This is a genomic window from Bradyrhizobium sp. 1(2017), from assembly GCF_011602485.2.
In the GTDB taxonomy this organism is placed as follows: Bacteria; Pseudomonadota; Alphaproteobacteria; order Rhizobiales; family Xanthobacteraceae; genus Bradyrhizobium.
Genome location: NZ_CP050022.2, coordinates 6,634,221 through 6,748,077 on the forward strand (window position 1 = coordinate 6,634,221; position 113,857 = coordinate 6,748,077).

At 64.5% G+C, this 113,857-nt stretch carries 109 protein-coding genes (2 of these 109 only partly in view); 27 read left to right on the plus strand and 82 right to left on the minus strand.

Annotated elements, in window-relative coordinates:
• Window positions 1-6 carry the beginning of a dienelactone hydrolase family protein gene (locus tag HAP40_RS31480; RefSeq protein ID WP_166819264.1) on the minus strand. It extends 882 nt beyond the left edge of the window, so the window shows 6 of its 888 coding nt (coding positions 1-6); its start codon is at window positions 4-6; its stop codon lies off the left edge, out of view.
• Window positions 7-107: 101 nt separating this feature from the next.
• Window positions 108-1,331 carry an MFS transporter gene (locus tag HAP40_RS31485; protein WP_246741349.1) on the minus strand — a complete coding sequence of 408 codons (1,224 nt, stop codon included), beginning with the start codon at window positions 1,329-1,331 and terminating at the stop codon, window positions 108-110.
• Between the two features lie 544 nt (window positions 1,332-1,875).
• On the opposite strand from HAP40_RS31485, the gene HAP40_RS31490 reads away from it, so the two are divergent.
• Complete coding sequence (locus tag HAP40_RS31490; protein ID WP_166813938.1) at window positions 1,876-2,454, plus strand: MarR family winged helix-turn-helix transcriptional regulator; 579 nt, start codon at window positions 1,876-1,878, stop codon at window positions 2,452-2,454.
• 13 nt (window positions 2,455-2,467) lie between these two features.
• Here the strand turns inward: HAP40_RS31490 and HAP40_RS31495 are convergent, their stop codons facing one another.
• Window positions 2,468-3,406, minus strand: coding sequence for a hypothetical protein (locus tag HAP40_RS31495; protein ID WP_166813936.1), 939 nt, complete (start codon window positions 3,404-3,406; stop codon window positions 2,468-2,470).
• A gap of 819 nt (window positions 3,407-4,225) precedes the next feature.
• On the opposite strand from HAP40_RS31495, the gene HAP40_RS31500 reads away from it, so the two are divergent.
• Complete coding sequence (locus HAP40_RS31500; RefSeq protein ID WP_166813934.1) at window positions 4,226-4,996, plus strand: response regulator transcription factor; 771 nt, start codon at window positions 4,226-4,228, stop codon at window positions 4,994-4,996.
• Between the two features lie 171 nt (window positions 4,997-5,167).
• On the opposite strand, the gene HAP40_RS31505 is transcribed toward HAP40_RS31500, so the two are convergent.
• The 37 genes from HAP40_RS31505 to motA form a co-directional block, all read right to left on the minus strand.
• Window positions 5,168-5,626: a hypothetical protein gene (locus HAP40_RS31505; RefSeq protein WP_166813932.1), complete on the minus strand. Its 459-nt coding sequence runs from the start codon at window positions 5,624-5,626 to the stop codon at window positions 5,168-5,170.
• The gene (locus HAP40_RS31510) at window positions 5,623-6,129 is read right to left on the minus strand and encodes a flagellar biosynthesis protein FlgN (protein WP_166813930.1); all 507 of its coding nucleotides are present in this window, start codon (window positions 6,127-6,129) and stop codon (window positions 5,623-5,625) included. Before HAP40_RS31510 ends, HAP40_RS31505 begins: the two co-directional genes overlap by 4 nt.
• A 41-nt stretch (window positions 6,130-6,170) precedes the next feature.
• Window positions 6,171-6,647, minus strand: a complete 477-nt coding sequence (locus HAP40_RS31515; RefSeq protein WP_166813928.1) for a rod-binding protein — start codon at window positions 6,645-6,647, stop codon at window positions 6,171-6,173.
• Entirely contained in the window at window positions 6,644-7,063 is a 420-nt protein-coding gene (locus tag HAP40_RS31520) for a hypothetical protein (protein ID WP_166813926.1), read from the minus strand. The genes HAP40_RS31515 and HAP40_RS31520 overlap by 4 nt, the downstream gene beginning before the upstream one ends.
• Window positions 7,064-7,069: 6 nt before the next feature.
• Complete coding sequence (gene fliR, locus HAP40_RS31525; RefSeq protein WP_166813924.1) at window positions 7,070-7,822, minus strand: flagellar biosynthesis protein FliR; 753 nt, start codon at window positions 7,820-7,822, stop codon at window positions 7,070-7,072.
• Entirely contained in the window at window positions 7,819-9,900 is a 2,082-nt protein-coding gene (gene flhA, locus HAP40_RS31530; RefSeq protein WP_166813922.1) for a flagellar biosynthesis protein FlhA, read from the minus strand. The genes fliR and flhA overlap by 4 nt, the downstream gene beginning before the upstream one ends.
• A gap of 75 nt (window positions 9,901-9,975) precedes the next feature.
• The gene (fliQ, locus tag HAP40_RS31535) at window positions 9,976-10,242 is read right to left on the minus strand and encodes a flagellar biosynthesis protein FliQ (RefSeq protein WP_027572776.1); all 267 of its coding nucleotides are present in this window, start codon (window positions 10,240-10,242) and stop codon (window positions 9,976-9,978) included.
• Window positions 10,239-10,652: a flagellar hook assembly protein FlgD gene (gene flgD / locus HAP40_RS31540; RefSeq protein WP_166813920.1), complete on the minus strand. Its 414-nt coding sequence runs from the start codon at window positions 10,650-10,652 to the stop codon at window positions 10,239-10,241. Before flgD ends, fliQ begins: the two co-directional genes overlap by 4 nt.
• Before the next feature lie 15 nt (window positions 10,653-10,667).
• A complete protein-coding gene (gene flbT, locus HAP40_RS31545; RefSeq protein ID WP_166813918.1) occupies window positions 10,668-11,078 on the minus strand; it encodes a flagellar biosynthesis repressor FlbT in 411 nt (136 codons plus the stop codon).
• Complete coding sequence (gene flaF, locus HAP40_RS31550) at window positions 11,078-11,422, minus strand: flagellar biosynthesis regulator FlaF (RefSeq protein ID WP_166813916.1); 345 nt, start codon at window positions 11,420-11,422, stop codon at window positions 11,078-11,080. Before flaF ends, flbT begins: the two co-directional genes overlap by 1 nt.
• 68 nt (window positions 11,423-11,490) lie before the next feature.
• A complete protein-coding gene (locus HAP40_RS31555; protein WP_166813914.1) occupies window positions 11,491-12,537 on the minus strand; it encodes a flagellar hook-associated family protein in 1,047 nt (348 codons plus the stop codon).
• Between the two features lie 3 nt (window positions 12,538-12,540).
• On the minus strand, window positions 12,541-14,019 hold the full coding sequence (gene flgK / locus HAP40_RS31560) for a flagellar hook-associated protein FlgK (protein WP_166813912.1): 1,479 nt from the start codon (window positions 14,017-14,019) through the stop codon (window positions 12,541-12,543).
• A 34-nt stretch (window positions 14,020-14,053) separates the two neighbouring features.
• The gene (locus HAP40_RS31565; protein WP_166813910.1) at window positions 14,054-15,286 is read right to left on the minus strand and encodes a flagellar hook protein FlgE; all 1,233 of its coding nucleotides are present in this window, start codon (window positions 15,284-15,286) and stop codon (window positions 14,054-14,056) included.
• A 90-nt stretch (window positions 15,287-15,376) separates the two neighbouring features.
• A complete protein-coding gene (locus HAP40_RS31570; RefSeq protein ID WP_166813908.1) occupies window positions 15,377-15,958 on the minus strand; it encodes a transglycosylase SLT domain-containing protein in 582 nt (193 codons plus the stop codon).
• Entirely contained in the window at window positions 15,909-17,240 is a 1,332-nt protein-coding gene (locus HAP40_RS31575; RefSeq protein WP_166813906.1) for a flagellar hook-length control protein FliK, read from the minus strand. Before HAP40_RS31575 ends, HAP40_RS31570 begins: the two co-directional genes overlap by 50 nt.
• A complete protein-coding gene (locus HAP40_RS31580) occupies window positions 17,237-18,421 on the minus strand; it encodes a chemotaxis protein (protein ID WP_166813904.1) in 1,185 nt (394 codons plus the stop codon). Before HAP40_RS31580 ends, HAP40_RS31575 begins: the two co-directional genes overlap by 4 nt.
• Window positions 18,418-19,722 carry a MotB family protein gene (locus HAP40_RS31585; RefSeq protein ID WP_166813902.1) on the minus strand — a complete coding sequence of 435 codons (1,305 nt, stop codon included), beginning with the start codon at window positions 19,720-19,722 and terminating at the stop codon, window positions 18,418-18,420. Before HAP40_RS31585 ends, HAP40_RS31580 begins: the two co-directional genes overlap by 4 nt.
• Window positions 19,723-19,728: 6 nt before the next feature.
• Window positions 19,729-20,415: a hypothetical protein gene (locus HAP40_RS31590; RefSeq protein WP_166813900.1), complete on the minus strand. Its 687-nt coding sequence runs from the start codon at window positions 20,413-20,415 to the stop codon at window positions 19,729-19,731.
• Complete coding sequence (fliF, locus tag HAP40_RS31595; RefSeq protein WP_166813898.1) at window positions 20,412-22,037, minus strand: flagellar basal-body MS-ring/collar protein FliF; 1,626 nt, start codon at window positions 22,035-22,037, stop codon at window positions 20,412-20,414. Before fliF ends, HAP40_RS31590 begins: the two co-directional genes overlap by 4 nt.
• Before the next feature lie 293 nt (window positions 22,038-22,330).
• Window positions 22,331-23,242, minus strand: coding sequence for a flagellin (locus HAP40_RS31600; RefSeq protein WP_166813896.1), 912 nt, complete (start codon window positions 23,240-23,242; stop codon window positions 22,331-22,333).
• Window positions 23,243-23,512: 270 nt separating this feature from the next.
• Complete coding sequence (locus HAP40_RS31605; protein ID WP_166813894.1) at window positions 23,513-24,418, minus strand: flagellin; 906 nt, start codon at window positions 24,416-24,418, stop codon at window positions 23,513-23,515.
• A 240-nt stretch (window positions 24,419-24,658) separates the two neighbouring features.
• A complete protein-coding gene (fliP, locus tag HAP40_RS31610) occupies window positions 24,659-25,399 on the minus strand; it encodes a flagellar type III secretion system pore protein FliP (RefSeq protein WP_166813892.1) in 741 nt (246 codons plus the stop codon).
• A complete protein-coding gene (locus HAP40_RS31615; protein ID WP_166813890.1) occupies window positions 25,396-25,839 on the minus strand; it encodes a flagellar basal body-associated FliL family protein in 444 nt (147 codons plus the stop codon). Before HAP40_RS31615 ends, fliP begins: the two co-directional genes overlap by 4 nt.
• 42 nt (window positions 25,840-25,881) lie before the next feature.
• Window positions 25,882-26,589, minus strand: a complete 708-nt coding sequence (gene flgH, locus HAP40_RS31620; protein WP_166813888.1) for a flagellar basal body L-ring protein FlgH — start codon at window positions 26,587-26,589, stop codon at window positions 25,882-25,884.
• Window positions 26,590-27,327 carry a MotE family protein gene (locus tag HAP40_RS31625; RefSeq protein ID WP_166813886.1) on the minus strand — a complete coding sequence of 246 codons (738 nt, stop codon included), beginning with the start codon at window positions 27,325-27,327 and terminating at the stop codon, window positions 26,590-26,592.
• 65 nt (window positions 27,328-27,392) lie between these two features.
• A complete protein-coding gene (gene flgI, locus HAP40_RS31630; protein ID WP_166813884.1) occupies window positions 27,393-28,523 on the minus strand; it encodes a flagellar basal body P-ring protein FlgI in 1,131 nt (376 codons plus the stop codon).
• Window positions 28,520-28,996 (minus strand): flagellar basal body P-ring formation chaperone FlgA, encoded by a 477-nt coding sequence (gene flgA, locus HAP40_RS31635; RefSeq protein ID WP_166813883.1) that lies wholly within the window; start codon window positions 28,994-28,996, stop codon window positions 28,520-28,522. Before flgA ends, flgI begins: the two co-directional genes overlap by 4 nt.
• A gap of 13 nt (window positions 28,997-29,009) precedes the next feature.
• Window positions 29,010-29,798, minus strand: a complete 789-nt coding sequence (gene flgG / locus HAP40_RS31640; RefSeq protein WP_166813882.1) for a flagellar basal-body rod protein FlgG — start codon at window positions 29,796-29,798, stop codon at window positions 29,010-29,012.
• 18 nt (window positions 29,799-29,816) lie between these two features.
• Window positions 29,817-30,146, minus strand: a complete 330-nt coding sequence (locus tag HAP40_RS31645) for a flagellar hook-basal body complex protein FliE (protein ID WP_166813881.1) — start codon at window positions 30,144-30,146, stop codon at window positions 29,817-29,819.
• Between the two features lie 2 nt (window positions 30,147-30,148).
• Window positions 30,149-30,565, minus strand: a complete 417-nt coding sequence (flgC, locus tag HAP40_RS31650; RefSeq protein WP_060735083.1) for a flagellar basal body rod protein FlgC — start codon at window positions 30,563-30,565, stop codon at window positions 30,149-30,151.
• Between the two features lie 11 nt (window positions 30,566-30,576).
• Entirely contained in the window at window positions 30,577-30,957 is a 381-nt protein-coding gene (flgB, locus tag HAP40_RS31655; RefSeq protein WP_166813879.1) for a flagellar basal body rod protein FlgB, read from the minus strand.
• Window positions 30,958-31,044: 87 nt separating this feature from the next.
• A complete protein-coding gene (flhB, locus tag HAP40_RS31660; RefSeq protein ID WP_166813877.1) occupies window positions 31,045-32,130 on the minus strand; it encodes a flagellar biosynthesis protein FlhB in 1,086 nt (361 codons plus the stop codon).
• 13 nt (window positions 32,131-32,143) lie between these two features.
• Window positions 32,144-33,184 carry a flagellar motor switch protein FliG gene (locus HAP40_RS31665; RefSeq protein WP_128956040.1) on the minus strand — a complete coding sequence of 347 codons (1,041 nt, stop codon included), beginning with the start codon at window positions 33,182-33,184 and terminating at the stop codon, window positions 32,144-32,146.
• A gap of 2 nt (window positions 33,185-33,186) precedes the next feature.
• Complete coding sequence (gene fliN, locus HAP40_RS31670) at window positions 33,187-33,576, minus strand: flagellar motor switch protein FliN (RefSeq protein ID WP_166813875.1); 390 nt, start codon at window positions 33,574-33,576, stop codon at window positions 33,187-33,189.
• Between the two features lie 76 nt (window positions 33,577-33,652).
• The gene (locus tag HAP40_RS31675) at window positions 33,653-33,964 is read right to left on the minus strand and encodes a hypothetical protein (RefSeq protein ID WP_166813873.1); all 312 of its coding nucleotides are present in this window, start codon (window positions 33,962-33,964) and stop codon (window positions 33,653-33,655) included.
• Window positions 33,945-34,886, minus strand: coding sequence for a flagellar motor switch protein FliM (locus tag HAP40_RS31680; RefSeq protein ID WP_166813871.1), 942 nt, complete (start codon window positions 34,884-34,886; stop codon window positions 33,945-33,947). Before HAP40_RS31680 ends, HAP40_RS31675 begins: the two co-directional genes overlap by 20 nt.
• Window positions 34,883-35,779, minus strand: a complete 897-nt coding sequence (gene motA, locus HAP40_RS31685; protein WP_166813869.1) for a flagellar motor stator protein MotA — start codon at window positions 35,777-35,779, stop codon at window positions 34,883-34,885. The genes HAP40_RS31680 and motA overlap by 4 nt, the downstream gene beginning before the upstream one ends.
• A 142-nt stretch (window positions 35,780-35,921) precedes the next feature.
• Here motA and HAP40_RS31690 point away from each other — a divergent pair, with 142 nt between their 5' ends.
• From HAP40_RS31690 to HAP40_RS31705, 4 genes are all read left to right on the plus strand, one after another.
• The gene (locus HAP40_RS31690; protein ID WP_166813867.1) at window positions 35,922-36,710 is read left to right on the plus strand and encodes a DUF1217 domain-containing protein; all 789 of its coding nucleotides are present in this window, start codon (window positions 35,922-35,924) and stop codon (window positions 36,708-36,710) included.
• Window positions 36,711-36,713: 3 nt separating this feature from the next.
• On the plus strand, window positions 36,714-37,442 hold the full coding sequence (flgF, locus tag HAP40_RS31695; RefSeq protein ID WP_166813865.1) for a flagellar basal-body rod protein FlgF: 729 nt from the start codon (window positions 36,714-36,716) through the stop codon (window positions 37,440-37,442).
• A gap of 36 nt (window positions 37,443-37,478) precedes the next feature.
• Window positions 37,479-38,804, plus strand: a complete 1,326-nt coding sequence (gene fliI / locus HAP40_RS31700) for a flagellar protein export ATPase FliI (protein ID WP_166813863.1) — start codon at window positions 37,479-37,481, stop codon at window positions 38,802-38,804.
• Window positions 38,805-39,572: 768 nt separating this feature from the next.
• A complete protein-coding gene (locus HAP40_RS31705) occupies window positions 39,573-40,208 on the plus strand; it encodes a MarR family winged helix-turn-helix transcriptional regulator (protein WP_166813861.1) in 636 nt (211 codons plus the stop codon).
• Window positions 40,209-41,383: 1,175 nt separating this feature from the next.
• On the opposite strand, the gene HAP40_RS31710 is transcribed toward HAP40_RS31705, so the two are convergent.
• Together HAP40_RS31710 and HAP40_RS31715 are read right to left on the minus strand one after the other, a co-directional pair.
• Window positions 41,384-42,958 (minus strand): porin, encoded by a 1,575-nt coding sequence (locus tag HAP40_RS31710; protein WP_166813859.1) that lies wholly within the window; start codon window positions 42,956-42,958, stop codon window positions 41,384-41,386.
• A gap of 1,220 nt (window positions 42,959-44,178) precedes the next feature.
• Window positions 44,179-45,753: a porin gene (locus HAP40_RS31715; protein ID WP_166813857.1), complete on the minus strand. Its 1,575-nt coding sequence runs from the start codon at window positions 45,751-45,753 to the stop codon at window positions 44,179-44,181.
• A gap of 499 nt (window positions 45,754-46,252) precedes the next feature.
• On the opposite strand from HAP40_RS31715, the gene HAP40_RS31720 reads away from it, so the two are divergent.
• On the plus strand, window positions 46,253-46,732 hold the full coding sequence (locus HAP40_RS31720; RefSeq protein WP_166813855.1) for a MarR family winged helix-turn-helix transcriptional regulator: 480 nt from the start codon (window positions 46,253-46,255) through the stop codon (window positions 46,730-46,732).
• A 91-nt stretch (window positions 46,733-46,823) separates the two neighbouring features.
• On the opposite strand, the gene HAP40_RS31725 is transcribed toward HAP40_RS31720, so the two are convergent.
• Both HAP40_RS31725 and HAP40_RS31730 read right to left on the minus strand, forming a co-directional pair.
• Window positions 46,824-47,906: an alpha/beta hydrolase family protein gene (locus HAP40_RS31725; RefSeq protein WP_166813853.1), complete on the minus strand. Its 1,083-nt coding sequence runs from the start codon at window positions 47,904-47,906 to the stop codon at window positions 46,824-46,826.
• 52 nt (window positions 47,907-47,958) lie between these two features.
• Window positions 47,959-48,168, minus strand: a complete 210-nt coding sequence (locus tag HAP40_RS31730) for a hypothetical protein (protein ID WP_166813851.1) — start codon at window positions 48,166-48,168, stop codon at window positions 47,959-47,961.
• A gap of 432 nt (window positions 48,169-48,600) precedes the next feature.
• On the opposite strand from HAP40_RS31730, the gene HAP40_RS31735 reads away from it, so the two are divergent.
• The 3 genes from HAP40_RS31735 (at window position 48,601) to HAP40_RS31745 (ending at window position 52,712) form a co-directional block, all read left to right on the plus strand.
• Window positions 48,601-49,665, plus strand: a complete 1,065-nt coding sequence (locus HAP40_RS31735; protein ID WP_166813849.1) for a ketopantoate reductase family protein — start codon at window positions 48,601-48,603, stop codon at window positions 49,663-49,665.
• A 608-nt stretch (window positions 49,666-50,273) separates the two neighbouring features.
• Window positions 50,274-51,092 (plus strand): YkgJ family cysteine cluster protein, encoded by an 819-nt coding sequence (locus HAP40_RS31740; protein ID WP_166813847.1) that lies wholly within the window; start codon window positions 50,274-50,276, stop codon window positions 51,090-51,092.
• Window positions 51,093-51,197: 105 nt separating this feature from the next.
• A complete protein-coding gene (locus tag HAP40_RS31745) occupies window positions 51,198-52,712 on the plus strand; it encodes an ATP-binding protein (protein ID WP_166813845.1) in 1,515 nt (504 codons plus the stop codon).
• Between the two features lie 27 nt (window positions 52,713-52,739).
• Here HAP40_RS31745 and HAP40_RS31750 read toward each other — a convergent pair whose 3' ends face one another.
• From HAP40_RS31750 to HAP40_RS31795, 10 genes are all read right to left on the minus strand, one after another.
• The gene (locus tag HAP40_RS31750) at window positions 52,740-53,798 is read right to left on the minus strand and encodes a HoxN/HupN/NixA family nickel/cobalt transporter (protein ID WP_414645352.1); all 1,059 of its coding nucleotides are present in this window, start codon (window positions 53,796-53,798) and stop codon (window positions 52,740-52,742) included.
• 171 nt (window positions 53,799-53,969) lie between these two features.
• The gene (locus tag HAP40_RS31755; protein ID WP_166813843.1) at window positions 53,970-54,710 is read right to left on the minus strand and encodes an ABC transporter ATP-binding protein; all 741 of its coding nucleotides are present in this window, start codon (window positions 54,708-54,710) and stop codon (window positions 53,970-53,972) included.
• On the minus strand, window positions 54,707-55,549 hold the full coding sequence (locus HAP40_RS31760; protein ID WP_166813841.1) for an ABC transporter ATP-binding protein: 843 nt from the start codon (window positions 55,547-55,549) through the stop codon (window positions 54,707-54,709). The genes HAP40_RS31755 and HAP40_RS31760 overlap by 4 nt, the downstream gene beginning before the upstream one ends.
• The gene (locus HAP40_RS31765) at window positions 55,549-57,372 is read right to left on the minus strand and encodes an ABC transporter permease (protein ID WP_166813839.1); all 1,824 of its coding nucleotides are present in this window, start codon (window positions 57,370-57,372) and stop codon (window positions 55,549-55,551) included. Before HAP40_RS31765 ends, HAP40_RS31760 begins: the two co-directional genes overlap by 1 nt.
• 57 nt (window positions 57,373-57,429) lie before the next feature.
• Window positions 57,430-58,587 (minus strand): ABC transporter substrate-binding protein, encoded by a 1,158-nt coding sequence (locus HAP40_RS31770; protein WP_166813837.1) that lies wholly within the window; start codon window positions 58,585-58,587, stop codon window positions 57,430-57,432.
• Window positions 58,588-58,658: 71 nt separating this feature from the next.
• Complete coding sequence (locus HAP40_RS31775; RefSeq protein ID WP_166813835.1) at window positions 58,659-59,237, minus strand: alkylhydroperoxidase domain protein; 579 nt, start codon at window positions 59,235-59,237, stop codon at window positions 58,659-58,661.
• A gap of 13 nt (window positions 59,238-59,250) precedes the next feature.
• The gene (locus HAP40_RS31780; RefSeq protein ID WP_166813833.1) at window positions 59,251-59,850 is read right to left on the minus strand and encodes a CMD domain protein; all 600 of its coding nucleotides are present in this window, start codon (window positions 59,848-59,850) and stop codon (window positions 59,251-59,253) included.
• Window positions 59,851-59,887: 37 nt separating this feature from the next.
• Window positions 59,888-60,922 carry a putative FMN-dependent luciferase-like monooxygenase gene (locus HAP40_RS31785; RefSeq protein ID WP_166813831.1) on the minus strand — a complete coding sequence of 345 codons (1,035 nt, stop codon included), beginning with the start codon at window positions 60,920-60,922 and terminating at the stop codon, window positions 59,888-59,890.
• A gap of 123 nt (window positions 60,923-61,045) precedes the next feature.
• Entirely contained in the window at window positions 61,046-61,840 is a 795-nt protein-coding gene (locus tag HAP40_RS31790) for a MetQ/NlpA family ABC transporter substrate-binding protein (RefSeq protein ID WP_166813829.1), read from the minus strand.
• A gap of 262 nt (window positions 61,841-62,102) precedes the next feature.
• On the minus strand, window positions 62,103-62,660 hold the full coding sequence (locus HAP40_RS31795; protein ID WP_166813827.1) for a hypothetical protein: 558 nt from the start codon (window positions 62,658-62,660) through the stop codon (window positions 62,103-62,105).
• A 307-nt stretch (window positions 62,661-62,967) separates the two neighbouring features.
• On the opposite strand from HAP40_RS31795, the gene HAP40_RS31800 reads away from it, so the two are divergent.
• Window positions 62,968-64,755, plus strand: coding sequence for a peptide ABC transporter substrate-binding protein (locus HAP40_RS31800; protein WP_166813825.1), 1,788 nt, complete (start codon window positions 62,968-62,970; stop codon window positions 64,753-64,755).
• Between the two features lie 78 nt (window positions 64,756-64,833).
• Here the strand turns inward: HAP40_RS31800 and HAP40_RS31805 are convergent, their stop codons facing one another.
• From HAP40_RS31805 to HAP40_RS31815, 3 genes are all read right to left on the minus strand, one after another.
• Window positions 64,834-65,073: a DUF3551 domain-containing protein gene (locus tag HAP40_RS31805; RefSeq protein ID WP_166813823.1), complete on the minus strand. Its 240-nt coding sequence runs from the start codon at window positions 65,071-65,073 to the stop codon at window positions 64,834-64,836.
• A gap of 115 nt (window positions 65,074-65,188) precedes the next feature.
• Entirely contained in the window at window positions 65,189-65,398 is a 210-nt protein-coding gene (locus HAP40_RS31810; RefSeq protein ID WP_166813821.1) for a hypothetical protein, read from the minus strand.
• Complete coding sequence (locus tag HAP40_RS31815; RefSeq protein ID WP_166813819.1) at window positions 65,395-66,219, minus strand: AraC family transcriptional regulator; 825 nt, start codon at window positions 66,217-66,219, stop codon at window positions 65,395-65,397. The genes HAP40_RS31810 and HAP40_RS31815 overlap by 4 nt, the downstream gene beginning before the upstream one ends.
• 440 nt (window positions 66,220-66,659) lie before the next feature.
• On the opposite strand from HAP40_RS31815, the gene HAP40_RS31820 reads away from it, so the two are divergent.
• The 7 genes from HAP40_RS31820 (at window position 66,660) to HAP40_RS31850 (ending at window position 74,587) form a co-directional block, all read left to right on the plus strand.
• Window positions 66,660-68,570: an ATP-binding protein gene (locus HAP40_RS31820; RefSeq protein ID WP_166813817.1), complete on the plus strand. Its 1,911-nt coding sequence runs from the start codon at window positions 66,660-66,662 to the stop codon at window positions 68,568-68,570.
• The gene (locus HAP40_RS31825; RefSeq protein WP_166813815.1) at window positions 68,567-69,238 is read left to right on the plus strand and encodes a response regulator transcription factor; all 672 of its coding nucleotides are present in this window, start codon (window positions 68,567-68,569) and stop codon (window positions 69,236-69,238) included. The genes HAP40_RS31820 and HAP40_RS31825 overlap by 4 nt, the downstream gene beginning before the upstream one ends.
• A gap of 98 nt (window positions 69,239-69,336) precedes the next feature.
• Window positions 69,337-69,717: a response regulator transcription factor gene (locus HAP40_RS31830; RefSeq protein ID WP_166813813.1), complete on the plus strand. Its 381-nt coding sequence runs from the start codon at window positions 69,337-69,339 to the stop codon at window positions 69,715-69,717.
• A 160-nt stretch (window positions 69,718-69,877) separates the two neighbouring features.
• Complete coding sequence (locus tag HAP40_RS31835) at window positions 69,878-71,779, plus strand: FUSC family protein (protein ID WP_166813811.1); 1,902 nt, start codon at window positions 69,878-69,880, stop codon at window positions 71,777-71,779.
• Window positions 71,776-71,979 carry a DUF1656 domain-containing protein gene (locus tag HAP40_RS31840; RefSeq protein ID WP_166813809.1) on the plus strand — a complete coding sequence of 68 codons (204 nt, stop codon included), beginning with the start codon at window positions 71,776-71,778 and terminating at the stop codon, window positions 71,977-71,979. Before HAP40_RS31835 ends, HAP40_RS31840 begins: the two co-directional genes overlap by 4 nt.
• An 11-nt stretch (window positions 71,980-71,990) precedes the next feature.
• Complete coding sequence (locus tag HAP40_RS31845; RefSeq protein WP_166813807.1) at window positions 71,991-73,283, plus strand: HlyD family secretion protein; 1,293 nt, start codon at window positions 71,991-71,993, stop codon at window positions 73,281-73,283.
• Between the two features lie 257 nt (window positions 73,284-73,540).
• Complete coding sequence (locus HAP40_RS31850; protein ID WP_166813805.1) at window positions 73,541-74,587, plus strand: helix-turn-helix domain-containing protein; 1,047 nt, start codon at window positions 73,541-73,543, stop codon at window positions 74,585-74,587.
• A gap of 183 nt (window positions 74,588-74,770) precedes the next feature.
• Here the strand turns inward: HAP40_RS31850 and HAP40_RS31855 are convergent, their stop codons facing one another.
• The 9 genes from HAP40_RS31855 to HAP40_RS31895 form a co-directional block, all read right to left on the minus strand.
• Window positions 74,771-75,709, minus strand: a complete 939-nt coding sequence (locus HAP40_RS31855; protein ID WP_166813803.1) for an acyltransferase domain-containing protein — start codon at window positions 75,707-75,709, stop codon at window positions 74,771-74,773.
• 9 nt (window positions 75,710-75,718) lie between these two features.
• Entirely contained in the window at window positions 75,719-76,669 is a 951-nt protein-coding gene (locus HAP40_RS31860) for an AEC family transporter (protein ID WP_166813801.1), read from the minus strand.
• Window positions 76,666-77,547 (minus strand): triphosphoribosyl-dephospho-CoA synthase MdcB, encoded by an 882-nt coding sequence (mdcB, locus tag HAP40_RS31865; RefSeq protein WP_166813799.1) that lies wholly within the window; start codon window positions 77,545-77,547, stop codon window positions 76,666-76,668. Before mdcB ends, HAP40_RS31860 begins: the two co-directional genes overlap by 4 nt.
• Window positions 77,544-78,224, minus strand: coding sequence for a malonate decarboxylase holo-[acyl-carrier-protein] synthase (mdcG, locus tag HAP40_RS31870; RefSeq protein WP_166819261.1), 681 nt, complete (start codon window positions 78,222-78,224; stop codon window positions 77,544-77,546). The genes mdcB and mdcG overlap by 4 nt, the downstream gene beginning before the upstream one ends.
• A complete protein-coding gene (gene mdcE, locus HAP40_RS31875; RefSeq protein ID WP_166813797.1) occupies window positions 78,199-78,921 on the minus strand; it encodes a biotin-independent malonate decarboxylase subunit gamma in 723 nt (240 codons plus the stop codon). The genes mdcG and mdcE overlap by 26 nt, the downstream gene beginning before the upstream one ends.
• A complete protein-coding gene (locus tag HAP40_RS31880; protein ID WP_166813795.1) occupies window positions 78,908-79,846 on the minus strand; it encodes a biotin-independent malonate decarboxylase subunit beta in 939 nt (312 codons plus the stop codon). The genes mdcE and HAP40_RS31880 overlap by 14 nt, the downstream gene beginning before the upstream one ends.
• A complete protein-coding gene (gene mdcC, locus HAP40_RS31885) occupies window positions 79,843-80,160 on the minus strand; it encodes a malonate decarboxylase acyl carrier protein (RefSeq protein ID WP_166813793.1) in 318 nt (105 codons plus the stop codon). Before mdcC ends, HAP40_RS31880 begins: the two co-directional genes overlap by 4 nt.
• A 9-nt stretch (window positions 80,161-80,169) precedes the next feature.
• The gene (gene mdcA / locus HAP40_RS31890) at window positions 80,170-81,816 is read right to left on the minus strand and encodes a malonate decarboxylase subunit alpha (protein WP_166813791.1); all 1,647 of its coding nucleotides are present in this window, start codon (window positions 81,814-81,816) and stop codon (window positions 80,170-80,172) included.
• Between the two features lie 175 nt (window positions 81,817-81,991).
• Window positions 81,992-82,777, minus strand: coding sequence for an alpha/beta hydrolase (locus HAP40_RS31895; RefSeq protein WP_166813789.1), 786 nt, complete (start codon window positions 82,775-82,777; stop codon window positions 81,992-81,994).
• Between the two features lie 184 nt (window positions 82,778-82,961).
• Here HAP40_RS31895 and HAP40_RS31900 point away from each other — a divergent pair, with 184 nt between their 5' ends.
• A complete protein-coding gene (locus HAP40_RS31900) occupies window positions 82,962-83,303 on the plus strand; it encodes a hypothetical protein (RefSeq protein WP_166813787.1) in 342 nt (113 codons plus the stop codon).
• Between the two features lie 170 nt (window positions 83,304-83,473).
• On the opposite strand, the gene HAP40_RS31905 is transcribed toward HAP40_RS31900, so the two are convergent.
• Window positions 83,474-84,055, minus strand: a complete 582-nt coding sequence (locus HAP40_RS31905; RefSeq protein WP_208024865.1) for a hypothetical protein — start codon at window positions 84,053-84,055, stop codon at window positions 83,474-83,476.
• 27 nt (window positions 84,056-84,082) lie between these two features.
• Between HAP40_RS31905 and HAP40_RS31910 the strand changes: the two genes are divergently transcribed.
• The 4 genes from HAP40_RS31910 (at window position 84,083) to HAP40_RS31925 (ending at window position 90,630) form a co-directional block, all read left to right on the plus strand.
• Window positions 84,083-85,258 (plus strand): efflux RND transporter periplasmic adaptor subunit, encoded by a 1,176-nt coding sequence (locus HAP40_RS31910; protein WP_166813785.1) that lies wholly within the window; start codon window positions 84,083-84,085, stop codon window positions 85,256-85,258.
• Window positions 85,255-88,398, plus strand: coding sequence for an efflux RND transporter permease subunit (locus HAP40_RS31915; protein ID WP_166813783.1), 3,144 nt, complete (start codon window positions 85,255-85,257; stop codon window positions 88,396-88,398). The genes HAP40_RS31910 and HAP40_RS31915 overlap by 4 nt, the downstream gene beginning before the upstream one ends.
• Before the next feature lie 106 nt (window positions 88,399-88,504).
• Complete coding sequence (locus HAP40_RS31920) at window positions 88,505-88,660, plus strand: hypothetical protein (RefSeq protein ID WP_166813781.1); 156 nt, start codon at window positions 88,505-88,507, stop codon at window positions 88,658-88,660.
• The gene (locus tag HAP40_RS31925) at window positions 88,660-90,630 is read left to right on the plus strand and encodes an ATP-binding protein (RefSeq protein ID WP_166819260.1); all 1,971 of its coding nucleotides are present in this window, start codon (window positions 88,660-88,662) and stop codon (window positions 90,628-90,630) included. The genes HAP40_RS31920 and HAP40_RS31925 overlap by 1 nt, the downstream gene beginning before the upstream one ends.
• A 39-nt stretch (window positions 90,631-90,669) precedes the next feature.
• Here the strand turns inward: HAP40_RS31925 and HAP40_RS31930 are convergent, their stop codons facing one another.
• The gene (locus HAP40_RS31930) at window positions 90,670-92,964 is read right to left on the minus strand and encodes an FdhF/YdeP family oxidoreductase (RefSeq protein ID WP_166813780.1); all 2,295 of its coding nucleotides are present in this window, start codon (window positions 92,962-92,964) and stop codon (window positions 90,670-90,672) included.
• A 277-nt stretch (window positions 92,965-93,241) separates the two neighbouring features.
• Between HAP40_RS31930 and HAP40_RS31935 the strand changes: the two genes are divergently transcribed.
• On the plus strand, window positions 93,242-94,489 hold the full coding sequence (locus HAP40_RS31935; RefSeq protein ID WP_166813778.1) for an oxalate decarboxylase family bicupin: 1,248 nt from the start codon (window positions 93,242-93,244) through the stop codon (window positions 94,487-94,489).
• A 109-nt stretch (window positions 94,490-94,598) separates the two neighbouring features.
• Here HAP40_RS31935 and cydB read toward each other — a convergent pair whose 3' ends face one another.
• The 12 genes from cydB to HAP40_RS31995 form a co-directional block, all read right to left on the minus strand.
• Window positions 94,599-95,585 carry a cytochrome d ubiquinol oxidase subunit II gene (gene cydB / locus HAP40_RS31940; RefSeq protein ID WP_166813776.1) on the minus strand — a complete coding sequence of 329 codons (987 nt, stop codon included), beginning with the start codon at window positions 95,583-95,585 and terminating at the stop codon, window positions 94,599-94,601.
• A 2-nt stretch (window positions 95,586-95,587) separates the two neighbouring features.
• Window positions 95,588-97,003, minus strand: a complete 1,416-nt coding sequence (locus HAP40_RS31945) for a cytochrome ubiquinol oxidase subunit I (protein ID WP_166813774.1) — start codon at window positions 97,001-97,003, stop codon at window positions 95,588-95,590.
• A gap of 17 nt (window positions 97,004-97,020) precedes the next feature.
• Window positions 97,021-98,559, minus strand: coding sequence for a malate dehydrogenase (quinone) (gene mqo, locus HAP40_RS31950; RefSeq protein WP_414645353.1), 1,539 nt, complete (start codon window positions 98,557-98,559; stop codon window positions 97,021-97,023).
• Window positions 98,560-98,600: 41 nt separating this feature from the next.
• Window positions 98,601-99,005: a hypothetical protein gene (locus HAP40_RS31955; protein WP_166813772.1), complete on the minus strand. Its 405-nt coding sequence runs from the start codon at window positions 99,003-99,005 to the stop codon at window positions 98,601-98,603.
• A gap of 13 nt (window positions 99,006-99,018) precedes the next feature.
• The gene (fumC, locus tag HAP40_RS31960) at window positions 99,019-100,455 is read right to left on the minus strand and encodes a class II fumarate hydratase (RefSeq protein ID WP_166813770.1); all 1,437 of its coding nucleotides are present in this window, start codon (window positions 100,453-100,455) and stop codon (window positions 99,019-99,021) included.
• Window positions 100,456-100,629: 174 nt separating this feature from the next.
• Window positions 100,630-101,214 carry a YoaK family protein gene (locus HAP40_RS31965; protein ID WP_246741235.1) on the minus strand — a complete coding sequence of 195 codons (585 nt, stop codon included), beginning with the start codon at window positions 101,212-101,214 and terminating at the stop codon, window positions 100,630-100,632.
• A 110-nt stretch (window positions 101,215-101,324) separates the two neighbouring features.
• Window positions 101,325-102,161, minus strand: coding sequence for a formate dehydrogenase accessory sulfurtransferase FdhD (gene fdhD, locus HAP40_RS31970; protein WP_166813766.1), 837 nt, complete (start codon window positions 102,159-102,161; stop codon window positions 101,325-101,327).
• Between the two features lie 3 nt (window positions 102,162-102,164).
• On the minus strand, window positions 102,165-102,764 hold the full coding sequence (locus HAP40_RS31975; protein WP_166813764.1) for an HdeD family acid-resistance protein: 600 nt from the start codon (window positions 102,762-102,764) through the stop codon (window positions 102,165-102,167).
• A 154-nt stretch (window positions 102,765-102,918) separates the two neighbouring features.
• Window positions 102,919-103,542 carry a sensor histidine kinase gene (locus tag HAP40_RS31980; RefSeq protein ID WP_166813762.1) on the minus strand — a complete coding sequence of 208 codons (624 nt, stop codon included), beginning with the start codon at window positions 103,540-103,542 and terminating at the stop codon, window positions 102,919-102,921.
• Window positions 103,543-103,580: 38 nt separating this feature from the next.
• Window positions 103,581-104,081, minus strand: a complete 501-nt coding sequence (locus HAP40_RS31985) for a Dps family protein (RefSeq protein ID WP_166813760.1) — start codon at window positions 104,079-104,081, stop codon at window positions 103,581-103,583.
• Window positions 104,082-104,179: 98 nt separating this feature from the next.
• Window positions 104,180-104,743: a cytochrome b gene (locus tag HAP40_RS31990; protein WP_166813758.1), complete on the minus strand. Its 564-nt coding sequence runs from the start codon at window positions 104,741-104,743 to the stop codon at window positions 104,180-104,182.
• Window positions 104,740-105,795, minus strand: a complete 1,056-nt coding sequence (locus tag HAP40_RS31995) for a catalase family peroxidase (protein ID WP_166813756.1) — start codon at window positions 105,793-105,795, stop codon at window positions 104,740-104,742. Before HAP40_RS31995 ends, HAP40_RS31990 begins: the two co-directional genes overlap by 4 nt.
• A gap of 340 nt (window positions 105,796-106,135) precedes the next feature.
• Here HAP40_RS31995 and HAP40_RS32000 point away from each other — a divergent pair, with 340 nt between their 5' ends.
• A complete protein-coding gene (locus HAP40_RS32000) occupies window positions 106,136-107,029 on the plus strand; it encodes an SDR family NAD(P)-dependent oxidoreductase (RefSeq protein ID WP_166819258.1) in 894 nt (297 codons plus the stop codon).
• Window positions 107,030-107,322: 293 nt separating this feature from the next.
• A complete protein-coding gene (locus HAP40_RS32005) occupies window positions 107,323-110,229 on the plus strand; it encodes an ATP-binding protein (protein WP_166813754.1) in 2,907 nt (968 codons plus the stop codon).
• A gap of 28 nt (window positions 110,230-110,257) precedes the next feature.
• Here HAP40_RS32005 and HAP40_RS32010 read toward each other — a convergent pair whose 3' ends face one another.
• The gene (locus tag HAP40_RS32010; RefSeq protein ID WP_166813752.1) at window positions 110,258-113,113 is read right to left on the minus strand and encodes an ATP-binding protein; all 2,856 of its coding nucleotides are present in this window, start codon (window positions 113,111-113,113) and stop codon (window positions 110,258-110,260) included.
• A gap of 118 nt (window positions 113,114-113,231) precedes the next feature.
• Window positions 113,232-113,516, minus strand: coding sequence for a hypothetical protein (locus tag HAP40_RS32015; protein WP_166813750.1), 285 nt, complete (start codon window positions 113,514-113,516; stop codon window positions 113,232-113,234).
• Between the two features lie 316 nt (window positions 113,517-113,832).
• Here HAP40_RS32015 and HAP40_RS32020 point away from each other — a divergent pair, with 316 nt between their 5' ends.
• Window positions 113,833-113,857, plus strand: partial view of a hypothetical protein gene (locus HAP40_RS32020; protein WP_166813748.1) — the 5' portion only. It continues 218 nt past the right edge of the window; the window shows 25 of its 243 coding nt (coding positions 1-25); the start codon lies at window positions 113,833-113,835; its stop codon lies off the right edge, out of view.

A 113,857-nucleotide genomic window follows, 5' to 3' on the forward strand; every position in this document is an offset into this window, starting at 1 on the left:
ACTCATCATCTATCCCTTCCTGCTGCCTATGTAGTGCCCCCGGGGGCGACGCATTCGCCAATAACTGCCGGCGAAACGCAAATCACCAGCCTGCGAGCACGCTGCGTTCAGGCCTGGCCCCGGCGCTTCACCGGTGCGGTCTCCGGCATCAGGCTCATCGCGACAAGCCCGACGCCTGCCGCAAGCAGGAGGTACCAGGCCGGCGCCAGCGGATTGCCGGTGACGTGGAGGAGCCAGGTGACCACAAGCTGCGCCGTGCCGCCGAAGCTCGCGATCGCCACCGCATAGACGGTCGCGAACACGCCGCCGCGGATGTTCTGGGGCAGCGCCTCGGTGAAGGTCGCATAGAACGCCGTGAACGGCAGCGCGGCGACGATCGACAGCATGCCGAAGCCGGCCAGAAGCGACAGCGCGCCCGGTGCGTGGACGATCCACAGGAAGGTCGGATAGGTGAGCAGGAGGGTCGCGAGCTGCGGCCAGATCATGACCGGCTTGCGGCCGAGACGATCGGCGAGCCATCCGCCGAGAAGTGCGCCGACGAACTGAATGCCGTTGCTGACCAGGGACACGGCAAAGGCCAGTGTCGACGACACGTGCAAAGTGTTCTGCGCATAGGTCGTCATATATTGCGTGACATAGGTCGAGATCGTGCCGCTCGCCAAAATCATCAGCGCCAGCGCGATGACACCGAGATGACGCCGGGCCTGCGAGAGGTGGCCGGTGCTTTCCTTGACCGCGATGCCAGCGTCGGGGTGCGAAATCGTCTCCGGCAGCGTCCGCCGCATCCAGAGCCCGAATGGCAGGCAGACGGCACCGATCAGGAATGCCAGCCGCCAGCCATGGGACTGCAGCATCTCCGGCGCCATGGTCCTGGTCAGGATGACGCCGACCAGCGCGCCAGCGGTCGCGGCGATCTCCTGGCTCGCCGGCTGCCAGGCCACGGCCAGCGCCCGATGCGCGGGCGGGGCGATCTCGACGAGATAGGCAGTGGTCGGTCCGACCTCGCCGCCCAGCGCGAAGCCCTGCACCATGCGCGCCGCGATCACGATGATGGGCGCGGCGAGCCCGATCGATTGATAGGACGGCGTGAGCGCGATGGTCAGGATCGACAGCCCCATCAGGGCAAAGCTGAGCAGCATGGCGGGACGCCGGCCGATGCGGTCCGAATAGATGCCGAGCACGATTCCGCCGATCGGCCGCGTCACGAAGCCGGCGCCGAAGGTCGCCAGCGACAGCATCAGGGTGCCGTACTCGCTTCCGGTCGGGAAGAAAGTGTGGCCGATCTGGATGGCGAAGAAGCTGTAGGTGATGAAGTCGTAGAACTCGAGCATGTTGCCGATGGTGGCCGCCAATGCTGCACGCTTGACGTTGAACGGCGCGCCTTGCTCGATTTGCGACGACACTCTGACATTCCCGGCATTGGCTCGTGCGCTGGACTTAACCGCATAGCTGCGTTGCATCGCAACATCCATTAACCGAGAAAGTTGGTTCTCTCCGGCCCGTCACGCCGCTCGGCGTTGCAGGTGATGCGGCCCCTCGCGCCGTCGAGACGCTCGAGCCGCAACAAATGGGCATCGCGGTGGCGACAATGACACATCATGTTGCTCAGTCACCGCACATCATCGTCAATCCGTGCGTGAGCTGTCGTGATTTGACTGAAATTTTCAGAGGAGTTGAGCCGAGTGATTTACTCGAACTTTCTTTGTGACGCTCTAGTTCCACGGCACCGGAAGTTCCATCGCCGACACGGAGAAGCAGCTTCTGACGCGATGCGCCCTCCAAAACGAAGGATCGCTCGGTGCTTCATTCTCGTCCACGCAGATTGCGCTTACTCATGGCTCAATTGAATAAAGCTTTATCCGACCTGGAATTGAAATGAATTTGGCTCGCGAATCGATTGAACTGTTGGAGCAGGTCGCGCGAATCCTGTGGTTCGAAGGCACCAAGCACGGATTGCGCGATCGCGAATGGATGGCGCTGCGGTTCCTCTCCCGCGCCAACCCGTTCTCCCGGACGCCTTCGGCGCTGGCGAGTTACGTCGGGACCACGCGCGGCACCGCTTCATTCATCATCGGCGAGCTCGAGCGGCTGGGTTATCTCGAGCGGAAGCGCTCGGCCAAGGACAAGCGCTCGGTGATGCTGAGCGTGACGCAGCAGGGCAAGAAGTTCCTGGTGCGCGACCCCGTCAACGTGCTCATCGAGGCGATTGCCGCCCTCGACGCCGACGTCAAGATCCGCTTTCGCGACACGTTCCGGCATGTGCTGGATCATTCGGATGCGGCCGAGCAGCGGCACCACACCGACGTTTGCAGGCGATGCATCTTCTTACGGGAAGATCGCACCGCCGCGGACGGCAAGACGAGTGTGGAGTTCAGCTGCCGCCTGTTTCGTGCGCCGATCGCGGAGACGGAGGTCGATCTGCTCTGCACCAGCTTCGAACATCACCGTCAATAGACGGCCGCTTCGATCACGGCGCCGCCTTGCGCGACGAATAGATGACGCCTCCGCTTGACTCCACGACCAGACGGCCGTTCTCGTTTCGGATGTCCTCGATACGGCCGAGCCCGGGCACCTGCTGTCCCAGCACGGCTTCGATGACGCCGTTCGGGCTTTGCAGGATCGCAATTCCTTCATAGGCCTGGCGGACCGACCAACCCTTGATCACCTTGCGCGGCGCCGACGGAGGAACCGAGCCCGTGATCTCGGGCGCAGCGACCGAGGCCATCATCGGCATGGCCTGGGTCGCCGTCGGCTGCGATGCAACGGTGGCGGGCACCGGAGCCTGGGCCTGCACCTGGGCAAGCTTGTCGAGCTTCGCCGTAGAGGACGAGCTCACCCGCTCGATGCGGTCCAGGTTCTCGGCAAACCTGCCGAAGCGGTCATTGGTCGCCTTGCTCGATTGATCGACCGCGGTGCGCAGGCCGTCGAGATTTTCGGACACGCCCGACACCTGCTTGCGCAGCTGCGCGACCGTCTCGCGCAGATTCCTGATCTCCGTATTGGCGGCAATGTTGTTCTGGGCGGGCTGCGTGGTGGTGAGATAGGCGATCACGCCGGTGCAGGCGCAGACCACCAGGACAGCGGCGACCGCCAGCGTCGCGAGCGGTACGACCCATGTCGGACGCGGCGCCGGCGGCTTGGCAACGATCACGGCCGGCTTGATCACGGCCGGCGCAGGCTTGGGTATTGCCATCTTGTCGAGACGCGCCTTGGCGCGAATGCGCTTCAACCCCTCGAGCGCCTCTTTCGCCAGCGCTTCGTCGCTGGCCGCAACACGCTTTGCGCTCGCGGCAGGCTTGGTCGCTCGTGCTGCATTGTCCTTGATATCGCCCATCTCCGGAGCCGGCTTCGCCGCCGCGGAAACACCAGCGGTCGCGTCGGGACGAGCTTGTCCATCGGACAACATGTGGAAATGCTCCGTTCGGTTCGATCTGTCGAACGGCAACGTATGTGTCGAAGCTTGCCTGAAACGTACGCGTCGAAAACTTTTCATCGCGCGCCATGCGGCGTCAGATGAGTTGAACGCGCCACGCACGTGGCGAGAGTGCGACTCGAAAGACACACCCTTGCCAAGTTTTGGCCAAGCTGGAGTCTCGCCGCCACATGTGAGTCGAATTGTCGCACACCGAACCAGGGCGGTGAGAGTCAATCCCGGGTTGAAAACCCATCGAATTGCAGGGCGGGCGGCACCACCCAAAACGGCTGTGTTTGTACGGGGATGCGGAACTTTAGAACCACCACGGTGCAGAACTGGTTTAGATTCTAAATCAACTGATGCGATTGGAAATACAAAGAAACAACTCGAAACAAACCAATAGCATCAAGCACACGTAGCAATCGCTTTGTGGCACACGCTTGATCGGAATTGGGCAATCGTTACGGTCCTAGCAAGTGATTCTCGCCAGTTGGCGAGGAGATCGACACAGTTTCAGTCGTGTTCGGACGCATGAGCAACTTGGCGCAACTGATCTAGGTCGTTTCTCAATCCGCTCCGCGAGGTGATCGATAAGACACCCGCCGGGCCTCACGCAGTAAGCGTTCAGTATCGAGTTCGAAGTAGCAGGCCTGCGAGACGCAGGCACTGAATGCGTAGGGCTGCCCGCGAATATCGAAACCATAACAACGGTTCGCGGGATGGAATGTCGTCAAACAGCATCGTTGCCGAGCCGGGGCATCACAAACAACCAACCGGCCGCAACAAGTGCGAAACAGGGGCGAAAGACTGATGTATATTATCGTTGATGATCGCGAGAGCGTCGCGAACAGCTACGTCGGAGGGCTCGTTCGCGAAGGTGTATCGTCGATCGGCTTCTCCTCCGGAGAATTCTGGGACTGGCTGCAATCTGCGAGCGAATCGGACCTCGCGGCCGTGGACGCTTTCCTGCTCGGGGACTGCGATGGCCGCGGAAGCCTGCCGCGGGCGATGCGCAAGCGTTCCTCGGCTCCCATCATCGCCATGAGCGGCCAGAAGATGCTCAAGAACACGCTGGAGCTGTTCGAGTCGGGCGTCGACGACGTCGTGCACGTCCCGATTCACCTGCGCGAGATCCTCGCCCGGACGGCCGCGATCGCGCGCCGCCGGGTGGGCGAGTTGCCGAGGCCCTGCGAGACCAGGATCCAGGTCTTCTTCAACGGGCGCGACCCCGAGATTGCGGGCCACGCCCTCACCCTGCCCCGCCGCGAATTGCGCATTCTCGAATATATGGTGAGCAATCACGGCAAGTGGATCACCAAGACGCAGATCTTCAACGCGGTCTACGGCATCTTCGAGGCGACCTTCGACGAGAGCGTCATCGAGAGCCACGTCAGCAAGCTGCGCAAGAAACTCCGCGACCGACTCGGCTTCGACGCGATCGTGGCCCGGCGCTACGTCGGCTATCGTCTCAACATCCCCGCCGGCGAAACCCTCGACGTACCGATGCAGGAGCTCGGCGAGGTCGGAATCCTCCTGAACAGGGCGCACGCCGCCCCGGCAGCGTATCCGGCAGGCAATTAGCGTCACGGCACAGCGCTGCAAGACTGACAACGGCCTCTGCGAAGTCCCCTTCGCGGAGGCCGTTGAACATCCAGCGGCGGAAATCGCGGATTTCAGGCGCGCCCGAGCGGCGATCGACCTGGCGCCAGCTCAAGCCGCTATCCGAGCGGAAGCAACGTTCCAGGTCTGCCCCTACGGCTTCTGCTGGAATTCTTCCTTCGACACGTAGTTGAAGTCTTCGACCAGGACGTCCTGAATCACGTCGGCCTGCATCCGTTCGTTGACGCGCTGCTTGATGGCTGTCGTCAGGACGGACAGGTCGTAGCGGGCGAGCTTCCTGAAATCGAGCCGATCGTCGGCGTAGATCCTGCGGAAGGCTTCGTCGACGACGAACGGCTCAGGCGGAACGCTGAGCTGGTGCATCGTCCGCGCCTCGACGGTATAGACGAAGCGCGCGACAATGTAGCCCTGCACGTTGCCGTTCTCGACCATCGGCACGCTCAGCGCCCGCGTCTTCTGGTATTGCAGCCCGTCGAGATACTCGTCCTTCGCCGGCGGCAGGCTGCCGTTCTCCTTCCAATAGGCCACGGCATAGCTCGTGCCCGCGGTCAGGATGCATACCCAGAGCCCGGCCAGCACCAGCCTGATCATTTTCCATCCTGTGCGGCGCGGCCGGTATAGGTGCCGTCCGACTCGGCGTCCTTGACGGCCTTGACGATGATGGCCGCGACCTCGCGCACCGCGTCGTAATGCATCTCGAGGACGGAGCGATTGCGTTCCAGCTTCTCGCGCAGCCGCTGGATCTCCTCGGTGATCTCGATCTCGCCGCCCAGATGCATCCGTGCCCGCATCAGGCGGGCGAATTCGAGCATGCTCCGGCTCTTCCGCGCGCTGAAATCGTCGAAATCGATCTTCTTTCCGGTCGCGAGCGCAACCGTCTCCTCCTCGACGATGCTTTCGAGCCGGCGGATCGCCGCCAGCAGGCCGCGCATCTCGTCCGATCGCGCCGCGACAGTGTCCGCGGTCACCACCTCGCTGCCGGGATCCGGCAGCAGAGCGGGCAGCAGCGCATCGGCCGCTGCTTCCGTCGCCGCCTCGATGTCCGCAACCGGCTGCTCCATCACCAGGGCCGCCGCGCCTTCTTGTACCTGCATCGCAAATTCACCCTTCAACTTCTGTCACCATTCCCGGATCGTCATCCGGCCTTTCCCGCAACGTCCGGTGCCGGCGGGTGTGCGGCAGCGAGCTGCCTGGCTATGCCAATGCCCTTGCCCTTGGCCAGCTGGCTACCGAGCTGCTCCGCCAGCATCGACTTCCAGACGCTGCCGGCCGTGCCCTTGCCGAAGACCTCCTCCGAATCCTTCGGCAGCATCGTCTCGACGAAGGTCTGGAGGATGAAGGCCTCGAACTTCCGGTACACCTCCCCGGAGGCAGGCGCCTTGATCACCTGCACCGGTGCGCCGTTCGCCGCGTCCAGCTGCGCGTCGGACATCGTCGTCACGGATCGGTCGGCCGCCGCCTTGGCCTTGCCGACCTCCGCCTCCATCGTGGCGGCGAAATCGGCGTCTGAAGGCTTGAGCGCGTCGAGCTTCGCGGTTGCCGCGCGCTGGGCCACGGGGTCGGCGGCTTCGAGGACGTCGAGGACGAGGTCGGGGGTCGCGGTCACGATCATGTCTGGTTCCGGCTGGCTGGCCGCAACGTCCACTCGCGCGCGGCTGGGCTTGTTCCCGTCAATTCCTCGAGCGAGCGCTTTTCCGCATCACGGAGCTTGTCGGCGAGAGCCGCCTTGGCCACTTCCTCGAGCTGCTTCACACGCCGGCTCTCCGCGCGAACCTGGTCGAGCTGCCGCAAGGCCTGCTCCTTCACGGCGCGCGCGCCGAGACTCGTCCTGTTGAGACGCCGCGCGATCGACTCGCTCGACGAGCCCGCCGGCGGCTTGCCGTCGTTGAGGGCCCCGACCAGCCATTCCTGCTCGTCCTGCAAGCTGCGCTCCTGCTGCCGCAGTTGCGCAAGCTGCCATTCGGACAGCCGGAGCTGGAGCTTCACCAGCGAGACCATCCGACCGAGCTTGTCAGCGCGCGACGCCATGACCGTTCACTCCGCAAGCCACGACGAGACACCGAGCATGAACTGCGTCAGAAGCTCGTCGCTGGTGAGATAGAGCAGCAGGAAGCCGCCGAACAGCACGAAGGGCACCGATATGAAATAGACCGGAATGGCCGGGGTCAGCTTGTTGATCAGGCCGACCGCGAGGTTGACGATGACCGAATAGACGATGAAGGGGCTCGTGATCCGCAGCGTCAACACGAACGCTTCCGACAGGCGCCCGACGAGAAGGTCGAGCGCCACGCTGCCGCCGAGCCTGCTCCCGGGATGCCAGACGTCGTAGGAGTTCATCAGCCCGCGCAGCACCTGCCAATGCTGATCGGTCATGAAGAACAGCGTGGTGACCGCCGCCATGATCAGCGGCACCAGGGCCGGCGCCGGATCGGTGTCGCCGATTGGCGTGCCCGGGATGTTGCTGAGCCCGATCGCGCTCGCCATCACCGTCGCCATGGTCTGTAGCGCCAGGAAGAACACGCGCCCACCGAGCCCGATGACGCTGCCGACCACGAGCTCGGAGCAGATCAGGAGCGCCAGCGTCAGCGGCGCCGCGTTGTCCGTGAGCGGTTTCAACACCGCGATCAGGATCGGCGTCAACGCGAACGTCGTGACGAGCGCGACGAACAGGCGGACCTGGGGCGGAACGTTCACGCTGGAATAGCCGGGCACCAGCATCAGGCAGGCACCGATGCGGCAGAACACGATGAAGGTCACCAGCACGCTGTCGGCGAGGCCCGCGATCACGATACGGCTCCGAGCGCCCTGATCTCGGCGCTGCGCGCCACTTCGACATGAGACAGGATCGGCAGGGTCGGGAACACCCGCTCCAGGATCATCCGGACATAGGGCCGCGCTTCCGGCGTCACCGCCAGTACCACGCTGGTGCCGCTCTCGGTGAATTTGCGGATCGCGGCGCTGGCTTCGGTCGCGAACTGCTCGATCAGACGCGGATCGGCGTCGAACTCGACGACGTCGCCCTTGCCGTCGCGCTTCAGGCTCTGATGGAAAGCGAGGTCCCAGCGATTGCCGAGACGAACCACGTTCAGCACGCCGTTGTCGGAGAGGTCGCCGCAAATCTGTTGGGCAAGACGGGTCCGTACGTGCTCTGCGACCTGTTCGGAGCGCCGCACATGCGGCGCGATTTCGGCGATCGCCTCGAGGATGAGGTGAAGGTTGCGAATGGAGACCCGCTCGGCCAGCAGGATCTTCAGGATCGCCAGAAGACCCGAGTAAGAGATCTGCGACGGACAGAGATCCTCGACCAGCCGCTTGTATTCGGGATCGAGCCGGTCGAGCAGGGCGCGCATATCCTTGTAGGACAGGAGCTGGGCGAGATTGGCCCGGATCACCTCGCTGAGATGCGTGAGCAGCACCGACAGATTGTCGACCGGCTTGCAGCCCTGGCGCTTGACCTCGTCGGTGAAGGCTTCCGTCACCCACAGCGCCTTCATGCCGAAGGCGGGCTCGACCACCTCCTCGCCGGGCACGTCGGGCTTGCCGTCCTTGTCGACCAGAACCAGCACCTCGCCCAGCCTGAGCTCGCCATGGGCGACGCGGGTGTCGTGAATCCGGATCTGGTAGCCCTTGGGGTCGATCGACAGATTGTCGCTGAGCTTGATCTCGGGAATCACGAAGCCGTACTGCTTGGCGAACTTCTTGCGGATCTTGGCAACGCGATGCGCGAGCTCGTTGCGCGAGCCCAGCAGATGGACCGAAAGATGGCCACCGAGCGCCAGCTCGATCTCCGCGGTCCTGAGCTGCTCCTTGACGGATTCCTTGGCCTCGGCCTGGGCCCGCTCGTCGGCCTTGCGCGCATCGTCCTTCTGCTTCAGCGCCGCCTGGCGCTTCGGCAGGGAGTAGCCGACGAAGGCCATGACACCGCCGAGCAGCACGAACGGCGCCATCGGCAGCCCCGGCATCAAGGCGAGCACGAACATCATCAAGGCGGCGGCCGACACCGCGCGCGGATAGCCTCCGAGCTGCCGCAGCACCGCCTGTTCGGCCGAGCCCCTGGTGCCGCCCTTGGAGACCAGGAGGCCCGCCGACAGCGACACGATCAGCGCCGGCATCTGCGACACCAGGCCATCGCCGACGGAGAGCTTGGTGTAGACGTCGGCCGCGCGCGACAGCGTCAGCCCATGATGGGTGACGCCGATGATGATGCCGCCGAAGATGTTGATTGCGGTGATGAGCAGGCCGGCGATGGCGTCGCCGCGGACGAATTTCGAAGCGCCGTCCATGGCGCCGAAGAACGCGCTCTCCTCTTCGAGCTCGCGGCGCCGGCGCTGGGCTTCCTTGTCGTCGATCAGGCCCGCCGACAGATCCGCGTCGATCGCCATCTGCTTGCCCGGAATGGCATCCAGCGTGAAACGGGCGCCGACCTCGGCGATGCGCGTCGCGCCCTTGGTGATCACGACGAAATTGACCGTCACCAGGATCGCGAAGATGATCAGGCCGATGACGAAGTCACCGCCCATGACGAACTTGGAGAAGCCTGCGACGACGTGACCGGCGGCGTGCTCGCCCTCCCCGCCCCGCGACAGGATCAGGCGCGTCGTCGCGACGTTCAGCGCCAGGCGCAGGATCGTCGCGATCAGCAGCACGGTCGGGAACGCCGAGAAGTCAAGCGGCCGCTGGATCCACAGTGCGACCATCAGGATCAGCGCCGAGAGCGCGATCGAGAAGGCAAGGCCGAGGTCGATCAGGATCGGCGGGATCGGCAGGAACAGGATCGTGAGCATGGCCACGATACCGCCCGCGAAGAAAGCGTCCGCCCCGAGGCGGCGCGGGCTGGGCAGGCTAGCAGTTAACGTATCGGCCATGGGTCACCGGCAGAAGGGTCCGGGTCGCAATCTGCCGTGCAAAGCTTACGCGAGGGTGGTGGATGGCCTCGGCGATCAGAAGCCGTGCTCGATCCGCGAATAGACCATCTCGGTGAAGGTGGAGAGATGGGCGCCGATGAACGAGCCTGAAACGGCGACCACGAGGAGAATGACGATGATCTTCGGGACGAAGGTCAGCGTCACCTCCTGGATTTGGGTCAGGGCCTGGATCAGCGCAATGACGGTGCCGACGAGCATCGCGGCCCCGACCGCGGGCCCGGAGGCGACGATGATGGTCCAGATCGCGGCCTGGACGATGTCGAGGGCGTCCCGCTCGTTCATGACTGACTGATCGTGAGCCCGGGGCCGACCGCGACCTTGGTGCCGTTCTCGAGGGTTGCGATGGAGCCGTCGCTGTTGATGGAGACCGAGATGACCTTGCCGCTGAAGCTCGCGCCGGTCGAATCGGTGAAGCTGACGGTCTTTCCGATCAGCCCGTTGGCCTGCGACAGCGACTGCGAGGACAGCAGCGCGTCCAGCTTCGAATTGGTCTGCATGGCCTGCTCGACCGTCGACAGCTGCGCGAACTGGCTCATATATTGCGCGGTATCCATCGGATTGGTCGGATCCTGATTCTTCATCTCGGCGACGAGCAGCTGAAGAAACGTGTTGTAGTCGACGCTGTTGCTCGACGTTGTCGTGGTCGAGCTGGATGACTTGCTGGTCGTGTCGGTGGCGCTGGTGACGTTCATCTAGCCTCTCCGCTGTCAGGCAGCCTCGAATGGGGAATGGGTCGCGGCACCGGCCAGGATGGCCTGCTCCACCGGGAACAGCGCCCGGATCCGCTTGAGTGCCTCGAAGTAGCGGGTCGTTTCGACCAGCTCGTCGACCGCGGCAAGGCCGTCGAGCATCTCGCGGCTCTCGCACACCGCAACCAGGGCGGCGTGATGCTGCGCATACAGCACTGACGCGTCCCGGACGTCGGTGGGGTTCATCAGCATGAGCTGCACGATGAAATAGAGCTGCCGCATCGCCGTGGTGGCGTCGGAGGCCTGCATGACCTGCCCTTCGAGCAGGAACATCACGTCGTTGACGAGCTCGACGGAGACCTTACGGTCCACGCGCAGCACCGCGCCGTTGATGTAGATCCGTTCGCCGGCGCGCAAGGAGATCTTCATCAAAGAGCGTCTCGGATCAGGCGGTTGATTTCGATCAGCTGCATCACGTCGTTCGACTTCTCTTCGCGAAGCCGGTCGGCCTCCTTGACGACCCACAGGCCGATCGAGATGATCTCGGCCCGCAGCTTGTCCGGAAGTCCGTTTTCCGGATGCGAGAGATCTTCGATGAAGATCGTCCACAGCCGCCGGACATAGAGCAGGCTCTCGACCAGATCCTCGAGGCGGAAGACGTCTCGCTGAATCCGCTCGAGCCGGTCGATGCCGAGACTGAGCGCCTGCCGCTCGCGGCCTCGCGCTTCATGGCCGCTCTCGTCGACGACCGCTTCATAGGCTTCAAACGTCATCTGAACCACTCTGCACGGGAGACCGAATGACAAAACGAAAGTTGCGCGCCTGACCAGCAGGCGTTGGCTCAGAGATAGTTGATGAGGCTGATCTTCTGGAGCTGCGAGGTGAGCGCGAGCGCCGTCTGGATCTGGGTCTGCAAGGTGTTGACCCGGACCGAAGCCTCGGTCGGATCGACCGCCTCCAACTTGACGATCTGGTCGTTGAGGATGTCCTTCTGGATCTTCAACTTCTCGGTCGCGCCGGTGACGCGTTGCTGGATCGATCCGACAGTGCCTCCGAGCACGGCGAGATCGTTGATGGCACCGCCGACGAGGCTGATGGCCTTATCGACGACGACCTGGAACGTATCCTTGCTCAGGTTCGTGTTCCCGAGATCGGTCAGCATGGTGTAGGCCTCGGCCAGCTTACGGAAGCCGGGCTGGTTGGCGCTGACGGAGCTGTCGACGACCTCGGTCGTGGAGATTCGGCTCGACAGCGTCTGGTCGGTGGCCGACGACCAGTTGGCGTTCCAGGCCGGGCTCGCGAATTCGGTGTCGAGGGTGTTGTCGAGGAAATTCTGCATCTGCGCCGGCGTGATGGTGCTCACGCTGGCCGACGACTGCGGGAAGCCGAAGCTCGCCAGGAAGTCGGCGTCGACCTGGTTCTTGCTGGCCGAGCCGGCGACATAGTTCGTGACCGGCACAGTCTGCGTATCGATGCCGCCGAACAGGTACGCTCCGTTGTAGGAGACGTTGAGCGCGCCGATGAGGTCCTGCAGGTTTGCCGACGCGCTCGGCAGGATGATCTTCGCGCCGCTGTCAGCATCGCGGGCCGCGATCAGGTTCTTGAGGAACTCCGACGCGGTCTTGCCGAGCTGGGTGATCCGGTTCTGGGTCACGTCGAGGCGGCCCGCGACGAGCTCGTTGGTGTCGACCAGCTGGTCGGCGAAATTGAACTCGGAGCGTAAGCTCACGTCGCGGCCCGTGCCCGTGCCGAGCTCGAGGCCGACGTCGGCGAAACGGCCGGTGGTCGCCTCCTTCGAGGCCTTGCTCAGCGCGGCCTGATTGTTCGTGATCGAGGACCTCAAGGCCGAGGACAGCATCAGGGTCGAGATGTAGTTCGCGCTCATCATGACTTAATTCCCCACGGCGGCCAGCAGGCTCTGCAACATCTCGTCGACGGTGGAAATGATCTTCGAGGATGCCGAATATGTACGCTCGACCTGAAGCATCAACGCCATTTCGTCATCCATGTTGACACCATTGACGTTGGACAGCGCTGCCGTGCTGCGGTCGAGCAGCGTGTTCTGGTACTGGACGCTGTCGTCCGCGGTCTTGCGCTGGCTTTCGATCCAGCTCGCCGAGGACGAGGCGAACTCGATCACGCTGCCGCTCGGCTTGGCCTGCGCCGCGACGGCGAATGGCTGCGGCGCGTCCATCTCGTTGATGAGCTGCTGGAGCCGCGCAGAGAAACCGGCATTGCCGGTCGTGTTGTAGTTGAAGGCGGCGTTGCCGCTGATCGCGCCATCGCGCAGCAGGTTCGGATTGCCGCCCGCCGCGGGATCGACCGATGCAGCGACACTGATGGTACCGGCAAGGCCGACCGAGATGGTGGCGCTCGCGGGCATTGCCGGCGCACCGGGATAGGTGAAGAGGCCCGGCCTGTCGGCCAGCGTGGGGGTGGCTGACTGATCGCTCTCCCTGAAGGCGTCGATCAGGCCGCGCGCGATTTCGTCGAGCTGGCTCTGGTACGTGACCGTGGCGTTGTCGCGCAGTTCGGCGAGGCCGGCGAGCTTGCCCGTCTTGAGCGGCATCACCGAGTTGGCTCCCGTGACCGGGACACCGTCGATATAGACCGCATTGCCGGTGGTGCCGGGCGTATAGACGTTGGTCGCTGCGAAACTTACCGTTCGCGCCGTCTTGTCGAACAGCACGACGCCGCTGTCGGTGTAGAGCGCCGCATCGCCATTGGCCCGGAGCGACATCGAGACACCGACCTCCTCTGACAACTTCGAAACGATGTTGTCGCGCTGGTCGAGATAGTCGGTGACGTCGTCGCCGGAGATCGTTCCCTTCACGATCGCGGTATTGACCTTGTCGAACTGGGCGAGCAGCTGATTGATGTTGGCGACCGACGTCGCCATGTCGGCGTCCGCACCCTCCCGGACGGACTGCACGGTCTTGGTCGCCTGGTTGAGGTTCGCCACCATGTCCTTGGCGGACGTCACCGCGGACTGCGCCAGGGTCGCGTTGTCGGTGGAGTTCGCATATTGCTGGAGCGCCTGCTTCAGCTTGGTGAGCTGGGCGGTCGGCGACTGCTCGAGCTCGGGATCGTCCACCGTCGAGGCCGCGATCTTCTGGAGACCGTCATAGATCACGCCCTGCTTGGCCGAGGCCGACGTCGCGGTGAGAACGTTCGTGAACAGGCCGCCGCTCGCGGCGCGCTGGATCGCCGCGACATAGACGCCGGTGCCGGGAAGGTTGTCCAGCACGGCGATCTTGCGCGAATAGCCGGTCGCACTGGCACCGGCGATGTTGCGCGAGATCGTCGACGACTGGATGCCCGACGCCATGAGCGAGGCGCGGGCGGAATCGAGAGCGGCGGTAAGGGACATGATCTGCTCTTGCCCGGGATGAGCGCTCGAGGATTCAGCGCTTCAGATTGACGACGACGTCGAGCAGGTCGGCGCCGGTCTGGAACGATTTCGAGTTCGCGGTGAAGCCGCGCTGCGCCTCGATCATCCCGGTGAGTTCGTCCGCGAGATCGACGTTGGAGTCCTCCAGCGCGCCGGACTGGATCGTTCCGAGTCCGCCGGTGCCAGCGTTGCCGGCCTGCGCGTTGCCGGAGTTCATGTTGGTCGAATAGACGTTGCCCGGCTCGGGTGTCAGATTGTCGGGGCTGGCGACATCGGCAAGCATGATCGTGTACAGCGTCAGCTGCTGCCCGTTCTTGAGAATGGCCGTCACATGGCCGGCCTCGTCGACGTCGACCTTGTCGATGGCCGCAGGGACGCTGCCGTTGACGGTGGCCTTGAAGCTGAAGTCGGCTCCGACCTGCGTCATGTTCGACAGGTCCATGGTCAGCGCCGCGCCGCCCGGGACGGTCACGGTGAGGCCCGTCGGGCTCGCCGCCGCCAGCGCGCCTTTGCCGGCCGCCGTGGTGTCGAAGGTGAAGGTGGTGGCCGCGCCGAGCGACGTGCCGGTCGCGGAATCATAGACCTGGACCTGCCAGGTATCCGAGCCGGCGGCCGTCGCGGTGTGGGACATGTAGACATCGAGCGTCACGGCCTGGCCGATATTGTTGTAGGCGACGATCGAGCTCTTCGACGAGTAGGATGCCGGGCCCGGCGGACCGGCGATCACCGCGGCCTTCGGATCCAGATTGCCGGTCGTCAGCGTCCCCGCCGTCGACGGGACCGGCACCTGCGAGACCTGGGCGATGTTCACGATCTGCATTCCCGCCAGGCTGTTCTGCGAGAAATTGGTCACGAGGCCAGGCTGGCCCAGAAGATAATAGCCGGCCGCGTTGACCAGATTGCCCTCGCTGTCGGGCACGAAGGAACCGGCGCGCGTCAGGTATTGCTGGGTGTTGTCGGCGTTCGACACCACGAAGAAGCCGTTGCCCTGGACGGCAAGGTCCGTCGTCGATGTGGTGAACTGGGTATGTCCTGCGTCGCTGATGGCGTAGCGCACGGTCGTCTCGACGGCGCCGGAGTCGTAATTGCCCGAGCCGCTCTTCAGGATCAGCGAGGAGAATTCGGTGGAAGCCCGCTTGTAGCCGGTGGTGTTGACGTTGGCGATGTTGTCCGAGACCGTCGACAGCTTGTTGGACTGCGCAGACATCCCGGATACGCCGGTGCGCATAATGCCGTAGAGGCTCATGGATTGGGCTCCTGTGGTAGGGTGCAGTTACAATGAGTGTTGTTGCTTGCGCGGGGCTGACGGTCGGTAACCATGCACAACTTCACGTGGTCAGGTCGTCTTCGGCTGACAGAACGAGCGCGCCTTGTCGGTCCAGGCGCCAAAGCCGCTGGAGACGAGATGAGCGACGATGTGACAGACGTAACGTTTCTGCGCCGGCTGATTGTTCGGACCTGCATTGTAGCGCGCGACCGCCATGGTCCAGCTGCCCTCGCGCTGCTTGAGCTCTTTCAAGAAGCGCGCGGCATATTCGACGTTCCGGGCCGGATCGAACATCGCGCGCACCGAGGCGAATTTGTCGCCGTGATAATAATGGTTGATCTGCATGCAGCCGAGATCGATCAGCTTGATCCCCTTGCTTCGCATCGCCTCGAAATTCGTAATCGCATCGTCCATGTCCTTGGCGAACACGGTCTGGCCATCGGCGCCGAGCGCATAAGGATGCAGCGCGCCACGACGTCCGGTTTCGGTGAGGCCGACCGCATAGAGGATGCCGAGCGGAATGCCGTGCCGCTGGGCTGCACGCGCCATCTCGCGCTCGCAGGGGCGCGCGCCGTCGGCAGCTGCCTCGGCAGCGCCCGCGTTACAGATAAACAGGGCCGCGACGATTCTGCGGCGCCACGTCCTGGTCATGACGCGTCTCCTGGTTGGACTGGCGCTCGTGCCGGGCCTGCTTCGCCTCGCCCTCCGACTGCCCCGACGAGGTGTTCGCGCCACCGAACGAGCCTTGCGATTGCGACGGCGGCTGCTGCTGGCTGGAAAGCTGCGGCTGCGACTGGCCGGAGCCGCTCTGGAATCCATCCAGCGAGCCGTGCTGGACGGGCGCGACGTCGGCGACATAGCCCGCCGACTGCAGGAGATCGCGAATCGAGTCGCGCTGCTGGTCGAGCATCTGGCTGGTATCCTTGCGTTCGGCCGCCAGATGGACGGACACCTCGGTGCCGACGAGACGCAGGCGCACGGTGACGTTGCCGAGCGCCGGAGGCTCGAGATTGATGGTCAGGATCTTGAGCGGCTGATCCGGCGCGTTGGTCTGGGACGCGGCATCCCGGACCGCAGCGGAGGTCGGGGATTCCTTCAGCTCGGCGACAACCGCGTTGGCGACCTGTTGCGGCGCATTGAATTGTGCCGGCGGCAGATGGGTTTCCTGCTGGAGCACGGTCACCTTGGTCGCCTCTGGCAGTGCATCCCGCGCCGAGGCTTTGACGGCGCGCTCCACACTGGCCGTGACGGCCTCGAAGCCGGAAGCCGCCGGCATGGCCTTCGGCGATGTTTCGCCGCCTTGCTGTGCGGTTGCGGCGACCTGCGAGGCTGCGGTCTGCGAGCGCGCGCCGGCCGGGGCGGCAGCGGATGGCGCCAAGTCGGCTGCGCCGGTCCTGGCAATGTCCACGGCCTGAGCATCTCGCCTGGTCGCGGACGGACGCTCGTCGCGTGCGGCCGCCTCTTTCCTGTCGCCCGCCGTCGATTGCATCGGCGATTTCACCGGAGACGGCGCCGCGAGTTCCTGTCCAACCATCGCGAGAAGGCTTGGATGATCCGAAACGTCCGTTTTCGCACCGTGATCGGCCGGACCTTCCGCCGATGTGTCGGCCTTCTGGTCGGACGGCTTGTGACTGGACTTGGGCTCGTCGATCGCCTCGGCGCGTTCGTGAACGGTCTCGCTCCTGGTCTTGTCCTCGTCAGCCGTGCGCGCCAGGCGCGTCCGCACCGGCTCGGCCTTCATGCCCGTGTCGTTGCCGGCATCGCTCAGCGCCTTCTTCGCCAGGTTCGAGACGTTGCGGAGCAGATCGTTGAACGACGACTCCGCCTGAGATTTTGCACCGGTGCCCTTTGCCGCGCGCGACCCGCTGCGAATATTGAGACTCTCGGCGAGACCCGAGAAAGGCTGTCCGGAGGTTCCGCTGAGCTTGGTCATGGACGGCGATCCCTGGCGAGGAGTTCGAGTTCGCCGAGTTGCTTCCGCGCACGCGCGATGGCGGCGCTGGATGCCGCGAGGTCGAGACGCGCCGGCGTGGCCGGAGGCTTGTCGGCTGTCGCTGCAGATGCTGCGGCGAACGGTTTGCGGATGTCGAGTGCGAGCTGCACCGCTGCATTCAAGAGGGGAACGTCGCGCTCGGGCAGTTTCGACCGGTCGAGTGCCTTCAGCTCGGCGAGACCGCCGTCGTGCTCGTCAGTGAGCGCCCGCGAAGCGCCACGGAACAGATGCGCGCGCTCGCGGTCCGCCGACGCATCGGCGCTGAGCGTCAGCGCACGCTCGCTGGCGCGCCGGGTCACGGCCAGTCGCCCATGCAGCATCGCGGCGCGCGCGATCACGAGATAGAGCTTGAGGCGGCTCGCGCGGTCGATCTGCTCCAGCAGCGTCGCGATTCGCGCAAAACGACGCTCGTCGAGCGCCAGGCTCGATTGCGTCAGGCCCGTGGAGAAGCGCTGCCAGAAATCACCGGCATAGATCGAATTGCGATAGTGGCGGATATAGGCCAGCGTCAAAAACTCGAACTTGTCGAAGTCCTCCGCCTGCCCGACCAGCAGGATCTCGCGCCGCAGCGCCGCCTCCTCCACCAGGGTGCCGGGCAGGAGCAGGCGCGCATCGTCGAGGCGCTCGATCGCGAACGAGGCCTCGGAGCGCGCGAACAGCGCGCCCTGGACAAGGGCGACCTGACCGCCCAGGCCGGAGGGAATCGCGCGCGGCTTGACGTCCTTGAGCAATTCGCGCGCTTCCTCCTGGCGGCCCTCGACATAGGCGAGCGCACCATTGAACAGCCGCTCGTCGATGTTCATCCTGTCGCGCGGCAGCTTGCGGACGAGTTGCGGCGCGCCGCCGCTGAGGAGATAGATGACGACGGCCTGGCCGTTTTGCGGATTGCTCCACACGCCCGCATCGGCGGCGAGAAATTTCTCGCCGACCTGCCGGATCAGCGCGAGGTGGTTGCCATGGGCCGCAGTGTCACCGTTGGCGATGCCATCCTGCACGGCCTGCAGCGACCGCACGAGCTCATAGGGCTGCTCGCCGGACGGCGCCGCCGGCTCCGCAAACGCACTTGCCGCCGCGAACGGCAACAGCATCAACAGGGCGGCGCGGACGAGCGGCCTGGTCACGGGCGCTTCTCCCGGATCAGGATCTCGATCCGGCGATTCTGCGCGGCCGCCGGGTCGTTCGGCAGCTTCGGCCGCCGGTCGGCGTAACCTTCGACATGCTCGATCCGCTGCGCATCGACGCCGGAGCGGACCAGCATGTAATAGGCCATCTGCGCACGGGCGGTCGACAGCCGCCAATTGTCGTAGTTCTCCGACTTGTAGGGGCGATTGTCGGTGTGGCCGCGGACGATGATCACGCCGGGCCGCTTCGTCAGCAGCGGGCCGATCTTGTCGATCACGCCAATGAGCTCTGGCCGCGGCTCGGCCGAGCCGACCGCAAACATGCCGAAGCTCGCATCGTCGGTCAGGCTGACGAGCAACCCATCCTCGACCTGACGCACCTCGGCCACCGGTCCCGCGCCAGCCTTGACCTCCGACAGCGCGTCCGCGATCGCTGACTGAAGCTGCTTGACGGTGGGCTGCCGCGCTTGCGCCGCATCGCGTGGCTCGGGTTCCTTCGTCGTGTTGTTGAGGCGCGCGGCGGAATTGGCCTGAACGGTGGCTTGAGCGCTGCCTTCGCGCGAAGCTTGCGACGGCGCAGGCCCCGGCGGCAGCAAGGGCGACAGGCTCGCGGACGGGCTGTCGGCATTCGGCGCCACGCTTCCGCCGGCATCCTCCACCCCGGCACGGCGCGCCTGCAGTTCACCCTGAACGGTGACGGACGCATCGCGCGCGGACGCATTCGGCTTCGGCTCGCTCTCGATGATGCGATCCGCGTCCTTGGCGGCCTGCGGCGCCAGCCTCCAATAGCTGGGATCGAACGGATCACGATAGGCGTCGCCGCCCTTGAGACCGTCCTCTTCGGCAGACGTCAGCGCGCCGGAGCGCCGCTGGCCCGAGGCCTGGTTCGCGCTATTGGCGATCTCGGCAAGCGTCGCATAGGGATCGCGGAACAGGACCTTCTCTTCGAAGGAGGCGGGCTTCTCGGCAGTCGGGGAATCGCCGCGACGCTCTTCGTTGGGCCCGGCCGGCTGACGCTTGCCATCCTGGCCTTCGAACGACGACGGCTCTTTCTTCGAGAGATCCTTCAGACCCTTCGGAGCAGGTGCGTTCTCCGCGAGCTTGATCGGATTGAAATAGCTCGCAACCACCTGCTTCTGGTCCTGGTTGAGTGCGTTGAGCAGCCACATGACCAGGAAGAACGCCATCATCGCGGTCATGAAATCCGCATAGGCGATCTTCCAGACGCCACCATGATGCGGCTCTTCGGCGAAGGCGCTCCGCCGACGGATGATCACGAGCTCTGGCTTGACCTCATTCATGGCGAACTACCGACGCGCCTCTTTCAGGCGTTCACTCCATGCCGAGATCTGTGTCTCGATCACGGTCTGGTCGGCCACGGCGCGGACCTCGAAAGTGTCGGCAGTCTCGTACGCGACGCCCGTTCGCCGGGTCTTATCGAGCTGCACTTTCACCAGGTCCAGCAGCTCGCTCGGACCTGTGACCTTGAACGCCGGCGTCGGCGAATTGATGGTCAGCGCCCCGATCTGCTCGACCAGCGACCCGATCGCCTTGTCGCGGACCGCCTCGTTGAGGAACGGCAGCAATATCCGCGCGACGGAGCTCGCGATATTGGTCTCGATCTCGCGGCAGGCCGCCTCGAAACCGTTGACGATCGTCGCCGCCTGCTGATCGGACCATTTCGCCCGCTCCTCGCCGAGCCGGATCGCGCTGCGGACGCGTTCCTCCGCAAGCCTGGCGTCGCCTTCCGCGATACCGGCCGCGTGGCCGCGCCGATAGGCATCGTCGAGCAGATTGACTGGCGGGGCTTCCGGCGCCGGAGACGGCGGCTGAAGCTGCGGCCGCTGATGGGCCTGCGGCTGAGGTTGCGGTTCATGCCGAACCTCCTTCGGCTTCGTCAGCACGTCCTGGATCTTGGCCGGCGGAGGCGACGGCGACTTGGCGCGACCATTCGCGTCGAACTGCGTCAGGAGTTTTCCGATTGCCGCGTTCATGCCGCCTCCTCGCGTCGCATCCAGTCTTTAAGGATCGCTGCCGCCTGCGCCTGATCGAGCCGGACGATCTGCTCCAGCCGCTTCTGTGGCGTTCGCTGCATCTTTCCTTCGAGGTCTTCGACGAGGTTGAGCTCGGCCTCCTCGCTGTCCGGCAGCGCAAGGGCCGCCGCGGCTTCGAGCTCGGCGACCTCGGCCGCTTCGGCCTGCTCCTGCTGCGCGCGATGGGTCAGAATGCCGTTGACCGCGGGCCGGAGCCCGAACCAGACCAGCATCGAGGCAACGGCGAGGATGGTCACCGCGTTGATGACGCTACCGAGCTGCTTGTTGACCATTTCGACGAAGCTGATCGGCGGCACCGGCGCCAGCTCGCGCGAGCCTTCGATGAAGTCGACCGCCGTGACCTGGATCTGGTCGCCGCGCGTCTTGTCCAGCCCGCCTGCGGTGGCCGCGAGCTGGCTGATCTCGGCAAGCTTGCTGTCGACGATGGCCTGGTTGGTCTTGTCGCCGAGATCGGCGACGAGACGGGCGCGGTTGACCAGGACGGCAATGAAGAGCTTCTTGACCGAATAGCCGTCGCTCACCGTCGTTGTGGTCTTGGACGACACCTCGAAATTGGTGACGTCCTCGCGGCGGGACTTGTCCTCGCTGGAATTCTTGCCGCCGCCTGCATTCACCTGCTGGTCGGGAAGGTTCTGCTGGACGGTGGTGGGCGTCGAGCGGTCCGCATTCTGCGAGGATTCCTTCTCGCGCACGTTTCGCACCGAACGCTCGGCGCGGCTCTCGGGATCGTAGACGGTCTCGTTGATCTGCCGCTTGTCGGTGGAGAGCTGCGGCGCGACGCTCACCTCGAAATTGTCGAGGCCCAGATACGGCGTCAGCGCCTTGCGGATATTCTCCTGCACCATGCCGCCGACCGTCTTCTGCAGGCTCGCCATTTTGGTCGGCGCGGCGCTGGCCTCGTCCTCTTCGGCCAGCAGCATCGAGCCGTCGGCGTCCAGCACCGTCACCTTGTCGCGGTTCATGCCGGGAATGGCGGCGGCGACGAGATGGCGGATCGACTGCGCCGTGCGCGCCTCGATCGCACCGTCGGTGCGCAGCACGACCGATGCCGAGGGCGGCTGCTGCGTCGCGCGGAACGAGCCGCGTACGGGCATGACGATATGAACCCGTGCGGCCTTGACGCCCTTCATCAGCTGCACCGTACGTGCGATCTCGCCCTCCAGCGCCCGCAGCTTGGTGACTTCCTGCATGAACGAGGTGAGGCCGAGCGAGCCGATCTTGTCGAACAGCTCGTAGCCGGAATTGGCGCTGGTCGGCAGTCCCTTCTCGGCAAGCAGCATCCGCGCCTGCATGGTCTGGCTCGGGCGCACCGAGATAGCGTCGCCGGCCGGATTGACGTCGAAGGTGATGTTCTGCTCGCGCAGCGCGGCGCCCATGCGCGTCACGTCTTCACGGGTGAGGCCGGTATAGAGCGTCTCGAACTCGGGACGGCTCAGGTAATAGGCGCCGCCGACGACGGTGACGAGAACGGCAAACCCGATCAACCCCAAGGCCATCAGGCGTCGCGGCCCGAGCTCCAGCAGATTGTTGAGCAGTTGCTGTATCTGCGCGCGACTGAGCATATGACCTCGTGGCAATGCGAACGTAGGCGACACTCCGCTGCCAACCTTGTCTGAAGGTTGCGCGAGGACGCGAGCTCGCCGGTTCGCGGACGAGGCGTTGCAATTTTACAAGAGTTGCAGTGACGCGATCGATGCCGGCAACGGACAGCCGGAAGATGGCCGCTCGAACGGCCGCGACATATCGCGTCTGACGTCGGGAGGTCGATGTACCGGCACGCCTGGCGCCCTCATGCCCGCCGTTCACGGCGGTGACCGTGCTCCCCGGGGAGCACGGTCGACTTCGAAAGCGCCGCTTAGCCGCGGAACAGCGACAGGATGCTCTGGCTGTTCTGGTTGGCGATCGAGAGCGCCTGCACGCCGAGCTGCTGCTGGGTCTGGAGCGCCTGGAGGCGGGTCGATTCCGCGTTCATGTCGGCGTCGACGAGCTGACCGATACCGCGATCAACCGAATCCATCAGCGACTTCACGAACTCCGTGTTGTTCGAGATGCGGTTCTTGATGGCACCGAGGTTCGCGGCGGACTGGCTGACCGTGTTGAGCGCCGCGGTGACCTGGGCGATGTAGCCATCGAGCGTGGTCTGGTCGGCCGTCGAATCGGTCAGCGCGCCGATGTTGATGGTGTCGACCGACGCACTGCCGCTCACCGTGTCCAGGATGCCGCCCGTGGTCGCAGTGTAGAGCGAGTAGTTGGCGACCGTCACCGTGATGGTGTTGATCGTCGGCGTGCCGCCGACGCGCGAGAACGACGACACCAGGTTGACCGTCGCCGGGGTGGTGGCGTTGGTGCTGAGCCAGTTCACGCCGTTGAACGTCGCCGCGTTGGCCACGTTCTTCATGTCCTGCTGGATCTGGGTGATTTCGGCCTGGATCTTGGTGCGGTCGATGCCGGCGGTCTTGGCTTCGACCAGCAGCGCCTGGAGCTTGGTGAGGCCGGAGTTGCTGTCGCCGATGACCTTGTTCAGAGCGGTGTACTCGGTATCGACGGTCGCAGCCGACAGACCGAGCGAGTCGGACACCGCGGAGAGCGCGGCGTTGTCGGCGCGCATCGAGGTCGCGATCGACCAATAGGCCGAGTTGTCCGAAGCGGTCGCGACACGCTGGCCGGTCGAGATCCGGTTTTCGGTGGTCTGCAGGCTGGCGCTGACATTCCGGAGGGTCTGGAGCGCAGTCATTGCAGCGGAGTTGGTAAGCAGGCTGGAAGCCATCTTCGATGTCCCTTTGAAAGCAGATTGGATTTGGGGACATACCGGGCTTGCACCGGTACGACAGGGCGGCATCATGCCTTTGGGCTGCGGAAATGCGCGTGAGCCCAATCGGTCGTAGCGGCAAGACTAGCCAGCGAAGCTTGTGTGGGGCTTGTGGCGTCGTGATCCGACTGCAACAGCACGGCCGGAATCGTGGCGCGAGCGACGTCGCGCAAAACGAAGGGGCCGCGCTTCGCGAGAAGCGCGGCCCTGCCGGGACTGTCTTGCGACTTAGCGGAACAGCGACAGGATGCTCTGGCTGTTGTTGTTGGCGATCGAGAGCGCCTGAACGCCGAGCTGCTGCTGAACCTGGAGGGCCGCCAGGCGGGTGGACTCCTGGTTCATGTCGGCGTCGACGAGCTGGCCGATACCGCGATCAACCGAGTCCATCAGCGACTTCACGAACTCCGAGTTGTTCGAGATGCGGTTCTTGATGGCGCCGAGGTTGGCGGCACCGGAGGAGACCGTGCCGATCGCCGCGGTGACCTGCGCGATGTAGCCATCCAGTGTGGTCTGGTCGGCCGCCGAGTCGGTCAGCGCGCCGATGTTGATGGTGTCGACCGACGCACTGCCGCTCACCGTGTCCAGGATGCCGCCCGTGGTCGCGGTGTAGAGCGAGTAGTTGGCGACGGTGACGGTGATCGAGCCGGTGGTCGGCGTGGCGCCGACGCGCGAGAACGACGACACCAGATTGACCGTCGCCGGCGTGGTGGCGGTCGTGCTCAGCCAGTTGACGCCGTTGAACGTCGCCGCGCTGGCCACGTTCTTCATGTCCTGCTGGATCTGGGTGATTTCCGACTGGATCTTGCTGCGGTCGACACCGGCGGTCTTGGCTTGGACCAGCAGCGACTGGAGCTTCGTCAGGCCGGAGTTGCTGTCGCCGATGACCTTGTTCAGAGCGGTATACTCGGTGTCGACGGTCGCGGCCGACAGACCGAGCGAGTCGGAGACGGCGGAGAGCGCGGCGTTGTCGGCGCGCATCGAGGTCGCGATCGACCAATAGGCGGCGTTGTCCGAAGCGGTGGCCACGCGCTGGCCGGTGGAGATCCGGCTCTGCGTGGTGGAGAGTTGCGTGCTGACAGACCGCAGGGTCTGGAGCGCGGTCATGGCGGACGAGTTCGTGAGCAGGCTTGACATTGCGAATGTCCCTTTATGTACGCGTTACATTTTCATCAGGGGACATACCGGGCTTTCACCGGTACGGAGGGGCGGCATCATGCCTTTGGACTGATATGGGTGGGGTCCAACCCGCCGTGACGCATTGCTAGCACGCCGAACCTTGCCGCCAGATTAAAATCGCCTTGAGTATCATCGCTGTAGCGGAGGTCTTGCGGTTACCATCCGCTAACCATGATGCCGCGGCCAGGCTGCGTTCTTTCAGGAGAACGAGCGCACCAGTCCGGAAGCCAACAGGTTCCAGCCGTCGATCAGCACGAAGAACAGCATCTTGAACGGCAGTGCGAGGATGGTCGGCGGCATCATCATCATGCCCATCGACATGGTCAGCGTCGCCACGATCATGTCGATGACGAGGAACGGCAGGATGATGAGGAATCCGATCTCGAACGATCGCCTCAGTTCGGAGATCATGAAGGCCGGGATGATGACGCGCATGTCGATGCGCTTGTCGTCGAACTTCTTGCGGAAGCTCTCCGCGGCGAGCGCCTCGAAGGTCTGCAGATCCTTGTCGCGGACATGGGCCAGCATGAACTCGCGGAACGGATCGGTGATCTTCAGATAGGCCTCTTCCTCCGAGATCTCGTTCTTCATCAGCGGCTGGACGCCGGTCTCCCAGGCGCGGTCGAATGTCGGCGCCATCACGTAGAATGTCATGAACAGAGCGAGGCTGATCAGCACGAGGTTGGCCGGCGTCGTCTGCAGGCCGAGACCGGCGCGCAGGAACGACAGCGCCACCGCGAATCGCGTGAAGCTCGTCACCATGATGAGCAGACCCGGCGCCACCGACAGCACCGTGATCAGCGCCATCAGCTGGACGATGCGGCCGCTGGTCGAGCCGTTTCCGGGCGGCAGCAGCGAATTGAGGTCCGGGATCTGGGCCAGCGCCACTTCGGGCAGCACGACCAGCGTCAACGCAAGCAGCAGGACTCTCACTCTCACTGGATCACCAACGTCTCAATGATCAATTCGCGGACCTTGCCCGAGGAGCGGATACTGGCGCGCTCGATGAGATCGTCGCGCAGGTGCTGGAGGCCGCGCGATCCCTCGAACTGCGCAACCGATGCAGACCGCAAGTAAGTGACGATGTCCTCGCTGATGTGGGCGGCCAGGATGCCGGCGTCCTCGTCGCTCATGCTCTCGGTCACCATGGAGGCTTCGACGCGGGCCCAGTTGTTGGCCGGCGCGGCGAGGTTGGTCACGATCGGGGACAGCTTCCGAAGCCGCGCGCTGCCGGCGTAGCTCGAGGCGAGGGGCGGCGGTGTGGCGCTCTTCTTCGCGTCGGCGACGCGCTCGGCCGCCGCAAACAGATGCAGGCCGGCCAGCGCGCCCGCACCGATCGCGACAAGGGTCAGCACGAGGATGGCCGCAAGCAGGCGCATCACGTCCCCTGCCCTCGCGACGCGGCCTGGCCGGCGCGGATCTCAGAACGGTGCCACGGCGTCATAGATCCGATGTCCCCATCCAGGCTGCTGCACGTCAGACAGATTTCCGCGACCGCCATAGGACACGCGCGCCTCTGCAATCTTGTCGTAGGAGATCGTGTTGGCCCGCGAGATGTCGCGCGGGCGCACGATGCCGCCGACGTTGAGCACGCGCATCTCGGTGTTGACGCGAAATTCCTGCGAGCCGCTGATCATCATGTTGCCGTTCGGCAGGACGTCGGTGACGATGGCCGCAATGGACAGCTTGATGTCCTCGGTGCGATCGATCTGGCCGTTGCCCTTGATCTGGGTGTTGGTGCTGAGATTGGCGTTGGCCGTACCCGCGTCTTTCCATCCGGCCACGTCCATCAGCCAGTCGAGCCCGAACTTGATCTGCGAATCGCGCGAGCGGTCGGTCTTGTTGTCGAGCTTGGCCTTGTCCTGCATCGAGATGATCACCGTCACGACGTCGCCGGTGCGCCGGGCGCGGGGATCGCGGTAGAGATCGGTGCCGTCGTCCCAGGTCGAGCGATAGCTGACGGGCGTGCGCATGCGCGGCGTCACCGGAATTGGGTCGGCCTGCGTCCGCAGGCCGCTGCCGACCGGCGACAGCAGCGGGCCGGTCAGGACTTCGGCCGGATCGTGGTAGCAACCGGCCAAGGGCACCGATGCGAGCGCGAGCGAGAGGATGAGGATCGGCTTCTTCATCTATTTGGTCTTTCCGTCGTCCACGCGACGCATCCCGCCGAGCAGGTCGGCAAGGTGTGCGGCACGCGCCGTATCCATCTCGTTGAAGATCGCGCTCGAGCTCCTCGGGCTGAGCTTGGCGAGCACGGCGGCGGCGGTCTCGTCCGCCATGCCGGCAATCTGGGTCGCCGCGGCCTCCGGTTTCATGCGCGAATAGATCTCGACGACGCTGGCTTCGGCCTTCTTCAGGAAGTCGTCGCGCAGCGCCATCCACTTCTCATATTCTGCGCGCTTGGCTTCGACCTCGGCGATGCGCTCGCGGAGCGAGCTCTCGGCCTTCTCCAGCTCCTTGAGCTGCCAGGCCAGCCGTGCATCGACGGCGGGATCGGCGACGTTGCTACAGAACAGCGCCACCTCGTTGTCGACGGGCACGGCAGCCTGTGGCGTCGCGGGCTTTGGCGGGGTCGTGACGCTGCCGGGCCTGGCTGCGCGGACGGGCGCCGGCGCCTCGGCAGCCGGCACGGCGCCGGTGATCGCGGGTCCTGACTCTTCGGCCGCCCACGCCGTGGCACGGATGGAGCTTTCTCCTGGAGCCGGAGTGGCCGGCTTCTGCGATCCGGACGCGCGGGCACGCGCGAAGGACAGCAGGTTGAGCGGCTTCGACGGCTTCGCCTCGTCCAGCGCAAACACGGGAAAAGCGCCCGCAAGCGTCCAGACCGCAACGAGGAGGAGTTTGGCTTTGTGATCCACCTTCAGCATCGGGCCGCGCGATTCTCGGTCGAGACCAGAGCATTGAGCGACCAAGCTTGCACGACGCTTGTGCATCATTGCACGATGACATCGGCCTGGAGCGCGCCGGCCGTCTTGATCGCCTGGAGGATGGCGATGATGCCCGATGGCTTCAGCCCGATCTGGTTCAGCCCGCGCACCAGGCGCTGGAGATCGACGCCGCTCAGGATCGCCACCTGCGCGCCGGCCTCGTTGGCCTCGACCACAGTCTGCGGAACGACCACAGTCTGGCCGCGCGAGAACGGCGCCGGCTGCGACACCACAGGCATCTCGGTGACGCGAACCGTCAGATTGCCGTGCGTCACGGCGACGGTCGATATGCGCACGTCGCGTCCGATCACCACCGTGCCGGTGCGCTCGTTGATGACCACCCGCGCCGGCGTGTCCGGCTCGACCGTCAGCTCGCCGATTTCCGCCAGGAAACGGACCGGGCCGATGTGGCGCGGCTTCGACAGCACGATCGTGCGGAAGTCGCGCTCGAAGGCGATCTGCGCACGATAGCGGCCGCCGGCGTAGCGATTGATGGCGTCGAGGATGCGCGTTGCGGTGACGAAGTCAGGGTTCCTGAGCTCGAGCACCAGGAAGTCCATCTCATGGAGGCTTCCCTGCACCTCGCGCTCGACCAGCGCACCGTTCGGAATGCGTCCCGCAGTCGGCGTGCCCTGGCTGACGTTCTGTGCCTGGCCGCCGACGCTGTAGCCGGCAACCGTGATCGCGCCCTGGGCAACCGCATAGACCGCGCCGTCCGCCGCCCGCAGCGACGTCATCACCAGCGTGCCGCCGAGCAGCGAGGTCGCATCGCCGAGCGACGACACGGTCACGTCCATCCGCTCGCCGGCGCCGATCGATGGCGGCAGGTCCGCGGTCACCATCACGGCCGCGACGTTGCGCGTGCGCAAGGTGGTCGGCCGGGTGGGATTGTTGGTGCTCGTGGCCTCGTTCCTGACGTTGATGCCCATGTTCTCGAGCATCGATTGCAGGGACTGCTCCGTGAACGGCGCATTGCGGAGCGTATCGCCGGTGCCGTTCAGGCCGATGACGAGGCCGTAGCCGACGATCTGGTTCTCGCGCAGTCCCTTGATGTCGGCGATGTCCTTGATGCGGACGGCGGCCTGGGCACCGGCGGTGACGAGGAGAAGAACGAGCGCGAGCAGGACTCTGGTCATGACCCGTCCACGACCTTGACCGTGCCGTCCGGCTGAACGACACCCCTGATGATCACGCCGGTGTCGGTGTTTCGCACCGGGATAAGCGCGCCGGCCGCGCCCGATTGCATTGCCGCGCCGTATGTGACGATGGACAGGCCGCTGTCTTCCACCACGACCTTGACCATGGCGCCGCGGGCGACCGTCCAGGGATCCTCCACCGCATTGGTCGGGATCGGCTGGCCCGGCAGCAGCGTGCGGCGGGCCATGCGGCCAACCAGGACCTGACGTCCTTCGATGAACATGGCAACGCCGAGCAGATTCGGCGCGAAGCCGCGCTCGATGATCATGTCGTCCCGGATCAGCTCGCCCGCACGGATCGAGACGGCCGGCACGGGAAGCCGCTTCTCCTCGGCCGCAGCAAGGCGCGCCGAGACGAGAACCAGCAGCACGGCGGCCAACCCGCGCATGATCAGGCCCACCCTGTTCAACATCGAGACACCGGAACTAGCGCATGCCCTTCGAGACGGTCGAGGCCATTTCATCCGAGGCCTGGATGACCTTGGCGTTCATTTCGTAGGCGCGCTGAGCCGAGATCAACTCGGTGATCTCCTTGACGGGATCGACGTTGGAGGCCTCGAGATAGCGTTGGTTGATCTTGCCGTAGCCGGCATCGCCGGGCAGCCCGACGACCGGCGTGCCGGAGGCCGTGGTCTCGCGGTAGAGATTGCTGCCGAGCGGCTCGAGGCCCGCTTCGTTGGCGAAATTGGCGAGGCTGAGCTGGCCGATCTGGCGCGGATTGATTTCGGTGTCCAGCTTGGCGAACATCTGCCCGGTCTGGTTGACCGTGACCTCGACCGTTCCCTGCGGCACCGTGATCGCGGGGTCGAGCAAATAGCCGTCGATCGTGACGAGCTGACCGTTGGCGTTGGTGTTGAACGAGCCTGCGCGAGTGTATTGCACCTCGTTGTTGGGGCCGAGCACCTGGAACCAACCACGGCCGTTGATCGCGAGGTCGTAGGGGTTGCCGGTCTGCGTCAGCGCGCCCTGGATGTGCAGCTTGCGGATCGCCGCCGACTTGACGCCGAGGCCCAGGTTGCTGCCTTCCGGGATCGGCGAGGAGCCGTTGACGTTCGCAACGCCCTGCATGCGGTCCATCTGGTAGAACAGATCGGTGAATTCCGCACGCGCCCGCTTGTACGAGGTCGAGTTGATGTTGGCGATGTTGTTGGCGATGACCTCGACGTTGGTCTGCTGGGCGTTCATGCCCGTGGCCGCAATGGCGAGCGATTTCACGATCGTCACTCCCTCAGATCAAATCGACATCCGAACGACTTCTTGATAGGCCTGCACGACCTTGTCGCGAACCGCGACTGCCGTCTGCAAGGCCTGCTCGGCCGACATCAGCGCCTCCACGACGCGCCGCGTCGATTCCTTGCCCTGCATCGCCGAGATCGACGCCGCCTCGCCCGCCTTCAGCGTTCCGATCGCGTCCGTCGTCACCTGTTTCATCACCGATTCGAATCCGACCTCGTCGCCGGTCTGGATCGCGGTCGTCGCCGCCGGCGAGATCGCCTGGGTCTCGGCCGCGCGGCTTGCTGCCTGTCCGGCGGAGACCGCCGTGGATGAGATTGCCTCAAGCATTGTCAGCTCCTCAGGAGATCGATGGTCATGCCCAGCATCGACCTGACCTGTTTCACGACCTGGAGATTGGCCTCATAGGACCGGTTGACCTCGCGCATATCGGCCATCTCGATCATCATGTTGACGTTCGGCAGCTTGACGTAGCCGGCCTTGTCGGCGGCGGGATGCCCCGGATCGTACTCGACGCGATATGGCGTGGTGTCGACCCCGATCTCCTTGACCTTCGCAAGCTGCGCGCCCGAGGCACGGTCCATCGCGGCATCGAAGGTGATGGTCTTGCGCTGATACGGATCGGCTCCGGCGGTGCGCCCGGTCGAGGTCGCGTTCGCGAGGTTCTCCGAGACGATGCGCATGCGGGTCGATTGGGCTTCGAGCCCGGAGCTTGCGACCGTCAATGACGACTGTAGGGAGTCCAGCATATCAATTCACCTCAGGCCTTTGCGCTCGACAGGACCATGCGGTGAAACGAGCGCACGATCGCCGAATTCATCGAATAGTCGCGACTGACGTCGCTGCCCTTGATCATCTCCTGCTCGAGGCTGACGGAATTACCGGAGTGAACTACCTCCCAGCTGTCCTTCTTGGCGGTCTTGCGCGTATCTGTCTCGGCCGCGGATAGCTGCATGTGCGACGGCGACGTCGTCGCGAGCCTGACCGGCATGCCATCGAGCACCTTGTTGAAGGGCTCGACGTCGCGCGCCTTGAAGCCAGGCGTGTTGGCGTTGGCGACGTTGGTGGCGATGGTCGACTGGCGGAGCTCGAGGTACCGAGCCTGCGACGATGCCAGTTCAAAGAGATAAAGCGGTCCCACGACAACGCCCCGTTATGTTCTGTTGGGGACAAGCTTAGGATCGCAAGCTTTCGTCAGGCTGATGCAGCCGACGCCGTCCTCGGAAATCTATGGGACCTTCTCGGACCGCGCCGCCTGCTTGGACTGGAGGAAGTAGATGATCTCGGCGACGGGACGGAAGAATTCCGCCGGGATCATCTGATCGACCTGAACCGCCTCGTAGAGCGCGCGCGCCAGCGCCTTGTTCTCGATGACGGGAATCCGGTTCTGCTCGGCGACTTCGCGGATCTTCAGCGCGATCACGTCCATACCCCTGGCGACGACGAGTGGCGCCGCGTTCTCCTCGCGCTTATAGCGAAGCGCGATTGCGAAGTGCGTCGGGTTCGCGATCACCAGCGTCGCGCGCGCGGCGGAGGCGATCATGCGCTGGCGCGAGCGGTCGCGCGCCAGCGAGCGCAGGCGCGCCTTGATCAGCGGATCGCCCTCGGCCTGCTTGTGCTCGTCCTTGATCTCCTGCTTGGTCATGCGCAGCTCGCGCCGCCAGTGGAAACGCGACCAGGCGAGATCGATCGCGACCAGAACGATGGTCGCAATGCAGATCGCCGAGACGATCCGCATCGCGATGTTGAGGATCATCTCCGGCAGCGCCACCGGATCGGTGTACATCGCCTCGAATGCCTTCGCCTCCGACGATCGCAGCACGAAGGCGACGACGGCGGTCACCGAGGCGAGCTTGAACAGCGACTTCGCGAACTCGACGAATCCCTGCGTTCCGAACAGCCGGCTCCAGCCGCTGACCGGGGAGATGCGCGACATGTCCGGTCTGATGCGCTCCAGTACCAGGCGCGGCGCATTCTGCAGCAGCGACGAAGCCAGGCCAAATGCCATCATGATGACGACCAGCGGCGCCAGGAATCGCAGCGCCTGAAGCCCGACCACGGTGAGCAGATTCTGCGCGTCCGCCGCGGTCGTGAGGGGGAAACCTTCGGGATCGTCGAGAAAGCTCTTCAGCGTCGGCGTCAAATGCTGCACGCCCTGGCCGATCAGGAAAGCCAGGATCACCATCAGCGCCGCCATCGAGGCGAAGATGGACGCCTCCCGAGAGACCGGGATTTTGCCCTGTTCGAGCGAATCACGGACTTTCTTCTCGGTCGGCTCTTCTGTTTTGCTCTCCTTGTCGGATGTTTCTGCCATGCCCGTTCAGCGGTCAGCGGAAGACCAGCTCATCCTCCTGCTCGGGGTTGAGCTCGATTTCACCCTTCTCCGCGAGTTCGAGCGCGAGGTCGGTGATCACGCGCCGCGCCTCCAGCACGTCGCGCTGGTTCGACGGCTCGCCGATGGCGAGCTCGTGCTCGACGACGCGGCGGACGCGCGAGGCGACCGAGGACAGGATCAGCTCGCGGAAGTTCTTGTCGGTCCCCTTCAGCGCGACGACGATGCGATCGGTCGGCACCTGGTCGAAGATCATGGTGCGCGCCTTCGGCGTCAGGTTGATGACGTCGTCGAAGGTGAAGAGCAACTCCTTCAGCACTTCGGCGGATTTCGGCCGCTTCTCCGACAGGCTTTTCAGCATGTCCTCGATATGGCCGCGCTCCATCTTGTTGATGATGTCGGCGACGCGGGCGTAGGTGTCTGCGCCGAGATTGCGGGCGAAGTTGAGAGTCAGGTCCTCGTGCAGCGTCTTCTCGATGATGCGCATGGCGTCGTCGACGATCGGCTTGAGGCTCAGCACGCGCCGCATCAGCTCGTTGCGCAGGCTCGAGGGCAGCTGGCTCATGACCTTGGCGGCGCAGGCCGGCTTGACCTTGGACAGGATCAGCGCGGCGGTCTGCGGATGCTCCTTGGAGAGATAGCTTGCCAGCGAGTTTTCCGACACCGAGGAGACGCGATCCCAGACCGACCGGCTCGAATTGCCGAGCAGGTCCGACATGATCTGCGAGACCTGGTCGGCCGGAAGCACGTCGCCGAGCACGGCTTCCAGACCGCCGAGCGTGCCGAGGATATTGGCGCCCATCGAGAACTGTTGGGCGAATTCCTCGACGATCCCCTCCAGCTCCTGCGCCGTGATCGGCCGCAGCTCGGCCGCGGCCTTGGTGACGATGCGGATCTCCTGCGGCTCGAATTGCTGAAGCACGCTCGCGGCCGCCTGCCGGCCCATGGCCAGGAGCAGCGCCGCGACCTTCTCAGTTCCGCCCAGCGTTGCAACGCCTCGCTGCTTGACGGGAGCGATGCCGACCTGTGCCGCCATGGTCAGGTGTCACCCTGCCCCAGCGGACCAACGATCTCCGTCAACGAGACGCCGAAGCGGGAATTGTCCTCCTCGACCACGACCACCTCGCCGCGGGCCACGATGCGGCCGTTGACGACGACGTCGACGGGCTCGCCGACCCGGTGGTCGAGCGGCACCACGGCGCCGCGCCCGAGCTTCATCAGGTTCGCCACCGGAATGGTCGCAGATCCCAGCACCACCTGCATGGTGACGGGAATGCGCAGGATGGCATCGACATTGGCGAACTTGCCGGTCTCCTCCGCCGTGCGCGCGGCGATCTCCGCCAGCCGCTCCAGTGGAGATGCATCGCTATGCCCCTCGTCGGACCCCGATGCTCGCGTGGCAGTCTCATAGTCGAAGGATTGCGCCATTTCGTCTCGCCTCTTGGTAATTCCGCTGCCGGAGCGCCGCGTCGTCCTGGACGTATCGCTTTCGCCGACTTCGGCTTCAATGCTTGTTCACTTCGACACCTGCGGTCGCGGCGGGCCCGAGCCCGCTCCGCGCGTCGATCGCGGCGATCGCCTCGTGGGCCTGATCGATCTTCGTGCTCAGCACATTGGCGAGCCGTCCGAGATTTGCAGTGGAATCGTGCGCCGCATTGATGACCGTGTCGAAGGCGCCCGCCGTCTCCTGGACGATGGTCGAGAATTCTCCCTGGTAGCTGCGCAGCCGCGCCAGCTCGCGGTGCATCCGGGTCACCCGCATGCTGGTGAAGGCGAGCGCAATCAGCAGCACGGCATCAACGAGATAGGATATCATCGACGAACTCCCGTTTCTGATCGACGGGATCGGCCACCTGCATGGCGTAATAGCCATCGAGCTGGCCGATCTGACACCAGAACAGCACCTGGTTGTTGCTTTCGAGCCGGGCGAGCGTGCGCGGCGTGGCTTCGAGCTCGAGCACCTGCCCGACCTGGAACTTCACGACGTCGCCGAGGGATATCATCTTCTCGTCGAGCACCGCGCTCAGCGTCACCTCGGTCCGGTGGACCTCGCTCTCCATCTGCTCGCGCCAGCGCGGATCGGTCGCGCGGCCGTCGCTGACGACGACATGGGCGAGCTTCTGCCTGAGCGGGTTGAGCGCGGAGTGCGGAATGATGAGGAACATCTGGCCGCCGCGATAAAGCGCCTGCAGCATGATGTTCGCGCAGATCGACATGTTGCCGCTTCGCCCGATCGCCAGCGAGGCCATGGCGGTCTCGACCCGTTCCACGCGGAAGGTGACGTCGGAGGTCCCGGCAAAGGCGGATTGCAGCGCCTTGGCGAACCGCTCGAACAGCGCCTGGACCAGGCGGATCTCGATGTTCGAGAACGCGCGTTCGACGTCGAGCGGGGGCTCGGCGCCGTCCGACCCGAACATCGCCTCGACCATCGTGAAGACGAAATCGCGGTCCAGCATGATGATGATGCGGGAATCCCACTGCTCGGCATAGAGCACCGCCGCGACCGCGTTGGCCTCGTAGTCCTTGATGATGTCGCCGACGCGGTCGTTGGTGATGCCGTTGACCGAGAAATAGCAGGGCGTTCCGGCCATCGGCTGCAGGCTGTCGGTGCACGACGCTGCCATGCGATCGAAGATCACATTGAGCATCGGCATGCGTTCGATCGATATGCCGGCGGCGTCCAGCAGGTAGTTCGGCAGCTGCTTGCGCTGATCGACCTCGACGTCTTCCATCATCATGCGCGGGCAGCCTTCGGTTCAGCCTCGGTCGGGACGGCCTTGGGACCTGCAATCGTCTCGTTCTCGACGACGTCGATCGACGGCCGCTCGGTGCTCGCGATCATCTTGCGGCCGTGCTCGACCGCGATCTGCGGCATGGCACCGTTCATGAACGCCAGCAGCGTTTGCTTGACGATGATGTAGGGCCGGCACTTCTTCTCGCGCGTCATCTTGATCTTCAGGGCGAAGGGCGAAATGATGCCGTAGGACAGGAAGATGCCGGCGAAGGTGCCGACGAGCGCCGCGCCGATGAAGCCGCCCAGCAGCTTCGGCGACTGGTCGAGCGCCCCCATGGCCTTGATGACGCCGAGCACCGCGGCGACGATGCCGAGCGCCGGCAGCGCCTCGGACACCACCACCAGCGCATGGTAGGGCGTCAGCTTGCTCTTCACGATGGTGTGGATCTCCTCGTCCATCAGCGCCTCGATCTCGTGCGTGCGCGCATTCCCCATGATGATGAGGCGGACATAGTCGCAGATGAACTGGAGCAGCGCGGGATCGGAGAGCACGCTCGGAAACGCCTTGAAGATCTCCGAGGAGGCAGGATCGTCGATATGCGCCTCGACCTCGTTGCGGCCCTTGCCGCGCAGCTCTCGCATCAGCGCATGGAGCGCCCCGAGCAGATCGAGATAATAGCGCTCGCCGGGCACCGCGCCGGTGATGGCCTGCATGCAGGCCACGCCAGTGTCCACCACCGTCTTCCACGGATTGGCCACGATGAAGGTACCGACGGCGGTGCCAAGGATGATCACGAACTCCCACGGCTGCATGAGCACGGCCAGATGTCCGCCCATGGCGGCAAATCCGCCGAGCAGTGCCGCCACCGTGATGAAAATCCCCACGAAACTGCCCAACGCGCCGCTCCATCACCGATCCCACCGGGAATATCTAGTCGGCGAGCCTTGCGCGAAGCTGGCTTCGGTCCCGCCAGCCCCGCGCAAGCATTTCGCGGCAGCTTGAGACGGTGCCGCAGAAGTGGCCGGAGGGACGCGTGTCATGCTATCCACCATCGCGGATTACACCAGACTGACCAAGGACATGGGCAAGTCGCTGACGCAGGTCGCGACGCAGCCCGACGTCAGCCGCGAGACCGACTATTTCCTCAGTCACATCGGCAATGTGAAAACCATCGACGATTTCCTGAAGGACTACCGCCTCTACTCCTATGCGATGAAGGCCTATGGCCTCAGCGACATGACCTATGCCAAGGCGTTCATGCGCAAGGTGCTGACCGAAGGCGTCGGCAACAAGAACACCTTCGCCAACAAGCTCACCGACGTCCGCTACCGCGAATTCGCGGCGGCCTTCAATTTCGCCGCCCTCGGCGGCAGCGCCACCCAGACGGCCCAGGCCACGACCGGGACGGCGACCCAATACATCAGGCAGACGATGGAGCAGAAGGCCGGCGACCAGAACGAGGGCCTGCGGCTGGCGCTCTATTTCACCCGCAAGGCCTCGACCGTCACCACGGCCTACCAGATCCTCGCCGACAAGGCGCTGACGCAAGTGGTTCAGACCGCGCTCGGCCTGCCGTCGACGATCAGCGCGGCCGACATCGACGCCCAGGCCAAGATGATCACGGACAAGATCAAGCTCACCGACTTCCAGGATCCGGCCAAGGTCACCAAGTTCGTGCAGCGCTTCGCCGCGATGTGGGATGCGACCCAGGCCCAGAGCGACAACTCGACCAATCCGGCGCTGGTCCTGATCGGCGGCGCCTCGTCGATGGCCGGCATGGATATCGACATGCTCTCGAAACTTCAGTCCATCCGCTTCGGAAAGTAAGCCATGCAATCGGCTCTCTATGTGGGATTGTCGGCGCAGGTCGCCCTCGAAAAGCGCCTCCAGACGATCGCCAACAACGTCGCCAACGTCAACACCGCGGCGTTCCGCACCGACGTCGTCAAGTTCGAGACCGTGCTGTCGAAAGCGGGCGCGAACCCGGTCGCGTTCTCCTCGCCCGGCGACAACATCATCTCCCGCGAGATGGGCAACATCACCGAGAGCGGCAACCCGCTCGACGTCGCCGTGGTCGGACAGGGCTGGATCGCCTTTGCCGGTCCGAACGGCACGGTCTATACGCGTGACGGTCGCCTCCAGATCGCTCCCAATGGCGACCTTCAGACCGTGTCGGGCTTCCCGGTGGTCGATGCCGGCGGCGCGCAGATCACGCTCGACCCGAACGGCGGTCCGGTCTCGATCGCGCGCAGCGGCGCGATCAGCCAGGACAACAACGAGATCGGCACCATCGGCCTGTTCAACATTCCCGCGGACGCCAATCTCGAGCGCTACGGCAATTCCGGCGTCACGCCCGACCGGCCCGCAACCGCAATCGCCGACTTCTCCCGCGACGGCTTCAAGCAGGGCTATGTCGAGGGCTCCGGCGCCAATCCGATGATGGAATTGACGAAGCTGATCGCGGCCTCGCGCGCCTTCGACGGCACCAATTCGATGATCGAAGGCACCGAGAGCTCGCTCCAGAATGCAATCCGGACGCTGGGCGAACCCGGCAAATAGGCTGCGCCTCGCGCGCATTGAGGTTGGACGGTTTCCTTGAACGCTCTTCGGCAACTCGAGTGGGCGCTGCTGGAGCTTCAGCAGAGCACTCCCCTGGCAAGCGTCAGCGGCGCGATCTCCGAGATCGCGCCGACGCATTTCCGCGTGTCCGGCCTGTCGCGCTTCGTCAGGCTCGGCGAGCTCATCGGCGTCAATTCGGCCGGCAAGCCCCAGATCGGCGAGGTGGTGCGGATCGACAGCGAGGGCATCATCGCCAAGCCCTTCGACCGCCAATTCGCCGGTGGCCTCGGCTCGGTCGCCTACCGGATGCCGCCGCTGTCGTTTGCGCCCGATCCGAGCTGGAAAGGCCGCGTCATCAATGCGCTCGGCGCGCCGCTTGACGGACAGGGTCCGCTCACGCCGGGGTCGCGTGCGGTCTCCGCGGAAGCCGAGGCGCCTTCGGCCATGAAGCGCGCGCGCGTGCACAGGCCGCTGCGCACAGGCGTGCGCGTCATCGACCTGTTCGCGCCGATCTGCGCCGGCCAGCGCGTCGGCATCTTCGCCGGCTCGGGCGTCGGCAAATCGACGCTGCTTGCGATGTTGGCGCGCAGCCAGGGTTTTGACACCGTCGTGCTGGCGCTGGTCGGCGAGCGCGGCCGCGAGGTGCGCGAGTTCATCGAGGACGTGCTGGGCACCGACCGTCATCGCGCCGTCACAATCGTATCCACGGGCGATGAAAGCCCGATGATGCGGCGGTTGGCGCCGAAGACGGCGATGGCGGTGGCGGAGTATTTCCGCGACCGCGGCGAATCGGTTCTGCTGATGGTCGATTCGATCACCCGTTTCGCCCACGCCGCCCGCGAGGTCGCACTCGCCGCCGGAGAGCCCGCCGTCGCGCGTGGCTACGCGCCGACCGTCTTCACCGATCTGCCGCGCCTTCTGGAGCGCGCCGGCCCCGGCGAGGAGGGATCCGGCACGATCACCGGGATCTTCTCCGTGCTGGTCGACGGCGACGATCACAACGAGCCGATCGCCGACACCATCCGCAGCACGCTCGACGGGCACATCGTGCTCTCCAGGCACATCGCCGACCAGGCGCGCTATCCGGCCGTCGACGTCCTGGCCTCGGTCTCCCGCCTCGCCCATAACGTCTGGGATCCCGAGGAGCGCGACTTGGTGAGCAAACTGCGGGCCATGATCGCTAAATACGAGGACACGCGCGACCTTCGCCTGATGGGCGGGTACCAGTCGGGGCGCGATTCGGGCCTCGATCAAGCGGTCGACATGGTCCCGAGAATCTACAACGCGATGCGGCAGGACGCGTCGGCTGCTCCGAGCGCCGATCCTTTCCGCGAGCTCCGGGACATGCTCAAGGGCGACTGAAGCGCGACGAGAATCATCATCGCGTTTGGCAGCTGCACACTTTTCCCGCTGATGTCCCGGAGCGCAGCGCAAGCGCGCATCGCCTCATGTTTTCGACAGATGATTGCGCATGCCGCCACGCATCCAGCGCATGCAAAGGCATGACCGTCACCGGCTTTCATCGTTCGCGCATCCACCGTCCGGGTGGGAGGAGCAGGCTGGCCCGACCAGACGGGCGATTCCGCGCCCGAGGCGACAACAACCGGCGCGTGCAATTCCTGCAAGTTCCCTTGAATATTCCTGACGGATCGTACAAGTTGTGGATGACCTCGCGATGCTCATCCTCGTCATGCACAAGCTTCGATCAACTCGCATCAACGACAGACAACGACGTCCGCGAAATCAAACTGTCGCACAATTGCGTGCGTGTTCGACGTACAGCGTACTGCGTTCACCATCATGTGTTCGGAAGCGTGCGATTGTCTTGAACATTACATTCCCCTGCGACGACATCCGATCTTCGAGACCGTCTTGACTTGATTTTGTTGAGAAGCTCATTCATCGTTTCCGCGGAATACACAAGAAACGTCTGCTTGTGACTTGAACTTCAGGGGCTCCGGTTGAACTACTCCGATCCATCGTCTGCAGGCGACGGCAACTCGGGCTCCCGTGCGGCGATGACGCTGTTGGCGCGCCATCAGCGACGCAGCCCTTCGCGCCGGACCACGCGCCAGGACGCAACGCGGCTTCGGGACGCCGCAGACGATGTTCCGGGGACGAGGTAGATCCATGCCATTGGCGCGAGAGGCCGTCGAGCTGCTGGTTCAAGCGGCGAGAGCCTGGTATTTCGAAGGCAATCAGCATGGACTGCGCGATCGCGAATGGATGGCGCTGCGCTTTCTCGGCCGCGCCAATCGATTCTCGCGCACGCCGTCCGCGCTTGCGGGCTTCATCGGCGCCACCAGGGCGACGGCATCGCAGATCGTGAAGACGCTCGAGAGCAAGTCCTTCCTGGTGCGCAAGCCGTCGCATGAAGACAAGCGTTCCGTCGTGCTCCACGTCACCGCGCAGGGCGAGAAATGTCTGAGCCAGCACGACCCGATCAATCACGTGATGAATGCGGTCAGGTCGCTCGGGACCGATGAATGCGTCAAGCTGCGCGACTCGCTGCGGGAGGTTCTCAATCATCTCGACACGGCCCATCAGCGCCTCGACGCCAGCATCTGCCGGGACTGCATGTTCCTCGCCGAACGCGGCCCGGGCACCGGCAAGGGACGCACGACGGCCGAGTTCATGTGCCGGTTGTATCGCGCGCCAGTGTCGCTCGAGGAGACGGAGTTGCTGTGCACGAGTTTCGAGCGCACCCGCGACCGTCCGAAGATCGAGGAGCATCTCGATCGCGCCCGCGTGGCAAGCCAGAGGTGAGTCGCACGCGGGCCTGTCGCGTGTCGTCCTGCGCTTGGCCAGGACGACGTCATTGCGCGATCTCTCCTCGTCGTTGCGAGCGCAGCGAAGCAATCCGGAATCAGTAGCCTGGATTGCTTCGCTCCGCTCGCAATGACGGAGTGTGGCGCAGCGGCTCGGTCCTCGAATCACCACTGTCATTCCTCGCCACCGGGTCTCGCCTTGCGAACCTGATGGCGGGCTCCGCGTGGAATCCGGCAGGCCGCAGCGTATCGCTGATCACGAGCGTCTCTCGGAATATTGGATCGTCCGGTCAAGCCGGACGATGACACCGAGTGCTTGGCTGCAGACACGGCTTCACAGCCTCGCGGCGCTTTTCGCCCGAGCTTTGCTTCGTCACTTCGCCCTATAACCAAGAGGGCGCAGGGAAGGCCGGGTGCCGGCGGCACCCGCGGTCCACTGCGCGAAAGGCACACGCAGGAAGAACCGCACAGCAGCATACAGGTGAAGCCCAACACACGGCCTTCCCTGCGCGATGGTCGGACGGCTTATGCCGTGCTCTCCCGGGAGCCGAGTTCCTTCTGGCCTCCCTCACCCCGGCGAAAGTCGCCGGCACCGCGCCGGTTGACGCCAGTGCCGCATCCGCCGGGGCTTGACCGTAGCAACGACGGCCAGGACCATACGGTTTTGCCGTACGCACGGCCCGTTGGCGCCACAGGGTCCGACGGCGTTGTGCACGTTGCCATCGGAATATGACGCGACGAACCTGACAGCGCCGCTCGTCCACGCAAAGCCCTGGGCTCACGGAGAGCAATCCGCCCTGCCCACGCCTCTCGCGCACGACGCTGCTGCGTCCACCGCAAGCCCGGCCCTGCGATCACACGACACATGACCGCCCCTCAAGGGCGAGCCGGGATGGGCGACACATACGCCGTTTCCGAATTTCGGTAAAGCGGAATATTTTCGTCCGGACGGATTGACAGGGGCGACACAGGGCGAGAGCTGCAGCCCGGATGGAGCCAACGGGTCGCGCCAATGCGGACCCGATGACGGGCTCCGCGCCAATCCGGGATCGTGAGAGATGCCGAGCGAGCGCCGGATTGCGCTTTCACTCCATCAGGTTGCGAATCGCCACGCAACGAAAAACACCCGGCGGTTTCCCGCCGGGTGCTCGTTCAGATATTCGAGAGGTATTATTACCAGTTGCGCTGAGCGCGGAGGAGCAGGGTGATCGAGTCCTGATCCTTCAGCTCGTAGGCAGCAGCCGGCTTGGCGACCGGGAAGTTGTTGCCGCCGGCGATGACACCGGAATACTTCTGGTCGATGTGGGTCCAGTTCAGGTCGGCCGAGAACGTGAGGTTCTTGACCGGGGTCCAGCGGGTGATCAAACCAACCTGACCGACGTTGAAGTCAGGATTGCACGAGGTCAGGCCCGGAACCGACGAGAAGGCGCCGCCAACTCCGCAGAGGAAGGTCTTCGCGCCGCTGCCGAACTGAGCAGCCGCGTAGGCACCGTAGATCGCGGTGTTCCAGTACGGATCCCAGTTGTGGGTGTAAGCGCCACGGAAGCCCCAGGTCTTGACGGTTTCTTGCTGGCCACCGGTGATGAACACGGTGTCCGGAGCAACAACCGCAGCGACGCTCTGGTAGGCAATGCCCGAGTTGCCGTACGCGACGAACGAGCTACCCGCCAGGTTCTGGAAGTTGTAGCGGGTCGCACCGTCCGTGTAGACGCCCGAGATGTTGATCACGTCACCCGCACCGGTCGGGATGTTCTTGATCGACAGAGCGAGCTGCACGGCCCAACCCCACTTGTCGTCGGGGTGGCCAGTGGGCTCGGTGGCGCCGTAGTAGGCAACGTGGTTGTCATGCGCCGCAACCGACGCCTGGAAGAGACCCCAAGCCTGGTCGACACGCATCATGGCAACGAGGTTCGGAGAACGCGAACCGCCGATGGCGTTGGCACCCAGCGCACCGGTGGTCAAACCGGCGATCGCAGCAGCACCCGCCGCAGAGCTGATGTTGAAGTTGCCGGCCTGATAGTAGGCCGTCGCATCTTCAGCCGAGAACGACGCCGTGATGCCCTGACCGAAGTCAGCGGTGTAGGAGAACTGGTTGACACCAGTGACCGTGCCGCTGCCGCCGACGAGACCGTCGAAGTTGTTGCCGGGATAGTTGGTCCAGGGCGCGTCGAACTGCGACACGGCCTTACCCATCGTGAAGCCGGCGAACTGGATGAAGGCGTAGTACACGCCGAGCGAACCGCCCGAGGTGCCGCCGTCCGTCGGGTTGATCGACGAACCGACCAGCGCAGGCGCCGCACCGGCATTGTTGAGGGCCAGCGTGCCGGTATAGGCAGTGCCGCCGAACGCAGAACCCGTGCCCTGATAGCCGCCGGTGGTCCAGGAGAACGTCGCATCGAAGAAGGTGCGGACGACGCCGTATTCGGTCGCGGTGCGCGTGTCGATGTTGAGGTCCTGACGAGCGCGCATGGTGTAGTAGTTGCTCAGGCGGTTGTGCGCACCGGCCGGGGAGCCGATCGCCGCGCCGTAGACGCTGTTCGTGCCCAGCGCGACTTCAGCGCGCAGGTAACCACCCAGCTTGATGCAGGTGTCGGTGCCCGGGATGTAGTAGAAACCCGCACCATACAGGGAGCAGATCTTCACGTATTCGACCGCCTTGGCCTTCACGGGCAGATCGGCTGCCTGCGCTCCGCCCACGGCGATCAGACCCGCCGCTGAGCCGAGCAAAAGGCTCTTAACCAACTTCATGTTAAACCTCCAAGTTGCTCTTCAGGGATGGTCACTGACCGGGACGGCCAATTCCCCAACTCCCTCTAAATCACCGCTTTCGGCTCCTTCGCGTCTTCGGACACACCCGCATGAACGCGAGGGACTTAAGCGAATGACCTAAACGGGACGACCTTGGGATGCCCCCCTCCGTCGCGTGATCACCATGATCGATGCCCCACGCACACACAACAAGAGAACGTCGCGAAACGGACCTATGAAGCGTGTTTTCCGACGGGTGTTGCACAAAAATCACGCGAGCTCCGGGCTCGCCCTGTGCAGCAACCTATTGAAAAACAACAGGAATTATTGTTTCACGTTGCTGTGATACGGACAATCGTTCAGGGAACCCGCCGCGCTGCCCACAGTCGGCACGACGCCGGGCCGGGCTTGAGATCTTCTCTGGGACGCGAATCGAGCGTCCTCTTATCGTGATCATTTCAATCACCGGCGGTCACTTCGGCGACGGTTCCAATGTCCGAAGAGAGCAGGAAGATATTAGCCGCTCCAAGCCGGCTGGCCTCCCCCACGACCGCGCTTCGTTTGTGCTCCTGCCGGACCGCGCAGAAATCGTGCGAAAGATTTTCGAGCTCGCGATTGGAGGAATGGGGAACTGCGCACTCGCGAATTATCTCGATGAGCGAACGGTAGCGAGCTCTACCTAGTCTCTACATTGGGACCACACCACGATCGGCTACATGCGCAGGAACCGCGCGACTTACGGCGAGTACATTCGCTGCCGGTCACAAGAAGGGCATCCCAAGCGGTCCCCCGATCTCATAGACGAGCCTACTTTTGACGCCGCGCAGATCGCGCGCCAGCAGAACCTTGCCCATCGCACCCACGGGAAATGATCTTGCGAACATCTTCGGCGGCCTATGCTCGTGTGCCTGTTGTGGCAGCGAGGTCATATTCCATCGCATTTCGAATGTGCAGGTTCTTGTGTGCGAGCGCGTGTTAGACGACGGCGCCTGCAGCCGCTCGGCTCGGACATACAAGGATTTCGAGATCGGTGTTCTCGCTTTATGGCTCACCCGGCGCTGCTCGACAAAGTAAGCGTAAGAGCAGAGAGCGGTGCGGCTAAATCTCGTCGAGGAGATCAAGGACTTTCCGCGGACCAGCGGCGATCCCTACGCATCGCCACGCAACGAAAAACACCCGGCGGTTTCCCGCCGGGTGCTCGTTCAGATATTCGAGAGATATTACCAGTTGCGCTGAGCGCGGAGGAGCAGGGTGATCGAGTCCTGATCCTTCAGCTCGTAGGCAGCAGCCGGCTTGGCGACCGGGAAGTTGTTGCCGCCGGCGATGACACCCGAATACTTCTGGTCGATGTGGGTCCAGACCAGGTCGCCCGAGAACGTGAGGTTCTTGACCGGGGTCCAGCGGGTAATCAAGCCAACCTGACCGACGTTGAAGTCAGGATTGCACGAGGTCAGGCCCGGAACCGACGAGAAGGCGCCGCCAGCTCCGCAGAGGAAGGTCTTCGTGCCGCCGCCGAACTGAGCAGCCGCGTAGGCACCGTAGATCGCGGTGTTCCAGTACGGATCCCAGTTGTGGGTGTAAGCGCCACGGAAGCCCCAGGTCTTCACGGACTCCTGCTGGCCACCGGTGATGAACGTGGTGTCCGGAGCAACAACCGCAGCGACGCTCTGGTAGGCAATGCCCGAGCTGCCGTACATGAGGAACGAGCTACCCGCCAGGTTCTGGAAGTTGTAGCGGGTCGCGCCGTCGGTGTAGACGCCCGAGACGTTGATCACGTCACCCGCACCGGTCGGGATGTTCTTGATCGACAGAGCGAGCTGCACGGCCCAACCCCACTTGTCGTCGGGGTGGCCAGTGGGCTCGGTGGCGCCGTAGTAGGCAACGTGGTTGTCATGTGCCGCGACCGACGCCTGGAAGAGACCCCAAGCCTGGTCGACACGGACCATACCGACGAGGTTCGGAGAACGCGAACCGCCGATGGCGTTGGCACCCAGCGCACCGGTGGTCAAGCCGGCGATCGCACCAGCACCCGCCGCAGAGCTGATGTTGAAGTTGCCGGCCTGATAGTAGGCCGTCGTATCTTCAGCCGAGAACGACGCCGTGATGCCCTGACCGAAGTCAGCGGTGTAGGTGAACTGGTTGACACCAGTGACCGTGCCCGAGCCGCCGACGAGACCGTCGAAATTGTTGCCGGGATAGTTGGTCCAGGGCGCGTCGAACTGCGACACGGCCTTACCCATCGTGAAGCCGGCGAACTGGATGAAGGCGTAGTACACGCCGAGCGAACCGCCCGAGGTGCCACCGTCCGTCGGGTTGATCGACGAACCGACCAGCGCAGGCGACGCACCGGCAGTGTTGAGGCCCAGCGTGCCGGTATAGGCGGTGCCGCCGAACCCAGAACCCGTGCCCTGATAGCCGCCGGTGGTCCAGGAGAACGTCGCATCGAAGAAGGTGCGGACGACGCCGTATTCGGTCGCGGTGCGCGTGTCGATGTTGAGATCCTGACGAGCGCGCATGGTGTAGTAGTTGCTCAGGCGGTTGTTTCCACCCGCCGGGGAGCCGGTCGCCGTACCGTAGACGCTGTTCGTGTCCAGCGCGACTTCAGCGCGCAGGTAACCACCCAGCTTGATGCAGGTGTCGGTGCCCGGGATGTAGTAGAAGCCGGCGCCGTACAGGGAGCAGATCTTCACGTACTCGACCGCCTTGGCCTTCACGGGAAGATCAGCTGCGAACGCACCGGAGCTGGCCATCAGGCCCGCAGCGGCACCGAGAAGAAGTGTCTTCGTAAGCTTCATTAGTAAACCTCCAGGTCGGTTCAGGGGGCCGGCTCCTCGCCGGAGCCGCTCTACCCGCTTATTTCCGTTCAATTCAGATCCGCACTGAAGGTCCGGACTGAAACGACAGTGAGGTGCCCCCCCTCCGTCGTGACTCACGTATAGTTTAGAAAATCAATGGCCTCAATTTATTGATTTCGTGAATTTGAAGATCGGGGCGGGATGTTGCTCAGGCGCAACAGCGCGATCCGACGCGCCTAAGCTACGTAAGCAAAAGAAAAAGCCCCCAGGGGGCATCCCGAGGGCTTTCTTGGAGGTCTCACAGCGCTGTCCATCGAGTTGGTCAAGAGCAGCAAGCTTGAGTGCAATGACGAATAACTCAATCAATTGTTTTTTGCAAGCATTTGAAGTTCGAATTGGTTGCCGCCACGCGACAATCCGCCACCCCCATCCTGCGCAATAGTCGAGACGTTGCCGCGATTTCCCTTTAAAATGCCGTCCAAGGGAAATGAGGAGCCACATGTTCGAGAAAAAACTCGACAGGGCGATCACGGAATTCATTTGGAATGTCGTCGAGATCAACTCCCAGCTGGAGGACATCCATACCAGCTGGGCCGCACTATTGGGGATTACCGAGCCCCAATGGCTGATCCTGATGGCTGTCACGGAGCTGGATGAGGGGCGAGGTGTCGCTGGAATCGACATCGCGAACAAGCTGCGGGTCCATCCGGCCTATGTGACCAACCAAACCAAGAGCCTCGAAAAGAGCGGCTTCCTGTCGCGACGGCCGGCCGAGGACGATGCGCGCTTCGTCCTGATGTCGCTGACGACGAAAGCGGCGGCGGAAATCGAAAAGCTGTCCAAGCGAAAGCTGGCCTTGAACTCGACTTTGTTCAATGACCTCGACGAAAAGACCCTCACCGAGCTGAACGCAGTGCTCGCAACGATGGCCAAAAATGCCCGGCTGGCGGCGCGCCTCCTTGCAATCGACGTTTCCTGATCCGCCGATGGGAAGCCGGCGTTGGGACGTCGGATGTTTGTCGGCCGGAGACGACCCTGGCGGCAGTCGTGTTCGACAACCATCACGCCGGCTAGAGGTACGTCACGGGCTCGATTTGACGGACGGCCCCTAGACTGCTGCAGAGCCATTCGAGGATGAAATCGTCCACAGCGACGAAATTCTCAACTTCGCCCAAGGGGTGGGGGATGCGGTTCGGCACGACGACGAAGCAAGCGGCTCCGGCCTGCCGGTAGCCGGCTTGCAGCTCGAGAGCGTCCTGCTCCCATATCATTGAGCGGCTTCCGACTGCCATGAGGAGCGGGCATGGTATCCGGCGCAACGGGAGCGGCGGAGCTGCCGCGGTCCCGTGCTCAGCGGCCTGCCCGGAGCGAGTCATCCAGCGCAATGATGCCCGGCGCATGACGGGCGACAGAAGGCCGCCGTCGCAAACCGCGGCAGCAATCCTGCGGTCGGACAAGGCCACGCGGGACGCATGAATGGCGCCTGCCCCCTCGCCATAGATCGCGATCCGCTGTTGACCGACATCCGGGCGAGCCTCCAGATAGTCCAGCCAGCATTGCAACATATGCTCCGGCTTGAAGGAGTGACGCGCAGATGGAACGCCGGCATCGACCAGCAGGAGCGAGACGCTCTGGAAGCGTGAGGCGGGCAGCAACCTGCTCATCATCGACCCCAGAGTGATTTCCTCGTCACTGATGCAGACCAGCACGGGCGGGGAAGGTTGCCGGGGAGGCGTCGGCAGAAAGAAGCCGGTCAGCGTGCCCTGACCGAAACAGTCGATCGTCACACGCTCGATCGCCGGACCGGCGTCATCCTGGAAACCCGTGAGGCTGATCCTGACCTTCTCTGCCAGGTCCACGCTTTCCAGATCTCCTGCGCACGAAAGGCTCCTTACAACTTCCAGGGCGGTCAACGAGCACAGCCACGCTTCCGCCGCAGCTTGAAGCGAACCCTCTTCGCGCGCAGACGCGGCTTGGGTTCTGTAGCCGTCTGCAACCTTCAACCAGTCTGCAATTCGCGTGCGCCTGCGCGTGCCGCACACAAGTTCTGCAACCGACAGACTTTCGAAGAAGCTCGACGCCCGATTCCGCAAGCGGGCGAGGCTTCGGCCGGTGCCGTCGCACAAGCCGTCAGGCCAGCTGTCAATTTCCATGTCCGCCCCCGAACGCCGTCGTCAACGTGGGCCAGATTTGCCGACTTCGCCGTCAGCGCGGCGCCCAAACCAACTTCCACACAAATTCGCTGGAATAATCGTCATCGCTGCCGCAATCGTCACGTCTCAGCTCCGTTGCTGATGCAATGTTCTGTTCGCCACCCTGCCATTTTTGTTTTTCCGGTTTCGTATTTTTTTGTTGCGATAGACGACTAAAAAAATCTTGTTCGATAATAGAAGAGGCGAAGATCGATCGGTTCAACTTGTCGTGAATTCCTGCGGCGGCATTCGATGGGCGCTATGCAGAGGAAGATCGAACAGACCGCGCTGCTCGTCGATCGGTAGACGGAGCAGAAAGGCGTAATCACGCCCCAACAGCACGACGCGACCGACGTCGGGTGCGACTCATCAGAATTTCGTCTGAACGGAATCTCAGGGGAGAGCTTGTCGCGTGGCCCGCCCCCGCCCCGCGCCGCAAGATCGTGTCGCCGCAACCGGAACGCAGCGCGTTCCGAGTTGGGATAGTCACCACGCCGATCGAGATTGCTGCACGCCTCCGGCCACGCACTCCGCAGCCAATCTTGTATGCATTATCCCAGTTGCCATCCTCGCGGACTTCGCTTTACATGCCGGCAACGCGCCCGCGGATGACGGCCGGGGCCAAAAATCACACACATTGTCAAAGGGGCGAAGCATGGCGCGCAACATATTGATTCTGGGAGCCTCTTACGGCTCCCTGCTGGGCACGAAGCTGCTGATGGCAGGGCACAATGTGACCCTGGTCTGCCGCGCCAAGACGGCGGAGCTGATCAACCGCGACGGTACCGAGGTGCGCATCAAATTGCGCGACGAGGCGGTGCACCGGGCGATCTTCTCGCGCAACCTGCCCGGCAAGCTGGATGCAGTGACGCCGGCCAATGTCGACCTATCCCGCTACGATCTGGTCGGCCTTGCGATGCAGGAGCCGCAATACACCAACCACACGGTGCGCGTTCTCATGGTCAAGATCGCCGCGGCGAAGCTGCCGTGCCTGTCGATCATGAACATGCCGCCGCTGCCCTATCTGAAGCGAATCCCGGCGCTCGCGGACATGGACCTCGAGGAAGCCTATACCAATGCGCAGGTGTGGGAGCGGTTCGAGCCTGGTCTGGTGACGCTGTGCTCGCCCGACCCGCAGGCGTTCCGTCCACCGGAGGAGGCCGCGAACGTGCTTCACGTCGGCCTGCCCACCAACTTCAAGGCGTCGGTCTTCGCCGACGAGAGGCACAACAAGGTGCTGCGCGAGCTCGAGGCCGACATCGACGCGGTGACGCTCGACGGGCTCGACGTGCCGGTGAAGCTGAAAGTGTTCGATTCTCTGTTCGTGCCGCTGGCGAAATGGTCGATGCTGCTCACCGGCAACTACCGCTGCATCACGCCCAACGAGCCGCAGTCGATCCGCGACGCCGTGCATGGCGATCTGAAGCGCTCGCAGACGATCTATGACCATGTCGACGCGATCGCGCGCCGCCTCGGCGCCGATCCGCAGGACCAGGTGCCGTTCGCGAAATATGCCAAGGCCGCGGAAAGCCTGCTCAAGCCGTCCTCGGCGGCCCGCGCGGTCGCGAGCGGCGCCCCCTTCATCGAGCGCGTCGATCTCCTGGTGAAGCTGATCTCGCATCAGCTCGGCGTGCCCAACCCCGAGATCGACCGCACGGTCGAGACCGTGGACCAGAAGCTGAACGAGAAGATCGTGCAGGGCGGATCCGGCGCGCAATAGCGCGCCGTTCCGGCGGGCGCCGCGCGCACGCTCGCAAATCACGGCAAGCCGGGCCAAAAGTTCGAACAGCGGGGCGCGAACAAATGAGGCGAGCGCGGGATGCCGGCCGCTGCCCTCCGACGTCGAACGCTCATCGGCCTAGCTAACGGGTCCCGAGTTCACAGATCCTGATCTTCGTCATGCCATGCCGAGCGTGAGATTCGTCTCACCTCTGCACTGCCGCTCGCCCTGGAGTTCGACGCAACGCTGTTCCCGGTGTGGCGAAAACTCAATGACGGTCGCCGCACGCCACGATCGTCGCGCCGTCACAGCCAGCCCACGCACGAACCGCTGATATCACGACTGCGTGAGACGACGACACGCCGCTGTCATATCCCGGCGCTTGACGAGCAAAGCGCGCCAGATCGGCGCGAATGGGCGCTCTTTTGGTGCACTCCCTTCATTCGCGCAAACGTTGCATGCGCCCAGCACGGCCTCGGTTTCTTGCCGAGTCACCGAAGAAATGAGCAACATACCTTTTTAAGTCAGGTGTTTATCACCTGTTTGCCGGTCTGCTGTTCCGGCGCGATCGCAATGCTCGGCTGAGAGAAACAAGAAGAACAACAACAATGGATCAGGCGATGCTGAGCGTCGTCCGCGCGGTCGAGGCAGGCGCGACGACGATGAAAGGCGTGATCGACGCCACCGGGCTGTCCCGCCTCAAGATCGAACGTGCGTTGGGTGCGCTGGAGAAGCAGAAGCTGCTGGCCCGCGACGGCCAGGGCTTTCGCGCGACCGGCCTGCCGAAGACGGCGCGGCCCGCCCGGCAATGCGGCTCATGCAACGCCTGCTGCGATATTCTGGAGGTGGCCGCCGTCGACAAGCCGGTGAACCAGCTCTGCAGGCATTGGCAGACGGGCACGGGATGCACCATTTACGATCGCCGCCCGCAGATGTGCCGGTCGTTCGTCTGTGCCTGGCTGCAGGGCCATCTCGACGATTCCTGGTTTCCCGCGCAGGCGGGCCTCGTGGTGCATTTCAGCCAGGATGCGGTCAATGTGACGGTCGATGACGAATGTCCCGACCGCTGGCGCGAGGAACCGTATTTCAGCAAGCTCGTCGAATGGTCGCTGAACGGGATCAGGCGGATCGGCAACCGTGGCTATGCGACCCTCGTGGTCTCCGGCGCCGACCGATTCCTGCTGCTTGGACGCACGTTGGTTCGCGACCCGACGCCGTTCGGAACCGCGTTCCTGCCGCTCACCGCCGATACTTTCCGGTTCTGGCGGGCGAAGTCGCCGGAGCATTTGCAGCGGCTGCACGAACGCATCGCCGAGATCGAGCGCATCAGGCAGGAGTTCGGCTCCTGCACCATCCCCGAGACCGGGGATGACGATCCACAAGCTCCCTATCGGCCCGCACTTCTACGGTTGTCGCATCACGCCTGAACTCCGCCGTGGGCAACGCGGCCCGATTCGCGCGGTAGCGCTCGACGCGCCCCGGCCGGGTTGATAAGCCGCTGTCCGCGAATGACGGGGACTTGAGTCGGGGACATGACGGTTGCGATCGAGATGGGGCAGACCACGGCAGGCGCCGCGGCGGCCATGGACCTCGAGGAACTGCTGGCGACCCGTCTCCTGGTGCAGGGCAATTCGGGCTCCGGCAAGTCGCATCTGTTGCGGCGGCTGCTGGAGCAGAGCGCGCCCTGGGTGCAGCAGGCCATCATCGACCCCGAAGGCGATTTCGTCACGTTGGCCGAGCGCTTCGGCCATCTGGTGATCGAGGCCGAGGATCACACCGAGCGCGGCCTTCAGGTCGCCGGCGAGCGCGCGCGGCTGCATCGCGTCTCCACCGTGCTCAATCTCGAAGGCCTCGATGCCGAGAACCAGATGCGCCGTGCCGCCGCGTTCCTCGGCGGGATGTTCGACGTCGACCGCGACCATTGGTACCCGATGCTGGTGGTGGTCGACGAGGCGCAGCTGTTTGCGCCGGCGGTGGCCGGCGAAGTCTCGGACGAGGCGCGCAAACTCTCGCTCGGCGCGATGACCAATCTGATGTGCCGCGGCCGCAAGCGCGGCCTCGCCGGCGTCATCGCGACGCAGCGGCTGGCGAAGCTCGCCAAGAACGTCGCGGCGGAAGCCTCCAACTTCCTGATGGGCCGCACCTTCCTCGACATCGACATGGCGCGCGCCGCCGATCTGCTCGGCATGGAGCGGCGGCAGGCCGAGGCCTTTCGCGACCTCGAGCGTGGGCAATTCATGGCGCTGGGACCTGCGCTCTCGCGCCGTCCGCTCCGCTTGAACATCGGCCCGACCGACACGAGCCCGCGCAATTCGACGCCGCGGCTGATGCCGCTGCCGGAAGCGACCCTGGAGGATGCGCGCGCCGTGATCCTGGCCGCGCCCCCGCCCGATGCCAGCCGGCCGCAGCGAAGGCCGGCGCCTGACCTGCTCGAGCAACTGCGCGCCGCAAGGGCGGCCGCCACGCCGGAGATCCGGCCCGAGATCGCCGAGGTGCCGGTGAGCGCGGAAGAGCTGGCGGAGCGGCGCGAGCGCGTGGACCGCACCCTTCGCGCCGTGCTGGCGGAGCCCGATGCCGGCTTCCGCGCCATCGGCGTGCTCTATCAGGAGTTCGTGGTCCGCTGCCGCATCGAGGGACTCGGCGCCGCGGTGCCCGATCTCAACGAATTCCGCCGCATGCTGACGCATGCGCGGGCCGGGCTCGGCGCGGAGCTTGCGGAAGACGACGCCTGGCAGGACGTGTCGCTGCGCGCCTCGATCCTGCCCGACGACATGCAGGGCGTGTTCATGATGATCGCGCGCGCGGCCAAGGAAGGCTGGCCCTGCCCCGGGGACGCCGCGATCGCGCGCGCCTATGGCTCGCATTCGCTGCGCCGCGCGCAGCGGCTGCTCGGCTATATGGAGGAGCAGGGCCTGATCGTCGTCCAGCTCGACGGCGGCGGACGCCGGATCGTGACGCTGGTGGAGCTCGCCTGGGCGACGGCGCCGGGCGATCCCAATGGCGACGATTTGCCGGCAGAACCTGCACAGAGCGCCGCGGCGCTCTGATCCCGGCGATTTAGAAGCGTCTCATCGTCAGGCCGCCTCGAAACTGCGGGCTGCATCGGGCGAACGGCGCGCCTCGTCCGCAAACATGCGGCGATAGAGCAGGACCGAGACGAGCCAGGCCACCGCGAACAGCGCGATCACGACGAAGCCGACATTCGCCAGCGACTCGTTGAGGCCGTCGACCACCGACCAGATGCCGCCGGACAGGCCGAGCCGCTCCGCGATCAGGCCGAACGCCTCGACGCCACCGATGAACAGCGCAACCGCGACGGAGGCCCCCGTGATCGTGAGATTGTACCAGAGCTTGCGCAGGGGATCGACGAAGGCCCAGCGATAGGCGCTGACCATCAGCGCGGAGTCGGCGGTATCGACCAGCGCCATGCCGGCCGCGAACAGTGCCGGAAAGACCAGCACGTCGGCGAGTGCAGCACCGCGCGCGGCTTCGCCGGCGGAGATGCTGAGCAGGCCGATCTCGGTCGCGGTGTCGAAGCCGAGCCCGAACAGCAATCCGAGCGGATACATATGCCAGGGCTTCGTCACCAGGCGGAACATCGGGCCAAGCAGCCGCGCCAGGAATCCGCGCTTGGCGAGCAGCGCATCGAGACCTGCGGCGTCGTGAACGCCCTGCGCGCGCGCCAAGCGGAACGTCCGCCACAAGCCGGCGAAGATGGCGAGATTGATGGCCGCGATCACCAGCAGGAACAGCGCCGAGACCGACGTACCGATCAGCCCGCCGATCTCCTTGAGCAGGCTGTCGCCGCCAAGGCTCACGACGCCGAGCGCCAGCAGCATGGTCGCGACCACGACCACGGTGGAATGGCCGAGCGCGAAAAAGAGACCGACGCTGCGCGGCGCGCCGCCCGCCTGCATCAGCTTGCGCACGACATTGTCGATGGCGGCGATGTGATCGGCATCGACGGCGTGGCGCAGGCCAAACACCCAGGCGAGCAGCGCGGTCGCCATCACCGTGGGACGATCGCCGAACGCCGCGAAGGCCCAGGCCCAGGCAGCGACATTGGCGGTGACGAGCCCGCCGAACAGCAACGCCACGCCGGGCTCGACCGCCCGCAAAGACCATCTCGTCAAGATCCCAATCCGTCCGTTGCACGCCCCGCCGCGCCACCGGTATGATATTTTCATAGAATTCTCACACTGGCCAGTCCGGGCTTTGGCCTGCCGACCGCCTATGCGAGTTTGCGGGAGGTCGTCATGCCCGGGTTTGTCCCGGCCATGACGGCGTAGATCCGTCAGCTCCCCCTACGCCGCCTCGGAACCACCCAGATAGGCATCGCGGATGCGGGGATCGTCCTTCAATGTCCGCGCCGGGCCTGACAGCACGATCTTGCCGGTCTGGAGCACATAGGCTTCGTGCGCGATCTCGAGCGCGAGGCTGGCATTCTGCTCGACCATGAACACCGAGACGCCCTCCTGGTTGATGGTACGGATCAGTTCCAGCACGCGATCGACATAGAGCGGTGACAGGCCCATGGTCGGCTCGTCCATCACGATCATGCGGGGGCGGCTCATCAATGCGCGCGCCATCGCCACCATCTGCTGCTCGCCGCCGGAAAGCGAGCCGGCGCGCTGCGGCAGCCGCTGGCCGAGCTTCGGGAACAGCGTGAGCATCCTGTCGAGATCCTGCGCGACCGCGTCGCGGTCGTTACGCACGAAGGCGCCCATCAGGATGTTCTCGCGGACGCTCATGTCGGCGAACAGCCGCCGCGCTTCCGGCACCGAGGCGATACCGCGGCGGACGATCTGCGGCGTGGTCAGCCCGATCAAGGAGACGCCATCGAACGTCACGTCACCGGAGCGCGGCTTCACCAAGCCCAGGATGATCTTCATCGTCGTCGACTTGCCGCTGGCATTGCCGCCGAGCAGGCAGACGATGTGGCCGCGCCCGACCGCTATCGACAGGTCGAAATGCACCTGGGCCTGACCGTAGAAGGTATTGACGTTCGACAGCGCCAGCAGCGGTTCGGGAGAAAGGTTGGTCATGCCGCGCTCTCCTGCTTTGTCGCCAGCCCGTGGCCGAGATAGGCCTCGATCACCTTGGCATCTCTCCGTACTTCTTCGCCCGGCCCTTCCGCGATCTTCTTGCCCTCGTCCATGACGATGACGCGATCGGAGAGGCGCATCACCATCTCCAGCTTGTGCTCGATCAGGAGGATGGTCAGCCCTTCCGCCTTCAGCTCGGCGACGAGCGCCTGCATCTCCGCGGTTTCGGTCGGATTCATGCCGGCGGTGGGCTCGTCCAGCAGCAGCAGACGGGGCTTCAACGCCAGCGCACGGGCGATCTCGACACGGCGGCGGTTGGCATAGGACAGGCTATAGGCCGGCTGATCGATCCGCGGCAGCAGCCGCTCGCCGAAGCGGGCGAGGATGGCCCTCACCTCCTCGCGCAGCCGCTCCTCTTCAGCCTTGACGCTGCCGGGACGCAGCAGCGCGAGGCCCAATTCCAGCAGCGGACCGATCACCGGCACGGCCGGCCTGACCGCGCGCAGTCGCGTATGCGCGCCGATCAGCACGTTGTCCATCACGCTGAGATTGCCGAAAACGCGGCCGAGCTGGAAGGTGCGTGCGATACCTTCGGCCGCGAGTCGTTCCGGCGACAGGCCCGTGATGTCCTCTCCCTCGAAGTGGACCACGCCGCCATCGGGCCGGTCGAGGCCGGTCACGAGGTTGAACAGCGTCGTCTTGCCGGCGCCGTTCGGGCCGATGATGCTGATGAGCTCGCCTTTGGAAAGGTCGAGATCGATGGCGTCGACCGCGGTGAGGCCGCCGAAGCGGCGCGTCAAGCCGCGCAGGGACAGCATCGAGTTCAGCTGCTCCACCATCAGATCGTCCCCAGCAGGCCCTGCGGCCTGAACCGCACCAGCAGCAACAGCACGATGCCGTAGATCAGGATGCGGTACTCCGCCGCGATCCGGAAGACTTCCGGCAGGCCGACCAGCGCGACCGCTCCAAGGATGGCACCGACGACATTGCCGAGGCCGCCGAGGATGACGACCGTGAGCGCCAGGATGGATTGCTGCGTGTTGAAGGTCTCGTGGTTGATGTAGGAGTAAAGATGCGCGGCAATGCCGCCGCTGATGCCGGCGGCGAAGCCGCCGAAGATGAAGGCGAGCGACTTGTAACGGTTGAGGCTGAGGCCATAGGCGCGCGCGGCGGTATCGTCGTCGCGGATGGCGCGGAAGCTGCGGCCGAGATGCGAGGCCAGCAGACGTCCCTGGAGCAGGGCGAGCACGACCATCACCGCAAGGCTGAACCAGTAGATCGACGTCGGACTGATCAGATCGTAGCCGAACAGCGACAGCGGCGGAATGCCGGAGATTCCAATCGGACCGCGTGTGACGCTTTCCCAATTCAGGATCACCAGCGCCACGATCTCGCCGATGGCCAGCGTTGCGATCGACACGTAATGCCCACGCAGGCGGAACGATGGCGAAATCAGAAGCGTGCCGAGTGCGGCGCTCATCAGGCCGCCGCCGATGATGGCAAGGCCGACGGGGACAGCCAATATCAGCGACAGCAACGCGGACGTGTAGGCGCCGATGGCGAGCAGCGCGGCATGACCGAGCGAAACCTGCCCCATCGTGCCCGCGACCAGCGTGAGACTCAGCGCGAGCATGCCGAGCAGCCAGGCGTTGATCAGGGTCTGGAGCACGTAGAACGACACCGGAAACAGCGGCAGGATCAAAAAGCCGGCGACGGCGACCAACAACGCCCAGCGCGGAATGTGCACCGGGCGGCTCGGTGCGATGAACGTGCCGGTGAGCGGCTCGGGCGGTGCCTGCCGCGCGCTGACGAACAGGCCGTTCGGCCGCAGCACGAGCACGACGACCAGGAGCAGGAAGGCGAACAAATTGCGGTAGCTGGTGCCGAGCACGGCGACGCCGTAGCTCTCGACCAATCCGAGCAACAGGCTGCCGATCACCGCCCCCGGCACGTTGCCGGCGCCGCCGACGACTTCCGCGACGACGCCCTTGAGCGTCGCCTGAAGGCTCATCGCGGTGTCGATCTGGTTGTAGTACATGCCGACCAGCATGCCGGACACGCCGCCGAGCGCCGACGCGATGCCGAACACGGTCTGATTGACGCGGTTGACGTCGACGCCCATCTGCATGGCGGCGTCGCGATCCTGCGCGGTGGCACGCACGGCCCAGCCGAGCTTGGTGTAACGCAGGAACACGAACAGCAGCAGCGCGCTGCTGAGGCCGACACCCGCAATGAGCAGATCAAGCAGTCCGATCGTCCCGCCACCGACCTGGAAGCGGACATCCGGCAACTGGCTCGGAAGCGCCCGCGGATTGGGCGAGAAGGTCAGCATCACCAGCTGATCGAGCACGAAGCTGATGCCGATGGTCGCGAGCAGCGGCGCAATGCGAACGGAGTTCTGGAGCGGCCGCAGACCAAACCGCTCGATGATCAACCCGACGATCGCCGCAACGGCAGCGACCACAATGATGGTGAGCGGGAGCGGCGTATGCAGCTGCACCACCGCGACCCAGCCGATATAGGCGCCGACGAGGTAGATCGAGCCTTGCGCAAAGTTGATCAGCCGGCTGACGCCGAAGATCAGCGCGAGCCCGACCGCAACGAGGGCATAGACATTGCCGACGATCAGCCCGTTGATCGTGTAATCGAGCCAGGAAGACAAACGTTGGTCCCCGCGTGGAAAGAAAGGCGGCCGGAGCGGCGCGCTCCGGCCATCATGTCAGGTCGGCTTGCCGTCCCAGAGCGCGAACTGCCCCTTGCGGACGACGAGCTCGGCGTTCATGGCGCCCTTGACCCGGCGGGTCGCGACGTCGAACGTCGCGGTGCCGAAGATGACGCTCGGAACGTCCTTGACCTTGGCGAAGGCGTCGCGGATCGCCTTGCGGTCGGTGCCGCCGATCTTCACCACGGCAGCCGCCATGTTCATCGCATCATAGGCGTAGGCGTTGAAAGCATCGGGCTCGAGCCCGTTGTATTTGCTCTTGAAGCCCGCAATGAATTTCTGCACCTCGGGCCGCGGGTCTTCCGGAAAGTAGCGCGTACCGACATGGACGTCCTCGACGGCCTCGCCGCCCAGCTCCAGAAATTTCGGCGAGTAGACCGAGCTTGCCGCGCAGATCACCTGCTTCAGCCCGACCTGCCGGGCCTGACGCGCGATCAGCGCGCCATCGGAATAATAGGAGATCAGGATCAGACCGTCCGGATTGGCGTCGCGCACGCGCACCAGCGTGGAGCGGAAGTCGCGCTCCTCCGCGATGTAGCCCTCGGTCACCGCGATCTCGGCGCCGTATTCCTTGGCGGCCTTGACGAAATAGTCCCGGCTGGTGCGGCCCCAATCGGTGTTGAGGTGCAGCACCGCGAGCTTCTTCAGGCCGAGCCGCTTCACGGCATAGGACGCCAGCAGCGGTTGCTCGTCGGCCTGGCTCACGGACGTGCTCCACATGAAGTCGCCACCCTTGGTAAAATCGGGGTGCGAATTGGTGAAGCCGAACTGCACGAGGCCGCCGCGCTGATAGATCGGCGAGGCCGCCATCGAGGCCGGGCTCGAGAAATCGCCGAGCTCCATGACGATGCGGGGATCGGATAGGAACTTTTGGGCGATCGCCACCGACTGGCGCGGGTCGCTCTGGCTGTCCTCGAACTGGTAGGCGAGCTTGCGGCCGCTGATGCCGCCGGCAGCCTGGATCTCGTCGAGTGCGAGATCGAAGCCCTGCTTCCACTGCGTGCCATACTGTGCATTCGGTCCCGTGAGGGGTCCGCTGACGCCGAGCAGGATCGGCTCGGAGGATTGCGCGAACGCGGCGCGCGAAAAGGCCGCGCCCGCCATCATCGCGCCGAAAGAGCCTTTGACCAGGGTACGGCGATCGATCTTGCTCATTTACCGCTCCATCCACTCAGCGTTGATACGGTCAGCGTTGATAACAGCAATTTCTGTGCCGGCCGGATTGCTCATTTCGAAGGCTCGCCGAGCGACAGCATCAGCCGGTTCGCCCAGTTGAAGAAGGAGGCGCCGTTGATGACGTCGACGATCTCGGCGTCGTCGAGCCCGGCCTGGCGCAGCTCCTGGATATTGTCGGGACCGAACGCGATCGGCGTCTCGGCCAAAGCGACCGAGGCCTTGACCACCGCATTCCAGCGCTGGCCGAGATCGGCACCGACGCCTTCATCGAGCAGACGCTGCACGTCGTCGCGGCGCTTGGAATAGGTGCTGGCAAAGCGCGCATGCACCGAGGCGCAATAGATGCAGCCATTGTAGCGCGAGGTCGCGGCGGCCGCGAGCTCGCGCTCGGCGCGCGGCAAGCCATCGGCGACGTTGTAGAAAATGTCCTTGTCGGTCCTGGTGCGGGCTTCCAGCACGTCGGGGTCGCGCACCAGCAGGCGGAAATATTCCGACTTGGCGCGGGCGCGATCGACGAGGCCGGCGAAATGCCGTTCGGTCAGCTCAGCCTCGGGCAGCGGATCGATCCACGACACCCAGCCGAGCTCGTCCTGGGTGAAGACGACGGGTGGATTGACGGTGGCGCTCATATGCAGGCTCCTCTCATGCCTTCGCGGCGGCGAGCGTGCGCAAACCGCTGACGACGCGCACCTGGAACGACAGAAACGCAACGAGTTGGGAGAAGGTGACGATGCCGGTGGTCGACCAGCCGGCAGCCAGCAGCGCCTTCATGTCCGCGGAGGCAGCATCGCGCGGACGAAAGACCAGGAGGTGCGCATGCTCGAGCACGGCCACGAGCCGGGCGCCGAGACCGGGCTTGCGCTCCGCGCTGACGCGATAGATCAAACCGGCCTTGTTCTCGATCGACAACGGGCCGGCCGGAAAGGCACCGTAGGGGCCCGAGGTCTGGCCGCGCTCGATCTCGACCTGGATGGCCTCGGCAAGCGCCGCTCCATCCGTCGTCGCGGCAAGCTTCTCGCGATAGAAGGAAGCGACCGGAGACTCGCCATGCAGCCCGGTCACGAAGGCCGCGACCGCGACACGCTCGGCCAGCGAGAAATCGCTCGCATCGATCGGCTCGAACAAGGCGAGATAGCTCTTCTGCGCGTTCTCGCGCGCCTGAAGTCGGCGCGCGCGGATGGCGTCCAGAGCCGATCCCGGTTCGATCCCGGCGAGCGTGTCGATGATATCCTTGGTGCTCATCATTCAGCCTCGTGCAACGACATCCCGTTCATTCCGACTAGCCTGCCAACGCCACACCAGGTGCGGTCCGGATCCAGCCCAGTGCCGGCGCGACCTTGTCCGCGACCAGCTCGATCGAGCGCAGGGTATAGGGGTGCGGCGCGTCGACCGAATGGGCCTGGAACACCAGATCGGTCACCCGCTCCAGCGTGGCATCGGCACGGAGCGAAGCGATGACGCCGTCGGCCGCGCCGACATGGGTGTCGAACGCCGTGATCATCTCCTCCAGCGTCTCGCCGGGCCTGGCGTGACCGCCCTTGAGGAATTGCGGCAGCGCACGCCTTAGCCCGATATCGGCAAGCCGCATCGCTTCGGCATGATCGTCGGCGACGAAGACGCTGCGCGAGGCCATGATGCGGGGCTCGCATCCCGGCGGGAGCGCTGCGAGATAGGCGTCGATGATCGGGTTCTGGATTTCGGCGAGTGTCGCACGCGGCGCCTCCTTGGCCCGCGGCTGCGTGCGTGACAGCAACAGGCCATCGCCCGCCTTGCCGGCCCGGGCGCCGCCCGCAACCGAGAATGTCGCCTGCCAGATGCGCTTGTCCAATTGCGGCCGTTGCGGATAGAGCGTGTCGCCGCCATCAAGAGGTTTGCCGACCAGCGCGGCGCGGACGACCTCCAGATTGCGGGCAAAAATCTCGTTGCGCTGGCTGCTGTCGAGGCCGAAGGCGGCGAAGGCCGACGGATTGCCGCCGGTGCCGACGCCGAGCTCGAAACGGCCGTTGCAGAGCAGGTCGAGCACCGCAGCATCCTCCGCCACCCGCACCGCATTCTCCAGCGGCAAGGTCACGATGCCCGTGCCGAGGCGGATGCGCGAGGTCTGCGCGGCAACGTAGCCGAGGAAGGCGAAGGGCGACGGCAGGCCGCCTTCGCGCTCATGGAAATGATGCTGTGCGATCCACGCGGAATCCAGTCCCGCTTTCTCTGCGCGCACGATCTGCTCGGCCGCGAAGCGATATCGCTCGGCGGGAGGCGCCTCGTCGAGGAGGCGCGTGAAGAAGCCCAGTCGTTTCAGGTTTGCAAAGCGTTTCATACGACCCCTGTCGGGCGAGGATGGGCCCCGATGATGTCGGTTGCCGCAGGTCCGGACAAGCGGGCATTGCGCAAGGCTGCCCGCCGGGATCGCCCTGCACTGGAGCTTGCCTGGGCAGATTGCCTACCAGCTCGGCAGCACCGCGCCCTTGAACTTGGTCAGGACGAACTCCTTGACCTCCGGCGTGTGGTAGCTGCTCACGAGGGTCTTGACCCAGGGCTTGTCCTTGTCGGCGGCACGAACGGCGATCAGGTTGACGTACGGGCCTTTCGGGTCCTCGCGCAGGATCGGATCCTTGACGGGGTCGAGGCCGGCCTGGGTCGCATAATTGGTGTTGATCGCGGCAGCATCGACATCGTCGAGCGCGCGCGGCGCCTGCGCCGCATCGACCTCGATGAATTTCAGCTTCTTGGAATTCTCGGTGATGTCGAGCACCGTCGGCTTGAAGCCGGTGCCGTCCTTCAGCTTGATCACGCCCTTGTCACGCAGCAGCAGCAGCACGCGTCCGCCATTGGTCGGATCATTGGGGATCGAGACCTTGCCGCCCTCGGGGATATCGGCGAAAGCCTTGTGCTTCTTCGAATAGACGCCGATCGGGAAGTTCACGGTGAGCGCAACGGCCTCGATCTTGTAGCCGCGGTCGGCCTTCTGGTTGTCGAGGTAAGGTTGGTTCTGGAACGAATTGGCCTGGATTTCGCCGGCATCGAGCGCGGCGTTCGGAACGACATAGTCGGAAAACTCGATCAATTGGATGTCGAGCCCCTGCTTGGCGGCGATCGGCTTCACCGCTTCCAGGATCTGCGCGTGCGGTCCCGGCGTCACGCCGATCTTGATGGTCTCGGCACTCGCGACGGCGGACCAGGCAGCGAGCACGGTTGAGAGAATCAGGTGGAGGCGAAACGACATCTTGGTCTCCATAGGCCTTCGGCAATGATGGAACCGTATTCGCTTCTCTGCGGTGCGAAATCAATGAAATGGAAATCCATAATCGCCGCCTGCGGCGGGCGCACTTTCTCCATTCGGCACCAAACAGGAAACGAATTCACAGGGCGACGGTGCCATGCGCCGGCGCCGCCTGGGTATCCCAGGCGGCGGTCCGGTTAGCGCTTCGCTGCATCCGTGGCACGAGAGCGCAATGCGTCGCACGCCTCTTCCAACCCACCATTCTTCAGTTGGCGGGTCAGACCACGGATACGCCTTGGCTGGTCCGGCCCGACAACGTCGCCTGCCGCGCGGCGTAGGCTGACGCCGCGGCCGATGCCGGTGAATAATGCGCGAAAGATTCTGCGAGCTCCTCGGCCACCTCAGTGAGTTCCTTCATGACCGTGGCGCTGTTCGTTGCCTGACCGCCGGAGAAATGACGGACCTCGAACGAGATACCATTGGGAAGATCGACATGGATCTTGTCGACCCCGACCGTATCATGCGCGTCGTCGTTCTCCGCGCGATCGACGCTGGACGGCGGATGTCCCGACGTATCCTGGCTCGCCAATCTCTGCACGAAGTCCTCGATGGACTTGAGCATGCCACTGTCCAGGCCGCCGCTACCGAAGTGGACGATACCGATCGACATGCCATTCGGCAGATTGACCTTGACCTCGTCGTAAGGCGCGCCGTCATTGATCAGGGATGCGAAGGTCGAGATGCCGGTTTGCGAGCCCGCTGATTTCGCCTGGCCGGCGGACGAAGGCGAACTCGCCGCGCTTCCCCCGATGCTGCTCATGCCGTTGACGCTCATGCAAACACTCCACTCCATTGCAAATGCACGTTCTGCGTGCAATGCGCATGCCAGCTGATGGGGTCATTGCCATCAAGGACTTACTGCGAATCCCCGATGACTGCCGTGTCGCACCGGCAATTGTGTCCCGGCAGAAGCTGCCCACCTTGACCGCGCCGACGACGGCCCCGATCGCACGGCCTGGCCGCACGCACCTCGCCATTTCGTCGCACGGCTTTGCCGCTTTGTGTCCATTGCCGCCTCGCCCGAGATGAAACATGATGGCGCGCGACTGGCGACGCGCTTTCTTTGAGCTGGAGGACGACCGATGAACGAAAACGAAGTCCGTGGCCTGATCGCGGAAGTGAAGCAAGGCACGCTGTCGCGGCGCTCGTTCATCCAGAAAGTTGCCGCGATCGGGATCGCAGCGCCGATCGCGAGTCAGATCCTGGCCTGGCACGACGTCGCCATGGCCGACGCCAGACTCCCATACAAGCCGTCGAAGGCCGGCGGCGGCGGCCCGCTCAAGGTCCTGCTCTGGCAGGCCCCAACCTTGCTCAATCCGCATTTCGCGATCGGCACGAAGGACCAGATCGCCTCGCGCGTCTTCTTCGAGCCGCTCGCCGGCTGGGACAAGGACGGCAATCTCATCCCCTGCCTTGCCGCGGAGACTCCGACCAAGGCAAATGGCGGCATTGCGGCGGACGGTATGAGCGTGATCTGGAAGCTCAAGCAGGGCGTCAAGTGGCATGACGGCAAACCCTTCACCGCCGACGACGTCGTCTTCACCTGGCAATACGCCGCAGATCTCGCGACCGCGGCCTATACCACGGGATCGTACAAGGACATCAAGGTCGAGAAGATCGACGACCACGCCGTCAAGGTGACCTTCAAGGCGCCGACGCCGTTCTGGGCCGATCCGTTCGTCGGCTCGGTCGGCCAGATCCTGCCGAAGCATCATTTCGGCGACTATGCCGGCGCCAAGTCGCGCGAGGCGCCGGCCAATCTGAAGCCGGTCGGCACCGGCCCCTATAAATTCGTCGAGTTCAAGCCGGGGGACCTCATCCGCGCCGAACGCAATCCCGACTACCATATCAAGAACCAGCCGCATTTCGACACGCTCGAGATGAAGGGTGGCGGTGATGCGGTGTCTGCGGCGCGCGCGGTGCTGCAAACCGGCGAATATGACTTTGCCTGGAACATGCAGGTGGAGGAGGAGGTCCTCAAGCGCATGGAGGCGAGCGGCAAGGGCAAGCTCGACGTCACGCCGTCGGGCAATGTCGAGTTCATCATCCTCAACACCACCGACCCCTGGACCGACGTCGATGGCGAGCGGTCGAGCGTCAAGACCAAGCACCCGACCCTGTCCGATCCGGCCGTGCGCAGCGCGATCAACCTCCTGATCGATCGCGACTCGATCCAGAAATTCATCTACGGCCGCGGCGGCGTCGCAACCGCAAGCTTCGTCAACGCGCCAAAGCAGTTCAAGTCGCCCAAGCTGAAATACGCCTTCGACGTCGACAAGGCCAACAAGATCCTCGACGAGGCCGGCTGGAAGAAGGGCGCGGACGGCATCCGCGAGAAGGACGGCAAGAAGCTCAAATACGTCTTCCAGACCTCGACCAACGCCCCGCGCCAGAAGACCCAGGCCATCATCAAGCAGGCCTGCGAAAAGGCCGGCATCGACATCGAGATCAAGTCGGTCACCGCGTCGGTGTTCTTCTCCTCCGACGTCGGCAATCCCGACACCTACTCGAAATTCTATGCCGACATGGAGATGTACAACACCACGCAGCCGCAGCCCGATCCGGAGCGCTTCCTGAACCAATGCGTCTCCTGGGAGATCGCCACCAAGGACAACAAATGGCTGGGCCGCAACATCTCGCGCTATTCCGATCCCGAAGCCGACAAGGCCTACAAGGCCGCGCAGAACGAGCTCGATCCGGTCAAGCGCGCCGCGCTGCTGATCAAGGTCGACGAGACCTTCTGCGACGCACACGTGTTCCTGCCGCTGCTCTCGCGCAACATCGTCAACGCCGGCATCAACAGCCTCATGGTCGATATCTCGGGCTGGGACACCATCACGTGGAATCTCGCGAGCTGGCACCGGAGCTGAGAGCCGGAGCTCACGCTTGCTGGACGGGAGCATTTCATGAGACAATCGGCTGCCGCGCGGCGCCGGCCGGGCGCAGCCTCAATGCTCGTGCCGACCCGCACGGTCTGCGTTCTTGTCCTTCGCGACCTCACGGACGCACTCGGCGTCCGAACCCGTCATGCTCTTCATGCACAGGGCCAGCCTTGCAAAGCCGCAGGTTTGATGCCCTTCATCGCGGAGGCAGAACCGATCGATATAGGCTTGTGGGGGGTCGAGCGTCGCCTCGGAAAGACCGATGATCGTCACGAGCGCCGCGCCGAACATCAACAACGAAATCACACGTCGGCGCCTCGACATGGTAATTCTCCTGGCTTCGCATTCAGGCACTGCGTCGTTCGGTCTTGGCGCCGGCGTTGCTTCTCGGGGCCGCTTGCTCGATCGCCCGGCTGTTGCGCTAGCGCGCGACGACCGCGACGGTGGCTCTGCAGAAGGTGAAGATGAAGCGGCCATAGAGTAGACCGACCCCCAAACCTGACGATGCCAGGCGATAGGAATTGCCGACGGCACGGGCAATCTCGAGCCATCCCGTGACCTCATTGTGCGCGGTCGCCACGTGGATGCCGGCCAGCGGCAGCATCAGGACCTGAATGCCGATCTCGCTCATGACGGAGCTGCTCCCGCGCGCGGCAGCGGCATGAACTGCGCGAGATAGGCGCTCCGCCATTGATAGGGCGTATCACCGACGAACCGCTTGAACACCGTCGTGAAGTGCGCCTGGGTCTGGAATCCGACCGTCAACGCGGTATCGACCAGCGAGACGTCGCCTTGCTTCAGCAGATCCTGCGCGCGTTCGATCCGGCACTTCAACAGATATTCGTGAGGCCGCATCCCGACCGCCACCCGGAACTGGGCGGCAAAGTGCATCCGGCTGAGCCCGGCAACGGCAGCGAGTTGCTCCAGCGTGATCTTCGCGCTCAAATTTTCGTCGACATATTGCATGACGCGCTTGAGACGCCATTTCTGCAAGGACCGCACGGTGCGGCAGCCACCGCCTTCACGCTCCTCGACATCGGGCTCGGCTTCGCTGCGTTGGAGCGGCGCGCTGGCGCGGCGGGTCAGGATGGCAAGACGCAGCGCGTCGGCGAGGATGGCCGAATGGGGGTGATGCATGACTTCGGTCGCCGCAAGCGCGTCCGAAAGACGCCGCATCACCGGATCCGTGGACTCCCCTGCACCGCATTCCTGATCGAGGCGATTGGCGGAAACCCTGAGGCCGGATCCGCGAGCGGACCTGCGCACGTCCGGTGCAGGCGCTTCGATGGCGAGGGCCACATCGAGATGGACCAGAGCCAGTTTCGTGCCCTCGTTGCCGTCATGGCCGGCATATCCCGAGGGACCGCGCTTGCGGCTTTCGAGTTCCAGGACATCAAGCGAGCCAATCGCAGGATCGTTGGTGGTGAGCGGCTGAGACAGCTGTAGCGACATCGTCGAAGCTCCATTTCCCCGTTTCGATCCGGAGAAGCCTGGCCGGCTTGTCCGAACGTCATGGCAGCAGAGTAATTCGACGGGCCGCGCGCTCCATTCTACGCGCGGGTGGACCGATAGGTTCTCGGGTTGATCGCATCATACCTAGGTATGATCGCGGCCCGGCCATCGGGCGGGCCGAAAGCCGGACATCTTCCGCGCATTTGCGAATCACCCGGATGCGTTGCGCGATGCGCCTGCGGTAAGTTGACGCGCCATTGCCTGGAAAACCTGCGGAGAATCGCTGTTTTGCGAGGGATTCGCCCCTCATCGGCTGCGTCGCGTCCAGCCGGTCGCGAGGTCTTCCAAGAGAGCACGAAAATCACGCGCCGAGATGTTGTCGGCGCGATCAAATCGCGGCATCAACGCCGCTGGAATGAAGCGAACGACGACCAGCGACGATGACGATTCCTGACCGGGCCACGGGTTCGTCCGTGAGCCGCGCCGGCTCGCGGTTCTGGTCCGCTGTCCTCGCCCTCGCGGTCTTCCTGGTCGATGTCCTGACGCCGCTCGAGGGCGCAATCGCCGTTCTCTACGTCGTTGCGATCCTGCTCGCGGCGAGAACGAACCGGCGCAACGACATCATCGTCGCCGCGACCGGCTGCGCGGTCCTGACGATCGCGGCATATCTGTTCTCGCATGATCTCCAGCCCATCGCATCGCCGGCCTTTCGCGCCCTGGTGAGCCTCGCCGCCATCGCCATCACCACGCTGCTCGCGCTCCAGAATCATGCCGCAACCAATCGCCTGGCGGCGCAGGCGCGCCTGCTCAACCTCTCGCATGACATGATCTTCGCCCGCGACCGTACAGGCTTGGTCAACTTCTGGAACAAGGCCGCGGAACAGACCTATGGCTGGCCGGCCAGCGATGCGCTCGGGCGGTCCGCCGACGAACTGTTGCAGACCACCTATCCCGACCGGCGAGAGGCGATCGAGGCCGCTTTGCTCGAGACCGGCCGTTGGGAAGGCAGAGTGGAGCAACGTACGAAGGCCGGCGTCACGCTGACGGTCGATGCCCGCTGGGCCGTGCAGCACGACCATCTCGGCAAGCCGGTCGGCGTGCTCGAAACGCACACCGACGTCACGGACCGCGTGGCGGCGCACAGCGCGCTGGTGCAGAGCGAGCAGCGATATCGCCGGATGTTCGATGCAAGCCGGATCGGCGTGGTGGAGGAAGACTGGAGCGACGTACGGGCCACGCTGGGAGCGTTGGATACTCGCGGCGCCGGCTTGCGCGATCATCTGGCGAGACATACCGATGTGGTCCGTTCCGCCCGCCGGCTCGCCAGGATCACCGACGTCAACCCGGCCATGCAGAAGATGGTGGGCGCGGACAGCTCTTCGGTCTTCATCACGAACGTGGACAGGTTGCTCGGCGAGAACGACCGCAGCTTCCTCGGCGCTTTGCTGGCCTTTGCGAACGGAGAGCCGTTCTACGAGGGGGAGACCGAGATCGTCAGGCTCGACGGCCGCAAGGTCCCCGTGCTGTTCACGATCACCTTTCCGGCCGGGCCGGATGGAGATCGTAACGTGCTCGCCTTCGTCATCGATATCACCGAGCGCAGGCAGGCGCAGGATGCGCTACTCGCCGCGCAGGCGGATCTCGCGCACGCGGCGCGCGTCGCGACCCTGGGCGAGATCAGCGCCTCCATTGCCCACGAGGTGAACCAGCCGCTCGCAGCGATCGTAACCAGCGGCGAAGCCGGCTTGCGATGGCTCCGGCGCGACGTGCCCGACCTGAAGGAGGTCGCGACCACGATCGGTCACGTCGTCGCTCAGGGCCGGCGGGCCAGCGAGATTGTGTCCCGCATCCGGAATTTCCTGAAGAAGGCCCCGCCCCAGCAGGATGAGCTGCAGATCAGCGAGATCATCGAGGAGGCGACTGCTCTGGTCGCGCGCGAGTTCGCGAAGGACGACGTCGTCCTCGCCATCGAGACGGAACCTGGCTTGCCGCCGATCCGTGGCGACCGGATCCAGTTGCAGCAGGTGCTCGTCAACCTGCTGATCAATGCCGGCCAGGCGATGTCCGGCCAATCCGGCTCCCGCACCGTCATGCTGCGCACCGGCAACGTCGATAGTGAGAGCCTCGTCATTACGGTGCAGGACAGCGGCCCCGGCATCGGGCCCGACGACCTGCGGCGCCTGTTCGATCCGTTCTTTACGACAAAGCACGGAGGAATGGGCATGGGACTTGCGATCTGCCGAACGACGGTGGAAGCTCACGGCGGCCAGTTGTCGGCAGAGAGCATCCCCGGCTCGGGAGCGACATTCCGCCTGACACTGCCATTCAGCCAACAGCACACCTCGCCATGACACGACCAAGTCAAGCCTATCCGCCGGGCCGACCCTCCAGTTCAGTCGTCATCATCGTCGATGACGACGCAGGCATTCGTGCCTCGCTCGACAGCCTGTTCCGCTCCGTCGGCCTGGAAACGCGCCTGTTCGCCTCGCCGGCCGAACTGCTCGGCGGCACGCTCCCCGACGGCCCCGGCTGCATCGTGCTGGACGTCAGGCTTCCGGGCGTGAGCGGGCTCGATCTGCAGGGCCAATTGACCCGGCAGGGCATCACCTATCCCATCATCTTCATGACCGGCCATGGCGACATTCCGATGTCGGTGCGCGCCATGAAGGCCGGCGCGGTCGATTTCCTCTCCAAGCCGTTTCGCGACCAGGATATGCTCGACGCCGTGACGGCGGCGCTCGAGCGCGATGCACAGCATCGGGCCGAAGCTGCGACCAAGGACGACATTCGGGCCCAATACGAGACCTTGACGGCGCGCGAGCGCGAGGTGATGGGCTATGTTACCGCCGGGCTGATGAACAAGCAGGTCGCAGGCCTGATCGGGCTGAGCGAGATCACGGTCAAGATCCACCGCGGAAACGTCATGCGCAAGATGGGGGTTAAGTCGCTGGCCGACCTCGTCCGCAAGGCGGAGGCGCTCGGGGTTTCCCAGACCCGCAGGACTACGGACCAAACCTGAGTATAATTCCGGCAGGGCGGCCCCGCGGTGCATAAGACATCAGCCGCGCAACGGGAGATATCCTCCTTGCGGAACACCGCGGCCAGGATGTGTCCCCAATGGCCAAGACCCCGGTGATTGCGATCGTGGACGACGATGAAGGCGTTCGCACGTCGCTCGCGAGTCTGGTGCGTTCACTGGGCTATGAGGCGCACGCCTACGAGTCCGGGGTTGATTTCCTGCAGGAAGCGTCGGGGAACGATCCGGAATGCATGATCGCCGACGTCCAGATGCCGGCCATGTCCGGTGACGAGCTGCAGGCGCAGCTGGTTGCCTCCGGCCGCCGCTTCCCGATCATCTTCATGACGGCGTTTCCGAGCGAAACGGTGCGCCAGCGCGTGATGGCGGCGGGCGCGCACTGCTATCTCGGCAAGCCCTCGAGCGGCGACGAGATCATCCGCTGCCTCGAAGAGGCGCTGGCGGGCCACGCGCGGCAATAACTTCTCCCTTCATGATCGCACCGGCCGCCTTCGGATGCCCGACGTGCATTTCGGCAATCAGGTTGGCGGCCTGGAAATACCTGCGATGAGCGCAAGTCACATAGTCGCGTGAAGTCACGACATTGGCAGCGCCGCCTGCGCCGCCGAAGGACGCTGCGCGATGCAAGTGAACGCCACCGGAGCCGTCGCCGAAGCGCGCCCATTGGTCTTCGCCGGTTTCCCGGCGAGTTCCTGGATTTTCGCGCTGCGTGTGTGGCTGGCGACCCTCATTGCGCTCTATGTGAGCTTTTGGCTCGAGCTCGAATCGCCATCGACGTCGGCCTTGACCGTCGCGGTCCTGGCACTGCCGACACGCGGGCAAGGCATGGAAAAGGCAGGCTACCGCCTGCTCGCGACGGCCATCGGCGTAGCGGCATCGATCGCGATCGCCGGCATGTTTTCCCAGACCAGCGGTCTGCTGCTCGCGGCATTCGGCATCTGGGTCGGACTGTGCGTCTATATGGCGGGCATGCTGGATGGGAATCGAGCCTATGCGGCGGCTCTCTGCTGCATCACCGTTGCCCTGATCGCCATCGAGCAGATCGACAGCCCGCTGCAAGTGTTTCCCACCGGCGTCGCGCGCGGCGCCGCCATCGGCATCGGTGTGCTTGCGGTGGCGCTGGTCAACGAGGTGCTGGCCGCGCCGGACTATCATCCGGTTCTCGCAAGCCGCCTCGAGGCGCTACATCGCCGCGTCGTGGATGTCGCGCAAGCCGCCATTCGCGGAGTACCTGCATCTGCACAGGATACGGCGAATCTGCTGCGTGACGTCGTGGCGCTGCGTCCGGAGATCGCGAGCCTCACGACGGAATCGAGCGTCGGCACGGCCCGAACGGCGGCCGCGCGTTCCACCATGGTGGACCTCGTGAACGAGCTGACGCTCGTCCGCGCATTCGCGGCGCTGCGGGCCGCATCCGCAACAGTGCCGGATGATCCGCATGACGGCGGCCTCGACCTGCTGACGATTGCCCGGGATCACCTGCACAGCGAGATCGTACGCAGGAATGCCGACGTGCGGCGCAGCCTCGAGGCCATGCGGGCCGGAATACAGCCGTTGCGGCAATGGCGCGCGCCATTGTACCGATCGCGCCGCATCGCCGCCGAAGGCGGGGTCAAGGCCGCGATCCACTTCATGCTCGTTGCAATCATCTTCGTGATGGCGGGATGGCCGATGACAGAGCTCTGTCTCGCGCTCGCCGCCGTCATCATCGGCTTGAGCTCGACGGCTCCGGATCCGCGCCGCTTCACGATGCTGGCGGTCTTTGCCACGCTGCTGGCCTGTCCGCTGGCCGGGGTCTTGAAGTACCTGGTCTTCGACGGCGTCTCCGAGTTCCAACTGCTGGCCATCGGCCTTGCGCCTGTCGTGATCGGCCTGGCGCTGCTGATTGCATCGCCGAATCCCGCGCGGTCATCCCTCGGCCGGCTCACCCTCGTCTTCACGCTAGCCGTGCTCGCGCTAAGCAACCCGCAGGGTTACGATCCCGAAACATTTGTGGTGACGTGCCTGTTTGCCCAGCTGTCCGCGGTTCTGGCGTTTGCGGCGCAGCTCGTGCTTCCGTCCTTGTCCGGCGACCGGCGGATCAGCCTGTTGCTCGGCGCGGCGCATCGCGAGCTGAACAACTTGGTTTCCGGACAAGTCCGGCATCTTGCGCCCGAGGAAGCCGCGTTTCGCGATGCCGCGCGCATCGGGCAGATCGTGACGGCCGGCGGCGGCCCGCCGGCCAACCGGCAGGTCGTCACAGAGGCCATGCGCTACTTCGATCAGACGGTGGCGCTGCGGCGGTGCCATGCCGAGTTGGAGCGGCTCGCGACAGGGCCGCTCGCCGAGGCCGCACGTGCCGCGGGAACCGCCCTGGTCTCACGGAATGGCCGCACAGTGCTGGCCGCCGCCGAGGCGCTGCGCCAGCTGGCGTTGCAACGCCGCCTTTCCGTAGAGCCGGTCCTGACCGCGCTGGTTTCGACAAGCGTCGCGTTCGAACCGCGGCAGGCCCTCGCCGGTTCCGGCACCGAGGAGCGGCCATGACGAACACCTATCGTGAGCTTGTCGTCGGCGGCGTCCTCATCGCCCCCATCATATCCTACGCGGTCATGGCACTGGTGGCGTTCCTGTTGCTCCGCCCGGTGCTGCGGCTGGTTGGATTTGGCAGACTATTCAGCAACCCGTCGCTGGCCGAGCTCAGCCTCTATGTAGCGATGTTCGGGTTGCTCGCCTTGTTGTTCTAGCGAGAAAAGTCATGGCTACTGCCCTGCCCCGAGACACTGCGTCGGTCGACGACGAAGCACAGGCCCCCGTCCGCGCCGGCACCGCCGACACGGTCGATGGCTCCGGCCTCGAAGAGCCCATGGCGCGCGGTACCGACGACCGCGGCATCGGCGGCGGACCATCCTGGCAGACCGCATCATCCACGACGTCGCCGCGCAGAACGATCGGTCGGCTGATGGCCGGGGCCGGCAAGCATCTTGCGACCCTCGGTATCGCGCTCCTCGCCGTCTGGATCGCGATCGCGACGTGGGAGCACTACGTGAACGCGCCCTGGACGCGCAATGGCAGCGTTCGCGTGCAGGTCGCCAACGTCGCGCCGCAGATCCCGGGCAAGATCGTGGAGCTGCGGGTGGCCGACAACCAGTTCGTTCACAAGGGCGACGTTCTCTACGTCATCGACCCCTTCGACTTCGAAGTGGCCGTCCGAATCGGGAAAGCGCTGGTCGACCAGCGGGCTGCGGATCTGGAAGTGAAGCAGGCCGAGTTTGACCGGCGCCAACACCTGTCGGATCTGGCCACGACGCCGGAGGAGCAGCAGATCTTTGCGGGCAATGCGGCGCAGGCGAAAGCAGCCTTCGAGGCGGCCGCGCACCAGCTCGCCCAGGCCGAGCTGAACCTGAAGCGGACCAATGTGGTCAGCCCAGTCGACGGTTACGTCACCAACCTGCTGCTGCGCGTCGGAGACTTTGCCACGACCGGCGTGAGCAACATCTCAGTCATCGATTCCAACAGCTTCTGGATCGACGGCTATTTCGAAGAGACCAAGATGGCGCGCGTCTGCGTCGGCGATCGCGTGGAGGCGCAGCTGGTCGGCTATTCCAGACCCATTCTCGGACACGTGAAGACCGTGACGCGCGGCATCAGCGCATCGAACGCCGCAGCAGGCACGCAAGGCTTGCCCAACGTCGACCCGATCTACACCTGGGTGCGGCTTGCCCAGCGCGTACCGGTTCGCGTCGCCATCGACGCGGTGCCGCCGGACGTGCCGCTCGTCTCCGGCATGACGGCCACAGTGACGGTCCGGCAGCCCGACGCGGATGATCGCCAAACCTGGCTTCAGCGGCTTCGCGCGACCCTCGTCGCGCCCATCTCCGATCTGTTCGGCGCGGGAGATCCACTCCGTCCGGGCTGCCTCCAATCCGCGTCCGGACAGCCTCCCGAGACGAGCGCGCTTCCCTACGCGCGGGTGCCCGCAGTTCCGTCAGCGGAAAAGATCGCGCCCGGCCTCACACCCGGCATCGATGCCTCGCCCCGCCTTCCCTGAAAGAGAAGCGCTGCATCGCAATCCTGAATCGAAGCCGGCGGTGCCATGACACACCGGCGCTCGGCGCAGCCCCTTGATTTTTCTGCTCTAATCGACCGCCTTGCGACCTCCCGCCGCACCCGACGCATTCGCAAAATCTAACACGATTTAAGCAACTCTAACGAGCCTTGTGACGGCATCAGACTTATCGTTCGAACATCGACCAATGACGTTCAGCTGCGCTCACCGCAGCAGTTGAACCAAGGATGGGACGAGCGATGTTCAGCGATATGCAAGCGGCGGGCGCCCGGTTGACGTATCAACCCAGCCCTCGCGACCCGGATCTCCCTCAGGGGTCACGCGCATTCCCCCATGAGCGCAGATGGCGCCAGCCCGAGCAACGGACGGGCAACGCACGCGAGGACATCGTGATCTCGCGCTGGACCTATGCGCAGACGGCCGTCAAGCGGGAGGAAGCGATCACGCCTGACGACCGATACTTCTTCTCCATCGCCCTGAAAACGACCCGTCTCAAGCTGACGAGAGGCGCTCGAACCATATTCGACGGCATCATGCCGGCGGGCACGCTGTATGTCGGCGCACCGTCAAAGCCGCTCTGCGCGCAGTTTCATGCGCCCTGCGACTTCCTGCACTTCCACGTTCCGGCCAACTGCATTCCATCTGCGAAATCGGGGAGGGAATCGGTCGCGCCCGACGGCCTGAACGATCTCGTTCTACTGCGCGATGCATTCGCCGAGCAGCTCGCAAAGGCGCTGACCGAGCACGGCCATCTGGTCGACCAGGACTTCGCGCGCTGCATCGCCCAGACGCTGGCGATGCATGTGGCACGGCGCGAACAGCCGCGCGCGAAGGTCAATGCCCTGCCGAAATGGCGTCTGCGCCGCATCGAGGAATATGTCAGGGCACATTTCGACCACTGCATCAGACTGACGGACCTTGCCGGCGTCGCGGGACTATCGCGGATGCACTTCGCGGCGCAGTTCCGCGCCGCGACCGGTTATCGGCCGCGCGAATACTTGCTGCACCAGCGCATCGAGCATGCGAAATCCCTGCTGTTGAATTCCGAAACATCCCTGGCCGAGGTGGCGCTGGCGGTCGGCTTCTGCACGCAGGCGCATTTCTCCACCGTCTTCAAGCGGATGACCGGCGACACCCCGGCACGCTGGCGATGCGCCAGCCGGAACGCAATGGTCTCGTCCGGGCCGGCTGCCGTGGATTCGGCGTCCGGGCGGGAGATCATCTCTGGCGTCCTGCCGGCGGAGCTTCGTGAATCATGCGAAATGAGAAACAACCTGATTACTTGAAATACTTCTTTCGCCCGATCGGCGATGCTGCAGATGTTGGTGACTTACACCCCAAGTCACGGCTCGCGCCTCTCCTCCCAGGCCTACGAGCATTAGGGCCGTCCTTTTCCCCCCAAAGGACGGCCCCTTTTTTTTCGGCCGCATCGCGCGCCGTTCGCGGCCGGGCGGTATCGATGAGAGTGTCTAATCGCCGAGATGCTGCGCAAGCCAGGCACGCACGCCCTGAAGACTCCTGAAATCATCCAGCGAATGTGCCGGCAGATCGGGCCGGATGCCCCTGACCATCGCGCTCAGCGCATGTCCCGGTCCAAGCTCGAGAAACGCCGTGGTGCCGGCCTCCAGACAGGCCTGCAAGCAGCTTTCCCATTGAACGGTTTGCGAGATCTGCGCGGCGAGCTTGTCGAGACCCGCCTCGGCGGAAGCGATGGACGCGCCGTCGATGCCACTCAGGACACGCCCGCCGCCGGCCGGCGGGAACGCCACGGATGCCGATCGCAGGATGTCGCGGAACTCGGTCGATGCCTCGGCGAGCCTGGGGGTGTGGGAGGCAACCTCGACCGGGACATCAACGACCCTTGGTCCATGCATCGCCCTTGCAGCCGCGGCGATCCCGTTCAATGCCTCCCGGCTGCCGCCGATCAAGAAGGCGTCGCCCGGATTGACGATGGCGATCGCCGCATCGTAGCGCTCGCAAAGCCGGTCAACGTCGCCGCGCGAAAGTCCGCGCACGAAGACCAGTCCGTCGCCGCGACACGTGGCGGCATCCATGGCTTCCGCCCGGCGTGCCACGATGTCGAGCGTGTCCTGCGGTTTGAACAGACCGCCGACGCCCCAAGCCGCAACCTCGCCGACACTGTAGCCGGCGACGATGACGCCCTTCGGAATGGAAGCCTCGAGCGCGACCGCGGCGGCCAGGGCCTGAACCGTGCATAGAATCTGGCCGGCGCGGTTGCGATGCAGAGCTTCATCGGTTTCGCTGCGCACGAGGTCGCGCGGATCCCTGCCGCTCAGCAATGTCGCCGCGTGCGCAAACAGGTGCGCAGCTTCCGGCGCGTCGCCCGTCAGAGCGAACATGTCGCGGTGCTGCCTGCCTTGTCCCGCGCACAGGATTGCCAGCGTCATTGTCGCGGCCTAGCCGGGAAAGAGCATGGCGATCGCGATCGCCAGCGTGACCGCACTCACGGCAGTGCTCGCGATGACCACGGATCCCACCGTCGCGGAATCCAGCCGATAATTGACGGCAAACAGGATGCCGAAAAAGCCGGAAGGTACCGCGGCAAGCAGAATGGCCGTCCTCGCAATATCGGGCGAGATCGGGACGACATGAGTGACTGCAAGGGCGGCCAGCGGCCGAACGATGTCCGCCGTCACCGTTGCGGCTGCGACCTTCCAGTTCAGCTGGAACCGGTGTGCCGACAGTATGGCGCCGGTCAGGAACAGGGCGACGCCAGCGGCCGAACTGCCGATCAGCGCGAGGCACGCATGGGCGAGCGCATCAAGGCTGACATTCGATAGCGAGAACACGATGCCGAGCGCGGGCGCGAGCACCACCGGCTTTGTGACCGCGCGCCCGATCGCGGTCAGGATCTGCCGTAACGCAAGGTCTTCGCCGCGCGCCTTGGCGGCGTCCATTTCCGCGATGATCAGGGTCACCGGGCTGATCAGGATAGAGCCGGTCGCCAATGCGACGGCGACCGGGACGACTCCGGCCGGTCCGACGATGGAGGTCAGGATCGGAAGACCGACACCAGCGAGATTCGGGAAGCCGACCGTCAATGCCTGGATCGACGCATCGGGCCGCGAGACCTTGGCGAGGCCCCGCGCGGCAAGATACCAGGCGACATAAAGCAGCGCCATCGTGATGGCCAGGACGATGAAGAGCGGAATTTGATCGATCATCTCCTTGCGCGACGCAGATGCGGTCGCGGCGAATAGCGACGCCGGCACGGCAAAGTCCATCACGAGGGCATTGAGCGCATCGACCTGCAGATTGTCGACGATATGAAACCTGCCGGCCGCGTAACCCAGCAGCAGAACGAAGAACACCGGCACCAGCGCCATCAGGATTGCATTGGACATCACGACTCCGCTGCCTCATGGGCATCGACGAAGAGCGACATCGCAAGCAAATCGGCCGACCCACCGGGACTGAGACGACGGGCGACGAAGCTGTCATGGATCGATCGGGCGTGTGCACGCCATCCCGCGGCGCGTACTCCACCGGCGTCGATGAACTGGCGCGCCGCGCGGTGCGCAAAGCGAAGCCCGTCGAGCCCACCTCGATGCAGCAGGTTGGTGTCTTCGACGGACGCGATCAAGGCAAAACACGCCTCGACCCGGGCTGCTTCCCGATCTTCAGGGGCGGCGGACATCGCCCGCCGCAAGGCCGGCAAGCCGATCCGGTAGATGCTGGGAAACCCGTTCGCCGCCTCGAAGCGGGCTCCACCTGCTTGAAAGCGGCGGCGCGCAGCGTTGCCGTGGCTGTGCAGCAGCAGCGGACCATCGATGATGCCGGCGCCCCAGAGGCGAGCCACGCCGTCGCCGAGCGTCGACGCCGGATCGACCAGCCCGCCGGCCTTCGCGCCGGCCGCCGCGCACAACAGGCCGAGCCCGAAGATCGCGCCGCGATGCGTGTTGACGCCGGCCGTCGCTTCAAACATCGCGCGCTCGGCTTCGAGGCCGATGATCCGCAGCTGTCCCATGCCGCAACCGCGCGCGCCCGCATCGGCAAGGGATTGCAGATATGGCTTGATCGCCGCGGCGCTGCGACGAAACGCGCCGGCATCCATGTCGTCGTGGCTGCCATTGTCGACATGGCTCACGAGCCCCGGCTTCGGCCAGGTTTCCAGCTCCATGACGAGGCAATCGGCCGCGAGATCGCCGATGGCGGAAACATCGGACACAGTTCGCGCCAGGCGTGGCGCAGACGGTTCAGCGCCTCGCAAGGCAGCGGAGATCATGATCGCGGCGCTCCCGAAATGAACCGGTCCCTGTCCAGAAGCGTCGCGCCGTCGATGCACTTGACCAGAAGCTCGCTCGCGCCCGCACTGAATTCCCGCCAGTTCACCGCCGCGCCGTCGGCACGCATCAACTCGCCATCGAGCCGCATCGGTGCTTCAGTCTCGATCGCAGCCAGATCGGCGACGAGACGATCCAGGTCGGTTTCGGGCCGCGTCTCGAACAGGAGGTCGAGATCCGAGCTCGCGGTTACGTAATCGAGCCCCGTCATCGACTCCCAAGCGAGGCTGCCAAAGACGCGCGCGGGCGCCGAATGGCGAAGCGCGAGCTCCTCGAGCCGATCGAGCGTCGGCCGCCAGCACGGCGGAGCGGACGCATATGCTTCCCTCAGCGACGGAGGCCTCGCAACCGCGACGACGTCATCGAGGCCGGCGAGAAAGGAAAGCCGCTTCTTGCCGGCGGATGGGGGCAATGGCAGGCCCAGCGCGAGACCGTCTGTCTCGGATGGCAGCGCACGCCGCCTGATCGTCGGCCACCCCAGTTCCGCCCAGTAAAGGACGAGGGGATCGCGCGCGAGGTCACCATGCGGGTCGAGCATCGCCCGCCAGCCTTGCGGATTGACGAAGACGAGGTCGTGACGACCGGCCGGGCGCTCAAGGGATTTGCAAGGCGAGATCACGAACACGCTCCGCAATATCGGCCGCCTTCGGCCGGCCACAACGCTCCTTGCCGAGCGCGTCGCGCTGATCCCTCGCAGTCGGCAAGTCGGCGAGCAGCGCCTCCAACTGGCCGGCGAGCGGCGCGGCATCGCTCCAGATCATGTGAACTGCGCCCATCTGTTCGAGATTGGACAGACCAGGGGCAAAGACCGGCGTCGATTTCGCCTTCTCGTCGAGGGCCTCGATCGACAGCTTGGTCACCTTCGCCATCGACGGCAGGTCCATCACCGCGGGTTCGGCACCGGGCAGTCCGACCAGCACGCGGGTCGCAAGACCCGTCGCAAGCAAGGCTCCTGCGGCCGAGTGGCCGTAGAGAAGCCCGATGGTCGGGCGGCCGTGCATGTCGGCATGGATCAGCACTTTCGCCAGATGCGCCAAAAATTCGTTGAGCCCGAGCAGTTCGTCACGCTTGCTCATGCGCTGACTGTCGCTGTCGACCAGCACCAGGATTGGTCCCGCATCCCGGTCGATCGACTCCAGGACATGTCCGGACAGAATGATCGCCTCGTCGACGCCGAGCGCGGTCCGATCCGCAACACCGATGACGAGCATCCTGCCGCCGGACCGCAGCGTCGCCGCACCGGCGATGACGCCGCCATCGTTGCCGATCTGATGGCCGTCGGGAAACAGCGAAGCGAGAATGTCATCGAGCGTCACGGCTGGTCCTCCCGATTTTGTTGGCCAGCGCAATGAACTGGTCGGCCGGCAGTTCCGGCACCGTTTCCGCATGCGCGATGCCTTCGGCGGTCCAGATGTCGATGGCGTCCCCGCAGGCGCCGAAACGTCGCAACCGCTCGGCCAGGCGCACTTGCTCCGCTTTCAACCGATCAAGATCGAAGGCGCCGATCAAGCCGATCAGCTCGAGCGCGGCCTCGCGAAAATCCTGCACCGTATCGTCGGCAAAGACGTCGGCCGCACCGAGCAGCCGCCGATGCTGGCCGCCCATGGTGCGCCAGACCATCGCCCGGTCCCGCGAGTCGAACTCCTCGACGCCGCGATTGGTCTCGATCACCTCGGGGCCAGAGACGGCGATGCGTCCGGGCTCCGACACGGCGAGCGCGGAGCAGCAGCCCGCGATCAGGCCGCCGCCACCGTAGCAGCCGGAGCGTCCGCCGATCAGGCCGATGACCTTCACGCCGGCGCTCCGCGCCTCCATCACCGCACGCATGATCTCGGCGATCGCGAGCTCGCCCGCATTGGCCTCCTGCAACCGGACGCCACCGGTGTCGAACAGGATCACGACCGGGATCGAGCCGATCTCGCGCGCCGCGCGCAGCAGCCCGGTGAGCTTGGCACCGTGCACCTCACCAAAGGCGCCGCCCATGAAGCGCCCCTCCTGCGCTGCGACGAACACCGGCGCGCCGTCGAGGTGGCCGTGGCCGACGACGATGCCGTCGTCGTACTGCTCGGGCAGATCGAATATCTTCAGATGCGGACTGATCTCGCGCTGCTCCGGCCCGATGAACTCGACGAAGCTGCCGGCATCGATCAGCAATTCCAGTCGCGTGCGCGCCGACGCCTCGTTGAAGCTGGTGCTGCGGGCCCGTTCGGCCGGGACGATATCCTTGAGCAGGGCGGTCATCGGCCCTTCTCCGCGATCAGTCGCACCGCCTGCGCCAGCCGAAGCGAAACCGTGTCGGGACGCGCGCCGCCATCATTGATCGAAAACTTCAGTCCGCCCGGCGAGAAGCGCTCGACGAAATCATCGATCACGGCGGTCCAGACCTCGCCGAATCCCACCGCCGCCGTCCTGATCTCGACGGCGCATTGCTCATCCGGCAACACGCGCTCCACCAGCACTTCCAGATTGCCCGAGGCGACTACGCCGACAAGGGCGCTCTGCCTCGTGCCATCCGCGCGGGCGCGAACCCGGTGTTGAAAGCTGAGATCTTCCATGATCCATCCTCACCAGTTCCTGAATTTCGACGGCGGCGCGTAGAGCCCGCCCGACCAGCGCACGAGATCCTTGATCGACCGCGCCGCCAGCAGGCTGCGGTCCGCATCGAGCGGATTGATGCCGAGATCCTCGGGCCGGCGGATCACGCCGCGCTCGCGCAGGCGCGCGACCATGGCAGGGTCCCGCCGGCGGCCGACGTCGGTGTAGCCGGCGACACCGCGGATCGCTTGCTCGCGTTCCTGCGCGGTGCGGCAGAGCAGAAGATTGGTCACGCCCTCCTCGGTGACGATGTGCGTGACGTCGTCGCCATAGATCATCACCGGTGCGAGATCGAGCTTCAGCTTCTCCGCGAGTTCGATCGCGTCGAGCTTCTCGACGAACAGCGGCACGTTCTTGTCGCCAAAGGTCTCGCCGATCTGCACCACCAGCTTGCGGCCGCGGCGCATGAAGGTCGAGCCGTCCGGATCGGCCTCCGCCCCGGCCTTCAGCCAGGGCTCGCTCGGATGGCGCCGACCGCGGGCATCGGCTCCCATGTTGGGCGCGCCGCCGAAGCCGGCGATGCGCGAGGCGGTGACGGTCGACGAATTTCCCTGCAGGTCAATCTGCAAGGTTGAGCCGATGAACATGTCGCAGGCATAGAGCCCGGCGGTCTGGCAAAACGCGCGGTTGGAGCGCAGCGAACCGTCGGGGCCGGTGAAATAGACGTCGGACCGGGCGCGGATGTAGTCATCCATGCCGACCTCGGAGCCGAAGGAGTGGATCTGCCTGACCCAGCCGGATTCGATCGCTGGAATGAGCGCGGGATGCGGGTTCAGTGCGAAATGGGTCGCGATCCTGCCCTTCAGCCCAAGCCGCTCGCCGAAGGTCGGCAGCAGGAGCTCGATCGCCGCCGTACTGAAGCCGATGCCGTGATTGAGCCGCTGCACGCCATAGGGCGCATAGACGCCCTTGATCGCGAGCATCGCGGTGAGGATCTGCCCTTCGGTAATCGCAGCCGGATCACGCGTGAACAGCGGCTCGACGAAGAACGGCTTGTCCGATTTGACGATGAAATGGACGCGGTCCGCCGGGATATCGACCCGCGGAACCTGCTCGACGATCTCGTTGACCTGAGCGATCACGACACCGTCCTTGAACGCCGTCGCTTCCACCACGGTCGGCGTGTCCTCGGTGTTCGGACCGGTGTAGAGATTTCCGTCGCGATCGGCGCTGACGGCGGCGATCAGCGCGACGTGCGGCGTCAGATCGATGAAGTAGCGGGCGAACAGTTCGAGATAGGTGTGGATCGCGCCCAGCTCGAACTTGCCGCCGAACAGCATGCGCGCGATGCGGGCCGATTGAGGCCCGGAATAGGCATAGTCGAGCTTCTTCGCGACGCCGCGGTCGAACAGGTCGAGATGCTCGGGGAGAACGACGCCCGACTGCACCATGTGCAGATTATGGACCCTGGAGAGGTCGACGGCGAGGAGCGCACGGCTGAGCAGATCGGCCTGCTTCTGGTTGTCGCCTTCCAGGCAGACCCGATCACCTGGCCGGAGGACAAGCTCAAGCAGGCGCGTGGCGTCTCCGGCTTCCACGACCTTGCCGCGGGCAAGCGTGGCGCCCGCGGCGATGCGGGCATCACGCGTGGCCCGGTTGTTCTGCCAGCTCGTCATGGCCTTTGCTCCTCGGCGCGCCTCACCGCTACGGTCCAGTCCACGACTGGTGCGCCGGTCGTCTCGATCAAATTCATGTAAAACTTCCGGATGGAGAGTCAGGCCGGCGGGAGTGCTGTCTCTCCCGCCGTCCTTCCCTTCGCCGGCCATGCGTCAGGACCGGCAAAATGCGGCGTCAGCGGGCAGCCTGTTGATCGATGCTGCGTGCGGCCCGGCTAATGACGGCCGCCACTTCCTTCGGATGCGATTCGTAGACCGAGTGGCTTGCGCCCGGGATCACGGTGGTGTGGCTCTTGGCACGCTCGTAATACCAGCGCTCCAGATCGGGGTTGATGATCTGGTCGCTGCCGGCAACGATGCCCCAGCTCGGCTTGGTCTTCCACGCCGCCGCCGTCAGCGGCGTGCTGAACACCTGCGCAGCAGCCGGCACCTGGGAGCGCGCGACGAACTCGGCGCGCTCACGCGGCAGATCGGGCGCGAACAGTTTCGGGAATTGCACGGGATCGAGATAGGTGAACTTGTCGGGCGTGACCTTGATGACGCCTTCGGTCTTTCCGAGCACGCTCGGCGTCTTCTTGCCAAGCGCCGATTCGTCCTCGCCAACGTCGGGCGCGTGTGCGGCGACGTAGACGAGGCCGACGACGCTGGGATGAACGCCCGCTTCGGTGATGATCGAGCCGCCATAGGAGTGGCCGACGAGAAGCGTCGGGCCGTTCTGGAGATCGAGGATTCGCTTCGCTGCCGTGACGTCATCGGCGAACGACGTTTCCGGCTCCTGGACCATGGTGACATGGAAACCTTCCTTGGTCAGGATCTCGTAGACCGGCTTCCAACCGGACGCGTCCACCCAGGCACCGTGGACCAGGACGATGTTCTTCAGGGGCTCTGCACGCGCCGCGTCGACGGTCGCGAACAGCGAAAGGGTGGCGGCGAAAGCAAGGCAGGCAATACGGGGGTTCATGTCGGGCTCACTCCGGGTTGGAATGGTGCGACACTAGGTCGAGACCCCGCCAGGTGTATTTCGCCAAACAACTATCCTTGCCACTTCGCACGCCGGGGAACGTCGATCGCGGCAACGGCCACTCGCGCTTCCGATGAATGCGACCTAGCTATGCGCGCACCCCCGATTGCACAGGATCGAACCAATGACATCCACCGCAAAACTCCCGATCGCACTCCTCATCGTGCTCGGTGCCGCATCGCCGGCCTTTGCAGGCACCTGCGCGGAAGAGATCGCTCAAACCCAGGTGCAACTGGATCGCGCCATCGAAAAGGACGCGGGCTCCCACGGCTGGAAACCGGAGAGCCTCAACGCGCTGCGCAGCCATCAGCCGACGCCCCGCTCTCTTGCCGAGGCCGAGAGCGGCGACGGCGTCGATTTCACGGCTGCGCTGGATTCGCTTGATCGCGCTCGTGCCGCCGATCACATCGGTGACACGCGCGCATGCAGCCGGGAACTCGCCCGCGCGCGGGCCATTCTGAGATAGCGCAGACGAAATCAGAACGGAGGCCGGCTCGCATCCGCGTCGCTACCCATGCAGCGCGGTCGCCTGGTCGCGCGGCGGAGCACGCAGCCCACGGACGCAAAGACGTCTCGTGTTCGTGCGGCCCGGGAGCGGGACGTGCGTTCTAGAAATACCCGCGCTCTCGCATCTTTCTAAGGTCCGGCGACATTCATCGCGGAGCGATCGTCCATGCGGGACCAGCATTCAACAAACCACACCGGCATGAGGAGATCGGGATCGCACCGGCTCGCGATGCGTCCATGCATGCTGCTCGCAGCCGGCCTTTGGCTCGTGTCGGCTGCGGCAATCGCCCAGACGGCGATGCCGGGAATGCAAACTTCCCCCGGCATGCTTCCGACGTCGCCACTCAACACGCAATCGACCCGGCCGGTGGGGATCCCGCTGGGATCGACCGAGATTGCAACGCCCGGCACCTCGCCGCTCAATCCCGGGCAAGACATGACGAACTGTCCGACATCGGCAAATTCCGCTTCGCCAGGCGCATTGTTTGATGGCGGCGGACTTGCCGGCACCTCGTCGACCGCGTGCGCCAGCAGCGCAACAGCTCCGTCGACCCTGTCCTCGCCGTCGACGATTGGACGCGTCGGGATTCCATTGGGTGCCACCGAGCTTGGCGGCGCCGGCATCAGTCCGTCCGTGCCTGTGCCGAGTCCCGCCCCTACCGATGGAACGACATCGATCAACGGCACGCCGTCGATCAACGGCCTCGGCAATCCCTGACATCATCGAGGATCATCACCGTGAAACGACCCCTCACCATCGCGCTCGTCGCTCTCGCCGCAATCGGGGCCGGAGCAGGTTCGTGGTTCTTCGCGGACCGCCAGGCGGTCGTCGCAGCCGCGCCATTGCCCGCGCCCGCTGCCGTGCCGGTGGTCGCCGCCGCCGTTACGGGCAAGGACGTGCCGATCTATCTACGCGGCATCGGCACGGTGATCGCGTACAACACCGACGTGGTGCGCAGCCAGATCCAGGGGCAGATCGTCAAGATCGCCTTCACCGAGGGACAAGCCGTCAAGGCCGGCGACCTGCTCGCCCAGATCGACCCGCGACCCTATGAGGCCCAAATCGAGCAGCTGACCGCCAATCGCGACAGGGATCAGGCGCAGCTCGCGAATGCCGAGGCCAATCTCTCCCGCTACAACAAGCTGGGCGACAAGGGCTACGCGACGCCGCAATTGATCGAGACGCAGACCGCGCAAGTGGCGCAGCTCAAGGCCGCCGTGAAGGGCGACCAGGCCCAGATCGACCAGGCCAATGTCCAGCTCAGCTATACGCGCCTAACCTCGGCCATCCCCGGCATCACCGGCGTCCGCCAAATCGATGTCGGCAACGTGATTCATCCGACCGACCCCAACGGCCTCGTCGTCGTCACCCAGATCGAGCCGATCTCACTGCTCTTCACTCTGCCCCAGAGCGACCTGCCCCTGATTCAGGAGCACGCAGCAAAGGGAACGCTGAAGGTCATCGCCTACAGCCAGGACGACAAGATGAAGCTGGACGAAGGCGAGCTGCTGCTGGTCAACAACGAGATCGCAGGGACGACCGGCACCGTCCAGCTCAAGGCGGAATTTCCAAACCTTGAACACCGGCTGTGGCCGGGACAGCTGGTCAACGCCCGCCTGCTGCTGGAGGTGCGAAAGGATGCGCTGACGGTCGCAGGCTCGGCCGTGCAGCAGGGCCCGAACGGCAGCTATGTCTATGTCGTGTCTTCCGACCAGAGCGTCAGTCTGCAACCCGTTCACGTCGCACAGATCAGCGACGGCCAGGCGCTGATCGATCAGGGATTGAAGTCAGGCGACGTCGTCGTGGTCGACGGCCAGTATCGACTCACCGAAGGCAGCCGCGTTCATGAGCTGCACGGCAAGGCCGCGCGTGAAGCCGACCTGCAAAGTTCCGTGCAGGACGCCATCCCATGAACCTTTCCGCGCCCTTCATCCTGCGGCCGATCGCGACCGCTCTGCTGATGGCGGGCCTGCTTCTGCTCGGCCTTGCGGCCTATCCGCTGCTGCCGGTCGGTGCGCTGCCGAACGTCAATTACCCGACGATCCAGATCTCCGCGCAACTGCCGGGCGCAGACCCCGGGACCATCGCCTCGTCGCTGGCCACGCCGCTCGAGCAGCAACTCAGCCAGATTCCAGGCGTCACGCAGCTCACTTCGTCCAGTGCGCTCGGCGTGGCCCAGCTCACGGTGCAGTTCGAGCTGTCCCGCACGGTGGACAGCGCCGCCGTCGACGTGCTCGCCGCGATCAACGCCGCCAGCCCCTTCCTGCCGCCGAATATCCCCTACCCGCCAACGATCAGGAAAGTGAATCCCGCGGAAACGCCGATCATGCTGATCGCGCTGACCTCGGACTCGCTGCCGCTGACCACGGTGGACGCCTATGCGGAAAACATCCTGCTGCCGAAGATTTCGCAGGTCCCGGGCGTCGGCCTGGTCGGAATCGGCGGCCAGCAGAAGCCCGCCATCCGCATCCAGGTCAATCCGCAGGCGCTTGCCGCCCGCGGCATCGGCCTCGAGGACGTCCGCAACGTGATCGCCGGCGCCAATGTCGATCTGCCGAAGGGCACGCTCAACAGCCCGCGCGTCACATATACGCTCAACACCAACGATCAGCTGCTGAAGCCTTCGGCCTATGAAGACCTCATCATCGCCTACCGCAACGGCTCGCCAGTGCGGCTACGGGACGTCGGCACGGCGATCGAGGCGCCGGAAAACGATCTCCTCGCAGGCTGGTACGGCAGGGATCGCGCCATTATTCTGGCCGTCCAGCGCGTCCCCGGCGCCAACGTCATCGAGACCGTCGACCGCATCAAGAAGCTGTTGCCGCAGCTGCAAGCCTCCGTTCCTCCTGCGATCAAGGTGACGATCGCAGCCGATCGCACCGCCACCATCCGCGCCGCAGTCTCCGACGTGCAATTCACGCTGCTTCTGACGGTCGCCCTGGTGGTGATGGTCATATTCCTGTTCCTGCGGAATTTCTGGGCCACCGTCATCCCGGCGATCACGGTTCCCCTGGCGCTGATCGGGACATTCGCGGTCCTTTACGTGCTCGGCTACAGTCTCGACAACCTTTCGCTGATGGCGCTGTCGATCGCGGTCGGCTTCGTGGTCGACGATGCCGTGGTGGTCATCGAGAACATCGTCCGTCATCTCGAGCAGGGCATGACGCCGATGGAGGCGGCGCTCAAGGGGTCCCGCGAGATCGGCTTCACGATCGTCTCGATCACGCTGTCGCTGATCGCGGTGTTCATCCCGCTGTTCCTGATGGGCGGCTATGTCGGCAAGCTGTTCCAGGAATTCGCGATCACGATCACCGCCTCGCTGCTGCTGTCGCTTGTCATCTCGCTCACGCTGACGCCGATGATGTGCGCGCGTCTGCTGAAGGACGACTCGCGGAAGAAGCATGGCCGGCTCTATCTCCTGTTCGAGCGCGGCTTCGATGCCCTGCTTGCGCTCTATGCGCGGGGCCTGCGCGTCGTGCTGCGCCATCGCTTCGTAACGTTGCTCGTGATGCTCTCGACCGTGGCGCTCACCGGCTATCTCTACGTCATCATCCCGAAGGGCTTCTTTCCGCAACAGGACACAGGTCAAATCATCGGCATCACCGAGGCCGCCCAGGACATCTCCTTCCCCGCCATGTCCGAGCGCCAGCAGGCCATCGTCGGCATCCTCTTGAAGGATCCTGCCATCCAATCGGTGGCCAGCTATATCGGCCCGGGCGGCCCTACGGCGACGCTCAACCAGGGACGGATCTTCATCGTCCTGAAGCCGAAACCCGAACGCAAGGCCAGCGCCGACCAGATCATCAACCGGCTGAGACCCCAGCTCGCCCACATCCAGGGCATCACGCTCTACATGCAGGCGGCCCAGGACATCACCATCGGCGCGCGCCTGTCGAAGACACAGTATCAGTATACGTTGACGGATGCCGATTCCAACGAGCTCACCCACTGGTCGGCGATCTTCCTGGAGAAGCTGCGCGCGCTCGACATCATCACCGACGTCGCGAGCGACCAGGCCAATGCCGGTCCGAGGCTCGAAGTCACCGTCAACCGCGAAGTCGCCTCCAGCTTCGGCATCGTGCCGACGACGATCGACAACGCCCTCGACGACGCCTTTGGCCAGCGGATCATCTCCACCATGTTCACCTCGCTGAACCAGTATCACGTCGTGATGGAGGTCGACCCGAAGTTCCAGTACGGCCCCGAGGCGCTCAAGGACATCTACCTGAACTCGGCCAGCGGCCAGCAGGTCCCCCTCAGCACGCTGGTTCACAGCGTCATCGAGCCTGCGCCCATCCTGATCAATCACCAGGGCCTGTTTCCCTCCGTCACGATCTCGTTCAACCTGCGGCCGGGCGCAGCACTCGGCGATGCCGTGGCGGCGGTCCAGAAGATCGAGAAGGACACCGGCAAGCCGGCTTCGCTATCGACCTCGTTCCAGGGCAATGCGCAGGCGTTCCAGTCCTCGCTGTCAGGCACGCCGTTATTGATCGGGGCGGCCCTGATCGTGATCTACATCATTCTCGGCGTGCTCTATGAAAGCCTGATCCATCCGATCACGATCCTGTCGACACTGCCGTCCGCCGGCATCGGCGCTCTGCTGCTGCTGCTCGCGGTCCACATGGACCTCAGCGTCATCGCCATCATCGGCATCATTCTCCTGATCGGCATCGTCAAGAAGAACGGCATCATGCTGGTCGACTTCGCTCTCGAAGTGGAGCGCCAACACGGGCTGAGCCCCGAAGCGGCGATCTACCAGGCCTGCACGCTCCGTTTCCGCCCGATCCTGATGACGACGATGGCGGCGCTGCTTGGCGGCGTGCCGCTGATGCTCGGCACCGGCACCGGCGCTGAATTGCGCCAGCCGCTCGGCTACACGATCGTCGGCGGCCTGATGCTCTCGCAGATCCTGACGCTCTACACGACCCCGGTGGTCTATCTCTATCTCGACAAGCTCGGCAATTGGCTCACCGGGCGCGAGCCGCACGCCGCCGCGACGGCCACTCCCTCGACGACCGAAGCCGACGCGGGATTGAGCCACGAGTCTGCCTGAAGGGGTCCGCATCGGCCTGTCGGCCGCGGCGATGGGGCGAGCCTGCGGCGATATGACCCAAAGCTCACATCGTCGCAACGTGCGTTTTGGCAAAGACCTTGCGAAAATGGAAAAGACTGATTTTCCGCGGCGCGATAGCAACGCCCATCCCGTTCAACGCTCCGAGCATCTCTGCTCGGGAATTGGTCTCATGCCCGACGGTTATCTCTCGGACTTCTTCGATCTGCCGGCCTGGTCGGACCGGCCGCGATTTGCGACGTGATGGTCGAGGATCGGACATTGGCTGCGCCGGCCGAGCAGCCCGATGGCCCGGCCGGACGCCGTGGCGTCCTCGCCCAGGTCGCGTTTTGGGTGCTGGGAAGCGCCGCATTGAGCGGGTTGTCGATCACCTGCTTCCTGCTCGGGTTCAACTTCGCCACCAGCGCCTTCACTCTTCTGGTCGCCATTGTCCTGGCGTCGCTGCTCGGCAGCATCGTCTCGTCGGTGATCTTTTCGACTGTCGCGGTCGGCTGGCTGATCTACCTGTTCGTCGCCCCCGTGCATTCCTTTGCGGTGAGTGCGCTGCAGGACGCCGCCGCCCTGACCGCCTTTCTCGTCACGTCGCTGGTGATCGTGAGCATGTTGCATCGGATCGGGCGCGAAGACGCGTTGCGGCGACGTCAAGCCGCCTACCTCGCGGAGGCCCAGAAGCTCAGTCATACCGGCAGCTTTGGCTGGAACATTGCCAGCGGGGAGCTGTTCTGGTCCGATGAGACCTTCAGGATCTTCGATCTCGATCCGGATTTGCCGCCGTCCATCGACATCGTGCTGAAGCGCACGCATCCCGACGATCTCAACACAGTCCGCGAAGCCATCGAGCGCGCCGCGAAGGACCGGAGGGATATTTCCCTGGAGCACCGGCTTCTGCTGGAGGATGGCTCGGTCCGGTACATCCGCGTGGTGGCCCACGGAATCGCCGATAAAAGCGGGCAGCTCGAGTTCGTCGGTGCGGTGATGGACATCACTGGGCAGAAGAAGGCGACGACCGAGCTGGAGCGGAGCGAGCAGCGTTATCGCCAATTGTTCAGCCGAATGCCGATCGCGCTCCGGCAACTCGACGCCAGCAAGCTGGTGGCGCTGTTCCGGAAACTCCGCGCCGAGGGGGTCGAGGATCTCGGCAGCTATTTCGACAGCCACCCCGATTTCCTCAAAACCTGCATGGAGGCGCTCTCGTTTCAGGAGGCCAATGATCGGGCCATCCAGATGTTCGGCGGCGACTATGCAGGACGTTCCATGGCCGACACCTGGCGGGAGCGGCCGGATACGTTCCGGCGCGCCATGGAATCCCGCTTTCGCGGCGAAGCGAGCTTCGAGGAAGAGACCAGGATGGTCACGTGGGACGACCGCGTCCTCGACGTCCTCTTCACGACGGCACGAGTGGGTCCCGTCAATGATCTCGAGCTGAGCCTCGTTGGAACGATCGACATCTCCCAGCGTGTCCGCGCCCAAGAGAGGCTTCGACAAGTGCAGGCAGAGTTCGCACATGCCGCGCGAATCTCGATGCTCGGCGAGCTCACGGCCTCGATCGCCCATGAGGTCAACCAGCCGCTGGCGGCCATCACGACCAATGCCGCAGCCGGCCTGCGCTGGCTGAACAGGCCCAATCCCGACTTGGCCGAGCTGCGCAAGGTGATCGAGAACACGGCCACGGATGCCAAACGCGCCGCGAGCATCGTCGCGCGCGTTCACGGGATGGCGTCCAGGAAGGCACCGGAGCGAATCCTGCTGTCGCTCGACGAGGTCGTTCGGGAGGCCCTGTTGTTTCTGCGGCATGAAATGGAGTCTCGCGACGTCGCGATCCGGCACCGTCCCGATCCGGCAGCGCCGCCGGTGTTCGGCGACCGCACCCAGCTTCAGCAGGTGATCGTCAACCTCGCGATCAACGCGATGCAGGCCATGACCCAGGCCGGCACCGAGAACCGCAGGATCGTCATCACCACGGTCGCCCCGGATGCGAGCACCCTGTGCTGCTCGATGGAAGACAACGGCCCGGGCATCGGCGCCGAACATGTCGGCCGGCTGTTCGAAAGCTTCTTCACGACGAAGGAGAGCGGCATGGGCATGGGACTGCCGATTTGCCGATCCATCGTCGAATCGCATGGCGGCCGGATCGCTGCCGAGGGCAAGGGCGCTGAAGGAGGCGCACGATTCTGGTTTACGCTGCCGATCTCCGGCCCGACGCACCCGACCTGATCCGGCCGGGACGGCGCGGATCGAACCCGTCCATCCATATTATTCCGTTGCAGCGCCACCCGAGCGCACCAGGCGGATCGGCACACCCTTGAACGACGGCGTGAAGCTCATGGGATCGCGGGCATAGAGCGGCACCAATGGATTGGTCTCCGGATAATAGGCTGCACAGCAGCCGGCCGGAAACGAATGACCGACCACGCGGAAATTGCGCACGATCCGCTCGACGCCATCGGTCGATTCCGTGATCAGATCGACGCGGTCGCCCTCGGCAAAGCCGCGTTTCTTCATTTCATATTCGTTGAGGAACACCACATCGCGCTGCCCGAAGACACCGCGATAGCGGTCCGACATCGAATACAGCGTCGTATTGTACTGGTCGTGGCTGCGGACCGTGCTGAGCCACAGGAAATCGGGATCGCATTGCGGCGGGTCCTCGCCGCAGCCCTCGAACACCAGGAAATTGGCCTTGCCGGATGGGGTCGCCCACACCCGCTCCCGTGCCGTCGAGGTCAGATGGAAGCCACCGGGAACGCGGATCCGCGCGTTGTAGCCCTGGAAGATCGGGAAGACCGCCTCGATGGCATCGCGAATGCGATCGTAATCGTCGACGAACCCACCCCAGTCGACCATTGTGCGATCGCCGAGCGTCGCCTTGGCGACGCCGGCGACGATCGCGATTTCGCTGAGGAGATGCTCCGACGCCGGCGTGTTGCGGCCGCCCGAGGCATGGACCATCGACATGGAATCTTCCACCGTGATGGACTGCGGTCCCGTCGCCTGGACATCGATTTCGGTGCGGCCGAGACAAGGCAGGATCAGCGCGGCACGGCCGTGGATCAGATGGCTGCGGTTCAGCTTGGTGGCGACGTGGACAGTCAAGTCGAGCTTGCGCAGTGCAGCCTGCGTCGTCTGCCAGTCCGGAATGGCGGCGGCAAAATTGCCGCCCATGGCGAAGAAGACCTTCACCTCGCCGCGGATCATCGCCTCCAGGGCCGTCACGACATTATGTCCCGGCTCTGACGGCGGCCTGAAGCCGAAGTGGCGTTCCAGTCGCTCGAGGAAATCCGCCTTGGGGACTTCCGTGATCCCCACGGTCCGATCGCCCTGCACGTTGGAATGACCGCGAACCGGGCAGACGCCGGCGCCGTCGCGTCCTACATTGCCGCGCAGGAGCGCAAGGTTGGCGATCTGCTGCACGTTGTGCGCGCCGCGCTCGTGCTGGGTGATGCCCATGCCATAGACGAGAATGGCGCGTTCCGACTTCATGTAGGCGTTGGCCGCATACTCGATGTCCTCGCGCGTCAGGCCGGACTGGCGTTCGATGTCGGGCCATTGCGTCCGCTTGAGATCGTCGATCAGCGCCTCGATGCCGGCGGTGTGTCCCTTGATGAAATCCCAGTCCAGGATTTCCGGCTGCTCGGCAGCGCGGGCCGCTTCATCGACCTCGACCAGGATCTTCATGATGCCTTTGAGGACGGCGACGTCGCCGCCGACACGCACCTGGAAGAGCTTCGAGCTGATCTTCGTCGACGTCAGCGTGATCATCTCGAGGGGGCTCTGCGGCGCCTGGAAACGCTCGAGCGCCCGTTCGCGAAACGGGTTGAAGGAGATGATCGAAGCGCCGCGGCGCGAGGCATTGCGCAGGCTCGTCATCATCCGAGGGCTGTTGGTGCCCGGGTTCTGGCCGAAGATGAAGATACAATCGGCCTTGTCGAAATCCTCCAGCAGCACGGTACCCTTGCCGACGCCGAGCGATTGCGGCAGGCCGACGCTGGTCGCCTCGTGGCACATGTTCGAGCAGTCGGGAAAATTGTTGGTGCCGTACTCACGGACGAAAAGCTGGTAGAGGAACGCGGCTTCGTTCGAGGTCCGCCCGGACGTGTAGAAATCCGCCATGTTCGGATCCGGCAATGCCTTCAGCTCGCGGCCGATCATGTCGAACGCAGCGCTCCACTCGACCGGAAGATAGTGGTCGGATGCGGCATCATAGGCCATCGGATGCGTGAGCCGTCCGACCATTTCGAGATCGTAGTCGCTCCAGGTCGCGAGCTCGGTGACGGTATGCTCGGCGAAAAATTCGGGCGTACAGCGTTTGGACGTCGCCTCCCAGGCGATCGCCTTGCCGCCGTTCTCGCAGAATTCGAATGACGAGGTATGCTTCGGATCGGGCCAGGCGCAGCCGGGACAGTCGAACCCCTGCGGCTGATTCATGCGGCTCAGCGTCGCGGCGCCCTTCACAGGCACCCGCTGCACCAGCAGAGCCTCACTGAGCGCCTTGAGCGCTCCCCACCCCCCGGCAGGCTCGCGATAGGGACGCACCGATTTCCTGGTCATGGGAGATATCTCTGCATGTGACGATCCGCGCTGCAGTTAAGGATCGTTGCTCCCGCGTCGTCTTTTCAAATCGGACGTCGAATTTCGCAATTGCACAGCTCCGGTCCCGGCGCGGTCGCCAAGCCCACGCCCAAGCGCAAGCCCACGCCGAAACCGACAGTGCGTTCCGGAAAAAGCATCGTCATTCGCGGAAGCTGGGCCGACGGGGCGAAACTAGGCTGCGACGCTGGAGCCTCGCCGCGGCGCAGGCTGAAGATTCATTTAAGGAGCGACCAACATGTTTTCACGACGAGAATTGCTGGCTGTATCGGCGGCAGGCGCCGCAATGGTCAGCGCCAGTGCGCAAGGCGCGACCTTCGGCAACCCGGACGAGCCGCCACAAGGGGCGATCAATGCCAAGAGCCCCAGCAGCCTGAGCGATCCTGGGCCGCAAAATCCGGCCCTGGGGAAGCAGTTTCCCTCGGCGCAGACGCCGCCGGCGACGGATGTCGGCGGCTTACCGATGAACTGGGCCTCGTTCAACAACGCGCCCAGGCGCATCCAGAACGGCGGCTGGGCTCGCCAGGTCACGGTCAGCGACTTCGCGCTCTCGAAGGAGATCTCCGGCGTCAACATGCGGCTCTCTGCCGGTGGCATCCGCGAGCTGCATTGGCATCAGGCGGCCGAATGGGCGATCATGACCTACGGCGGCTGCCGCATCACCGTGCTCGACGTCCAGGGCCGCCCTTATGTGGCCGATCTCAAGGCCGGCGACCTCTGGTACTTCCCGTCGGGCGCGCCCCATTCCTTGCAAGGGCTTGGTCCTGACGGCTGCGAGTTCGTGATCTGCTTCGACGACGGTCACGCCAACGAGTTCAATACGCTGCTGGTGACGGACTGGTTCGCCCACACACCGCCGGAAGTACTGAGCAAGAACTTTGGCGTGCCGGCCGAAACCTTCGCCAAGATTCCGCTGCACAATCGCTGGATCTTCCAGGGGACGGTCCCCGGCGATCTCGCCGCAGATCGTGACGCCGTCGCCAGACACGCCGAGGCACCGCCCTATCCCTTCGTCTACCAGCTGGGCAGCTCGACTCCGCTCAAGGAGAGCGCGGCGGGAAGTATCCGCGTCGCCGACAGCAACAATTTCAAGGTGGCAACTACGGTTGCGGCTGCACTGGTGACGATGCCCCCAGGCGCCGTCCGGGAGATGCACTGGCATCCGAACGCGGACGAATGGCAGTACTACATCAAGGGCAAGGCGCGAATGACCGTGTTCGACACGGGGCCCAACGCACGCACCACGGATTTCTCTGCGGGCGACATCGGCTACGTCCCGCGCAACCTCGGTCACTACGTCGAGAATGTCGGCGATACCGATGTACAGTTCGTCGGCGTCTTCCGCGCCCCGCGTTACGAGGAGGTATCGCTCTCCAACTGGCTGGCGCACACCCCGCCAGCGCTCGTCGCCCAGCACCTCAATATCGACGAGAAGCTGATCGCGCAGTGGCCGGACACCAGTCCGGGCGTCATGCCGAAGACCTGAACGAAAAGGCGCCGAACCCGGCGCCTTTTCTTTTGCTTGTTGGAAGATATCTGCCGCCCGGATCAAGCCGCCAGAATGGCGGCTTTGCGCGTTCTCTTGCTCCCGGCTGTCAATAACGAACCGATTCGGAATCGAACTTGCCCCTGAAGACCCGGAATCCGATCGCGACGTAGAGCAGCAACAGCGGAAAGATGAAGAGACCCGCTCCCCAGAACATGAAAGCGAGGCTGGCATGGGGTGCAGCGGCTTCGTCGATGGTGATGGCGAAGGGCACCATGTAGGGCCAGAACGAGAGCGCCAGCGTGCCGAATGCCGATATGAAGATCAGCGAGACCATGTGGAACGGCCAATAATCGTCATGCCGCAGGATGCTCGAGGCGAGCACGCAGGCAGCCCCCGCACCGATCGCCGGAAAGACGAACAGATAGGGCCGTTCGATCCAGCGGTGAAGGATCGGCAGGTGCTGCAACAGCGCGTGGCTGAAGACGAGGATCAGAAACAGGAGAACGCCGGTCGCCAGCACCGGGATCTGGCTCCGCGCCAGGTCCCGAACGGCACCGCCGCGCTTGCGCACCAGCCAGCAGGCGCCGAGCAGCGCATAGCCGAGGCACAGGCCGATGCCGCACAGGACCGAGAATCCGCTCAGCCAACCGAATACGCCCCCGGCATACTGGCCGTCGTTGATCGGCAGTCCCTGCACGAGCGCGCCGACCATCACGCCTTGCATGAAGGTCGCGACCAGGGAGCCGCCGCCGAAGCCGAGATCCCAGATCCACCGCGAGTGCTGCGACTTGGCGCGGAATTCGAACGCGACCCCGCGCAGGATCAGCCCCAGCAGCATGAAGATGACGGGAATATAGAAAGCCGAGAGCACCGTCGCATACACGACCGGAAATGCACCCCACAGCACCACGCCCGTCACCACGAGCCAGGTCTCGTTGCCATCCCAGAACGGCGCGATCGCGCCCAGCATGGCCTGCCGGCGCACTTCGCTGTTCGGCAGCAGGAACAATATTCCGACGCCGAGATCGAAACCGTCGAGCAGAAGATAGATCAGGATGCTGATCGCCAGCAAAGCAACCCAGAACGTCACCATGGTCATTCTCCTGCCTGAGCGTAGTTGCCGCTCGGGGGCGGCGGACGGTCAGCAAGCGACATCGGCCGGTTGGGCATGGCGGGCGCATGCAGGACCTTGCCGCCAAGTCCCGCCGGACCGGCGCGCAACAGCCGGTAGATGTAGTAAGTCCCGAACGAGAAGATGAAGGCATAGACCGCGACGAACATGATCAGCGACGTCGTCGCCGCGGCCGCCGTCAGGAATGGCGTCACCGCATCTGCGGTGCGCAGCACCCCGTAGACCGTCCACGGCTGGCGGCCGACCTCGGCGGTATACCAGCCGGTGAGGATTGCGATCCAGGGTAACGGAAAGCTGAGGAAGATGCCCCAGAGCAGCAGGCGGTTTCGCTCGAGGCGATGCCTGAGCCCGAGCCAGCTCCCGAGCCAGGCCAATGCCAACATCAGGAGGCCGCAACCGACCATGATACGGAAGGCGAAGAACGGGATCACCACCGGCGGCCGGTCCTGCGGCGGAAAGCTGGTCAGGCCGACCTCCTTCGAGCTCAGGCTCATGCTGCCGATGATGCTCCCGAGCACCGGAATCGATATCGCGTATCTGTTCGATTCGGTGCTGGAATCGGGGATCGCGATCAGCACCTCCGAGGCCGGCTGCTCGTCGTGCCAGCGCGCCTCGATCGCGGCGAACTTGGCCGGCTGGTAATCGTGGACGTAGTCGCCGACGAGATGCCCGATGAAGAGCTGAACGGGAAGCAGCACCGCCGCGAGCGCCAGGCCCATGCGCAACATCACATGCGCCTCGGCCCGATAAGTCCGCCGTAGCAGATACCAGGCCCCCGTGGCCGCAACGCAGAACGCGCCGGTCAGGTATGAAGCGAGCAGCATGTGCGGAAACCTGACCCAGACCACCCGGTTGAAGATGATCTGCATCCAGTCGTCGGGCACGAATTGCCCGTTCTGCATGACGTAACCTGTCGGCACCTGCATCCAGCTGTTGTTCACCATGATCCAGAACGCCGAGAGCGTGGTGCCGAGCGCCACCATCGCGGTCGAGAACAGGTAGAACCAGGGAGGCACCCTGGTCCGGCCGAAAATGAGGATGCCGAAGAAGCTCGCCTCCAGCATGAAGGCGGTGAACGTCTCGTAGGACAGAAGCGGTCCCTGGATCGGCCCTGACATCTTCGAAAGGACGCTCCAGTTCGTGCCGAACTGGAACGCCATCACCACGCCCGACACGACGCCCATGCCGAAGGCGACGCCGAATATCTTGAGCCAGAACTCGAACAGGGTTCGGTAGACCGGCTTGCCGCTCCGAAGATGCATCGCCTCGAGCAAGGTGAGCCATGCGGCGAGCCCGATGGTGAAAGCCGGGAAGATGATGTGAAACGAGATGGTGAAGGCGAATTGCAGCCGCGACAGGAGAAGCGCCGTCGGGTCCATCGGAACGCTCCCTTCCCTCAGGCTCGCTTCGCGACTGACGGCGCGCTTGTGACCGGACGGTGGATGTCGGCGACCTCGAGCACCGCGGCCGTCGCAGAGCGGATCTGGCGGCAGAAATCCGCATTTTCGATCAGCGACACGCCATAGGACGGGATGATCCTCTTCAGCTTCGACAGCCAGGCGCTCGCCGTCAGCTCTCCGGCGAAGCACTTCTCCAGCACGCTGATGGCGATGAACGCTGCGGTGGAGGCGCCCGGCGAGGCGCCGAGCAGGGCCACCAACGAATGATCCTCCGCGCCGACGAGCTCGGTCCCGAATTCGAGCAGTCCGCCGCGCTTGACGTCGGGCTTGATGATCTGGACGCGCTGGCCCGCGACCTGCAACCGCCAGTCCTTCGGATCGGCCTTCGGGTAATATTCATCGAGTGCCGCAAGACGGTGGTTTTCGGACTGCAGCACCTGCCCGACCAGGTATTCGGTGAGATCGAAATTGTCACGCGCCACCGAGAGCAACGGCTTGACGTTGGCGGGGCGGATGGACTCGAACAGGTCCAGTAGCGAGCCGTGCTTGAGGAACTTGCTCGAGAAGCCGGCATAGGGGCCAAACAGAAGCGAGCGCTGGCCGCCGATCACGCGCGTGTCGAGGTGGGGCACCGACATCGGTGGTGAGCCGACCGCGGCCTTGCCGTAGACCTTGGCGTGGTGACGCTCGTTGATATCGGGATCGTCGCAACGCAGCCAGATTCCGCTGACGGGAAAGCCGCCGTAGCCGCGCCCTTCCGGAATACCGGATTTCTCCAGCAGCGGCAGCGCACCGCCGCCGGCGCCGATGAAGACGAACTTCGAGAGAACCGATCGCGTCTCGCCGCTCTCGGTGTCGCGCACCTCGATCCGCCAGCGGCCACCCTGCTCGCGGACGAGATTGGTAACGCAGCTCTTGTAGTTCACGGCGCAACCGGGCTGGCTGACGAGATGACCAACAAGCAGGTGGGTCAGCGCCCCGTAATCGACGTCAGTGCCGGAGATGATGCGCGTCGCGGCAACCGGCTCGTCGCCGCTGCGGCCGTCCATCACCAGCGGCGCCCATTCGGCGATCTGCTTCGGATCCTCCGTGTGCTCCATGCCCTCGTAGCAATGATGGGCCGACATCGCCTCGAACCGCTTCCGCAGGAACGCGACATTCTCCGCGCCATGCACGAAACTCATATGCGGCACCGGATGGATGAAGGCCCGCGGATCGGCGATCGCCCCCTTCTCGATCAGGTAGGACCAGAATTGCCGCGACAGGTCGAACTCGACATTGACCTGCAGCGCCTTGGAGATGTCGATGGTGCCGTCGGGGCGTTCCGGCGTGTAGTTCATCTCGCAATTCGCCGCGTGTCCGGTGCCGGCATTGTTCCAGGCGTCCGAGCTTTCGAGCGCGCAATCGTCGAGCACCTCGAGCATCTGGATCGTGAGAGACGGCTCCAGCTCCTTGAGCAGGACGCCCAATGTGGAGCTCATGATACCTGCGCCAATGAGCACGACGTCGGTTTCGCGGTCGGAAGTCACTTGCATGGCGTTTCCCTTCGTTGAGTGTTGCTGCCTGGAGTGCTCGATCAGGTGCGGGCCGATTGCCGCGCCTTGGCGCGGAACGGCACCTCTGCTCCCGGGCGCAGGACCACATAGGCGCGGCGCCAGGACGAATCGTCCGTCAGTTTCCAGCTGTGCCCCGACCCTGCGGTGTCCTCGGCAAGCAGGATGTTGCCGGGATGGATCAGGAAGTGATGTCCATCGCGCGTCTGGAAATCGAGCGTTCCGCTCAGCGTGATCACGAGCTGGCGGATCGGAGCGGTGTGCCAGGAAAACGCGCCGCCCGATTCAGTCTCCTGAAAGGACACGCTGGTCGCATCGATCTTGCCGGTGAGAAAGTCACCGCGCTGACCGGCTTCGAGGTCGATGAAGCCCTCCTCGAAATGCGAATTGCCATCATCTCCGGTCCATAGACGCACACAACGGATCATCGTCTCTCTCCTTTCAGCCGGCCTCTGCGCCGATTGCGTGTGGCGCCTTGATCTCGGCGACATAGGGCTTGACCATCTTGGCGGGGTCCACGATGCGGTCGAACTCCGGCTCGGTCACGAAACCGAGCTTGAGCGCCGCCGACTTCAGCGTGAGATCGTTGTCCATCGCGTAATGCGCGATCCGCGACGCCTTGTCGTAACCGATCACCGGTGCCAGCGCGGTCACGAGCATCAGCGACCTCTCGACATACTCCTTGATCCTCTTGCGGTTCGGCTCGGTGCCTTCGATGAGGAACCGGCGGAAATTCGTGCAGCCATCGGTGAGGATCGTGACCGACTGCGCGATGTTGTGGATGATCAGCGGCTTGTAGACGTTCATCTCCAGATAGCCGCCGGCACCGCCGAACCCGACGGCGACGTCGTTCGCCATCACCTGCACGGCGATCATCGCCAGCGCTTCGGCCTGCGTCGGGTTGACCTTGCCCGGCATGATCGACGAGCCGGGCTCGTTCTCGGGGATCAGCAGCTCGGCGAAGCCCGCGCGCGGACCGCAGGACATCAGACGGATATCGTTGGCGATCTTGTAGAGCGATCCGGCGAGCGTGCGGAGCGTGCCTGACAGCTGGACCAGTGCATCATGCGCCCCCTGCACGGCGAACTTGTTCGGCGCGCTGACGAAGGGCAGCCCCGTCAGCCGCGCGATTTCCGCAGCGACGGCCTCGGCGAAGCCCGGCGCTGCATTGATGCCGGTGCCGACGGCCGTGCCGCCGAGCGCCAGCCGGAACACGCCTTTGAGCGCGTCGTCGATGCGCGCCAGATCGTCGGCGAGCATGCCGGCATAACCGGACCATTCCTGTCCAAGCGTCAGCGGCGTCGCATCCTGCATGTGGGTCCGGCCGATCTTGACGATATCGCCCCACCGGCTCGATTTCGTCGCGATCGCGTCGTGCAATGCCACGACGGACGGCACGAGGCGCTGGGTCACGTTCATGGCGGCAGCGATGTACATCGCCGAGGGAAAGCTGTCGTTGGACGACTGCGACATGTTGATGTGATCGTTCGGATGAACCGGACGCTTGCTCCCGAGCGGCGTGCCCGCAAGCTGGCAGCAACGGTTCGAGATCACTTCATTCACGTTCATGTTGAACTGCGTTCCGCTGCCCGTCATCCAGACGTGGAGCGGGAACATGTCGTGATGCCGGCCGGCGAGAATCTCGTCGCAAACCTGAACGATCAGCTCGCGGAGCTTGCCGTCGAGGCGGCCGCCGGCGCAGTTGGCATTCGCCGCCGCTTTCTTCAGGATCGCATAGGATTGGATCATTTCGCGCGGCATCAGGTCCTTGCCGATGCTGAAATGCTCAAGCGAGCGCTGCGTCTGTGCGCCCCAGAGCTTGTCCGCGGGCACCTCGACTTCACCGAGGCTGTCTGTCTCTTTGCGGAGTTCGTTCATCATTGCCTCGTTGCCGTTGACGTCTGAATGGCCTTCTCGACGTTGTTCAAGAGACTACGGAGCGCGCCGCGCGCCTGCTTCCGCGAACGAACGTCCTTTTGTCGAATGGCATGGCGGGCACATCGGGCTTCAACGCATGAACTCGCATTTTGCGTGATCCTGAGGCGAACGGGGTCAATGCCCGTGCGGAGCGTGGCGATGCCGGCGACACAGCCAGAGCACGCACGCCGACGATGCGATCGGCAGGGCAAGGCTCCACGCGCCCATCCATTTCGTCGCGTAACCGCCGACGGCGGCTCCGACCAGAAACATCAGGCAAAGCAGAAACATGATCTTGCCGCCGCGCGCCGCACCACGATCTGACGCGAGAGCGGATTGGTCGATGGCGCGAAGCATGTTGCCCGTGACGGCGACGGTGAGGACCTGCCAGTGCTCGACTTGCCTGAAGCTGGCCGACCGCAGCGCGACGCCGAAGGCGATCGTGGGGATCGTGATCATATCGGGAATTCGATGCAGCAACGGCATCATGATCGCCAGGCAGACGATCTCCCCGGCAAGACAGCGCAGCGGCGCCCGGATGCGGATCGCCAGCGTCGCGCCGAAGAGAAACCCGACGATCGGAAGAAGATGGTGGGCCGCCTGCCGCCACTGCCCTGACATCGCGTCGATGCCGAGGAAGACGACATTGCCTGTTTGCGAGCTTGCAAACACGCCGCCGAGCGAGAGCCAAGTAAAGGCGTCGAGAAAGCCGCCGGACATGGTCAGGAGCGACGCGACGAGCAGCGATCGCTCGGGATTCTCGACGCCGGCCCGCGCGCCGGCGGGCGCCAGGGATATGGCTTGCATCACCATGTCACCCGCCCGCGAGATCAGGCGTCGGCGCGCGGTGCGGCCTCGTCGGGCAGCAGAACGCGGCGCGCATGCGTGAATACGCCATATCCATCGTCGCGGGCGATCGCGAGCAGCGTGATTCCCGCCGCCTCCGCGGTCCGGATGGCGAGTGCAGTTGGAGCTGATACGGCCACGACAACCGGCGCGCCGATCATCGCCGCCTTCTGCACCATCTCGACCGATACACGGCTGGTCAGCAGCACGGCGCCGCCGCTCGCCGATCGTCCCTCGCGCGCCATCGCACCGGCCAGCTTGTCGAGCGCATTGTGGCGGCCGACATCCTCCCGCACCGGACCGATGCCGGTGCGGGGATGCCAGAATGCCGCCGCGTGGACGGACCGCGTCTGCTGGTTCAGGACCTGAAGCGGAGACAACGCCTGCATGGCGCCAAGCAGATCTCGCGCGTGAAAGGCGATGCTTCGGCCCGCGACCTGCGACGGTGCGCGGCACGCCTGTTCGAGGCTCTCGATGCCGCACAGGCCGCATCCGACGGGACCGCTGATGGCGCGGCGCCGCGCCGCCAGGGACGCCGCGCGGTCGCCGTCGAGCCACATCCGGACCTCGACGCCCAACTCGTTCGGGATCAACTCAATGCTGCTGATCTCGCCCGGACGTTCGACGATAGCCTCGGTGAGGCTGAAACCGATACCGAAATCCTCCAGATCGCCCGGCGTGCCCATCATCACGGCGTGGGTCGATCCGTTGTAGGTGAGCGCGATCGCTGTTTCCTCGGCGACCACGCGTGAAGTCGACCGCGCCTGACCGCCGCGCCAGGCGATCTCCCGATGCTGGGTGAACGTCGATCCTGTCATCATGACTCACACCGTCGCCGGCTGGGCCGAGTGCCGGGCAGCACGGCTCTTCAGCGCGAAACCAAACGCGATGAATCCCCAACCCTGGAAGATCAGGTCGACGACCAGCATCGCGCCGAGCAGCCAAAGGCCGATGGCGGGCCAGGCCGCAACCAGAATGGCGCCGATGCAGGTGGTCAGGACGCCCGCGACCGCGATCCAGCGCCAGCCCGCAGCCGGCCGCATATGGAAACCCGCCCAGATCCGTATCACTCCGGCGGCGACGAGGAACGCACACACCGCGAGCGACAGCGTGAACGAGGCGAGGATCGGATCGTAGAGCACGATTGCTCCCGCGATCGCGTAGACGAGCCCTGCCAGCAGCCAGAAAAGAAATCCGCGCAGCCCCCGCACCGAAAAGGCATGAACGACCTGGAAAATGCCGGCGGCAACCATGGTGGCCCCGATGACCAGTACGGAGGCGAGGCTCGCGGCCATCAGATTGACCGATGCAACACCGCCGAGGATCAGCTCACCCACGCCCAGGGCAACAAACCAGATCCACTTCCCGGTGATCGCATGGATTGCCCTTCCCAGCGACGCCTTCGCATTCGACATTTCCGTCATGGCTTGACCCTTTTCACACGACCGGTCCGCCGGTCGTGAATGGGATCGAGCCTATCGGGAGCCGGCGCCCGTCATCTTTCGAAGACGCCGCGAGATTGTTTCATCCGCACGATGCGGACCGCTTGGATAAATTGCAGTACGGGTCCATGCGCGACTAGCGCGGGACACTCACCACGATCCTGCCACCGTCGGGACCGACGCAGATGTCGACCGCTCCTTGAAGACGCGCCGCGAGCACCTCGACGATATCGCGGGCTTCTCCCCGGTACCAGCTCTCGCCGGACGAGCCGCTGTCCGTGATGCAACAGGCGATCGACGCGGCGGTCACCCACATCTCCAGATGAATCGCGCCCGCTCCGCCGCGAGACCGGTGCCGCGCCGCACTGGTAATCAGCTCGAATACGATCATACCCAGCATCCAGCAGCGCTCGGAGCTCAGCTTCAACGGATGCAGCAGAAGCGAGAGCGCAATGCCCTCGCCTTCGAGGCTCGCGCGGCTGATCGAACGGCACAATTGCCGGAGATAGGCCGCCAGGTCGACCGTCGTGCTGAACTCGGGCATTTGCAGCGCGTGGTGAAGCCGCGCATGACTTTCCAGCCGGTCCTGCAGGGAAGCAAGGGTCTGCGCCGCTTCCCTGGCGTCGCAGCCATTGGCGGCTTTCGACACCAGGTCGATCGCCGAAGCGAGCTCGTCATCGATCCGATGCGCGAGCTCGCGCAGCAGCAGACGCTCCGCCTTTATGCCGCCATCCGGCGGGAGCTCCGAGAGGCTGCTCATGCTTCACCCGCGTCCCGGCCGAACGGCATGTCGTGCGCTTACGAGTTCGGACCGGTGCGGCCGGTCTCGTACAGGAACCAGATTCGCCGCTCCGTCTCGTCGATCCAGTTTTCCAGAAGGCTTGCGGTGGCAACATCGCCATCTTCGTCGCAGAGCTCGTGAACCCGGCGCATTTCCCGCGTCAGCTGCTGGTTGTCGCTGCGCAGCTCGGCGAGCATATCCTGCGGATCGACATAGTCGGCGTCATTGTCGAGAATACGCTGCTCGCGCGCGATGTGGCCGATCGAGCGCAGCGTGGTGCCGCCGATCTTGCGGGCGCGTTCGGCGATGTCGTCGGTCATCGCGAAGATCTGCTCGGCCTGCTCGTCGAGCAGAAGGTGGTAATCGCGAAAGTGGCGGCCGGATACGTGCCAGTGGAAGTTCTTGGTCTTCAGATAAAGTGCGAAGACGTCGGCGAGCAACGCTCTCAGCGCGGCTGGAACGTCCCGGTTCGCATTGGCGCCGAGATCGGTCGGCGTCTGGAGGTCTGCTTTGGTCATGGTCGGCATCCTTGCTTGGAGGTTAGGAAACTCTGGTCGCGCGTCGCGCAAACGGTCTTTCGGGTTGAGGGACCTTTCCGTGTCGTCGCACAGCGGATTCATTCGGCAGCTGTCGTCCCGTTTCGCACGCGCACGAGCGAGATCGTTTCGAACACGCCGTCGCGCCGAACCAATGCGTGGAAGAGCCCCGCCGCCAGATGCAGCAGCACGAGGGCAAAGAATGCGAAACCCAAATAGACATGGGCGTTCCAGAGCAGCGTGTGCACACCGTCGCTCTGCGGCAGCAGTGCAGGAATGCGAATCCCGCCATACAGGACCACCGGATAAGATGCAGCCCAGAGCATGCCGAGGCCGAGCAACGGCATGATGATCATGAAGCCGTACAGCAGCTGATGCGAGAACCTTGCTCCGAGCTTCATGGCCCTCGGAAGATCGTCCGGCAACGGCGGCGCGCCGTAGTACAGCCGCAGTGCCACCCTGATCAGGACGAGGCCGAGCAAGGTGACGCCGAGCGTCTTGTGGATGAGGATCAGCGGCAGATATTCTGGTGCGACGGTCGAGACCATCCCCACACCAATGAAGAGCATGGCGAGGATGCAGGCCGCCATCAGCCAGTGCAGGAGCCGCTGGACCAGCGTAAAACGGTGAGGAGCATTGGTCATGGCGTTGCGGCTCCGGTTCGCGGATAGTCCTTGGCCTCGGCGGCACGCAGATCATAGGACTTGCGGTAGACCGATGAGCGCGCAGCCGGGAACGGATCGTCGGACACCCGAATTCCCTGCGGCAGGACGGTCGGATCGAAGTTGATGTCGCGGCATGGCCCATCGCGCTCCGGTTCGATCCGCTGCACCACCAACGTTCCGACCTCCACCTTGCGGCGCGTCTCCGGCCAGGCTTTGCTCGGGTCTGCAGTCTGATCGCCGGGATCGGCTACGGTGGTGACCATCGTCCAGCGCAGCGGTCCCGCCGTCCGGACCCGCTCCGCGATCTCCTGCTCGAGATAATCCGGACCGCGCTTTTCCAGCTCGGCCTGCGAGATCGAAACAGGTTGCGCCGCGGGCAGCAGCGACCATCGCACCGCGTGATCGCTGCCTTTCGCATCCGTGAAGACGAAGCTGTTGAGACCGTTATAGGGCTCTTCCGCATAGCTGCCGGTCCACGGCGCCGTCTTGGCCCAGGCGGCAAAATGGCCAAACTCCGGATTTGCCTGAGTGAACGCCTTCATCGCATCCGGATCCTTCTTGCCGGAGGCAATCAGCAGATCGTGGAACGCCTGCGGCGTCGAGACGGCAAAGAATGGCGGGTTGATCATCGCCATCCGCCAGACCTCGCCATCTGCCGTCGTGATCTGAAGTCCCAGGCCGCGTACGCGCGCGCTCGCATCCACTGCGTTGGGATTGGTGGTGCCGAGATTGAAGCGGCCGAGAGCCGGATATCGCCCCTGCACGAAGACCTTGGCCCTGGAGAGTTCTACGCCGCGTCCGTTGGCCTCGAACGTACCGGTGAAGCAAATTCCCTTGGCATGATTGCGCCGATGTCCGAGCGGTACACTGCCTGCCGGTGTCAGCGCCTCGATCATCCGTTCGGGCGTCAGACGCCCGGGCGAGAGCCATCCTGCGGTGTACGCGAACGCGGCGGCCCCGCCGCCCAGGATCGCCGCAATCAGGAAGAGCGATCCGAGGCTCGACCGCGGTAATTTCCCCGGAAGTTTCATTCAGTCTCCTCGCGAGCCGCCAACTGCCAGCAGCCAGAGCAGCGCGGCGGCATTGCCCAACAACGAGGAATTCTTCTAACGGGGAGCGGCGGCCCCGATCTTCTCAAACTCAACGCCAATTTCACGAAGGCACGCCTCGTTCTGCTTGCCTTTGCGGACTTCCGCAGCCGAACTGAAAGACCCTCGCCCCGCAGTCGGGCATTCTGAATATATTTCGTGCTTTATGAAAATTGCCCGTAAGGCTCGAAAGACCAGCCCCACGCTTCGCCCTAAGCCAGATGCACTTCGCATCGAGCGCAAGCGCCATCTTCGCGAAGACTGGAATGCGATTGGGATCCAAATGAGAAAAGTCATCGTCGTAACAGGTGCTGCAAACAGCATCGGACGAGCCACCTGCAAGGAATTGGCGCAGGCGGGGCACACGGTCTACGTCGCAATGCGGGAAGCCGGCGACCAAGGCGCCCCCGGCCTCGACAGGCCCGAGGCAGAGGCCGCGAAGGGCGGCTTCGATCTTCGCACCATCGAGTTCGACGTGTCCTCGGAAGCCTCGGTAAACGCAGCCATCGAAACCATCATCGCCGACAACGACCGCCTCGACGTGATCGTGCACAATGCAAGACAGGTGGTCTACGGGCCGACCGAGGCCTTTGCGCCGGAGCAACTCGCGGAGCTCTACGACATCAACGTACTGAGCGCGCAGCGTCTCAACCGGGCGGCATTGCCACAATTGCGCAAACAGGGCGAAGGCCTGCTGGTATGGGTCACGTCGAGTTGCGCACGTGGCGGATCCGTGCCCTTCCTTGGCGCCTATGCCTCGTCGAAAGCTGCCATGGATGCGCTCGCACTCGGCTATGCCGGCGAACTCGCGCGATGGGGTATCGAGACGAGCATCGTCGTCCCCAGCGCTCTCGGGCCGGGCCACTACGTCCGCTCCGGCCGGCCAGCGGACACCATTCGCGCAGAAGAATATGCCGATGGCCCGACGGCTGATGTGAGCGAGACCGCGCTCGCAGGGCTCGCACAGCTTTCGCCGAGGGATCGTGCTCCGCAGGATGTCGCGAGAGCCATAGCCGATGTTGTGAACATGCCGTTCGGACAGCGGCCGCTGAGGGTTCATTTCGGTGCGGATGACGATGGCGCGGCGGCCGTCGACGCCGTCACGGACCGCGCGCGCGCCGAATTGCTGCGCCGGATCGGACTGGAGGACGTTCTCTCGCCGGCGCTTCTCGGCTAGAACAAGAGCGTGCCTCAACCATGCCGTGTAAGCTCCGCTTCTCGACAGACGCGGATGATGCCTTGTCGGCCCAACGGTTCATGCGCACGTTCGGCATTCGAGTGACATATCGCCGCATCAACGGCTGAAAGCGGAAAGCTTCATAGACGAACGTGGCATGCGCCGCATGGCGGCCATTCTTTACCCCGCTACTACCGGGTGTTAGTTTTGAGCCTGCCACGACGCCGACACGTCTGGTCGGCTCCTCAAATCCTGGAACGCGACGAGTCGTTTGTCGGGTTGAAATCCCAAAAATGGCCTCCCGCTGGCAAAGCAACAATGGCACGGCGACCGCTGGCCCCTCTGACCGGGAGAGCCTTGCTCAGGAGATTTTCGTCTTCGGGCCGTTTTGCCTCGATGCCTTGCAGCGACGGATCGAAAGGAATGGCAGCCAGATCCAGCTGTCGGCCCGGGCCTTCGACATCCTGCTGACGCTGATCCGGCAAGCGGGCACCGTCGTCAGCAAGAACGATCTGATGGCCAGCGCGTGGCCGGACTCCAGCGTCGACGAAAACAGCTTGCGTGTTCACATCGCAGCGCTTCGCAAGGCGCTCGGAGATGGCCATGCCGGGGTCCGATATCTGAGCACCGTCTCCGGACAAGGCTATTGCTTCGTGGGGTCGGTTTCCGGCAGCGACGAGGTACCGCCCCCGCCGGCACCGGCCAGTCCCGCCTCCGCGCACAACCTGCCGGCGCATCCTCGGCAGATGGTGGGACGCGAGCAGACCGTCCAGGACATATCCGAGCGATTGAGGGCTCTGCGTTTCGTCACCGTCGTCGGCCCGGGCGGCATCGGCAAGACGACTGCTATCGTTTCTGTCGGTTATGCCCTGCTCGCCGAGTTCGCAGGTCAGGTCCACTTCGTCAGTCTCGGCGAGACCTACGACGCCGCACTCGTGCCGGCCGTCACCGCAGCTTCGCTCGGGCTGCCGGCCCGATCGAACGATCCTTCGACAGGTCTGGCGACCCTCCTGCGCGGCAGGCGCATGCTGCTCATTCTGGATTGCTGCGAGCATGTGATCGAGGCGGCGGCCACGCTGGCCGAGCGGCTCTACAGGGAGGCACCGGAGCTGCACATCCTCGCCACGAGCCGGGAGCTGCTGCGTGTCGAAGGCGAACACGCCTACCGCCTCCTACCCCTGGCAAGTCCTCCGGAGAACACGATCCTGACCGCGGCGAGCGCGCTCGCCTATCCCGCCGTGGAGCTGTTCGTCGAGCGTGCGACATCCGGAGGGAGCGAGTTCGCCTTGACGGATGCGAACGCCTCGGATGTCGGTAATCTCTGTCGCCGGCTCGACGGCATTCCGCTTGCGATCGAGCTCACCGCCGGCCATGTCGGCGCATATGGCGCCGGCGCCATGGTCCGGCTCCTCGACAAGCACTTCAATTTGCTGTGGGAGGGACGGCGCACCGCCCTGCCCCGGCACCGCACGCTGCGCGCAACCATCGAATGGAGCTACAATCTCCTTTCCCAATCAGAACGCGACGTCCTCGATCGGCTGTCCGTGTTCGTCGGCAGCTTCACCCTGGACGCCGCGCGGGCGATCGCCGCGACCACGGAGGACGATGACGCCATCCTGGCGATCATCGACAATCTGGTCGCCAAGTCGATGCTCGCCTCGAGTGCCGACCAGCAATCGACCCGCTATCGGCTTCCGGACGCGACCCGTGCCTACGCCCAGGAGAGACTCGCCGCCCACGACGATGCCAGCGAGATGGCGCAACGCCACGCCGCATATTTTCTCGAGCTGCTCGAGAAGACCGAAGGCGCGAGGAGAGATGGTTTCCCGGCCGCTGCCGATCAGTTCGGCAACATTCGAAGCGCTCTGGCATGGTGCTTCTCGGATCGGGGCAACCGGGGCATCGGGGTCGCGCTCACGGCCGCAGCGATTCCCCTGTTCTTCAAATTGTCGCTCCTGGCCGAATGCGAGCACTGGGCCGCGCGCGCCATCGAAGCCCTCGATGAAACCGCCGAGAGCGCGAGGCGCAGCCTTGCGCTCTACGCCGCACTCGGATCGGCCCGGACGCTCACTGGGCAGTTCGACGATCTGGCCATGACCTGCCTTAACCGCGCGCTCGCGCTGGCAGAGAAGATCGGCGACTTGCCGGGCCAGGTCCGGCTGATCGATCGGCTGCACCTGCTTCAACTGCTCACCGGGAAATTCGATGACGCCCTGAACACCGCCAGAAGAGGCGAAAGCATTGCGCTGGAGAGTGGCGATCCTGGCGCCCTTTCCCGCATGCGCGTGGCGCTCGGCATCTCTTGCCACTATCTCGGCAACCTCCCCGCCTCCCGCGCGTACATCGAGGCGGCGATGTCACGTCCTGGCGCGAAGACGGATGTCGATGGCGAACCGACGCTCGACTATCCCGGCCGCGCGCCCATCACCCTGGCCCGTATTCTATGGCTCCAGGGATATCCCGACCGGGCGATCGAAACGGCACGGGAAGCGGTCGCCGATGCGCTCACCATGAATCATCCCACCATGCTCTGCCGAGCAGTGCTCTGGGCGTTCGACGTCTTCTATTGGAACGACGAGCTGGAAGGTTACGAGGATTCCATCGACAGGCTTCTGGCCGAGAGCCGCACGCACAAGCTCGCCACGCTCCAGATCGTTGCGGAAGCGATGAAAGGAATTGCGCTGCTGGCGCGTGGAGCGACCGGTTCGGGTCTCCCGATGCTGAAGGGCTCGGTCGAGAAGCTGCAAAACCACCGTTTCGGTGCGGTCGCAGGACTGAGCGTACCGCTTGCGGCGGCTCTGGCGGCAACAAATCACGGCGAGGCGGCACTGGACATGATCAATCGCGCAATCGCCCAAGCGCGGCGTTGCAGCTTCCTGATGGAGATGCCCGACATGCTGCGGGTGAAGGCGGAAGCGCTGATGCGCAAGGCCTCGCCGGACGTCCTGCAGGCGGAGCAGAACCTCGAGCACTCGCTCGAACTGGCCCGCCAGCAGGGCGCGCTCGGTTACGAGCTGCGCACGGCAATCGTGCTTGCGAGACTGCGGCAGCGGCAAGGCCGCTACCGGGACGCAGGAGAGATTCTCGCGCCGGTGTATGGCCGATTCACCGAAGGATATCACACGCGCAGTCTCAAGACCGCGTCGGATCTGCTCAATGAGCTGGGCTTCGCTCGGTCGGATAGGCTCGCGGCGCATTGAACGGCCTCTTGGGCGGATGGCGCCCGAGCTACCGGGGCAACAGTTGCGCCATCATTGCCCTGGCGCGCCGCAGGTCGGCGATCTCGAAACCCTCGGAGAACTTGCCGCATACGGATTCGAGAACATGCCGCGCGTCGGCCGGCCGGTTCTGGCTCATCCGAAGCCGTGCGAGGCTGATCGCCGTCCTCAGTTCCCAGAACAACGCTCCCTGGGCGCGTGCCACGTCGAACGCCGCGTTGAAGGCCTGCTCGGCGGCGGTAGCGGAATGATGCTCGCCGGGGTGCAGCAGCAATTCGCCCTTGATGCGCCAAAGCTCCGCCACGTACCACCGTTCCTCCCGCGCTTCGCAGCGAGCCAGCGCCTCTTCGGCGGTCGCAAGTCCCTGCGAAACCTCGCCGGCTTCTCCGAGGCATGCCGCCAGCTCTCCGAGAGGAAGCAGAAAACGCGGCAGGAATCGCGCTTCGCCCGCCAACCCGAGCGCCTTGCGCAGCAGAGACAGGCCGGCCTCGAAGTCACCACCTCGCGCCATCACCATGCCCCGGAATGCGCGCGCCCAAACGTTCCACAGCCGGATCGGGTGGCGTTCGGTATGCTCGATCAGCATCGTGCAATAGCGCTCCGCCAATGCGAGGTCGCCGGCGAGAAAGGCAACCGGGCAAGCGCCTTGTCCAAGCACGTTGCAGAACGTCAAACCATGACCGCTGGCTCGGCCCTCCTCCACATTGCGCTCGACCGCGCTCAGGGCCTGGTCGGCGAAGCCGAGCAGCCAGAGGATGCGCGCCTGGAAGCAATACACCGAAGCACGCAGGTCGAACCGGAATCGGGAAACCTGCGGCTTTGCCGTCGGATCGGCAAGGTGGCTCAAGGCTTGGTCGATGTGACGGTGCGCCAGAAGCTGGTCGCCGAGATAATGCAGCTTGGTGGCAAGCAGCCGTTCCGCCATCATCCGATCGACCGAATTTCTGGATCCGGCCACGACATCCGTGAACCGTTGCACAAAGCCGAGCGCCTTGCGAAACTCGCCATTGTTGAACTGATCGATGCACAAGCCCCAGAGCGATCGGAGCAGATATTCGTTGTCGCCGAGTTGCTCGGCGAGCCGAAGAGTCTCGGCCCAGGCGGGACCCGCTTCCCGAAGCCTTCCTGCGCCATGCATCAATGACCAGCCGCGCGCGGCCGACAATTGCATGCGAAACTGCCGCGCGTTCGCAGTGCTCTCGTCGACGTTCGCCAACGCCAGCTCGGTCCGCTCGCGGCATTCGGCGAGGAGTGACGATTGCACCCATAGCGGGACCGTCGCCGCGGTCAAGGCCACGCCGATCTGCGCATCCCCACCGGGTGAGAAGGCCCAATCGAGGCTGGACCGCACGTTGTCGATATGGCGGCCATAGAACGCAAGCCACTCCATCTGCGGCTTGGTCTCGCTATCGGCATCGGCTTTCGCAAAGAAGCCGCAATAATATTCGGCCAGACGGCGCGCCGCGTCGTGAAACTCTCCACTGGAGCGCAGCTTCTCCAGCGCGTAGGCGCGCGTGGTGTCCAGCAGCCGATAGTGAGGATGATCGCCGCCGATGTCGGCAAGAACGAGCGACTTGGCCACCAGATTGGCCAGGCGCCCAGTCACCTCGCCCATGCCCTCACCGACCACCGCGATCGCGGCATCGAGCGGAAATTCTCCGGCAAAGATGCCGAGTTGCCGCAGGATCCGCGCCTCCATCTCCGTAAGCAGGTCGTAGCTCCAGTCGAGCGTCGCACGAAGGGTTTGCTGCCTCGGCAGGGCCGTCCGACGGCCCGTCGTCAGAAATCTGAACCTGTCATCGAGAAGCATCGCGATCTTCGCTGGACTGAGCATCACTGCGCGCGCGGCCGCGAACTCGATCGCGAGGGGAATTCCGTCCAGCCGCCGGCAGATGGAGGCAATCGCCCCGAGATTTTCCGCGTCAGGCGCAAAGTTCGAACCGAGCGCCCTCGCCCTCGTCAAGAACAATTCCACGGCGGTGTAAGCTGACGCGCCACCGCATCCGGGCCGGCATTCGGGCGGCACGCCCAGGGGAGGAACGCGATAGACGTGCTCGCCGTCGATGCGCAGTGCCTCGCGGCTCGTCGCAATGATGGTCGTCCCAGGACAGCGGCTGACGATCGCGTCGGCGAGTTGAGCCGCCGCATCGACGACGTGTTCGCAATTGTCGAGAATGAGCAGCAGCTGACGCGCGCCGATTGCCCGCGCGATCGCCTCCGGCGACATTTCCTCTCCTTCGAGCTTGATGCCGAGCACGCTGGCGACAGCCGAGCAAACCAGTTTGGGATCGGGCAGCGAGGCGAGCTCGACCAGCAACCGATCCGTCGCAAAGCCGACGGGCATCGCTCTCGCGGCCTCCAGCGCGAGCGCCGTCTTGCCGATCCCGCCCGGCCCGACCAGGCTCACGACACGATAGGCCGAGAGAAACTCCCTGAGATGTGCGATGGCAGTGGCTCGGCCGATCAGATCGACGGAGGCGTTCGGAATGTTGGTCGACCGCAATTGCCCGAATGCGGCAGATTGTAGCGGAACGGCCATCGGGCGGATCTGCCACGTCCCCAGCAGCCGATAACCGCGTCCGACGTCGGTTGCGAGCATGTCGCGGTCCGAACCAAGTGCCTTTCGGATCGCCGCGATGTGCACGCGCAGCGCGCTCTCCTCGACGAAGACGCCCCGCCAGACGCGCTCGACCAGATCGTTCTTGGTGACCAGGTCGCCCGCAGCCTGGACCAATTCCGCAAGAATCTCAAAGGCGCGTCCGCCCAAAGGAACGACTTCTCCCAGCGAGCGCAATTCGCGCCTGGCAAGATCGATCTCCCATTCCGAGCAGGTGTAAACGGGATGTAGGCCGTGCTCAGCCATCATCGGTGCAGTCCCGAATGGTTCATTGGCCTTGGGTCCAGTCTATCACCAACCTTCCAGCAGACACAGCTTGCCCGGCGGAAAGCCGCCGGACCCAAGCTTCGCCCGCATCCCTCATTCTTCAGCAGCCGCGGCAGATCGATCCTTCCAGCATCTTCTCGAGCCGGGCGTCTTCCTTGTCGATGGTCGCGTCCGTGCCGAGCGGAGGCAGCTTCGTCGCGTGACCGCCGCCCTCCGACGACGGAAGTGCAGTGCCGAGCGAGTTTGTACCGGGCGCTGCGGCACTCGTACCAAGCGCGCCGCCGCTCGCCACCGACATATGCGATCCCATGCCGCCGCGGGCAGATGCTGACCCCGCGAGCCCGAGGCAAGCGACGACGGCGCATAGGCAAGACAGCAGTCTCATGGCTTACGCTCCACATGTTCTATGACCTGCCTCTAAGCTGGATGCCGCGCTGGATTTAACCACGCACGTTCCCGCGAACGATTCTGAAATTCGTGACAGAATTGGCGTCGAAGGCGCATCGCCCCTCTTCGATAACCGCGCGCCTTGCCGAATATTCCTCCTCGTCTTCGCGCAGGAGTGATGCATATCGAACGGGATTTTCAGGCCGGACTGCCTATATGAGTCGGGACAGAAGACAATTTTCGGAAACGCCAACGACCGCGCAGCGATCATCTCCAAGCGACTCTCCGCACCACGCAAGCAATGGAGAAACGCTATGAGTGTATTCAAGATCCTGATCG

Excerpts from the sequence above, each read along its gene's own strand:
- HAP40_RS31975 (WP_166813764.1), bottom strand. The coding sequence starts at position 102,764 with ATGACGGAAATGTCGAATGCGAAGGCGTCGCTGGGAAGGGCAATCCAT.
- HAP40_RS31520 (WP_166813926.1), bottom strand. The coding sequence starts at position 7,063 with ATGGCGTCGCGCGCTGACAAGCTCGGTCGGATGGTCTCGCTGGTGAAG.
- HAP40_RS31645 (WP_166813881.1), bottom strand. The coding sequence starts at position 30,146 with ATGCTTGAGGCAATCTCATCCACGGCGGTCTCCGCCGGACAGGCAGCA.
- HAP40_RS31780 (WP_166813833.1), bottom strand. The coding sequence starts at position 59,850 with ATGAGCACCAAGGATATCATCGACACGCTCGCCGGGATCGAACCGGGA.
- HAP40_RS31585 (WP_166813902.1), bottom strand. The coding sequence starts at position 19,722 with ATGAATGAGGTCAAGCCAGAGCTCGTGATCATCCGTCGGCGGAGCGCC.
- fumC (WP_166813770.1), bottom strand. The coding sequence starts at position 100,455 with ATGAACGAACTCCGCAAAGAGACAGACAGCCTCGGTGAAGTCGAGGTG.
- HAP40_RS31485 (WP_246741349.1), bottom strand. The coding sequence starts at position 1,331 with ATGCTCGAGTTCTACGACTTCATCACCTACAGCTTCTTCGCCATCCAG.
- HAP40_RS31745 (WP_166813845.1), top strand. The coding sequence starts at position 51,198 with ATGACGGTTGCGATCGAGATGGGGCAGACCACGGCAGGCGCCGCGGCG.
- HAP40_RS31625 (WP_166813886.1), bottom strand. The coding sequence starts at position 27,327 with ATGCTGAAGGTGGATCACAAAGCCAAACTCCTCCTCGTTGCGGTCTGG.
- HAP40_RS31680 (WP_166813871.1), bottom strand. The coding sequence starts at position 34,886 with ATGATGATGGAAGACGTCGAGGTCGATCAGCGCAAGCAGCTGCCGAAC.
- HAP40_RS31830 (WP_166813813.1), top strand. The coding sequence starts at position 69,337 with ATGGCCAAGACCCCGGTGATTGCGATCGTGGACGACGATGAAGGCGTT.
- HAP40_RS31505 (WP_166813932.1), bottom strand. The coding sequence starts at position 5,626 with ATGATCAGGCTGGTGCTGGCCGGGCTCTGGGTATGCATCCTGACCGCG.
- HAP40_RS31980 (WP_166813762.1), bottom strand. The coding sequence starts at position 103,542 with ATGAGCAGCCTCTCGGAGCTCCCGCCGGATGGCGGCATAAAGGCGGAG.
- HAP40_RS31915 (WP_166813783.1), top strand. The coding sequence starts at position 85,255 with ATGAACCTTTCCGCGCCCTTCATCCTGCGGCCGATCGCGACCGCTCTG.
- fliN (WP_166813875.1), bottom strand. The coding sequence starts at position 33,576 with ATGGCGCAATCCTTCGACTATGAGACTGCCACGCGAGCATCGGGGTCC.
- HAP40_RS31815 (WP_166813819.1), bottom strand. The coding sequence starts at position 66,219 with ATGTCGCTACAGCTGTCTCAGCCGCTCACCACCAACGATCCTGCGATT.
- flgA (WP_166813883.1), bottom strand. The coding sequence starts at position 28,996 with ATGTTGAACAGGGTGGGCCTGATCATGCGCGGGTTGGCCGCCGTGCTG.
- mqo (WP_414645353.1), bottom strand. The coding sequence starts at position 98,559 with ATGCAAGTGACTTCCGACCGCGAAACCGACGTCGTGCTCATTGGCGCA.
- HAP40_RS32015 (WP_166813750.1), bottom strand. The coding sequence starts at position 113,516 with ATGAGACTGCTGTCTTGCCTATGCGCCGTCGTCGCTTGCCTCGGGCTC.
- HAP40_RS31880 (WP_166813795.1), bottom strand. The coding sequence starts at position 79,846 with ATGACCGCCCTGCTCAAGGATATCGTCCCGGCCGAACGGGCCCGCAGC.
- HAP40_RS31800 (WP_166813825.1), top strand. The coding sequence starts at position 62,968 with ATGAACGAAAACGAAGTCCGTGGCCTGATCGCGGAAGTGAAGCAAGGC.
- HAP40_RS31985 (WP_166813760.1), bottom strand. The coding sequence starts at position 104,081 with ATGACCAAAGCAGACCTCCAGACGCCGACCGATCTCGGCGCCAATGCG.
- HAP40_RS31510 (WP_166813930.1), bottom strand. The coding sequence starts at position 6,129 with ATGCAGGTACAAGAAGGCGCGGCGGCCCTGGTGATGGAGCAGCCGGTT.
- HAP40_RS31740 (WP_166813847.1), top strand. The coding sequence starts at position 50,274 with ATGGATCAGGCGATGCTGAGCGTCGTCCGCGCGGTCGAGGCAGGCGCG.
- HAP40_RS31735 (WP_166813849.1), top strand. The coding sequence starts at position 48,601 with ATGGCGCGCAACATATTGATTCTGGGAGCCTCTTACGGCTCCCTGCTG.
- mdcB (WP_166813799.1), bottom strand. The coding sequence starts at position 77,547 with ATGATCTCCGCTGCCTTGCGAGGCGCTGAACCGTCTGCGCCACGCCTG.
- HAP40_RS31705 (WP_166813861.1), top strand. The coding sequence starts at position 39,573 with ATGCCATTGGCGCGAGAGGCCGTCGAGCTGCTGGTTCAAGCGGCGAGA.
- HAP40_RS32000 (WP_166819258.1), top strand. The coding sequence starts at position 106,136 with ATGAGAAAAGTCATCGTCGTAACAGGTGCTGCAAACAGCATCGGACGA.
- flgF (WP_166813865.1), top strand. The coding sequence starts at position 36,714 with ATGCAATCGGCTCTCTATGTGGGATTGTCGGCGCAGGTCGCCCTCGAA.
- HAP40_RS31930 (WP_166813780.1), bottom strand. The coding sequence starts at position 92,964 with ATGACCAGGAAATCGGTGCGTCCCTATCGCGAGCCTGCCGGGGGGTGG.
- HAP40_RS31710 (WP_166813859.1), bottom strand. The coding sequence starts at position 42,958 with ATGAAGTTGGTTAAGAGCCTTTTGCTCGGCTCAGCGGCGGGTCTGATC.
- HAP40_RS31855 (WP_166813803.1), bottom strand. The coding sequence starts at position 75,709 with ATGACGCTGGCAATCCTGTGCGCGGGACAAGGCAGGCAGCACCGCGAC.
- HAP40_RS31785 (WP_166813831.1), bottom strand. The coding sequence starts at position 60,922 with ATGAAACGCTTTGCAAACCTGAAACGACTGGGCTTCTTCACGCGCCTC.
- flgK (WP_166813912.1), bottom strand. The coding sequence starts at position 14,019 with ATGTCCCTTACCGCCGCTCTCGATTCCGCCCGCGCCTCGCTCATGGCG.
- HAP40_RS31575 (WP_166813906.1), bottom strand. The coding sequence starts at position 17,240 with ATGACCAAGCTCAGCGGAACCTCCGGACAGCCTTTCTCGGGTCTCGCC.
- HAP40_RS31955 (WP_166813772.1), bottom strand. The coding sequence starts at position 99,005 with ATGATCCGTTGTGTGCGTCTATGGACCGGAGATGATGGCAATTCGCAT.
- HAP40_RS31715 (WP_166813857.1), bottom strand. The coding sequence starts at position 45,753 with ATGAAGCTTACGAAGACACTTCTTCTCGGTGCCGCTGCGGGCCTGATG.
- HAP40_RS31790 (WP_166813829.1), bottom strand. The coding sequence starts at position 61,840 with ATGGAGACCAAGATGTCGTTTCGCCTCCACCTGATTCTCTCAACCGTG.
- HAP40_RS31590 (WP_166813900.1), bottom strand. The coding sequence starts at position 20,415 with ATGAACGCGGCAATCGGAAAACTCCTGACGCAGTTCGACGCGAATGGT.
- HAP40_RS31850 (WP_166813805.1), top strand. The coding sequence starts at position 73,541 with ATGTTCAGCGATATGCAAGCGGCGGGCGCCCGGTTGACGTATCAACCC.
- HAP40_RS31990 (WP_166813758.1), bottom strand. The coding sequence starts at position 104,743 with ATGACCAATGCTCCTCACCGTTTTACGCTGGTCCAGCGGCTCCTGCAC.
- HAP40_RS31515 (WP_166813928.1), bottom strand. The coding sequence starts at position 6,647 with ATGATCGTGACCGCGACCCCCGACCTCGTCCTCGACGTCCTCGAAGCC.
- HAP40_RS31555 (WP_166813914.1), bottom strand. The coding sequence starts at position 12,537 with ATGATGAGCGCGAACTACATCTCGACCCTGATGCTGTCCTCGGCCTTG.
- fliQ (WP_027572776.1), bottom strand. The coding sequence starts at position 10,242 with ATGAACGAGCGGGACGCCCTCGACATCGTCCAGGCCGCGATCTGGACC.
- HAP40_RS31760 (WP_166813841.1), bottom strand. The coding sequence starts at position 55,549 with ATGGTGGAGCAGCTGAACTCGATGCTGTCCCTGCGCGGCTTGACGCGC.
- HAP40_RS31565 (WP_166813910.1), bottom strand. The coding sequence starts at position 15,286 with ATGAGCCTCTACGGCATTATGCGCACCGGCGTATCCGGGATGTCTGCG.
- HAP40_RS31835 (WP_166813811.1), top strand. The coding sequence starts at position 69,878 with ATGCAAGTGAACGCCACCGGAGCCGTCGCCGAAGCGCGCCCATTGGTC.
- HAP40_RS31845 (WP_166813807.1), top strand. The coding sequence starts at position 71,991 with ATGGCTACTGCCCTGCCCCGAGACACTGCGTCGGTCGACGACGAAGCA.
- HAP40_RS31490 (WP_166813938.1), top strand. The coding sequence starts at position 1,876 with ATGAATTTGGCTCGCGAATCGATTGAACTGTTGGAGCAGGTCGCGCGA.
- HAP40_RS31795 (WP_166813827.1), bottom strand. The coding sequence starts at position 62,660 with ATGAGCGTCAACGGCATGAGCAGCATCGGGGGAAGCGCGGCGAGTTCG.
- HAP40_RS31965 (WP_246741235.1), bottom strand. The coding sequence starts at position 101,214 with ATGTCCGGCGGCTTTCTCGACGCCTTTACTTGGCTCTCGCTCGGCGGC.
- HAP40_RS31770 (WP_166813837.1), bottom strand. The coding sequence starts at position 58,587 with ATGAGCAAGATCGATCGCCGTACCCTGGTCAAAGGCTCTTTCGGCGCG.
- HAP40_RS31920 (WP_166813781.1), top strand. The coding sequence starts at position 88,505 with ATGGAAAAGACTGATTTTCCGCGGCGCGATAGCAACGCCCATCCCGTT.
- HAP40_RS31605 (WP_166813894.1), bottom strand. The coding sequence starts at position 24,418 with ATGTCAAGCCTGCTCACGAACTCGTCCGCCATGACCGCGCTCCAGACC.
- HAP40_RS31820 (WP_166813817.1), top strand. The coding sequence starts at position 66,660 with ATGACGATTCCTGACCGGGCCACGGGTTCGTCCGTGAGCCGCGCCGGC.
- HAP40_RS31500 (WP_166813934.1), top strand. The coding sequence starts at position 4,226 with ATGTATATTATCGTTGATGATCGCGAGAGCGTCGCGAACAGCTACGTC.
- HAP40_RS32005 (WP_166813754.1), top strand. The coding sequence starts at position 107,323 with ATGGCCTCCCGCTGGCAAAGCAACAATGGCACGGCGACCGCTGGCCCC.
- HAP40_RS31725 (WP_166813853.1), bottom strand. The coding sequence starts at position 47,906 with ATGGAAATTGACAGCTGGCCTGACGGCTTGTGCGACGGCACCGGCCGA.
- flbT (WP_166813918.1), bottom strand. The coding sequence starts at position 11,078 with ATGAAGATCTCCTTGCGCGCCGGCGAACGGATCTACATCAACGGCGCG.
- flgC (WP_060735083.1), bottom strand. The coding sequence starts at position 30,565 with ATGCTGGACTCCCTACAGTCGTCATTGACGGTCGCAAGCTCCGGGCTC.
- flgI (WP_166813884.1), bottom strand. The coding sequence starts at position 28,523 with ATGACCAGAGTCCTGCTCGCGCTCGTTCTTCTCCTCGTCACCGCCGGT.
- HAP40_RS31755 (WP_166813843.1), bottom strand. The coding sequence starts at position 54,710 with ATGACCAACCTTTCTCCCGAACCGCTGCTGGCGCTGTCGAACGTCAAT.
- HAP40_RS31935 (WP_166813778.1), top strand. The coding sequence starts at position 93,242 with ATGTTTTCACGACGAGAATTGCTGGCTGTATCGGCGGCAGGCGCCGCA.
- HAP40_RS31720 (WP_166813855.1), top strand. The coding sequence starts at position 46,253 with ATGTTCGAGAAAAAACTCGACAGGGCGATCACGGAATTCATTTGGAAT.
- HAP40_RS31495 (WP_166813936.1), bottom strand. The coding sequence starts at position 3,406 with ATGTTGTCCGATGGACAAGCTCGTCCCGACGCGACCGCTGGTGTTTCC.
- flhA (WP_166813922.1), bottom strand. The coding sequence starts at position 9,900 with ATGGCCGATACGTTAACTGCTAGCCTGCCCAGCCCGCGCCGCCTCGGG.
- flaF (WP_166813916.1), bottom strand. The coding sequence starts at position 11,422 with ATGACGTTTGAAGCCTATGAAGCGGTCGTCGACGAGAGCGGCCATGAA.
- HAP40_RS31775 (WP_166813835.1), bottom strand. The coding sequence starts at position 59,237 with ATGAGCGCCACCGTCAATCCACCCGTCGTCTTCACCCAGGACGAGCTC.
- HAP40_RS31570 (WP_166813908.1), bottom strand. The coding sequence starts at position 15,958 with ATGACCAGGACGTGGCGCCGCAGAATCGTCGCGGCCCTGTTTATCTGT.
- HAP40_RS31825 (WP_166813815.1), top strand. The coding sequence starts at position 68,567 with ATGACACGACCAAGTCAAGCCTATCCGCCGGGCCGACCCTCCAGTTCA.
- mdcA (WP_166813791.1), bottom strand. The coding sequence starts at position 81,816 with ATGACGAGCTGGCAGAACAACCGGGCCACGCGTGATGCCCGCATCGCC.
- HAP40_RS31900 (WP_166813787.1), top strand. The coding sequence starts at position 82,962 with ATGACATCCACCGCAAAACTCCCGATCGCACTCCTCATCGTGCTCGGT.
- HAP40_RS31615 (WP_166813890.1), bottom strand. The coding sequence starts at position 25,839 with ATGCGCCTGCTTGCGGCCATCCTCGTGCTGACCCTTGTCGCGATCGGT.
- flhB (WP_166813877.1), bottom strand. The coding sequence starts at position 32,130 with ATGGCAGAAACATCCGACAAGGAGAGCAAAACAGAAGAGCCGACCGAG.
- HAP40_RS31895 (WP_166813789.1), bottom strand. The coding sequence starts at position 82,777 with ATGAACCCCCGTATTGCCTGCCTTGCTTTCGCCGCCACCCTTTCGCTG.
- cydB (WP_166813776.1), bottom strand. The coding sequence starts at position 95,585 with ATGGTGACGTTCTGGGTTGCTTTGCTGGCGATCAGCATCCTGATCTAT.
- HAP40_RS31665 (WP_128956040.1), bottom strand. The coding sequence starts at position 33,184 with ATGGCGGCACAGGTCGGCATCGCTCCCGTCAAGCAGCGAGGCGTTGCA.
- fliF (WP_166813898.1), bottom strand. The coding sequence starts at position 22,037 with ATGCTCAGTCGCGCGCAGATACAGCAACTGCTCAACAATCTGCTGGAG.
- HAP40_RS31600 (WP_166813896.1), bottom strand. The coding sequence starts at position 23,242 with ATGGCTTCCAGCCTGCTTACCAACTCCGCTGCAATGACTGCGCTCCAG.
- HAP40_RS31995 (WP_166813756.1), bottom strand. The coding sequence starts at position 105,795 with ATGAAACTTCCGGGGAAATTACCGCGGTCGAGCCTCGGATCGCTCTTC.
- fdhD (WP_166813766.1), bottom strand. The coding sequence starts at position 102,161 with ATGATGACAGGATCGACGTTCACCCAGCATCGGGAGATCGCCTGGCGC.
- HAP40_RS31925 (WP_166819260.1), top strand. The coding sequence starts at position 88,660 with ATGGTCGAGGATCGGACATTGGCTGCGCCGGCCGAGCAGCCCGATGGC.
- HAP40_RS31840 (WP_166813809.1), top strand. The coding sequence starts at position 71,776 with ATGACGAACACCTATCGTGAGCTTGTCGTCGGCGGCGTCCTCATCGCC.
- HAP40_RS31810 (WP_166813821.1), bottom strand. The coding sequence starts at position 65,398 with ATGAGCGAGATCGGCATTCAGGTCCTGATGCTGCCGCTGGCCGGCATC.
- HAP40_RS31690 (WP_166813867.1), top strand. The coding sequence starts at position 35,922 with ATGCTATCCACCATCGCGGATTACACCAGACTGACCAAGGACATGGGC.
- flgH (WP_166813888.1), bottom strand. The coding sequence starts at position 26,589 with ATGAAGAAGCCGATCCTCATCCTCTCGCTCGCGCTCGCATCGGTGCCC.
- HAP40_RS31675 (WP_166813873.1), bottom strand. The coding sequence starts at position 33,964 with ATGATATCCTATCTCGTTGATGCCGTGCTGCTGATTGCGCTCGCCTTC.
- flgD (WP_166813920.1), bottom strand. The coding sequence starts at position 10,652 with ATGAACGTCACCAGCGCCACCGACACGACCAGCAAGTCATCCAGCTCG.
- HAP40_RS31945 (WP_166813774.1), bottom strand. The coding sequence starts at position 97,003 with ATGGACCCGACGGCGCTTCTCCTGTCGCGGCTGCAATTCGCCTTCACC.
- mdcC (WP_166813793.1), bottom strand. The coding sequence starts at position 80,160 with ATGGAAGATCTCAGCTTTCAACACCGGGTTCGCGCCCGCGCGGATGGC.
- HAP40_RS32010 (WP_166813752.1), bottom strand. The coding sequence starts at position 113,113 with ATGATGGCTGAGCACGGCCTACATCCCGTTTACACCTGCTCGGAATGG.